The organism is Buttiauxella agrestis ATCC 33320 (assembly GCF_000735355.1).
Lineage (GTDB): Bacteria > Pseudomonadota > Gammaproteobacteria > Enterobacterales > Enterobacteriaceae > Buttiauxella > Buttiauxella agrestis.
Window position 1 is genome coordinate 1 of record NZ_JMPI01000050.1, and the last position, 82,898, is coordinate 82,898.

The 82,898-nt window shown below is 49.5% G+C and carries 63 protein-coding genes and 3 pseudogenes; 24 read left to right on the forward strand and 42 right to left on the reverse strand.

Going from position 1 to position 82,898, the window contains the following annotated elements; translation table 11 throughout:
- From ypfH to dapA, 6 genes are all read right to left on the reverse strand, one after another.
- A partial coding sequence (ypfH, locus tag GBAG_RS14805; RefSeq protein WP_034497556.1) for an esterase occupies positions 1-682 on the reverse strand: 682 nt, incomplete at its 3' end.
- 74 nt (positions 683-756) lie between these two features.
- Positions 757-2,772: a tRNA(Met) cytidine acetyltransferase TmcA gene (locus tag GBAG_RS14810; protein ID WP_034497558.1), complete on the reverse strand. Its 2,016-nt coding sequence runs from the start codon at positions 2,770-2,772 to the stop codon at positions 757-759.
- Between the two features lie 24 nt (positions 2,773-2,796).
- Positions 2,797-3,672: a KPN_02809 family neutral zinc metallopeptidase gene (ypfJ, locus tag GBAG_RS14815; protein WP_034497560.1), complete on the reverse strand. Its 876-nt coding sequence runs from the start codon at positions 3,670-3,672 to the stop codon at positions 2,797-2,799.
- Between the two features lie 129 nt (positions 3,673-3,801).
- Positions 3,802-4,515 (reverse strand): phosphoribosylaminoimidazolesuccinocarboxamide synthase, encoded by a 714-nt coding sequence (purC, locus tag GBAG_RS14820; RefSeq protein WP_034497563.1) that lies wholly within the window; start codon positions 4,513-4,515, stop codon positions 3,802-3,804.
- A 108-nt stretch (positions 4,516-4,623) separates the two neighbouring features.
- Entirely contained in the window at positions 4,624-5,658 is a 1,035-nt protein-coding gene (bamC, locus tag GBAG_RS14825) for an outer membrane protein assembly factor BamC (RefSeq protein WP_034497565.1), read from the reverse strand.
- A gap of 16 nt (positions 5,659-5,674) precedes the next feature.
- Entirely contained in the window at positions 5,675-6,553 is an 879-nt protein-coding gene (gene dapA / locus GBAG_RS14830) for a 4-hydroxy-tetrahydrodipicolinate synthase (protein WP_034497567.1), read from the reverse strand.
- A gap of 145 nt (positions 6,554-6,698) precedes the next feature.
- Here dapA and GBAG_RS14835 point away from each other — a divergent pair, with 145 nt between their 5' ends.
- Together GBAG_RS14835 and bcp are read left to right on the forward strand one after the other, a co-directional pair.
- A complete protein-coding gene (locus GBAG_RS14835; RefSeq protein ID WP_034497570.1) occupies positions 6,699-7,256 on the forward strand; it encodes a glycine cleavage system transcriptional repressor in 558 nt (185 codons plus the stop codon).
- A 14-nt stretch (positions 7,257-7,270) separates the two neighbouring features.
- Positions 7,271-7,741: a thioredoxin-dependent thiol peroxidase gene (gene bcp, locus GBAG_RS14840; protein ID WP_034497573.1), complete on the forward strand. Its 471-nt coding sequence runs from the start codon at positions 7,271-7,273 to the stop codon at positions 7,739-7,741.
- Positions 7,742-7,795: 54 nt separating this feature from the next.
- Here the strand turns inward: bcp and GBAG_RS14845 are convergent, their stop codons facing one another.
- Positions 7,796-8,866, reverse strand: a complete 1,071-nt coding sequence (locus GBAG_RS14845) for an AI-2E family transporter (protein ID WP_034497575.1) — start codon at positions 8,864-8,866, stop codon at positions 7,796-7,798.
- A 211-nt stretch (positions 8,867-9,077) separates the two neighbouring features.
- Between GBAG_RS14845 and bepA the strand changes: the two genes are divergently transcribed.
- Both bepA and arsC read left to right on the forward strand, forming a co-directional pair.
- Positions 9,078-10,541: a beta-barrel assembly-enhancing protease gene (gene bepA, locus GBAG_RS14850; RefSeq protein WP_034497578.1), complete on the forward strand. Its 1,464-nt coding sequence runs from the start codon at positions 9,078-9,080 to the stop codon at positions 10,539-10,541.
- 11 nt (positions 10,542-10,552) lie between these two features.
- Entirely contained in the window at positions 10,553-10,906 is a 354-nt protein-coding gene (arsC, locus tag GBAG_RS14855; protein WP_034497582.1) for an arsenate reductase (glutaredoxin), read from the forward strand.
- Positions 10,907-10,995: 89 nt separating this feature from the next.
- On the opposite strand, the gene GBAG_RS14860 is transcribed toward arsC, so the two are convergent.
- The 3 genes from GBAG_RS14860 to upp form a co-directional block, all read right to left on the reverse strand.
- Positions 10,996-11,697 (reverse strand): DnaA inactivator Hda, encoded by a 702-nt coding sequence (locus GBAG_RS14860; protein ID WP_246864883.1) that lies wholly within the window; start codon positions 11,695-11,697, stop codon positions 10,996-10,998.
- A gap of 102 nt (positions 11,698-11,799) precedes the next feature.
- Complete coding sequence (uraA, locus tag GBAG_RS14865) at positions 11,800-13,083, reverse strand: uracil permease (protein WP_034497586.1); 1,284 nt, start codon at positions 13,081-13,083, stop codon at positions 11,800-11,802.
- Between the two features lie 83 nt (positions 13,084-13,166).
- Positions 13,167-13,793, reverse strand: coding sequence for a uracil phosphoribosyltransferase (upp, locus tag GBAG_RS14870; protein ID WP_034459132.1), 627 nt, complete (start codon positions 13,791-13,793; stop codon positions 13,167-13,169).
- Between the two features lie 214 nt (positions 13,794-14,007).
- Here upp and purM point away from each other — a divergent pair, with 214 nt between their 5' ends.
- The 4 genes from purM to ppx all read left to right on the forward strand — a co-directional run bounded on the left by purM (position 14,008) and on the right by ppx (position 19,494).
- Positions 14,008-15,045, forward strand: coding sequence for a phosphoribosylformylglycinamidine cyclo-ligase (purM, locus tag GBAG_RS14875; protein ID WP_034497588.1), 1,038 nt, complete (start codon positions 14,008-14,010; stop codon positions 15,043-15,045).
- Entirely contained in the window at positions 15,045-15,686 is a 642-nt protein-coding gene (purN, locus tag GBAG_RS14880; RefSeq protein WP_034497590.1) for a phosphoribosylglycinamide formyltransferase, read from the forward strand. Before purM ends, purN begins: the two co-directional genes overlap by 1 nt.
- A 182-nt stretch (positions 15,687-15,868) precedes the next feature.
- Positions 15,869-17,929 (forward strand): polyphosphate kinase 1, encoded by a 2,061-nt coding sequence (ppk1, locus tag GBAG_RS14885; RefSeq protein ID WP_034497592.1) that lies wholly within the window; start codon positions 15,869-15,871, stop codon positions 17,927-17,929.
- A gap of 23 nt (positions 17,930-17,952) precedes the next feature.
- Entirely contained in the window at positions 17,953-19,494 is a 1,542-nt protein-coding gene (gene ppx, locus GBAG_RS14890; protein ID WP_034497594.1) for an exopolyphosphatase, read from the forward strand.
- A gap of 32 nt (positions 19,495-19,526) precedes the next feature.
- Here ppx and GBAG_RS14895 read toward each other — a convergent pair whose 3' ends face one another.
- On the reverse strand, positions 19,527-21,773 hold the full coding sequence (locus tag GBAG_RS14895; protein ID WP_034497597.1) for a sensor domain-containing phosphodiesterase: 2,247 nt from the start codon (positions 21,771-21,773) through the stop codon (positions 19,527-19,529).
- A gap of 348 nt (positions 21,774-22,121) precedes the next feature.
- Between GBAG_RS14895 and GBAG_RS22250 the strand changes: the two genes are divergently transcribed.
- Both GBAG_RS22250 and GBAG_RS14900 read left to right on the forward strand, forming a co-directional pair.
- Complete coding sequence (locus GBAG_RS22250) at positions 22,122-22,310, forward strand: YfgG family protein (RefSeq protein WP_072011191.1); 189 nt, start codon at positions 22,122-22,124, stop codon at positions 22,308-22,310.
- Positions 22,311-22,460: 150 nt separating this feature from the next.
- The gene (locus tag GBAG_RS14900; protein ID WP_034497599.1) at positions 22,461-23,351 is read left to right on the forward strand and encodes a DHH family phosphoesterase; all 891 of its coding nucleotides are present in this window, start codon (positions 22,461-22,463) and stop codon (positions 23,349-23,351) included.
- A gap of 288 nt (positions 23,352-23,639) precedes the next feature.
- Here the strand turns inward: GBAG_RS14900 and GBAG_RS14905 are convergent, their stop codons facing one another.
- From GBAG_RS14905 to GBAG_RS14970, 14 genes and pseudogenes are all read right to left on the reverse strand, one after another.
- On the reverse strand, positions 23,640-25,592 hold the full coding sequence (locus GBAG_RS14905) for a DUF262 domain-containing protein (protein WP_034497602.1): 1,953 nt from the start codon (positions 25,590-25,592) through the stop codon (positions 23,640-23,642).
- Positions 25,589-26,869 (reverse strand): DUF262 domain-containing protein, encoded by a 1,281-nt coding sequence (locus tag GBAG_RS14910; protein WP_034497605.1) that lies wholly within the window; start codon positions 26,867-26,869, stop codon positions 25,589-25,591. The genes GBAG_RS14905 and GBAG_RS14910 overlap by 4 nt, the downstream gene beginning before the upstream one ends.
- 827 nt (positions 26,870-27,696) lie before the next feature.
- Positions 27,697-28,728, reverse strand: a complete 1,032-nt coding sequence (locus GBAG_RS14920; protein ID WP_034497610.1) for a hypothetical protein — start codon at positions 28,726-28,728, stop codon at positions 27,697-27,699.
- Positions 28,713-30,275 carry an ATP-dependent nuclease gene (locus GBAG_RS14925; protein ID WP_034497612.1) on the reverse strand — a complete coding sequence of 521 codons (1,563 nt, stop codon included), beginning with the start codon at positions 30,273-30,275 and terminating at the stop codon, positions 28,713-28,715. Before GBAG_RS14925 ends, GBAG_RS14920 begins: the two co-directional genes overlap by 16 nt.
- 298 nt (positions 30,276-30,573) lie before the next feature.
- Positions 30,574-31,752 carry a GIY-YIG nuclease family protein gene (locus tag GBAG_RS14930; protein ID WP_034497615.1) on the reverse strand — a complete coding sequence of 393 codons (1,179 nt, stop codon included), beginning with the start codon at positions 31,750-31,752 and terminating at the stop codon, positions 30,574-30,576.
- Entirely contained in the window at positions 31,745-33,790 is a 2,046-nt protein-coding gene (locus GBAG_RS14935; RefSeq protein WP_034497617.1) for a DEAD/DEAH box helicase, read from the reverse strand. Before GBAG_RS14935 ends, GBAG_RS14930 begins: the two co-directional genes overlap by 8 nt.
- Positions 33,787-36,570 carry a class I SAM-dependent DNA methyltransferase gene (locus tag GBAG_RS14940; protein ID WP_034497697.1) on the reverse strand — a complete coding sequence of 928 codons (2,784 nt, stop codon included), beginning with the start codon at positions 36,568-36,570 and terminating at the stop codon, positions 33,787-33,789. The genes GBAG_RS14935 and GBAG_RS14940 overlap by 4 nt, the downstream gene beginning before the upstream one ends.
- A gap of 280 nt (positions 36,571-36,850) precedes the next feature.
- Positions 36,851-37,285 carry a HigA family addiction module antitoxin gene (locus GBAG_RS14945; RefSeq protein WP_034497620.1) on the reverse strand — a complete coding sequence of 145 codons (435 nt, stop codon included), beginning with the start codon at positions 37,283-37,285 and terminating at the stop codon, positions 36,851-36,853.
- Between the two features lie 82 nt (positions 37,286-37,367).
- Complete coding sequence (gene trbL, locus GBAG_RS14950) at positions 37,368-38,711, reverse strand: P-type conjugative transfer protein TrbL (protein ID WP_034497700.1); 1,344 nt, start codon at positions 38,709-38,711, stop codon at positions 37,368-37,370.
- Between the two features lie 2 nt (positions 38,712-38,713).
- A complete protein-coding gene (locus GBAG_RS22995) occupies positions 38,714-38,887 on the reverse strand; it encodes a hypothetical protein (RefSeq protein WP_000654339.1) in 174 nt (57 codons plus the stop codon).
- Between the two features lie 11 nt (positions 38,888-38,898).
- Positions 38,899-39,693, reverse strand: coding sequence for a P-type conjugative transfer protein TrbJ (gene trbJ, locus GBAG_RS14955; protein WP_034497623.1), 795 nt, complete (start codon positions 39,691-39,693; stop codon positions 38,899-38,901).
- An 81-nt stretch (positions 39,694-39,774) separates the two neighbouring features.
- Positions 39,775-40,127, reverse strand: a pseudogene (gene traJ / locus GBAG_RS14960) (conjugal transfer transcriptional regulator TraJ).
- Between the two features lie 846 nt (positions 40,128-40,973).
- A complete protein-coding gene (locus tag GBAG_RS14965; RefSeq protein WP_034497703.1) occupies positions 40,974-41,963 on the reverse strand; it encodes a replication protein RepA in 990 nt (329 codons plus the stop codon).
- A 12-nt stretch (positions 41,964-41,975) separates the two neighbouring features.
- On the reverse strand, positions 41,976-42,203 hold the full coding sequence (locus tag GBAG_RS14970; RefSeq protein WP_034497625.1) for a helix-turn-helix transcriptional regulator: 228 nt from the start codon (positions 42,201-42,203) through the stop codon (positions 41,976-41,978).
- An 87-nt stretch (positions 42,204-42,290) separates the two neighbouring features.
- On the opposite strand from GBAG_RS14970, the gene GBAG_RS14975 reads away from it, so the two are divergent.
- Positions 42,291-43,325 (forward strand): hypothetical protein, encoded by a 1,035-nt coding sequence (locus GBAG_RS14975; RefSeq protein WP_034497627.1) that lies wholly within the window; start codon positions 42,291-42,293, stop codon positions 43,323-43,325.
- 493 nt (positions 43,326-43,818) lie between these two features.
- Here the strand turns inward: GBAG_RS14975 and GBAG_RS14980 are convergent, their stop codons facing one another.
- The 3 genes from GBAG_RS14980 to guaB form a co-directional block, all read right to left on the reverse strand.
- The gene (locus GBAG_RS14980; RefSeq protein ID WP_034497629.1) at positions 43,819-45,009 is read right to left on the reverse strand and encodes a tyrosine-type recombinase/integrase; all 1,191 of its coding nucleotides are present in this window, start codon (positions 45,007-45,009) and stop codon (positions 43,819-43,821) included.
- A 308-nt stretch (positions 45,010-45,317) separates the two neighbouring features.
- Positions 45,318-46,895: a glutamine-hydrolyzing GMP synthase gene (guaA, locus tag GBAG_RS14985; RefSeq protein ID WP_034497631.1), complete on the reverse strand. Its 1,578-nt coding sequence runs from the start codon at positions 46,893-46,895 to the stop codon at positions 45,318-45,320.
- A gap of 66 nt (positions 46,896-46,961) precedes the next feature.
- The gene (guaB, locus tag GBAG_RS14990; protein WP_034497634.1) at positions 46,962-48,428 is read right to left on the reverse strand and encodes an IMP dehydrogenase; all 1,467 of its coding nucleotides are present in this window, start codon (positions 48,426-48,428) and stop codon (positions 46,962-46,964) included.
- A gap of 169 nt (positions 48,429-48,597) precedes the next feature.
- Between guaB and xseA the strand changes: the two genes are divergently transcribed.
- On the forward strand, positions 48,598-49,980 hold the full coding sequence (gene xseA / locus GBAG_RS14995) for an exodeoxyribonuclease VII large subunit (RefSeq protein ID WP_034497637.1): 1,383 nt from the start codon (positions 48,598-48,600) through the stop codon (positions 49,978-49,980).
- Between the two features lie 3 nt (positions 49,981-49,983).
- Here xseA and GBAG_RS15000 read toward each other — a convergent pair whose 3' ends face one another.
- A complete protein-coding gene (locus GBAG_RS15000; protein WP_034497640.1) occupies positions 49,984-50,205 on the reverse strand; it encodes a zinc ribbon domain-containing protein in 222 nt (73 codons plus the stop codon).
- Between the two features lie 170 nt (positions 50,206-50,375).
- Positions 50,376-51,371: a LacI family DNA-binding transcriptional regulator gene (locus tag GBAG_RS15005; protein ID WP_034497643.1), complete on the reverse strand. Its 996-nt coding sequence runs from the start codon at positions 51,369-51,371 to the stop codon at positions 50,376-50,378.
- Between the two features lie 264 nt (positions 51,372-51,635).
- On the opposite strand from GBAG_RS15005, the gene GBAG_RS15010 reads away from it, so the two are divergent.
- The 6 genes from GBAG_RS15010 to GBAG_RS15035 all read left to right on the forward strand — a co-directional run bounded on the left by GBAG_RS15010 (position 51,636) and on the right by GBAG_RS15035 (position 59,250).
- Positions 51,636-52,874 carry an MFS transporter gene (locus GBAG_RS15010; protein WP_034497646.1) on the forward strand — a complete coding sequence of 413 codons (1,239 nt, stop codon included), beginning with the start codon at positions 51,636-51,638 and terminating at the stop codon, positions 52,872-52,874.
- 19 nt (positions 52,875-52,893) lie between these two features.
- A complete protein-coding gene (locus tag GBAG_RS15015; RefSeq protein WP_034497648.1) occupies positions 52,894-54,330 on the forward strand; it encodes a glycoside hydrolase family 32 protein in 1,437 nt (478 codons plus the stop codon).
- A 96-nt stretch (positions 54,331-54,426) separates the two neighbouring features.
- Positions 54,427-55,701, forward strand: a complete 1,275-nt coding sequence (locus GBAG_RS15020) for an OmpG porin family protein (RefSeq protein WP_034497650.1) — start codon at positions 54,427-54,429, stop codon at positions 55,699-55,701.
- A 14-nt stretch (positions 55,702-55,715) separates the two neighbouring features.
- Positions 55,716-57,209 carry a glycoside hydrolase family 32 protein gene (locus GBAG_RS15025; protein WP_034497652.1) on the forward strand — a complete coding sequence of 498 codons (1,494 nt, stop codon included), beginning with the start codon at positions 55,716-55,718 and terminating at the stop codon, positions 57,207-57,209.
- A 12-nt stretch (positions 57,210-57,221) separates the two neighbouring features.
- Positions 57,222-58,235 carry an OmpG porin family protein gene (locus GBAG_RS15030; protein ID WP_034497655.1) on the forward strand — a complete coding sequence of 338 codons (1,014 nt, stop codon included), beginning with the start codon at positions 57,222-57,224 and terminating at the stop codon, positions 58,233-58,235.
- 46 nt (positions 58,236-58,281) lie between these two features.
- Positions 58,282-59,250, forward strand: coding sequence for an aminoimidazole riboside kinase (locus tag GBAG_RS15035; protein ID WP_034497658.1), 969 nt, complete (start codon positions 58,282-58,284; stop codon positions 59,248-59,250).
- Here the strand turns inward: GBAG_RS15035 and GBAG_RS22510 are convergent.
- A pseudogene (locus tag GBAG_RS22510) lies at positions 59,228-59,350 on the reverse strand (hypothetical protein); the annotation flags it as partial. The gene GBAG_RS15035 and the pseudogene GBAG_RS22510 sit on opposite strands and share 23 nt — an antisense overlap.
- Here GBAG_RS22510 and GBAG_RS23125 point away from each other — a divergent pair.
- Both GBAG_RS23125 and GBAG_RS15040 read left to right on the forward strand, forming a co-directional pair.
- Positions 59,345-59,515: pseudogene (locus GBAG_RS23125) on the forward strand (hypothetical protein); the annotation flags it as partial. The pseudogenes GBAG_RS22510 and GBAG_RS23125 overlap by 6 nt on opposite strands.
- Positions 59,516-59,524: 9 nt before the next feature.
- On the forward strand, positions 59,525-60,148 hold the full coding sequence (locus tag GBAG_RS15040) for a lysozyme inhibitor LprI family protein (protein ID WP_034497660.1): 624 nt from the start codon (positions 59,525-59,527) through the stop codon (positions 60,146-60,148).
- A gap of 80 nt (positions 60,149-60,228) precedes the next feature.
- On the opposite strand, the gene der is transcribed toward GBAG_RS15040, so the two are convergent.
- The 10 genes from der to GBAG_RS15090 form a co-directional block, all read right to left on the reverse strand.
- Positions 60,229-61,734 carry a ribosome biogenesis GTPase Der gene (gene der, locus GBAG_RS15045; protein ID WP_034497662.1) on the reverse strand — a complete coding sequence of 502 codons (1,506 nt, stop codon included), beginning with the start codon at positions 61,732-61,734 and terminating at the stop codon, positions 60,229-60,231.
- A 122-nt stretch (positions 61,735-61,856) separates the two neighbouring features.
- Entirely contained in the window at positions 61,857-63,038 is a 1,182-nt protein-coding gene (gene bamB, locus GBAG_RS15050; protein ID WP_034497664.1) for an outer membrane protein assembly factor BamB, read from the reverse strand.
- 10 nt (positions 63,039-63,048) lie between these two features.
- A complete protein-coding gene (locus GBAG_RS15055) occupies positions 63,049-63,669 on the reverse strand; it encodes a YfgM family protein (protein WP_034497666.1) in 621 nt (206 codons plus the stop codon).
- Positions 63,670-63,705: 36 nt separating this feature from the next.
- A complete protein-coding gene (gene hisS / locus GBAG_RS15060; protein ID WP_034497669.1) occupies positions 63,706-64,980 on the reverse strand; it encodes a histidine--tRNA ligase in 1,275 nt (424 codons plus the stop codon).
- Between the two features lie 117 nt (positions 64,981-65,097).
- Entirely contained in the window at positions 65,098-66,219 is a 1,122-nt protein-coding gene (gene ispG, locus GBAG_RS15065; RefSeq protein WP_034497673.1) for a flavodoxin-dependent (E)-4-hydroxy-3-methylbut-2-enyl-diphosphate synthase, read from the reverse strand.
- A gap of 36 nt (positions 66,220-66,255) precedes the next feature.
- On the reverse strand, positions 66,256-67,257 hold the full coding sequence (rodZ, locus tag GBAG_RS15070) for a cytoskeleton protein RodZ (RefSeq protein ID WP_034497675.1): 1,002 nt from the start codon (positions 67,255-67,257) through the stop codon (positions 66,256-66,258).
- A 439-nt stretch (positions 67,258-67,696) separates the two neighbouring features.
- Complete coding sequence (gene rlmN, locus GBAG_RS15075) at positions 67,697-68,863, reverse strand: dual-specificity RNA methyltransferase RlmN (protein WP_034497676.1); 1,167 nt, start codon at positions 68,861-68,863, stop codon at positions 67,697-67,699.
- Between the two features lie 177 nt (positions 68,864-69,040).
- On the reverse strand, positions 69,041-69,472 hold the full coding sequence (gene ndk / locus GBAG_RS15080) for a nucleoside-diphosphate kinase (RefSeq protein WP_034459186.1): 432 nt from the start codon (positions 69,470-69,472) through the stop codon (positions 69,041-69,043).
- A gap of 177 nt (positions 69,473-69,649) precedes the next feature.
- Positions 69,650-71,932: a peptidoglycan glycosyltransferase PbpC gene (gene pbpC / locus GBAG_RS15085; protein WP_425591310.1), complete on the reverse strand. Its 2,283-nt coding sequence runs from the start codon at positions 71,930-71,932 to the stop codon at positions 69,650-69,652.
- Between the two features lie 52 nt (positions 71,933-71,984).
- Positions 71,985-76,946, reverse strand: a complete 4,962-nt coding sequence (locus tag GBAG_RS15090) for an alpha-2-macroglobulin family protein (RefSeq protein WP_034497681.1) — start codon at positions 76,944-76,946, stop codon at positions 71,985-71,987.
- 323 nt (positions 76,947-77,269) lie between these two features.
- On the opposite strand from GBAG_RS15090, the gene GBAG_RS15095 reads away from it, so the two are divergent.
- The 4 genes from GBAG_RS15095 (at position 77,270) to GBAG_RS15110 (ending at position 82,049) form a co-directional block, all read left to right on the forward strand.
- A complete protein-coding gene (locus GBAG_RS15095; protein ID WP_034497684.1) occupies positions 77,270-78,814 on the forward strand; it encodes a PTS transporter subunit EIIC in 1,545 nt (514 codons plus the stop codon).
- An 11-nt stretch (positions 78,815-78,825) separates the two neighbouring features.
- Positions 78,826-80,193, forward strand: coding sequence for a 6-phospho-alpha-glucosidase (locus GBAG_RS15100; protein WP_034497686.1), 1,368 nt, complete (start codon positions 78,826-78,828; stop codon positions 80,191-80,193).
- 231 nt (positions 80,194-80,424) lie between these two features.
- Positions 80,425-81,276 carry a 3-mercaptopyruvate sulfurtransferase gene (gene sseA, locus GBAG_RS15105; protein ID WP_034497689.1) on the forward strand — a complete coding sequence of 284 codons (852 nt, stop codon included), beginning with the start codon at positions 80,425-80,427 and terminating at the stop codon, positions 81,274-81,276.
- A complete protein-coding gene (locus tag GBAG_RS15110; protein ID WP_034497691.1) occupies positions 81,276-82,049 on the forward strand; it encodes a MurR/RpiR family transcriptional regulator in 774 nt (257 codons plus the stop codon). The genes sseA and GBAG_RS15110 overlap by 1 nt, the downstream gene beginning before the upstream one ends.
- A gap of 4 nt (positions 82,050-82,053) precedes the next feature.
- Here the strand turns inward: GBAG_RS15110 and sseB are convergent, their stop codons facing one another.
- On the reverse strand, positions 82,054-82,830 hold the full coding sequence (gene sseB / locus GBAG_RS15115; RefSeq protein ID WP_034497694.1) for an enhanced serine sensitivity protein SseB: 777 nt from the start codon (positions 82,828-82,830) through the stop codon (positions 82,054-82,056).
- Positions 82,831-82,898: the final 68 nt, after the last annotated feature.

Genomic DNA, 82,898 nt, shown 5'->3' on the forward strand with positions numbered 1-82,898 from the left:
TATCGTCGTCGTTCGGTTTACCGCCGCTCAGTGCTTCGTCGAAGTAATGTTTTGGCACCGTATAACGCAGGTGATCCAGCGCAATCTGAATACTGCGGTCATCAATGGCGTGACCTAAATCGTCAAGCACGTCCAGCGTCACATCTCCACCCAACTGCGTTAATGCTTCTGATGCATCAAACGCGTGTTTCACATCAATCACTCTATCATCATCACCATGAATCAAATGAATAGTGGTTGCGGTAGAGGCTGCCTGAGGAAGCTGCGCATATCGGCCATTAAATGCCACCACGCGCGAAGCCAGCTCAGCTTCAGCTTTCACGCCCTCAAGTGCCATGATGGCTCCTTGTGAGAAACCAATCAGTGCTGTGGCATTCGCGGGTACACCGCTGTGTTTTTGCCAGTAACGCACGACTTCGACAAACGTTGGCATGATAGCGTTGACACGCTGCTGCCGGTTTTCTTCCGTCACGCCAGCCACTGAAAACCATTCACGCCCCTGATACGGGCCGCTTGATGCCGGGCCGCCGATGCTGACGACCAGAGCATCCGGGAAATGCGGCGCAAACCAACTGCCGATTTGCCCCATCGCAACCGGGTTATCGCCCACGCCATGAAACAGCAACAACAGTTGTTTTGCAGGTGTCGCCGGGCTTTGGACAACAAAGTGTTCGTGTTTCATGGTTTTCTCCTTAAGTTTCTGGAGTTGACTATACGCTGACTACTTTTGATGACCATGCCATTTGACTGAACGACTTAGTGGAAAAATTGCAATTGCAAAAGCGAGGTTTTCAGGGCAATGCACTGTTGCTCATCGAGTTTTTCCAACGCTTTTTGGACCTCCTGGCGCATGACATTGAGCAAGCCCTTACGACCCGAAATCTGTAATTGTTGGCAAATGGTGTCCACATTTGATTGCTGTTGCACTCGCGCACGCAGCGCATTGAGCGGCAAATCGCTGGCAAGTAACAGGCGATTAAGTGAACCCAGGCAGGCTTCAAGCGGACGATGCCCAAATGCAAAACCGGTCAGTTCCAGCCAATCATCATTGTTTAGCGCCCGATCTTCGACGGAAATCACTGGCAGGGGTTCGTCAATCCACGGTTGCAGCCAGCAGATATCGCGCTGTAGCCGGGTTTGTTCGTGTTCAGTCAGCGCTTTGCCTTGCCCCGTCAGTGGCAATAATGCCATCGCGGTGTAGCAGCCGCTGCTGGCCTCACGGTGGCTGCCGACACGCACTAACTCAAATCCACAACATTGCCAGAAGCGCCATAGCTCATCGGTGAAACCGAAGCTGACCGAAAGATAATCAATATCCTGCGGCGCATGCTCCTTCGCCCAGGCAATCATCTGCTGGCCGATTTGCTGACGTTGACGCAGCGGATGCACCGCAATACGGCTGACGCGTAATCCCTTAAGCGTTGCGGCAAGCGGGCTGCCCCCATGCGCGGCCAGCGACTGTGCCACTAAATTGCCGCGAGGACGGCGAAAGCCCGCCCACACAGCGCGACTCAGATGCTCATCCAGCCCCCCCTCTTCGACAAGCCAGGTAGCACCTACCGTTTCATCATCGCTGATAGCGGCAATAAAATGCTGACCAGGGGCATCGAGCATACGACGCCAGTCCAGAGGGCTGGTTCGATAATGCGCCCCAGATAGCAGGCGGTACATCCCTTGCCACTGTTCAGAGGGTTGCAATTCGCTGCTACGTTCAATGGTTTGCAGAGAAACCCCGCCTTGTGGTGCCGTCGTCACGTCAGGTTCATCAAACAGCAAAATGGTGTCGATAAGTTGTTCCAACGGATCGTTTACCGCCCAGCGGATGGGTGTCGAGAGGGTGTAACGCGTGAGAGCATCAAGGCTTGCACAGAATTTGAGAACAAACCCGCGCCCGGTGCCTTCATAGCCCTGAACGGTGGTAGTCAGTAAAACTCGCGGAAAATGGGCAATGAGTTCGCGTAACTGTGGCGCGGGAAGTGCCGCCGCTTCATCAATGATCAGCCAGTCGGCCTGAAAAGCTGCGGTATTCGCCAGCAATGCATCAGGGGCGACAAAACTAAAACGATCGCCCGCATGCTCTGCCATCACGTCCGTCGCGGCTTTACCGGGTGCGGTGACTAACGCTTTACCGGCAATCATGCGTAATAACATGCCCGCCAGCGCGGATTTCCCCCGGCCCCGCGGGGCGGTCACTACCGCGACACCTGGCGGCATTTTCACAAGCTCGTTGAGAATGGCTGCCTGCTCCTCGAAAGGAGCACCCTGGGCGGCGTGCCACATAGGACGTGATGCAAATTCGGGGAAACTTAGCGCCTGATTCTGCTGCCAGAGCACGCACTCGCTATCGGCATCAATGCAGTGTTGCAGGTGAGCGACAAAATGAGGGGTAGGAATCGCTTCCGGTTGTTCACTCCAGCGGTTTGAATCGCAGTCCGGTCGCATCGGCCAGTCGTTCCACAGCGGCGCCAGAAGCACTAACCAGCTTCCCGCTTTCAGCGTTCCAGCCAGAGCGGCGAGCGCTTCAGCATCCAGCCCATTGCGGGCATCAAAAACCGCGTGGAGAAATTCGCGACCCAGCAAGGTGCGCATGGCTGAAGTTGCACAGTGCAGCGGCAATTCCGGCGCAGCGCCCACCCACAACCAGTCGCCGGGTAATTGCCGGGCGAGCGCCTGAACATGCTGGCTGCTCCACGCACTCTCGCCCGCCAGAATCATCATCCGGCGAATACCGGCATCAGCCATAATGGCAGTTGCGTGCCTTAGCTGTTCCATAGCATCAATCCTTGCCACATCTCGTTATTTGACGGTATTACCGAAGGTATTGCATTGTGCTGGGTCGCCGCTGTCAAACCCACGTTTAAACCAGGTGTAACGCTGCTCTGAAGTCCCATGAGTGAAGCTGTCTGGCACTACGCGTCCTTGCCCTTGCTGTTGCAGACGGTCATCGCCAATGGCTTCCGCCGCGTTCAGCGCTTCCTGCAAATCTCCGGCATCCAGCACTTCTTGTTTTTGCATGCTGTTGCCCCAGACACCTGCGAAGCAATCAGCCTGTAATTCCATTTTTACGGACAGGCGATTGCCTTCAGCCTGGCTTGCGCTTTGCTGAAGCTGACGTACTTTCGGCTCAATGCCGAGCAATTTCTGCACATGGTGCCCGACTTCATGAGCAATAACATAGCCCTGAGCAAAATCGCCATCAGCGCCCAGTTTGCTTTTCATGTCATCGTAGAACGAAAGGTCGATGTACACGGTGCTGTCTGCCGGGCAGTAGAATGGCCCCATCACTGATTGACCCGTTCCGCATCCCGTGCGCGTCGCGCCACGGTACATCACCAATTTTGGCTGCTGATAGGTACGACCCATTTTCTGGAAAATCTGCCCCCAGGTGTCTTCTGTGGTTGCCAGAATAACCGAGGTGAATTTAGCCGCTTCGTCATCGTTAGGGCTGATAGAACGTTGCGCAGATTGCTGCTGCGGAACCGGTTGGCCACCAAGCATTGAAGTGAGATCGACGCCGTAATAACTCGCTACGACCACAACGATGAGTAAAATGATGCCGCCTTTCCCACCGGGCAAGCGGAACCCGCCGCCTCCCCCACCAAAGCTTGGGCCGGAAGAGTTATTTCTTCTGTCTTCAACATTGTCGCTTTCGCGACGACCTTGCCAGCGCATAGGCGGCCTCTTTTAATATTTTGTAATAGATAGATCGTAGGTGGTTAATTCCAGAATTACCATAAGAAACAAGACGTGAAAAAGCCGAATGTGAGAACACATTCGGCTTCATAAGAATCGTGCGAGATTTTAGTCTAATTTAACGCCAATACGCTTCGCGACTTCTTCGTAGGCTTCAATCAGTCCACCCAGGCTTTGGCGGAAACGATCTTTGTCCATTTTATCGAGAGTTTCTTTGTCCCACAGGCGGCTACCGTCTGGGGAAAACTCATCACCCAGTACAACCTCACCGTTGAACAGACCGAACTCCAGCTTGAAATCGACCAGGATCAGGCCCGCGTCGTCAAAGATTTTGCTCAGGACATCGTTAGCTTTGTAGCTGAGCTCACGCATACGCGCCAGATTCTCTTTGCTCACCCAACCAAAGGTTTCGCAGTAAGACTCGTTGACCATCGGGTCATGCATCGCATCGTTTTTCAGGAACAGGTCAAACAGCGGCGGGTTGAGCACAATACCTTCTTCAATACCCAGACGCTTCACCAGAGAACCTGCCGCGCGGTTACGAATGACGCACTCAACCGGCACCATATCGAGCTTTTTCACCAGCACTTCGTTGTCGGAGAGCAGAGCTTCCATTTGCGTAGGAATGCCCGCTTCTTCCAGTTTAGCCATAATGAAATGGTTGAACTTATTGTTCACCATGCCTTTACGGTCAAACTGTTCGATGCGCGCACCGTCTCCTGCTGACGTATCATTGCGGAATTCGAGCACCAACAGATCCGGGTTCTCCGTGCTGTATACGGTCTTCGCTTTTCCACGATACAACTCAGCTTGCTTTTGCATCTTTCTTACTCCAGGTGTGATTTAACTAAAAAATTCCGCTATCTGTGGCTACGCACACGTTTGCGTAGCCTATCAGAAAAAAGGCCAGATTGCTCTGGCCTCTAAATGTTACTTGCTGAAAGCTGCCTGGAATGCGGCTACCAGTGCATCATTCTGCGACTGCGTTAGCGTGTGACCTTTAGGGTCGATGAACTGCAAACTACTGCGGTTATCGAGGTCGCCAACTTGCAGTTTATAGTCGCCACTGGACAGACCTGGGTCTTTCGCCCCTAAATCCTGCCATGCGCTATCAGACAATGGTTTGTACGTCACCGCCACGCTGCCGGTTGAACGCGTTGAGTCGGTAACTTTCATGCCCACTTTTTCAAGCGTTGCAGGTAAACGGCTCCACACCACGTTGTACGGACCACGCACCACCAACATTGGTAAACCAGTGTCATCCGCAGCACTTTGTACATCAAGCTGCGTTGCTACACGGCTGTCTTTGGCGTTTTGCAGGTCAGTCTGGGTTTTGTCCAGACCCGCGCTGATGCTGTTCAGCATTTCTGCGCTGTAACGCTGCATAGAGGCTGCATCTGAAACCGGCTTGCCCGCCTGCTCCAGGTTCAGCAATTTAACCACCACGGCTTGTTGATAGCCCTGTGGTTTCACACTGATTTGATAGCGGCCACGATACTGGTCATCTTCATCAGCACGGTTCCATTGCACCCAGTCAGTCGTCAGGGTTTGTGTCGCGTCATCACGTTTATCGATGCCGTAGTTCTTCGCCTGGATGACACTAACAACCTGCGGCCAAAGCGTTGCGCTACGCGAACTTTCAACCATCAGTGTTGCGGTATCACCCGTAAACTGAGTTCGTGCGCCACTGACTAATGCCAGAGGTTGAGCTGGCGGACGAATATCCAGCCCTTTGCCTACTGCGCCGCTGCCGTTGGTGACCGGAATGTCATATTGGCCATTCTGCACCGGCAGGATCATCCCGGTCGGTGCGTGAATTTCCGCGAGGGGTGCAGCATCCAGATAGGATTCGTCACCACTAACCTGGCGCTTATAACGCTGGTCGGTGCTGCATGCTGCTAACAGCATTGCAAGCGATACCACTGCAACTTTCGCCACCGTCGACTTCTGTACTGAGTAAGCCATCAAATCTCCCTAAACTTTACAGCAAACCGGCATGCTTGAGCGCGCTAATAATCACCGGACGACTGGCTTCAGTCAGCGGTGTCATTGGCAGGCGCAAGGTATCGGTTGCCACAAGTCCCAACTCCCTACAAGCCCATTTGACTGGGATAGGGTTGGGTTCTACAAATAATTTATTGTGCAGCGGCATCAAACGTTCGTTGATAACGCGCGCTTGCGCATATTGCCCATTGGCGGCCAGTTTACACACTTCTGCCATTTCACGCGCGGCTACGTTTGCCGTCACAGAAATCACACCGTGACCACCCAATTGCATGAAATCGAGCGCACTGGCGTCATCGCCGCTGACCAGGATGAAGTCATCTTCAACCAGCTCTTTGATCTGGTTTACTCGTGTTAAGTTCCCGGTTGCTTCTTTGATACCAATAATATTTTTTATCTTCGCCAGACGGCCTACGGTTTCAGGCAGCATGTCGCAACCGGTACGAGATGGCACATTGTACAGCATCTGCGGCAGGTCGGTGCTTCCAGCGATTGCTTTGAAGTGCTGATACAACCCTTCCTGAGTTGGGCGGTTGTAATATGGCGTGACTGTCAGGCAGCCCACCACTCCGCTGTTTTCAAAACGCTTTGTCAGGGAGATAGCTTCAGAGGTGGCGTTGGCGCCAGTCCCTGCGATAACAGGAATACGGCCATCGGCCAGTTCCAGAGTCATCAGTACCACATCACCGTGCTCGTCGTGACTCAACGTAGCAGACTCTCCGGTAGTGCCTACCGATACAATCGCCGATGTTCCGCTGGCGACATGGTAATCAATCAGTTTTTTCAGGCTTGACCGGCAGACATTACCTTTCTCATCCATCGGCGTCACAAGCGCGACAATACTTCCAGTGAACATTGGCCATCCTCTGTGCTAACAAGTGTCTCAATGGTACGTTTGGTGCAGGATCAAAAGCAAGTCACCAAGTGATGCCATACGGTTGTACGCAAGTTTTTTTTATGCTTTCCTTATGTTAACTCACCGATTCACAGGAAGAATACGTTTGACTCCCTCACCACACCATTATTTGGTCATCACGGCCCTTGGGGCTGACCGGCCGGGTATTGTAAATACCATCACCCGCCATGTGAGCAGTTGCGGCTGTAATATTGAAGACAGTCGCCTCGCTATGCTCGGTGAAGAGTTCACGTTTATTATGCTGCTGTCGGGTACCTGGAATGCGATAACCCTGATTGAATCAACGTTACCGCTAAAAGGCGCCGAGCTTGATTTGCTGATTGTTATGAAGCGAACCGCCGCGCAAGAGCGCCCGGCGATGCCTGCGACGGTATGGGTTCAGGTCGAAGTCACTGATTCGCCTCATTTAATTGAGCGCTTTACCAATCTGTTTGATATTCACCACATGAATATCGCGGAGCTTAGCTCACGGACACAACCCGCGCAGGATGGCAATCCGGCACAGCTATACATTCAGATTACGGCGCATAGTCCGGCATCTCAGGATGCGAGCGTTATCGAAGATGCGTTCAAGGCCCTCTGTACAGAACTCAAAGCACAGGGCAGTATTAACGTTGTGAATTATCCACAGCAAGATGATTAAGACGGAGAGTTGTAATGAGCCCACTGAAAGCCGGTGATAGCGCACCGAAATTTAGCTTGCCCGATCAAGACGGCGAGCAAATAAATTTAACCGACTTCCAGGGACAGCGCGTTCTGGTTTATTTCTATCCTAAAGCGATGACGCCAGGCTGTACCGTGCAAGCGTGTGGTTTGCGTGACAACATGGACGAGTTGAAAAAGAAAGGTGTGGAAGTGCTGGGCATCAGCACCGACAAACCCGAAAAACTTTCACGTTTTGCCGAAAAAGAGTTACTCAACTTCACGCTGCTTTCTGACGAAGACCATCAAGTCTGCGAGCAATTTGGCGTCTGGGGTGAGAAATCGTTTATGGGTAAAACCTACGATGGTATCCATCGCATCAGCTTCCTGCTGGATGGCGAAGGAAAAGTTGAGAAAGTGTTTGATGATTTCAAAACCAGCAACCATCACGATATCGTGGTGAACTGGCTGAAAGAAAACGCTTAAATATCGCAGGAACAATATTAAAAAAGCCGACTTCACGTCGGCTTTTTACTGTCTCTAATTCGTCTTGTCGTCTATCAGTAAGCTATCCGGCCAGGCATGAACCACCGCTTTGATAAGCGTAGCGAGTGGAATAGCGAAGAACACGCCCCAGAATCCCCACAAACCACCAAATATCACGACCGAAAGAATAATCACCAATGGATGCAAATTCACCGCTTCAGAGAATAACACCGGCACCAGCAAGTTGCCGTCCAGCGCCTGAATGATGAGATACACGGCGAAAAGCGTCCAGAATTCGGGGCCAATGCCAAACTGGAACAGCGCCACGCAGACCACTGGAATAGTCACGACAAACGCGCCTATGTAAGGAATCAACACCGAGAACCCCACCAGCACGGCAAGCAGCAGTGAATAGTTCAGCCCAAAAACCACAAAACCGATATACGTCACCACGCCCACGACCAGCATTTCTAATACTTTGCCGCGAATATAGTTAGTGATTTGCTGGTTCATCTCCAGCCAGACCTGCCCTGCCAGCCCGCGATTTCGCGGCAAGACTCGGCGCACTGCATTGAGCATTTGCTCTTTGTCTTTGACCAGGAAGAACACCATCAGCGGAACCAGCACCAGGTAAATCGCCAGCGTGAGTAGACCCACCAACGAAGCCAGCGAGTATTTCACAACCTGGTCACCCATCCCCATCATGCGGCCACGCATATTCTCGGCGATGGCATCAATAATGCCCGCATCAACCAGCGCCGGATAACGTCTTGGGAGTGTGGCGGCATATTCAGAAAGTTTATTCAGCATTCCTGGCATATCGCGAATCAGATAGATGCCTTGCTGCCAGGCCACGGGTGCGACGACCAATACCATCAACAGCAAAATGCCAACGAAAAGCACCAGAATAATCGTCGTCGCCCAGGTTCGGGAACACCCGACACGTTGAAGTCGCGCGGTTGGCCACTCCAGCAAATAAGCCAGAACTATCGCCACCAGCAGCGGCGCTAAAAGCCCGTGGAAGAAGAACAGGATGACAAAACCTGCAACCAGAATAACCAGTAGCGCGATAGCTTCTGGATCGCTAAACCGTCGTCGATACCATTGCAACAACATTTCGAGCATACAACCCTTCCCTGACAGCATTGAGCGAAAAGAGATTGTATCTAAATGTCACTGTAAAGACTTCGCTTTTTATCTCTGTTCAATAGCAGTTTAAAATTGCCACGGCTAAGATAGGTTTCAATCACGGTGTGGGCTAAAGTTCATCAAGGCTGGCGAACAAAACCACCTAATACGTGTCGAAGATTAACTTTGATTAAACAGGACAGGACGTATGTTCAAGCAGTTGAAAAAATCGCTGGTTGCAACTCTGATGGCCGCTCTACTCGCCGGCCCGGCAACACCCGCCTTTGCAGATGTTACCGATCAACTGCCTGATATGGGCACGTCTGCGGGAAGCACTCTGTCGATAGGCCAGGAATTGCAGATGGGCGACTATTATGTTCGTCAGTTGCGAGGCAGTGCTCCTTTAATCAATGATCCTTTGCTCGTACAGTATATTAACCAGCTCGGTATGCGTTTAGTTAGCCATGCCAACTCCGTCAAGACACCGTTCCATTTCTTCTTGATCAACAACGATGAAATCAACGCCTTTGCTTTCTTTGGCGGCAACGTGGTGCTGCACTCAGCACTATTCCGTTATGCCGATAATGAAAGCCAGCTTGCATCGGTTATGGCGCACGAAATCTCCCACGTCACGCAACGCCATTTGGCACGCGCTATGGAAGATCAGAAAAAGAACGCCCCACTCACCTGGGTTGGCGCTTTAGGGTCTATTTTACTGGCAATGGCCAGCCCGCAGGCCGGGATGGCGGCATTAAGCGGCACCCTTGCGGGAACGCAGCAAGGCATGATCAGCTTCACGCAGCAAAACGAACAGGAAGCAGACCGCATTGGTATTCAGGTGTTGCAGCGTTCAGGTTTTGATCCGCAAGCGATGCCAACCTTCCTTGAAAAGCTGCTCGATCAATCGCGCTATTCATCGCGTCCGCCGGAAATCCTACTGACTCACCCATTGCCGGAAAGCCGTTTGTCGGATGCCCGTAACCGCGCCAACCAAATGCGCCCGGTCGTCGTGCAATCTTCCGAAGATTTTTACATGGCGAAAGCGCGTACGCTTGGCATGTATAATTCTGGCCGTAACCAGTTAACCAGCGATATATTAGATAGTTGGGCGAAGGGTAATATCCGTGAACAGTATGCCTCTGCCTATGGCCGCGCACTTCAGGCGATGGGTAACGATAAATGGGATGAAGCTCGCAAGCTGTTGCAACCGCTGCTGGTCGCACAGCCTGCCAATACCTGGTATCTCGACTTAGCGACGGATATCGATCTTGGGCAGAATAAAACGGCAGATGCGGTAAACCGCCTGAAAAACGCCCCGGATCTGAAGCAAAACCCGGTGTTGCAACTTAACCTTGCCAACGCTTACGTTCAGGCAAAACAACCCGCTCAGGCCGCAGCCATTCTGAATCGTTATACGTTTAGCCATCCTGATGACAGCAACGGCTGGGATTTGTTAGCGCAAGCCGAGGCGGCATTAGGCAACCGTGACCAGGAACTGGCGGCTCGTGCAGAAGTCATGGCGCTTGTCGGCAAACTCGATCAGGCTATCACGCTGCTCAGTAGCGCCAGTTCACAAGTGAAACTTGGCAGCTTGCAGCAGGCACGTTATGACGCGAGAATCGATCAGTTCCGCGAATTGCAAAAACGCTTCCTTCAGTATTCTAAGATGTAACAGGAGTTACGATGTCCACCGTTTCTATTTATCACAATCCGCGCTGCTCTAAGAGCCGTGAAACGTTAAGCCTTCTGAAAGCGAATGGTGTAGAACCTGAAGTTGTGCTGTATCTGGAAACCCCGCCAGATGCCGCAACGCTCAAATCGTTATTAAGCAAGTTAGGCTTTGCCAGCGCGCGCGATTTGATGCGTCAGAAAGAGGATTTGTACAAGGAGTTAAATCTGGCTGATTCCGCGTTAAGCGAAGATCAGTTAATTCAGGCGATGATAGAAAATCCTAAATTGATTGAGCGCCCGATTGTGCTGGCAAATGGTGAAGCAAGAATTGGTCGCCCGCCGGAGTCGGTGCTTGAGATTTTGTGATTTAACGCCCTCACCCTAACCCTCTGCCCCTGGAGAGGGAATTGGTTTTCTCTTTCGCCCTCAGGGAGAAGGCCGGGATGAGGGTGGTTTTACAGCCCTAAAATATCTTTCACAAACGGGATCGTCAGTTTTCTCTGTGCCGTAATCGACGCATGATCAAGCTGATCGAGCGTCATAAACAGTGTGCGCATTTCCCGGTCCAGACGCTTTAACAGGAAACGGCCCACGTCTTCTGGCAATTCAAAACCACGCTGCTTCGCACGCAATTGCAGGGCCTGGAGTTTATCGTCATCCGATAATGGCTGTAGCTTGTAGATTTGCCCCCAATCCAGGCGCGATGCAAGGTCGGGTAATTGCAGATTCAGCTGGCGCGGCGGGCGATCGCCGGTGATCAGCAAGCGGGTTTTCCCAGATTCCAGAATGCGGTTATAGAGATTAAAAATCGCCATTTCCCACAGTTCGTCGCCCGCCACGCACTCGATATTATCGATGCACACCAACGAAAGTTGTTCCATGCCATCAAGCACTTCCGGGACAAACCAGGTGCGTTTATCAAGCGGCACATAGCCGACAGCTTCGCCACGTTGGGATAGTTCCGCACAGGCGGCATGCAGCAGATGGCTGCGCCCTCCTCCTTCTCGCGACCAGAAATAAATATAGCCGCTATGATCCTGGCGGAGCACAGACTGGAGTGCAGCGAGTAAAGCAGGGTTATCACCCGGCCAGAAACTCGCAAAAGTTTCGTCATCAGGTAAATAGAGTGGCAGTGATAGCTGTGCCGGCGTATTCAGAATTACCTCAACCATAACAGGCAGAAAAACGCAGAGAGTCTATCACAGAAATGAGGATCAGGAGAACCGGGCGAGCACGCCGCCCGGCTTTAAGCTAAATGGCTATTTTACGTCGTTTTCTTCGGCATCCAGCACCACTTCTTCCGGGCGCAAGACGCTGATCAATTTGAAGATAAGGCTCAGGCCCACACCCACGATCGTCGCCAGCGCCATGCCTTTCAATTCTGCTGCGCCGATGTGCACTTTCGCGCCACTCACGCCGATGATCAGAATCACTGAAGTCAGGATCAGATTTTGCGTTTTGTTGTAATCGACTTTTGATTCGATCAACACGCGAATACCGGACGCGCCAATCACGCCGTACAGCAGCAGTGAAACACCACCGATGACCGGAACCGGGATGACTTGAATCGCCGCCGCCAGTTTGCCAATGCAAGAAAGCAGAATGGCCAGAATCGCCGCTCCGCCAATAACCCAGGTGGAATACACGCGGGTAATCGCCATGACGCCGATGTTTTCGCCGTAAGTCGTATTCGGCGTAGAGCCGAAGAAACCTGAGAAAATAGTCGAAATGCCGTTGGCAAACATGGAACGATGCAGACCAGGGTCGCGAATCAAATCTTTCTTCACGATGTTTGCCGTCACGACAAGGTGACCCACATGCTCGGCAATCACCACCAGCGCCGCTGGCAAAATGGTGAGAATGGCGAACCATTCAAAGCGCGGAGTATAGAAGGTTGGCAATGCAAACCAATGCGCTTCGATAATTGGCGTGATGTCTACCACACCCATGGCGAAGGAGAGTGCATAACCCGCCAGCACGCCGATAAGAATCGGAATGATGGCCAGGAAACCACGGAACAACACAGAGCCAAAGATAGTCACGGCAAGCGTAACCAGAGAAATGATGATGGTCGTTGAATCTGGTGAAGTGCCATCAGCAGGCAGTAAACCCGCCATATTTGCCGCCACACCCGCCAATTCAAGGCCGATAACCGCCACGATTGCGCCCATCGCCGCAGGTGGGAACATCACATCCAGCCAGCCAGTACCGGCTTTTTTCACAATTAGCGCCACAATACAGAACAGCACGCCGCACATGATAAAACCGCCCAGAGCAACTTCATAACCCAACGGCAGGAGCAGGAGCACTGGCGAAATAAACGCAAAGCTCGAACCGAGATAAGCCGGGATTTTACCTTTACAGATAAAGAGGTACAGCAGCGTCCCAATCCCGTTAAACAGCAGCACAGTCGCCGGGTTGATGTGGAACAAAATAGGCACCAGAACGGTGGCACCAAACATCGCGAACAGATGTTGCAAACTTAACGGTATCGTTTGCAGCAGGGGTGGTCTTTCGCTCACTCCAATGGCGCGGCGTGTCATTGTGTTTTCCTCTGAGTATTGTTTTTTGAAATAACGGCTCGAACAAATCAAAAAAAAGCCGACTTTCGAAGTCGGCTCAATTTTTACTTAGTACCAAATATTTTGTCCCCGGCATCGCCGAGGCCCGGAATAATGTATCCGTGCTCGTTCAGACCCTGATCGATAGAAGCCGTGAACAGCTCTACGTCCGGGTGCGCTTTTTCCAGCGCGGCGATACCTTCAGGTGCTGCCACCAGAACCAGCACTTTGATGCTGGTACAACCGGCGTTTTTCAGCAGGTCGATGGTTGCGATCATAGAACCGCCGGTTGCCAGCATAGGGTCAACCACCAGCGCCATACGTTCTTCAATGTTAGAAACCAGTTTCTGGAAGTAAGGGACTGGCTCCAGGGTTTCTTCGTTACGGTAGATACCCACAACGCTGATGCGCGCGCTTGGAACGTTTTCCAGCACACCTTCCATCATGCCCAGGCCTGCACGCAGGATTGGCACAACGGTAATTTTCTTGCCTTTAATCTGATCGATCTCTACCGGGCCGTTCCAGCCTTCGATAGTGACTTTTTCAGTTTCCAGATCCGCCGTAGCTTCGTAAGTCAGCAAGCTGCCAACTTCTGAGGCGAGTTCACGAAAGCGTTTGGTGCTAATGTCGTTCTCACGCATCAGGCCCAGCTTGTGTTTGACGAGTGGGTGTTTGACTTCCACGATCTTCATACTCTTTCTCCCCGAGATAGTTGGCCACCATAAAAAAAATCGCCGGATTATACCGCTTTTTTAACACCGCGCCACCGCTTCGAGATCAAACTGGGTGAAATCAGTATAGAACGATAATAATTACATCCCGCTGAACAAGAGGCTCGCAAACGTTTGCCTCCACTGTTAGAATTGCGGCGTTTTTTATTTCTAACCCATCCGCGGGGACTTAGCAGTGACCGACAAAACCTCTCTTAGCTATAAAGATGCCGGTGTTGATATTGATGCTGGTAACGCTCTGGTCGATAAAATCAAAGGTGTAGTGAAAAAGACTCGCCGCCCGGAAGTCATGGGTGGGCTGGGTGGTTTCGGTGCGCTGTGCGCGTTGCCTCAGAAGTATCGTGAACCTGTGCTGGTTTCTGGCACCGATGGTGTGGGTACGAAACTGCGTCTGGCGATGGATTTAAAACGTCACGACACAATCGGTATCGACCTGGTCGCAATGTGTGTCAATGACCTGGTTGTTCAGGGTGCTGAGCCACTGTTTTTCCTCGATTATTATGCGACGGGCAAACTTGAAGTCGACACCGCTGCCAGTGTTATCTCCGGTATCGCCGAAGGTTGTCTGCAATCTGGTTGTGCGTTAGTCGGCGGTGAAACTGCTGAAATGCCAGGGATGTATCATGGCGAAGATTACGACGTCGCAGGTTTCTGCGTCGGCGTGGTTGAGAAATCTGAAATCATCGACGGCTCCAAAGTAACCGACGGCGATGTGCTGATCGCCCTGGCTTCAAGTGGCCCGCACTCCAACGGTTACTCTCTGGTGCGTAAAGTGCTGGAAGTGAGTGGTGCTGACCCGCTGACCACCGAACTGGAAGGCAAGCCGCTGGCCGATCATCTGCTCGAACCGACCCGCATCTATGTGAAGTCGATTCTTGAATTGATTGAACAGGTTGACGTTCACGCGATTGCACACCTGACCGGTGGCGGCTTCTGGGAAAATATCCCGCGCGTACTGCCGGACAACACTCAGGCCGTGATCGCTGAATCTTCATGGCAATGGCCTGCGGTATTCAACTGGTTGCAACAAGCCGGGAATATCAGCCGTCACGAAATGTACCGCACCTTTAACTGCGGCGTCGGCATGCTGATTGCTCTGCCTGCGGCTGAAGCTGATAAAGCGGTAGCATTCCTGAACGCAAAAGGTGAAAACGCCTGGAAAATCGGTAGTATCAAAGCTTCTGATTCCTCCGAGCGTGTGGTTATTGAATAATGAAACGCATTGTGGTGCTGGTTTCCGGTAACGGAAGCAATCTTCAGGCGATTATTGATGCCTGCAAGCATAAAAAAATTAATGGCACCGTTGCGGCTGTATTCAGCAATAAAACCGATGCTTTTGGGCTTGAGCGGGCGCGTGAAACAGAAATTCCTGCGCACGCATTAACGGCCAGCCAGTTCGCCGATCGCGCAGCGTTCGATCGTGAATTGATGCTTGAGATTGACGCCTACGCGCCCGATCTGGTGGTTCTGGCAGGTTACATGCGCATTCTAAGCCCGGAGTTTGTCGGGCACTATGCGGGCCGCCTGATTAACATTCATCCTTCTTTGTTGCCTAAATATCCAGGCCTGAACACACATCGTCAGGTTCTGGAAAATGGCGATGAAGTCCACGGAACGTCGGTGCATTTTGTGACTGATGAACTGGATGGCGGCCCGGTCATTCTTCAGGCTACGGTTCCCGTGTTTGAAGGTGATGATGAAGAAGACATCACCGCGCGCGTGCAAACTCAAGAACACGCTATTTATCCGCTGGTTGTTTCCTGGTTTATCGACGGGAGACTAGAGATGCGCGATAACAGCGCATGGCTTGATGGCACTCAACTGCCACCGCAAGGTTATGCCGCAGACGAATAAAATTAAGGGGCTTTTGCCCCTTTTTCATTTCTCCGACCTACGACGCTTACTTAACGTAAATCACATCTTAAATCGCGTTTTGTCATACTTTACGGCCAGCGTTGGACATTCCCCGCCAAAGCTCGCCATAATGACAGACGTGACGGCATTTTAACGTCCACGAAAACGGAGTGTGAGGGCTAATGGGCCAGGATAAGCTGTACATCGAAAAAGAACTGAGTTGGTTGAATTTTAACGAACGCGTGCTCCAGGAAGCGGCGGATAAAATTAACCCGCTGATCGAGAGAATGCGTTTTCTCGGCATCTATTCGAATAACCTTGATGAATTCTACAAGGTCCGTTTCGCCGAACTTAAACGGCGCATTCTGATCAGTGAAGAACAAGGTACGGCACCTAATTCGCGCCATTTACTCAATAAAATTCAGGCGCGCGTGCTAAAGGCCGACCAGGAATTTGATGGGTTGTATAACGATTTGCTGTTGGAAATGGCGCGTAATCAGATCTTCTTGATCAACGAACGCCAGCTTTCGCCAAATCAGCAAAACTGGCTGCGTCATTACTTCAAACACTATTTGCGCCAGCACATCACACCGATCCTCATCAATAACGAAACCGATCTGGTGCAGTTCCTTAAAGATGATTACACCTATCTGGCGGTTGAGATTATTCAGGGCAGCGATATTCGTTACGCCCTGCTAGAAATCCCGTCCGATAAAGTGCCTCGTTTCGTGAATTTGCCGCCGGAAGCACCGCGTCGCCGCAAGCCAATGATCCTGCTCGATAACATTCTGCGTTATTGCCTGGATGACATTTTCAAAGGGTTCTTCGATTACGATTCGTTGAACGCTTACTCAATGAAAATGACCCGCGACGCAGAATACGACCTGGTGACAGAAATGGAGTCCAGCCTGCTGGAACTGATGTCATCAAGCTTAAAACAGCGCCTCACCGCCGAGCCGGTGCGTTTTGTTTACCAGCGCGATATGCCTGATGCGATGGTCGAAATGCTACGGAATAAGCTGACTATCACTAATTACGACTCCATTATTCCCGGTGGCCGTTACCACAATTTTAAAGATTTCATTAACTTCCCAAATGTTGGCAAAGCCAATTTAATCAACAAACCTCTGCCGCGGCTGCGCCATATCTGGTTCGATAAATTCCGTAACGGATTTGATGCGATTCGTAACCGTGACGTGCTGCTTTATTATCCGTACCACACTTTTGAACACGTGCTGGAATTGCTGCGTCAGGCCTCGTTCGACCCGAGCGTACTGGCGATTAAAATCAATATTTACCGCGTCGCGAAAGACTCGCGCATTATTGAGTCGATGATTCATGCCGCGCACAATGGCAAGAAAGTCACCGTGGTGGTTGAGCTGCAGGCGCGTTTTGACGAAGAAGCCAATATTCATTGGGCGAAGCGCCTGACCGAAGCCGGGGTGCACGTCATTTTCTCGGCACCGGGTCTGAAGATCCACGCAAAATTATTCCTGATTTCGCGTAAAGAAGGTGAAGAAGTGGTGCGTTATGCCCACATCGGCACCGGTAACTTTAACGAGAAAACCGCCCGTCTTTATACCGACTATTCCTTGTTGACCTGCGATGCACGCATCACCAATGAAGTGCGCCGGGTATTCAACTTTATCGAAAACCCGTATCGCCCGGTGACGTTTGAACATCTGATGGTTTCGCCGCAGAACTCACGCCGCCTGCTTTACGATTTGGTCGATAAAGAAATTGCGAATGCGCAAAACGGCGAACCGTCTGGCATTACTCTGAAACTCAATAACCTGGTCGATAAAGGGCTGGTAGACAGGCTGTATGCTGCGTCAAGCTCGGGTGTGAAGGTGAATTTGCTGGTGCGCGGTATGTGCTCGCTTATCCCAAATCTGGAGGGGATCAGCGATAACATTCGGGTTATCAGTATCGTAGACCGTTATCTGGAACACGACCGGGTCTATATATTTGAAAATGGTGGCGATAAGAAAGTGTATCTTTCGTCTGCCGACTGGATGACGCGCAACATTGATTACCGTATCGAAGTTGCGGTTGCCATCCTCGATCCGCGCCTGAAACAACGGGTGCTGGATATTATTGAAATCTTGTTCAGTGACACGGTGAAAGCCCGCTATCTCGACAAAGAGTTGAGCAACCGCTATGTTCCGCGCGGTAATCGCCGCAAGGTGCGCTCACAGCTGGCGATTTACGATTACATCAAGTCTCTGGAACAACCTGAATAACGCATCATGCTGACTATAAAATCATGCCAATAAAAAAACATGCTCCACGACCGCAAGAATTCGCTGCGGTAGATCTTGGCTCGAACAGCTTCCACATGGTTATTGCCCGTGTGGTTGACGGCGCGATGCAAATCATCGGACGCCTGAAACAACGTGTTCATTTGGCTGATGGCCTGAATGCCGACAACGAGTTAAGCGAAGAGGCGATGGAACGTGGGCTGTCATGCCTTGCGTTATTTGCTGAACGTTTGCAGGGTTTCTCGGCCGATAACGTCTGCATCGTCGGCACGCACAGTTTGCGTCAGGCAGTGAACGCCGAAGAGTTCCTCAAACGTGCCGAGCAGGTTATCCCCTACCCGATTGAGATTATTTCCGGTAATGAAGAAGCGCGCCTGATTTTCATGGGTGTGGAACATACCCAACCTGAAAAAGGCCGCAAACTGGTGATTGATATCGGTGGCGGTTCGACCGAGTTAGTCATCGGCGAAGATTTCGAGCCGATGCTGGTCGAAAGCCGCCGTATGGGCTGTGTGAGCTTTGCGCAAAACTTTTTCCCACGGGGTGCTATTACCGCCGAAAACTTCAAACGCGCGCGGCTTGCTGCGGTACAAAAGCTGGAGAATCTTTCCTGGCAGTACCGTTTACAAGGCTGGAATGTGGCGATGGGCGCTTCTGGCACCATCAAAGCGGCCCACGAAGTGCTGGTCAGCATGGGTGAAAAAGACGGCATTATTACGCCTGAGCGCCTGGAAATGCTGCGCGATGAAGTGTTGAAGTACAAAAGTTTCAGCGCAATGAGCCTGCCGGGTTTATCCGAAGAACGCAAAGCGGTGTTTGTGCCGGGGCTGGCGATTCTGTGCGGCGTGTTTGACTCATTGGCTATCCGCGAACTGCGTTTGTCTGACGGGGCGTTGCGTGAAGGCGTGCTGTATGAAATGGAAGGCCGTTTCCGCCATCAGGACATACGCATCCGTACTGCGCAAAGTCTGGCTGACCAATATCATATCGACAGCGATCAGGCCAAGCGCGTGCTGGCGACAACCGAACATATTTATCAGCAGTGGGAAGTGCAAAACCCGAAACAGGCAAATCCGCAAATGTCCGCGCTGTTGAAATGGTCAGCCATGCTGCATGAGGTCGGGCTGAATATTAACCACAGCGGGCTTCATCGCCATTCGGCTTATATTCTGCAACACAGCAACCTGCCTGGATTTAACCAGGAACAGCAGACGCTCATTGCATCGTTAGTGCGTTATCACCGTAAAGGGGTGAAAATTGACGATCTGCCGCGCTTCACGCTGTTTAAGAAAAAGCAGTTCTTGCCGTTAATCCAGATTCTGCGCCTGGCTGTGTTACTCAACAATCAACGCCAGGCGACAACCACGCCACCAACGCTGGTGCTGGAAACGGACGAGCATCAGTGGACGCTGCGTTTCCCCTATGACTGGTTCAGCCAGAACACACTGGTGTTGCTGGACTTAGAGCGGGAACAGCAATACTGGGATAATACGCCAGGCTGGAAACTTAAAATTGAAGAAGAAGCCAGCCCAAACATCGCGGCGTGATGATTAACAAATTTAAGCGCCCAAACGGGCGCTTAGTTTTTCACCTGTAAGCGCTGTTTAATGAGAAGTGATTCAAGTAACCGCGGACGCCCAATTAAATATCCCTGAATGTAATCAATCCCCAGGCTTTGTACTGCCGCTTTCACCGCTTCATTTTCGACATACTCGGCAACTAACTGCATCTTTTTCATGCGCGCTAACTGGCAGATGGACTCAACAATCTGGTAATCCAGACTGCTGGTCAGTATGTTGCGAATAAAACTGCCGTCGATTTTTAGGATGTCGGCACTAATGTCTTTCAGACGCGCATAACTGGCATAACCTGTGCCGAAATCATCGATTGCCACGCGGCATCCCATGTTTTGCAATGTGGTCAGCGTCATATTGGCCTGCTCAAGATTGGTTAATGAGTTACTTTCGGTCACTTCAAAAATGAGCTGCCAGGGCTGAATTTTATACTGCGCCAGCAGGCATTTGACTTCACTGGCAAACTGCAAGCGCCCGACCGAAGCCGGTGTCAGGTTAATCGAAAAACGGCTGCCGGGGAGTTGTTCACGGTGTGCGTCCATGAATTTTAGCGTTGCTTCAATCACCCATTTATCGATTTTAGATGACAAGCCAAACTCATGCGCCACTGGCAAAAAGGTATCAGGCATAAACAAATTATCGCCTTCATTATCCCCTTTCATGCGCAACAAAATCTCATGGTAATGGTCGCCTCGAATCCCTTCGATTCGCTGCGCCATCAAAACGAAATCCCCAGAATCAATGGCACTTTGCACACGATTCATCATGGCGACTTTATTTTTTATCGCATTCTGCACAGGGTTTGTGCCCTGCTGCTGCAAGTTCTCAGGCTTAGACGTCGCGAGCGACAAATCCGCCATCGTACTGAGCTCGCCTAACAAGAAATAAATATGAGTCACCGGTTGGCGAATGTAGCAATAACTCATGCCCACTTGCGGCTGCATTGCCATTCCATCCCACATAAAACGGAATTGTTTGACGCGCTGGTCGATAGCTTCAATACGCTCATGGTAATCATCATAATTTACCCGCACTGCCAGTTCATGCCCCGACAAGTGATACACCTTTTCTCTATCCTCGAGCACCGGCTGCAAGTAATCATTTAGCTGCTGCTTATATTGAATGCGAAGCTGCACGCCATAGTTGCGACCCAGAAGTTCAAGCTCAGGTATGCGTAAAAAAGCCAGAGCCGAATATGGGTGACGGGATAAATCTCGGTTAAGCGCCCGCAGATTTGGCATCTGTACCACGGGGTCGATAAAAGCAACGCGTCGCGCTTTGTTGTGCAAAAAACGCTGGCGCGTGGTGACGACCGCCATCAAATAAATGGTAATAGAAAAAACCGCATAACAAGATGAGGCAATTGCCAGGTGAAGCTGGAAGCCCATATACGGTGGCAAGTAGTTTTGAAAACCGCTACACAAGATAGTGAGAATCACCATCCAGATCGTGGTGATAAACAGAAAACCAAAGCGCATCGCGCCCCACAACATCAGCGGCAGAATCAGCGTTAAGGTGTAATCGGTCGTGAAAATGCTACTGACATCGTCAATCGGTACTAATAACAAACTCATTAGCACCACAACAATGACGGCCCATATCCCAATCTCGCCTTTAGTCACGCCCGATTGCATTTGGGCTTTCATCCGCGACAAAAACGAAAAAATAAAACGCGGGTTTCGGCACATGCGAATGATGGAATAGAAAAATGGCATTCCCGTCAGGCAGCCAACAAGCACAGCCTGGAAATTAATCAATGTACGGGCGTGAAACGGGTTTTCCGCGACCGTTGAGTTGACGCCGTCATACCAGCCGAAGAAAAGCCCAAGCTGATAGATAATCAAAAAAATAAATGAGTTGACGATGACCAGCCACAGCATGCGTTGCGCCGTTAATTTGATGATGCCAAACATCACTGAACTGCGCCGGGGCACGAATATACGGTAGCCTCCCCAGCTAACCGCAATGGGGAGCAGAAAATGAATCACCGACAATAACGCGGTAATTTCCCCTTTCATAGGAACGTAACGGATTAACAACGCGAGAATAATGCCAGGGAAAGCGGCCCAACCGAAAAGCAGTGTGAAAGCCGTCATCAGACCAAGCGGCATATAGACGAGGAAAACGCGGCTCCCTTCCATCACGGTATTAGCATTACACCAAACAGCAATGGGAAGCAGCAGACTCGGCAGCACCAGAGGTAGCGCCCACCATTTGTTCTTATTGTTCTTGTACCAGCTTGCCAGAGACATTGAAATTCGCCAGGAACCCTATCATCCAGCTCGGGTAAGTTTCGAACAGGTATCCAACCCGGACGTTATGCCCATATTGCTATGGGATAGAGTGCAGATTTTAGTTAGGGATTACGTTATGAATATGATCTAAATCAATTTCCTTAATGAGTATGTTCTTTATTTACGATTTATTCAAAAAAGTAACTGGAGATATACTGATCAACTAATATTAAGAAATGTTTATATAACAAGGAGAAATGATTTCGCGTTCATTTCCAGGAAGAACAGGATTTGACCTTCAGGCATCACTATGCCTAAATATTGCTGTCGCCCGCGGTTGACGGGTAAACATCAAGGATCATTTGCGTGACACAGGTTACGAGTATGCGAAGACGACATAAATTTAATAATCGTATGACCCGCATTATTCTGCTCATCAGTTTTCTCTTCCTTTTTGGCCGTTTTGTCTATTCTGCCATCGGTGCCTGGTACCATCATCAGGACAAAGTAGAAGCACAGCAAAGTAGCCTGTCCGTGGACAATACTAGCCGGTAAGGCCTCACTTCAAGACATTGATATTCTAACCGCCAAACAGGTGGTCGATGCCTCACGCCTGAAGGTTGTGAAATGAGCGCGGATGGCATCCTATACTCTAACGACACGCAGTGAAGTGCACAGAATAAATTTGTGACAAGGAGAGAGTAGATGATACATGTCTTTGGCCATCTAAATCCCGATAGCGGTACCGTCTGCACAGCGTACATGGCTGCACGCTGGCTGACGATTAAAGGGCGTAATGCCCAGGCGTTTCGTCTCGGTGAGTTAAACAGAGAAACAAACTATATATTCCGCCATGCGGGCCTGACGCCTCCGCCGCTGCTTGATGATTCCCTTGCTGGCAAAGATGTCTGGCTGGTTGATTTCACCGAACCCGCGCAAGGGCCAGCCTCGCTGAATGAAAGCAATGTTGTCGGGATTATCGACCATCACCGTCTTGGCGGCCTGATCACTCAGCTCCCTCCTGAAGTGTGGATAAAACCTGTCGGCAGCAGTGCGACATTGTTATGGCAACTGATGACTCCGACCATTCGCCATGAGATTTCCCCCAGCGAAGCCATTTTGCTTTTGGGAGCGGCGTTGAGTGATACCGTCGCACTTCGCTCGCCGACGACCACTGATGAAGACCGCCAGGCTGTAGATGAGCTTTGCTCTCTCGCCAAAGTGGATCGTGAAGATTTCATTCGTAATTTGCTGACCGCCAAGACAGATATTGTCGGTTTGAACGCAGACGAACTGTTGAATAAAGACAGTAAAATGTTTGATATTTCAGGGAATAAAGTACTGGTCGCACAGCTCGAATTGTATTCTCTGGACCAGGCAGAACCGCTTATCGATGAGCTTAAATCAGCGATGGAACAGCGGGTCACAACTTCAGGAGCTGGCCTGGTGGTTTTGATGCTGACCGATATCAGCGCTGAGTGCTCAAGGCTCTACTTTGCTGGCCCCGCACTTACCGATAACGCTCCCTGCACCATCGCCGGGATGTTAAGTCGCAAAAAACAATTACTTCCCTGGCTGCATGCGCGGCTCGGTTAAATTGCACTATAAAAAAAGCCCATTAAAAAATGGGCTTCGATTTAACTGACTACGAGATAGTGACAGTTATGCCTGACGGCTCGTTATTCCCACTCGATGATCAACGCCACCTGAAAACACTATAAAATCAACATTATATCATTTTATTTGCATGTCGATACCACACAAAATACCATGATAAGAAAACCTGGGAGCTGTACTGATCGCGTCGCCCGACACAAAACGCTTTTAGACTGACAACTTGCACTTCGCAAGGGATATTCGTCCAAAAGCGGTTATTCAAAGAAATCAACGCCCCGGGTAGGATCTTCCGCTTGCCTCCACCAGACTTACATCATCACGAAGCAATGTCACCATCTCTTCATGATGTGCTGTTATCTGCTGATCGTTCCAGCCTGTATTTCGAGTGATTTCCGCCATTCTCTTGAGCTTGGGACTTTGAAGTTCAATCGTATCCTTGAAGTTTTCGGCCTTCGCTCTGGGAAGACTATTGCTGAATTTTGAGTTCGCGCTGACGCTTACGAGCGCGAGGTTGCCAAGCAGGTTAAGGCTAGAACCTGAAACAACCGCGCCCGACTGTTCTTTGTCCGGATGCTGTGGATAAAAGTGCTCAATGGAAGTTCTGAACTGAAATTTGAAATCTCGTTTTGAGGAATCGCTCAACAGAAGATAGTCGAGATACGAAAAGACTATACGGCTGATACCAAACCCTTGTGGTTGCTGATCTTCCTCAAAGGGGAATGTCTCTTTAACCTTGCTACGGGCATACCCCTTCAACAAATCGGCAAGATCCGCATGTTTCGCGTCTTGAGGGGCTTTAACGGATAGCCAGCGAAGAACTTTGGTAATCCAGTGCATCGTTCGCGGAGAAGTGTAGGTAATCCGAAGCATGGACTGGAGCAGCAATACATCTCGGGTATGTGGGTCAGCACCGCTGTCCTCCTCTAAGTTTCCATTGCTGGCCGAGAAAACATGGATGTACGTCGGGGTTGGCTTCTTGTCCGCGCCGCCTTTCTTCAATCGCTGGAGAGACCAATCACCATCGTCACCGATGTTCGCCGTGAATTGACGCTTCAAGATGAAGCCATCGAAGAGATTGCGGCACTTGAGAAGCATGAATGCAAAGCTACGCACCCAATCTGCTTTAGCATCGGGTACATTATTTACGGCGTCGTCAAATGACTTGATGAGGCGCTTGTCGTCAAGCTGGCCTTCGTCTTCGACCTCATCGCCTTTCATAATTCTTAGAACGTGTAGCAGAAAGGCCGGAAACTCAATAGTCGAACGAAACCGCTCGTTGCCCTCGTCTTCAGTGGAATTTGACTCGATCTCTTTAGCGTATTTTGACAACGCCTCATCCAAGGACAACGATACCCCTTCGGAGGATTGCCTTGATGAATTGATGCCGGATTGCGGACGACTTTCCGTTAGCGACGCGAAGCTGGTCACCTCCAGCCAGGACCATTCATCGCCAAATATTTTGTTTCGCAAACTGGTGTCACCACGGGTCAGAGACATCTGGACATAAGAATCCATATCAGCACAGGCATCCCAAACCCACGCGAAGCATTCGCGTTCATATTGATTGGGCAGCTTGCTCATCAGGCGAGCCTTAACAATATCAACCTGCTTGAGTTGCTGCCCACGAGTGTTCATGATCTCGAAGTAGCGATTGAGGTCGGTATTGGGTGGCAGCGAGGCACGGACGACAGTAACCTTCGTTAGCAAGAAATCGGAGAATTTTTCGCGTGAGCGATTAAGGGTTTCATTTTGTTTGAAGAACTGATTGATGATGCTGTAGCCTTCATGGATGCCAGCATCTGCATTACTCGTGGAACCCTGCGGTCGGACTTTCCCCTTAGCTGCCTCCTGTGCTACTCGCCGCAGGGCTTCCGTTGCCCGTGCACGCGACTCATATTGCAAGTGGCCTGCATGACCAACCGACGGCTTCTCACCCTCACCGTCTTGCTCCAGGAAGGTCAGAAGCAGATAGAGGGTTGTAAGTCGTTGTTGTCCATCTATGACCTCGAACTCGTCCTCTCTACCCCGCTTGATTACAACAAGGTTCCCAAGAAAATAGCCGTCCTGGCCCCCAGCCACCGAGTCTTGAATATCGCTGATAAGTTGCTCAATCTGTTCGGCCCGCCAAGCATAGTTCCGTTGATAAATAGGAATCAGATAATTGTCCGTGAATAGCTTGCCTACTGTTAGCAGTTCGGGTTTCAACTCCTTCTTGCTCATTGCAGCCCCTTGATAAAAGCAACGAGTTCCTTTTCGTGGTTATCGTCGTATGGCTGACTTGCTATTGGAAGTTTACGGACAACACTTCCAGTCATCGCGTTGCGTAGCAAAACAAAAGGCGATTTATTTGCATCGTTTTTACCTCGCGCTCGGTTGTCAGCAGATACAAATTGCACACGAAGTAACTCGACCCGCAAGGCATATGCCCATGCGAATAACCTATTTCGCACTTCATCCACATCTTCATCGCCAAACTTGTTTGTATAGCAAAGCAGCGCGGCAATGAACAATTCGTAAACGTAGCGGTAGCGACTTTGAGATGGGCCAAAGTTTTTGAAACCTCTGTCGATAACCTCTTTTTCCAGTATCTTCAATTCGTCCAGCATGAATGTCACCATCTCGAAAAATGAGCGCCCAGCGATTATCGGGGCATCAAGCTGAAAGCGGCTGCGTCCGGCATTTCGTGCATCATGTGTAGAGGACATCGCCCATGCACTTAGAAGTGGCATAGCGGCTTGTGCTGCAAGGTGATATCGCAGATTTGGCGAAAATGATCTGTGGGATCGTGATGAAATTCCCTTGAACATGCCGATGTCCCGAATAGCAAATTCGAGCGAGCTTTCGCCTCGTGACCATTTGGATATCCGGTATAAAAAAGTAGAAAAAAGCCTGTCCAGATCCTCATCATTTACGGCTTCCCAAGCCTCAACGACAGCCACTTTCATAGCAGCGGACTCATCGTGCATTTCGCGCAGGTGGTGTGCTTTGAGCAAGTCGTGAGGGGCAAGCGGTTTGCCGCGATAGTTCTGGGAATCAAAGACACGAAATGCCTCATCAATATCGTCCGTCACAATACGCACCAACTGACATTTGTGACAGATAAAATCCAAAAATTCTTCTTTATCTTCCAACTGCGACAGGCGCCTTTGAAGCTCCATCCAAACCAGGGAGACAGGGGTTTCGCTGTTACCAGACACCGAAATCTGATGATTTATCGGATCTAAGGCCGCAAGAATCATTCGCAAAGTCAGCAGACGTTGCTGTCCGTCGACTACATTGAGATACTCACCATCATCGTGAATAATGATTGCACCCAAAACATAGGGAATATCTTTTCGTTCGGTATCTCGAAGAGCTTCGCTGAGATCATCCACCAGTTGTAGAGCGGTCGATACTTCCCAACTATATGGGCGTTGATAGTTCGGTATCCGAAGGCCTTGCTTGAGTAGTTCATCTACGGTGACTGCACTAACACCGTCCTCTCCGTTAATCGCCATTGCTATGTCCCGTCATTGAAGCTTTTCTATTTTCTCAGCGTGTTTTCCGCAAACTTTATTCACCCATATGGAGACTTCGATTCCGAGCGGCGGCTGTCTTGTTTCACAATTTCGATCACGAGGTGCTCCTCTGGCTCATTTTTAACGATCTGGAGACTTGGGTCGAGAGAGCGGTTCTGACCAAAAGCGGGCATCGATGGCATCAGCACAGCGCTGCAATGCACCCGGTTGTCAATACCATGGCATTTGCTGATACGGTCACATGGTATTTGCTATATCTTCGATTCAGCGTCGGTCTTATACCATGAAAAATGCCATTGATAATGCAGTCAATATCATCAATGGCACTAACTAAATCAAATAAAACAATAGGTTAAATAATAACTCACTCCACTCTATTATAAACAAACTTATTAAGTTATTAGGAAACATATACTTAATATACTCCACAACCGAAAAGCCATGAAAAGTGCCATGCATAGTAAAAACATTTAAGAATGTCGGATTAACCTCTATCATGGCAAAGGCTGCCAATTGCTGCCTCTCCAAGATGACCAACTCACCCACATAAGCTGACGAGCAATCTCAGCCAGCAGCTCCACAGCATAAGAAAATCGGCCTTGAAAAGCTCTTCCATTGCCTCATCGTGACAACAGTCTTCATCAATCGCCCTAGCCCGTAGATGCCCTCATGCCTAAAATAACCTGCTTAGGCCACTACATGGCCGCCCGTTTCTGCCCGCCACCACATGTCACGATTGACAGAAACCGGCCAAAAGCCTTCATCATTTAGCAACCGATGTTGAACCGATTCAACGATGCAACCGACTATTTCCTCTGTTTAAACGCTCTCAATAGCTTCTCGGGCATGAAATACAGGTCACCCCGCGCCCTAGTGCAGGCAACGTACATCTTGTTGCGAGTTTGCGGGTTTGCCTGGTGTAGCCTTTCTGCCAAATAGTCTTTCCAGATACCCGGGCCCATCACAACGCAAACATCGTTAAAGTGATCCATGCCCTTACTCGCCCCCCAATTTTCTGAGTAGCATCCGTAATGGTAGTGTTCGCTCAAAAACAGCTTCACGATGGTTGGATCAGCATGCAACATGTTCGCTTGGGCTCGATCATCAACCGTAATGATCTGGCTGACCCTTTCCTCATGAGCCCCCATCGGAATTTGTAACTTTGCACTAATGAAATCGCAGACCATTTTTGTGCATCGCCAGCTACGGCTCAGGGTTTCCTTGTCTACCGTGATGCCGGCATCACGAAAGCGTTTCTCATAACGGACGACATCGTCGTGAAGGTTTTTGTTTATCGCGCCATCTCTACTGGTATCAAAGGTATGTTGGTAGAAGTCACCGACGAACCTTATGCCAATATTCGCTTGTGAAACCTCCAGTAGCAGGTTGAAGTCGTGGCCCGCAAAATCCTGCACCTCGTCAACGTAGAGGTAGTCGTAAAAGCGCTCTAGGCGGGCACGCACATCTGGTATAGCCCCCATGACCTGTAGCAGTTTGGCGAGGCGGCAGTGATAGAGCCTACCGCCGCCATCGCGATACCGATTGAGATCGTCCAAGCGGAACTGTCTATTGGGCGGACGCCTGAAATTTATGCCTCTGGTCCCTAGCTTCAATTGCATCAAGGGCCTATAACAGAACCCATGCAGAAACGAGAAGTACGTCGTGAGGGTGATGCTGGGTGGGATCATCCCAAATTTCTGGATGATCCTGTTGCGCAGGTGCAGGTGATTGTTCTCCGTGTAAGTGATGATCAATGCTCGCTGATCAAGGCTGAGCCCCTCAATGATCAGGCTGGTTTTTCCAGACCCTGCGACGGAAAAAATTACGCTCTTATCCACTCGATCGCATCCTGTATGTATTTCGGGGCGATCAGCTCAGCGGCCTTCTTGGTCAACAGCTCGAAAGCGACATCCGCTTTATTTTTCAACATGTACTCTTGAACGGTCAGTTTTTTTCGACCTGCAGCAAAAAGATCATCGCAGGTTTGCTGGTTGTCGCTGTAGAGACCAATTTCAAAAGTGCTTCGATCAGGATTTGTATCGGCAAAAATCTTGGCCGACGCGTACAGGTAGCCTTCGTAGTTCGCTACACAGTTCTGTTGGTAATCGCCGTCGTTATCCCGAATTGCGGCGATCCTGATACTCAGGAGCTTTCCGAGTTCCAAGTAGCGTTTGAAGCTCGTTCCACCGATCGAGATGATGTGCACGGCATCAGCCTGAGGAGGATGGCCTGCCAGTTGCTTGTAGAAATGCTCCATAAGGATAAATTCTGCATCTCCCTCGACCAATATGACTCGCTTGGAGAGAGCAAGCTCAAGGACGTTGTTATCGGGCGCTTTCATGAAGAAGTTTGCAGTGGGCTCCGACAGGTCTTTCAAGCGTCCCGCACGGCCTGATCCAAGCAGTAACGCGTGGCGTAGATCGAGCCGAGCACAGATATGGCTACTGTGCGTCGTAATGAACAACTGAGTGCCCGTCGTATCCGCCAGTCTTTCAACTAAGCGTTTCATATTCGTGTGGCTCAGATGGTTTTCGGGCTCCTCTAGCAGAAGCACATTCAGGCTCCCTTTTTCCTCGTATTTCTGCAGGGCGAAATTGGTCTTGATGAAGCACTGCTCACCTTTGCCACGATTCTCAATAGGGATACCGTCTTTGGTGATCACCAAGTCGGTTTCAAGATTGGCGCGAGAGCTTGTTCGCAAGGCAAACTGATAATCACCAAGCGCATTGTTCAAGTCCCTCAGACTCTCTCGACCAAAAGCTTCTTTGCCTTGCCGATAGCGATTTTCGAGGCGGTAGCGATCCGGCACATTGGCATGGAATCCGAACACCGCTCGAGTGTATTCACGAGCAGCGTATTCGCTGTCGATACGAGAACTGTCAATCATCAGGTGTTTGACCGGACGCCGGTAGCTGACGTGAGGTGCCCCGGAGAACGTTGAGAACTTGACGCTGTAATACTCGAAAGGAAAGCTGTCTTTGTTTGCTTTGAGAAGATCGACAATTGTCTGGCCGAACTCTTCAATCAAGGGGACAATCGCCATGCGCAGGCCATCTGTCTGTGTTCCTAGAACGTTTTGGGTACCGTAAAAACCTTGGTCATCGCCCTCTTCCAGGAAAACATCCACGATAACTTCGGGAAGCAAATCCAGTCTCGCTGGCCCTGCCAAGAAATTCTGCACCGCACTCTGATTTAGCAGGGCTTCATAGCCTATGTTTTCAACTCGGCTGCGACTTGCGCTAAGTGTCAGATCTAATGCCAATAGCACGCTGCTCTTACCCGTTTCGTTGTCACCAATCAATACGTTCTTGCCTGCGTCGAACTCAAGGGTCAGGTCGGCGATGCTTTTGAAATTCTTGATCACGATTTTTTTTATTACCGGCATATTCACTCCTTAGCCTACACGGTGTCAGATAAAGCACGTACTTTGTCCGATATTGACTGTCCTTTTCAACCGGCTTCAAAACTGGACAGCCCCTATGCCAATACCCTCTAACACATCACGCAGACACCTCATCCAAGCAATGAAACGAGTAACTCCTCCAACTCTCAGCCGCTCGTCGATCATTTCGGCCGTAGCTTAAACGTTAATGAAAAAACTATTCGGCCCAGGTCATCCTGAGCATTGTCATGCCTTTCTTTTTCCGGCAACACCTGGCCTACAAGTCAACATTTTCGCTGCCCTATGCCTTCACCAGCTTCGCAGACATGGGGTCATAGACATACCCAATGATGCTACCATCCTTGATACGTGCAACAGCCTCATCGATGACGAATAACGGAACGAGAAACCATTCTTCGGGCTGCACAGGATGGCCGAAACGGTCATAAATGGTGATGTTAAGCCGAGCGGGTGCGAACAACCTGTGAAACAGGTTTTCCATCCGGGTGCGGCTGATGCCTGCGAGCTTGTATGAAGCTACCACCTCGACCTTCGCCAATAGATAGGTGGAATCGTGTTCAGCATTGGCAATACGAGTCTCTACCTTGCCGCCAGTCACACCAATCTTGTGAATGACATCACGATGTTCAGCCACATAAGGGTTATCAGATAGCGAACGCAATACATAAATGGTGCCACTTTCTAGATCGCTCTCTTCTAGAGCATCGCTGAATAAAGGTCCCATGTCTGGATCGGTAATTCGCCGTGCTGTTTCGTCTTTATACAAAGCACGAACCAATGACAGCCGAAGTAGGTTGCTTTCCGTACCATTCGAGTAAATAACACGCAGCCGAGCATCTTTCTTCCCCTGTGGTGAATCGAACTCTTCACCTTCATCAGCCACATAAGCCGTTTGACCATCCAGGATGAACCAATGGCCCACTTCAATCGTTGCATACTGCCCAAAAGGTCGAGTCACTCTTAAGCCTGAACTTAGATCACTGCGCACCTGCTCAAATAGCGGTTTAAACACATCAAAATCTTCGCACGGTTTGCGATCCGCGATACCTTGTACAGTACGCTTTTCGGCGCTAGCACGAACATGACGCAAGACTGTGATATCGTCCTCGCTGGTAACATCAGCCAGTTCGGCAGCCAAATTATCGATATCGATAATTTCTTCCGCTGACTCCGCTACCTCCCCCCCTACGGCTAATAAGCCCTGATGATCCAGCAGTTCAAGTAAGGCACGGCAGCCTGGGAGGCTGCGTAGACGGTCGAGCCGCACTGCATAGAGGCGCTCGAAGATCTCACGATTTTCACCGTGTTGCGGCGCACGTCCATGTTGGTCAGTGAAGCGCTGAATTTCCTCAAAACCTGCTATGATGCGTTCCTCACTGGCAGGACGTCCTTTTTTCTTCTCAGGTGGTGCAAACTCGGCAAGTTCATCAGCCAAAGCGTCTAAATCATTTTTACTCATAACGCCCCTCCGCCCTAAAACGCATAAACGCGGCTGCACCTTCAGCGAGGTGTTTTTCCCAAGCATCGGGCGAAGTTAACGATGGGAGGCGCCCACGTTCACGTTTGAATTCAGCGGCACGCTTGGCGATCACTTTGGCATCTTCAGGCGTGATCGAGGTACGCTTGGCCGAGATGGCGGCCGCGACCTGCTTCAAGCTATCTTCGCTCATCGTCTTAGCAAGGATAGCGTAAGCCTCACCAAAGGGGTTGATGCGGTCGATAAGGTCTATGTCTAAATCGCGCACGTCCATCGCAAAGCGACGCACTCCGTCAATAAGAGCAGTATTGAGCGTCCCATCGTTCTCGCCAGTGGCAAGACGCTTGGCCTGCTGCGTGAGGTTAAGGGCGGCGATAGCATGCTGACGTACAGCCTCCTGATCTTCAGCATCAAGTTCAGGATACTTTTCTTTGATGATCTTACCCATACGAACCTGTGTTAACTCTTCAGGGAGCAGCTCTTCATCGAACAGACCTCGTTCGATGGCGGGCTTATCCTGCACAAAGGCCGCGATCACTTCGTTTAAATCTTCCTGGCAGATGCGTGCCGCTTCTTTGCTCTTGGGCTCGGCAAGTCCCTTAATCTCGATTTGATACGTTCCTGTCTGTTCATTAACACCAAAATTGCAGCTATCCGGGTCATACCCTCCATCACCATAATCAAAACCTGGAGTCGGACCGCTTTCTGGATTCTTGGGCTTGAACTCGAAGCGCGGAGCCAGTACCTGCTCCATCAACAAGCTCGCCGCGATAGCTTTCAAGGTATCGTTGACTGCCTCAGTGACTGCGCCCTCTACAGCGTCCGGCTCGGCGATCAAGTTAGTAAATCTCGCGCGAGTTTTACCCGGCGCGTCGCGAGTGGCGCGGCCGATAATCTGCACGATCTCAGTTAGGCTGGCACGGTAGCCAACGGTCAGCGCATGTTCGCACCAGATCCAGTCGAAACCTTCCTTCGCCATACCAAGTGCAATAATGATGTCCACATAATCACGGTCTGTCTTCATTTCTACAGCACGAAGGCTTTCCTGAATCTTGCCTTGGCTAGTTGGGTCCACCAAATCAGCGATACGCAACATTCGGCCATCGCGGCATTTGACTAGCTGGAAACCTGTCGCCGGATCCGCACCTTGCCAATCACCAAGCTCGCCAAGAATATGCTCCACTTCCTTAATTTTATCCTTCGTGCTCTCTCGCGAATTGACGTTGGGTATATGGATAATGGTCTTCTTGTCAGGATCGAGGACATTAAGGATGTCATCGACGTAGGAGCCACTGTAGAAGAAGTAGCCGATGTCGAGTTGCTTGAGGTATTCGTAACCGTTGAGCTGTTCGTAGTAGGTGTAGGTGACAGTATCGAACCTGGACTCATCCTGAGGAGCCAAAACGGCTTCCGCATCACCCCGGAAGTAGGAGCCGGTCATGGCAACGATGTGTGTCTTGTCACGAGCGATGAACTGCCCCAGATGCTGACCAAGCTTGTTATCCGGGTTAGCTGACACATGGTGGAATTCATCGACCGCGATCAGGCGATCGTCAAACGCTTCTACGCCGTAGGCATCGACCGCGAAGCGAAAGGTTGCGTGTGTGCAAACAAGCACCTTGTCGCTACTTTCAAGAAAAGAGCCGAAAGATCTTACCTTGCCACCGTTGTCGTTACCGGGCGCGTTGCACAGGTTCCACTTAGGTTCGACATGCCAATCAGCCCAAAATCCAAACTGCGATAGTAGTTCATCGTTGAAGCTTGCACCGATGGATTTCTCTGGAACAACAATGATGGCCTGTTTGATTCCCTGATTTTCGAGTTTGTCGAGTGCAATGAACATCAGAGCACGACTCTTACCGGAGGCGGGTGGCGACTTGATGAGAAGATATTGTTCTCCGCGCTTCTCGTAGGCCATTTCTTGCATAGGCCGCATTCCAAGGGCATTGGCCTTGGTCGAAATTCCGTTGCGTGAGTAGGTAACGGAAACGGACGGTACTGATTTAATCTTATTGCTCATGCATTGGTTCCCACTTTACGCTTCTTGCTTTTAGCCGGTGCGGTTGAAGCGGCTATCTTAGTATAGAGCTCGAACAACTTCTCAAGCCGCTCTGTGTCATTCTTAAAGCGGCGGCCAATGTAAATGCGCTCAAGCACTTCGTCATTACGCTCGTGCGCCCCCCGTAGATCGGCAGGCATGTTCGCGGGATCGTATAGTTGTGCGATGGTTGCAGGAAAATGATGCTCACGCGCCAGAAGTATGTCCTCTGCGCAGCGCGTGAGGTCAGCCTTATTTTTCTCGGTGAGAGTGGGTACTGGGAACGTATTCCAACCCAAAGTATTGGAGTACCGAAAATCTGTTTTCAGCTTGCCGCAGACGGTGGCAATCCAGACCAAATGCAAACGAGATGCAATGAGCGCAAGGTTCCAAAGCGGGGCGTCGTAGAGAGCAAAGGCGAGGTTGCTAACTACCGAATGATTATCAATCAGTCCAACAGGAAGATACTCGCGCCCTTCCGATGAAACACCCGGCAGAATTAGCGTGTGCTTGCCACCATGATACATCTCGCGAAACTGATGAGCCCGTGATGCCAACTCATTCGTACCAGCATCTTTACTTTTGAGCCGCATTTCCCGAACGCCATCAATGCGAACCCGAATAGACGCAATCTCCAAAGCTTGCGGCAATTTTACATCAGGAATCCAGAGGCACTTACGTACAACTCCTCGAATAAACTCGGCAGAGCCATAGATACGCCGAAGAAATGTTTCTTCATCCTGCTTGCTCAAACCGAGCGAAGCTGCGTCATCCGCCGATAACAAAAGATTTCCTCCATCGACAGGCATGTTGCCGAAAGACATATCGGGCAGACCTGATATGCTCTTGCGCTGGCCTTCGACTACAACATCCTCACCAACACTCAGATAGGGTGTGATGTTTGTCGCCTCGCGCACCGTAGTTTGGCCATTGCGGTCCAAGTCGTAAAGTAGCCTCGTCTTACTCACCTCCGTAGAAAGACCAACGATAGCGACTGTTACACCCGCGTTGTGTGCAGCAAGGTTCGTCCATTTGAAGCTGGAGTGCGCGAAGCGAATGTGGGAACCACATTTGAAAATTGCTGGCCACAGGATAGGAACAATTCGGCCTTGGCAGATAGAGTTAGTGCTAACAAAAGCCGAATCCGTCGGTGTGACTTGCGCGTAGGCAGCGGCTTTCATGAACCAACCACCAACATAATCGATTTGCTTGGACGAAATACCATAAGGTTCAAATACCGAAGCCAAATCCTCCTTCTGCTCTTTAGTCTGCGTTTGGCTACCTTTGTAAGGCGGGTTGCCACAGATGTATGTCTCCCCACCTTCGTTCTGAAAGTCAATCTCTGCTTGACCGAGAGGCGTCTCAAAGAGCTTATCTGCCTGCAACTTCACGCCAATTCCGGACGGAGGGCAAACGCTCAACCAATCAATCCGCAGTGCATTGCCACATGTAATCCAATTATCATTACGCAAAGGAAGAAACTCGGCCAGCGCAAGTTTTAGTCCTCGGTACACCACATCGCACTGATACTCAGCGATAACTAGCGCGAGACGGGCAATCTCCGCTGGAAAGTCTCGTATTTCGATCCCGCGAAAGTTGGTAAGAGGGATGTCAGAGGCATTATCCACCTCGCCACGTCGTCGATTAATCTCGGCCTCGATGGCGCGCATTTCCTTGTACGCAATGACTAAGAAGTTCCCAGATCCGCATGCTGGGTCAAATACGCGGATTCGCGCCATGCGCTTGCGCAGATTGAGCAGCATGCGCGGATTTTCACCGGCTTCATCCAGTTTCGCCCGCAGTTCGTCGAGGAATAGTGGGTTAAGCACCTTGAGTATATTGGGGACACTAGTGTAATGCATGCCCAACTCACCACGCTCTTCGTCTTCGGTAATGGCCTGAATCATCGAGCCGAATATGTCCGGGTTGATTTTGGTCCAATCCAAATTGCCAACGTGTAGCAGGTAGGAGCGCGCGATGCGGCTAAAACGCGGCACCTCGACACTCCCCGAGAACAAAGCACCATTAACGTAAGGAAACTCGGTAGCCCAGCGTGGAATACCAACTGCAGTTCGCTCATCTCGAGGGGTGTTCATAGCACGAAACAGTGTGGCGATGACCTCATGCATATTAGAAGCATCGCGCTCACTCATTTGTGCAATGGTGTCAGTAAAGCGTCCCTTGCCTATAAATATCTCAGTGTCTTCGGCGAAAAAACAGAATATTAGACGCGCCATGAACTTATTCATGTCATGACGACGCTCCGCAGTACCCCATTCAGGGTTGTCTTTCAGCAGTTCAACATAAAGGCGGTTCAGGCGGCTGGTAGCCCGGATGTCAAAGGCGTCTTCGCTGATCTGCCGAACAGTGCTGATACCTGCCAGTGGCAAAAAGAAACCGAAGTGATCGGGAAAGTCTTTAAAGGCACAAGCGACAGTCTGGCCGCTGATGAGGTCTTCAGCTTCGAAGTCTTTTCCATCTGTGGCGAGGATGAATTTGGCCTTGGTCTTGCCTGTTGCCGGGCTGGCCTTGAGTGAAGCCAGCATTTGTGTTACTTGCCCTTCTTCACTAGCCAAAATGTGAATGTTATTGGTCTGAAGAACGCCGCCCAAATCGGACTTATTCGATGCTCCGGCGCGCAAGCGTTTGATAGTCGTTTCCTTGTTACCAAAGGCTTCAAGGAAAGCATAAGGAAACTCTATGGGATCAAAGGGTTGCTCTGCAAGATCCGTGATGGCTTGTTCAATTTCTACGGCGTTCATTTGCGTACAGCTCTCCATTGGCATGTGACCGCCCTGCTGCTACTGGTGTGCAGTGAACTCATGTCAAATCCTAGGTTTTCTTGGAAATTTTTGGCAGCAAGTTTAACAGATGAGAACCCGGCTCTGTAGCGGATTCAGCCTCCTACTCAGCGTTTCGCAAAGCACTGTTACCTGTTTAGAGCGAGAATTGTAGCTTCGGGAAAACAGCAAGCTCATGTTGAAACTTTCATGACACTTGAAGGGCGGCTGTATCATAACATATGAGGTAGTAGCGGATTGATTATGTCTGTCGTTGTTCCTGATAACCTTGCAACGTCTCAAGATTACTCCAAAAATCCTCATCAGTACCAAATATGGCAGCAAGAACGCGAGCCTCATCATCCGTGACACGACGCAAACCGCAGATAATATCTTCAATATCCTGTTTGCAAATACCCATAGCTTCCGCCAGTTCATCATGAGACATGTTCAGCGGTTTTAAAAATTCCTCTACCAGCATCTCTCCCACTGTCACAGGCCCGTCAGTATCTGCTTTTGTGTAGTATGCAAGAATCTCTGAACGTCCCTGCTCATACGTCAGCTCACCTGAAATAATACGTGTCTTAATGGACTCGTACAGTGGCGTACCACTGGGGTCCATTCCTTCAAGTCTAAGGGAAGCCTCTGCTTTGCGGAAGCCCTCGATGCGTAACCGTGAATAGGGAGTCTTGGACATGGTTTTTCCTTTGAATTGCAGGAGTAAAGTTCGCTCAGTGAAAGCGTCAGTTCACGCTACCTCGTTAACTGACGCGCGCGATTCAAGATTTATCATTGCCGGATAAGCTATCTCCGGCAAAATCACTATGTTCGCGGTTATCCCGACGAGTAGCTGTTTGTTTACGTATCTGAGTCGCCAACTCCCCTCCAATAGTATGTTGGACACGAGAATAATTGCCACTTCGCTTCATTGTCTGGTACTCAGCAGCCCCGTTAGCTATAGTGCTTCCCATATGGCTTGCCATGCGGCCAGCTCGCGAGAAGGATGCAGCAAAACCTTTGCTTCCCCCACTGGAGCTACCTTTACCAGATGGTTGCTCTCCCGACGTGTCTACAGAACCGGTATCTTCACCACCAATTACGCCACCGGAACCCGACTCTTCGGCCATGGCAGCTTGCGCAGACTCGAACGCTGCTTTTAATGCAGAGGCTCCGCCGCTGACTTGAGCTGATGCACCCATTGCCATTGCCCCAGCACCGCTGATGGCAGTAGCGGCAGCGCCGGTAATCATACCCGCCCCAAATCCACCAATCCCTTGTAAAGAAGCCCCTCCTACAACACCTGATAACAATAGTGGTAGCTTATTCGTTAATACTAGCAGGATAATTGACGCCAGAAGCAGAATGATAAGACTATTAAGATCAGGAACATCATCTTTAATAAGAGAAAAATATTGATCTATAAATGATTGTCCAATCCCAATAATTAATGTCATCGTGAATAATTGAATGCCAATCGATAAAACAGTTCGTAAGTAATTAATTGCTATATCAGAGGTCCATTTCGAACCACCAAACCCCAGCAATATAACTCCTGCATAACATAACACCCATGCAGAAACCAACATGATTAGCATATTTGTCGCTATAAGGGACATCACTACCAAAACGATTATCGCGACTGTTATCATAATGGTGGATATCATTGGCGACCAAATTGATGCGGCTGAACTGACCTTTGTTAATATCGCAAACGCCATATCAACTATGCTTGAGGGAGAAATACCAGTACTTATTCCTAACGCGTTTGCTGCAAGTTGTCTCATTGAATTAATTATGGATTGCGATATGGATGGGCCGTTGATTAAAAGATAATAAAAAAAACCAATGACGGCAAAAAAGCGAACTATTTCAGCGAGTACACCTGTCAACCCTTCCCCTTGCATCGCCATCATACCAAATGTCCAAACCATACTTATTAATACCAGCCCCCAGAAGAGCCAATTTGCATAGTCTGCAATTACTGCTGTCCATGTACTGGCTACTTGTTGAAACTTATCTAATAAAGTATCAAGTAGCCCGCTACTATCTAATTGACCAGCATAGGCATTTATAGAAAAGAAAAGTATGATACCTAAAAAGGTGAGCTTACTTACTATTTTCATGATTACCATTCTCGTTTAGGGCTTGGTTTATTATTACTCCGTAGAGCACATTTATCGTATTTATGTTCATCAAATTTATTATCTGGCGTCGATAAACAATCTTTATCATTTTTATCGCAAGAACATATGGCCAATAAACTGATCAGAATAAATACAATCAAAAGATTATCTTTCATTCTGCGTTTCCTCACCAAATTCGCTTCGGGCTTGGTGTATTTTCTCCAGCTAACGCTTTTTCATCAGCGGCTATCTGTTGTGATTCTTTATCTGCCTGAGCCTGTGCCAGTGTTGCTGCAGCGTTTTGTTGGACTACCAGAAGTGAGCGGATTTGCAGTAACTGATTTGTCTGTGCACTGGCAAGCTGGTTTGCCGCCTGAATAGCTTCCATTTGCCCTTGTGCGCCGCTTGCCTGAGTTTGTAATTCGGCAAGATTATCAGCATCGCTCTGCAGGGTGTTCTGCTGCTCGTCAATTACCTTAAATACTGCGTCATTGGCCTTTTTACGCGCCCCTGAGCTGTTCTGTTCAGCTTCACGCAGTGCACTAATTTCAGACGCGGTACATTCAACATTGCTGTTAAAGCAAGGTGATGTCCTGTAGTAGTTAACATCCTGATATCGTTTCAGGTACGCATCGAGACTCCCGGCCTGATTCTTGTAGTAATTAAGGGTATCCTGCACCTGCAACAATTTATTAATTGTTGAATTTGCCTGGTCCCAGATATAGGCCGCAGGTGCTACGGTGTTCTGCAGCATGTTTTCATACTGCTGCAACTGCATCTGGTACTGCTGGATTTGTTTAGTCACAGCCTGAACGTTGTTAACTGCGCTGATTGTGGTCTGAACCACATTAGTGCCATCAATAACTGGAATTCCGGCCTTCACCGGTAATGCCATGACGGACGCCACGAAAGAAACTATTAAAGCTTTTTTAGCGGCTAAAACCCTTCTTTGTGATGAAACTACTCGGAACATTAAATTCATTTGCTCACCTCTTTTTCAACAGATTAGTAATATTTAACACTCTGTCTGTTAACAGACGCAGGGATATAGGAAACCACACATTTATTTATCCAAGATTTTATCCATAATGTTCCTTAGTTCTTGCCGAGTTGATTCTATTTTTGCAAGCAAGGTTCTTATCAGTGTGGGTGAAAAATCAACTGTTCGAGGATCATTTGCGAGCCATAATTTAAGTAATCCGCCAAGTCTTCCAAGATCAGCGTTTACTCGGCTAAGTTCATTAACCTGTTTTATATCTACGATAGAATCAACCTGATAACCCATTGCAACTCTACGAACAAAACAGGCAACACTTAATCCAGATTCTTCTGCATTTTCTTGGATGAGAATTTTTCTTCGGGTAAACAATAAACTTTTATTGGCGTACTATTTTTTCTAGTCTGAGTAACTTTCATATAGCTCTCCATACAGGCGGTAGCCTGGCAGCCTCGCAGAGCAGGACGCCCTTGAGCCGCGATGCGGCGAATAGGGAGTGGTAAAGTTGGAACACCGTAGCGGTGGGCCTACTTTACATGTCCTGCCCTCCAGTAGCCGTAGTATATCTGTGCACATCAATGTGTATTTCAGTGTACAGGATGTGTTTTCTTAGCGTATTAATGCAGGATTACTCGGGTAAAATTCTTCGGTATATCGTGAGTCTCGATCCCGTCTCACTGGTGATAAACTCAGCCATAATTGATTTCATCGCACCTAACTCACAGGGAAATTTATCGGATTTTAGCGGCTAAAAATTTTAAAGCCTCCAAATCACAGCTAACCAATTATTTTATATGCTAAAAAAACAATCTACCTCATGTGTCAACAATACAAATACAAGCTATGAATGCTTACAGAACCAATCGTATCCAAAAGAAACAGATAACATTTAAAAATGTATGTTTAGCTAAACAAATCTCAATAAAAAATTAACATTAAAAAATCGAATAGTGATAATCAGGAATGTAATTTGCCCCCATCGAGCTTATCCACAGTATCTATCCTTTAACTACAGGTTAATTTTTATATAGGTTAAACCTACAGGAAAACACTACAGGGTGCTCTATAACCCTTTGTTATAAACTGACTTTACAGCGTTCCAAGAGACAGAACATGCGCATACCGAGACAAAACATGCGTAAACTGAGACAGAACATGCGCAGAATACTTTCTTTAAAGCGTGACAGAATATGCGTGGATAACTTTCTTCATCCCCAAGCTTATACACACTGGTAAAGTGTAAGTTGATAGAGGTTCATCACGCTTCAATATCCCTCAGTTCTGTATTTTTTCCTTCGAGGTACTTGAGGAGCACCTGGTTTTATAAGAAGTCCTTTGTCGGTTGGTGTAGCGTCTAGCCCTGGCCATGCCCGCTGTACCTTTTCAAGCCCATCGTTAAACCGTCGTCTAAAGTCTTTGACATCGGCATAATTTGATCCCATTTGCTCCATCAAACCTAGCCAAGGGATAATTGTGACTCGCTTTAAATAACTCACACGATACGTCGCCCAGCAATATATATCTAAGGCCATCGGAGAGCGCTTAATCAAACGCAATACTCTCATATCCAATGGGACAGGTTTATCTGTTATCAGTTGAAAAAATTTAGGTGACAACTCAACCCAAGATTCCCATGAAAAATCTTGTTCTGGTTGTTTTGCACTCCATAAAATATGGGAAATATCAGCTACTCTGGCTCCCATTTCATCCTCACAAATATATCCACTTTCCTCATTTAACTCTGCAAACGTAACACTAATCGTAGTTTTAAATAATCGCCGCATCTGTTCTCGAAATGGGTTTATAGAACCATTTTTTCCACCGGTTGAGCGAAGACCTAAGTCCTCCATGAAACGCCGTTGGGAGCGACCCAATTCAAGCTTACGTGCTTCCTGTTCTGTAATAAATCCTTTATCCAGCTTTGACTTATTTCTAACTGCTTGAGAACTAACCCAAACTAATAGTAATCGAGCATAGCAACCGAAAGGCAAACCTACTGCTGATGGTGCCATCATATGCATGGTTAAATTACCATTTTTACGGCACCACTCATTCAATCTTGGGTTGCTGTGTGGTAGAGTTGCTTGAATTAAGAACCGAGCAATAAAACCTATTTCATTGGCCTCCAGAGCACTACACTCCTGGATTGCCAAAAGTTTATCTATATATCTCGTATTTCTCTTTACTTTCACGGCCCCTTTTTTGTTTTGAGTCGGTCCCCTAGATGGAACATCCATTACATATTTAATCGTCATGATGACTCGCACTTACCAAAAAAAACCAGGTCTTGCTGCCTTTAAAGCAGATCTGCGCTTTTCTTCAATCCAGTTTTCAACCTCAGCTAAATCCCAAGCAACACTTCGGCTAGTCAAGACAATACGCTTAGGAAACTCACCACGCTGTTCCAAGTTATAGATTGTTCGATCAGACAAAGGAATCATCTTGAGTAATGTTCTGCGATTAATCAGCATTTTATTAGTCATTGACGAATTCATACCATATCTCCTTATCCACACTGTTTAGTGGATATTGCCTGAAATTTCTTGTATCTTAGTGGTATCAATTGGACAAATAGGTTGGACATGAAAATATTTGAAACGGAAGAAAATGCGCAAAAAAGACTAGGGCTGTATTACATCCCTGTTTGGGAACATACTGATGAAACGGTAGTGCATGCCATCCGCATCTTTAGGGAAAAATGGCATTCATATTCTGATAAATCTAAACGGTATAACATCATAAAATTGATCAAAGAGTTGATTGATCCATCTGTATCGGAATATTTAAGTCGACTTCCAAATCATTATTTATCTTTTTGCCCTGCCTCAATAAAAAATTGTAACTATAGCGATCTTGTTAAACTCAGAGGCTTTTCTTACACGGCCGATCAAATTCACTTTCATCTGAGAAATTTTGTTAACCATAGTTCTCATACAGAGCAAGACATGTTTTTCATATCCACTCAGGACATGCTCAAATCATTTTTTATGTATTGTGAAGGAAACAGACCAAAAAATTCAAAGTTAGCCCCCGATCTATATGTAAATATGGAAAGAAAAACGCGAATTTGTGCCTTATGTGGAAACCCGACTGAATTTTCATCATTTATTAGATCATGGAAAGAGAATGGAGTTATTGAAGGTGAAGAAAACGAAGATAATGAGAAATCTGGAAAAAAAAAGAGACCAGACTTCAGTCAAACATACTGTCTAAATCACCGACCGAAACTGCACGATGGTTCTTGGAACGCGACCTATAAACAGGCAAAACGTTCTACAAAGCAATTTGAGCAAGAAGTCTTGAGGCTACGGAGACAAATTGCCCATCCAGATCGCTACAATGCAAAATCTGGAGATAATTTAGTTGATGAGTACTTTTATCATTACCTCTTTGATTCTTCACTAGATCCAACTAATGTGCCTGAACTGCGCAACTTAGCACGCAGAATGGTAGATTCGCGACTGACTGACAACAAAAAGCGAATACTGGTTCTTCATAAGCAAGGGCTTTCCAATCGCGAAATTGGTATAAAATTAGGGGGCTTAACAGGTAGTGTACTAACAAATCAAGCTATTTCTAAAGCCTTAGGAACGATTCGTGATGAGTTCATCTTATAAAATTCCATTTCTGGCAAAATTTTAGCGGCTAAAATCTCACTCAGAAAAACTAAACACATAATACATTTTAATATTATCATCAACCAATTATGTAAAATCTTCCGCGATTAAACGGTATTAAGATGATGGCTCATGGTGTTATGATTTATCATTTGTAGCGCAGCTGTAAGCGATTATGAAAAATGGATCTCTGTGATATTACCTCACCAGTAAACCACAGAAGCTGGTCTGTAATGACATAGGGCTGATCAATTCTATGGTTATGCAATGGCTAATCACCTTACTTGCCTCTGATCATGAAAGGCATTAGTTTTCCTGCGAGTAAGTCTAAGTCAAAGGGTCGTTTACAGTTGCCCTTCCCTCTGCTCAATAGGTACTAACTTACTTACTGAATCATAGAGATGGCATTTAGAGACATAGATGCCTCCATATTTTAGCGGCTAAAATTTTCCTTCTGTCGCCAGAAAAAGATTGATTACAATTTAATTTATTATCAATTACATACCCATTCATCAATCATATTCGCCCAATCTTGCAGCATCTCTGATCTCTGCTCGCGGTACTCGGCTTTATTATAAACAGCCCGTACCCCTTTCTGTTCATGCGCAAGGCACTTCTCAATCCAGTCAGTATTGTACCCGGCCTCGTGTAGTAAGGTGCTAGCTGTACGCCGTAAATCATGGGGGCCAAACTTGGGCAATGACTGCCCTTCTTTCTGTGCCAGACGATACGTCAGTGTCAAAACCCGGTTTAAAGTAGCGCTACTCATTGGCGCATCGGAATCGTAGCGCGAAGGAAGGATAAAATCAGAACTACCGGCAAAGGTTTTGAGAGCAATCAAAATATCCATTGCCTGTCGGGGAAGAAAAACCAAATGTGGATTACGTCGTTTCATCCTCTCCTTTGGTATCGTCCATACTGCTTCACTAAAATTGATCTCGTTCCAGGTCGCGTTAGTAAGCTCACTTTTACGTACCATCGTTAACAGCAAAAGTTTAACCACTGCTCTGATTGATGGCGTCGTTCCTATCCGTTCCATATAACGATACATCAGACCGATTTCAATTGGCGTCAATGCCCTGTCACGAGGCTCAAATTTCGCTATGCTTGCAGGCCGTACCAAATCAGCTGGATTATCCACCTTCTGACCGCGCTCAATAGCCCAGCGATAGACTTGCAATACAATCTCTCTGGCGTGCACAGCTGTCGCCGGTGCCCCTCTCTCGACAATGTTATCGGTTAATGCTCGTAAGTCTTCATGTGTAATCTCGGTCAATTTCTGCTGCGCAAATTTTGACTTCAACTCCCTTTGATATACCGAACGCCTCATATCACGCGTCGATTCAGCCATTTGATAACCGCGTAACCATTTCTCAGCCCACGCACCAAAAGTCTCCGCATCTTTGATACGCGCTTTATCTCTGGCTTTTTCCCTAGCAGGCGATCTTCCACTGGCAACCATTTTTTTGGCTTCATTGAGCCGTTCACGCGCTTCTGCAAGCGTGATCCCTCCAACACCATAGCGGCCAAAAGTAACGGTCTCCTGTCTTCCGTTTATTAAATAGTTATAACGAAATGAGATCGTTCCTGCCGGAGTGACCGCAACATACAGACCATCACGGTCATTAACTTTATAGAGTTTCTCCTTCGGCTTAAGGTGACGCAGCCTGGTGTCAGTCAACATGGTTTATTGTTTTCCTTTAATCAAAAAATACCATGTTGTAAAAAATTCAGAAAAGCTATTTAACTCTCTGTTTTTAATTGATTTATAAAAAACAAATACCATAACTCAACCGAAATTTATCACATGGTACTTTTTCAAACCTGAATTCGAAACCAGAGAGTACCATCAAAAATTCCATTGAAAAAACCGTGCTTCCCGTTGCTAACAGCTGCCAGAAAGTGCCAGACACAAAAACAAAAAAGCCCGCAGTTACGCAGGCTTAGAGGTACTTTACTGCTTTTACGTGCAGGCTGTTGCCAGACGTTAAATCATTCCCACTCGATAGTCGCTGGCGGTTTGCCAGAAATATCGTAAACCACACGGGAAATACCGTTAACTTCGTTGATAATGCGGTTGGAAACACGGCCAAGGAAATCGTATGGCAGGTGCGCCCAATGCGCGGTCATAAAGTCGATGGTTTCAACTGCACGCAGTGAGACAACCCAATCGTATTTACGGCCATCGCCCATCACGCCAACAGAGCGTACCGGCAAGAACACGGTAAATGCCTGGCTGACTTTGTTGTAGAGATCCGCTTTATGCAGTTCTTCAATAAAGATCGCATCAGCACGACGCAGCAGGTCGCAATACTCTTTCTTCACTTCACCCAGCACGCGCACGCCTAAACCTGGCCCCGGGAACGGGTGGCGGTAAAGCATGTCGTATGGCAGGCCCAGTTCCAGGCCAATTTTGCGCACTTCATCTTTGAACAGCTCACGCAGCGGCTCAACCAGACCCATCTTCATCTCTTTCGGCAAGCCGCCCACGTTGTGGTGAGATTTGATGACGTGTGCTTTACCGGTCGCAGAAGCAGCAGATTCGATAACGTCAGGATAAATGGTACCCTGAGCCAACCACTTCACGTCTTCTAGTTTCAGTGCTTCTTCATCGAACACTTCAACAAACACGCGGCCAATGATTTTACGTTTTGCTTCCGGATCGTTCTCACCCGCCAACGCGGACAGGAAACGTTCTTCGCCTTTAACGTGAATGATGTTCAGACCGAAGTGATCGCCAAACATATCCATCACTTGTTCAGCTTCGTTCAAACGCAGCAGGCCGTTATCAACGAATACACAAGTCAGACGGTCGCCAATCGCGCGGTGCAGCAGCATTGCGGTAACGGAAGAATCCACGCCACCTGACAAGCCCAGAATCACTTTGTCATTGCCCACTTGTTCACGCAGGCGAACAATCGCATCTTCGATGATTTTTGCCGGAGTCCACAGTGCTTCGCAGCCGCAGATATCCAGAACAAAACGTTCCAGCAAACGCTGGCCCTGACGGGTATGGGTCACTTCCGGGTGGAACTGCACACCATAGAAACGTTTTTCTTCGTTCGCCATAATCGCGAACGGGCATGTTTCGGTGCTGGCAACGGTCACGAAGTCTGAAGGGATCGCGGTGACTTTATCGCCGTGGCTCATCCAGACATCGAGAAGCGGTTTGCCATCTGCACTCAGGGAATCTTCGATACCGCGAACCAGTGCGCTGTCTGTTTTAACTTCGACCTGTGCGTAACCAAATTCACGTTCGTTAGAACCCTCAACGTGGCCGCCAAGCTGCATCGCCATGGTCTGCATGCCGTAGCACACGCCAAATACTGGCACACCTGCGGTGAAGACATATTCAGGCGCACGTGGGCTGTTATGTTCAGTGGTACTTTCCGGGCCACCAGAAAGGATGATACCGCTTGGGTTGAAATCACGAATCTGTGCTTCAGTGACATCCCATGCCCACAGCTCACAGTAAACGCCCAATTCACGCACACGGCGCGCAACGAGTTGAGTGTACTGAGAACCGAAATCAAGGATAAGTATGCGATGTTTATGGATATTTTCCGTCATTGAGGCTAATTCCGAGGCAAGTGAAACAAAATAAAAACACCCGGCATAAAGCCGGGCGCAGAAATTTTAAGAACCCATACGGTAGTTCGGGGACTCTTTAGTAATCGTCACATCGTGAACGTGACTTTCCTGAATGCCCGCACCGCTGATGCGTACAAATTCCGCTTTGGTACGCAGCTCGTCGATAGTACCACAGCCGGTCAGACCCATGCAGGAGCGCAGGCCACCCATTTGCTGGTGAACGATCTCTTTCAGGTGGCCTTTGTAAGCCACGCGGCCTTCGATACCTTCCGGCACCAGTTTGTCCGCTGCGTTGTCAGTCTGGAAGTAACGGTCTGAAGAACCTTTAGACATCGCGCCCAGGGAACCCATACCGCGGTAGGATTTGAAAGAACGGCCCTGGTAAAGTTCGATTTCACCTGGAGATTCTTCAGTCCCTGCCAACATACCGCCAACCATCACCGCAGAAGCGCCTGCTGCGATAGCTTTCGCAATATCGCCGGAGAAGCGGATACCACCGTCAGCAATAACCGGGATGCCGGTACCTTCCAGCGCTTCAACTGCGTCAGCAACCGCAGTGATTTGTGGAACGCCCACGCCAGTAACGATACGAGTGGTACAGATGGAGCCAGGACCGATACCGACTTTAACCGCACTCACACCAGCGTCAGCCAGCGCGCGAGCGCCGTTCGCCGTAGCCACGTTGCCGCCAATGATTTGCAGGTCAGGATATTTAGCGCGAGTTTCACGAATACGTTGCAGAACGCCTTCGGAGTGACCGTGAGAGGAGTCAATCAGCAAAACATCGACACCAGCGGCTACCAGAGCGTCGATACGCTCTTCGTTGCCCGCACCTGCGCCAACGGCAGCCCCAACACGCAGACGGCCCTGGTCGTCTTTACAGGCGTTAGGTTTACGTTCTGCTTTCTGGAAGTCTTTTACGGTAATCATGCCCTGCAGGTGGAAGTTGCCATCGACAACCAATGCCTTCTCAACGCGTTTTTCGTGCATTTTAGACAGCACAACATCACGCGCTTCGCCTTCTTTCACGGTAACCAGACGCTCTTTCGGGGTCATGTACACGCTGACAGGCTGGTTTAAGTCAGTGACGAAGCGAACGTCACGACCGGTGATAATACCGACCAGTTCGTTGGCTTCGGTGACAACAGGATAACCCGCGAAACCATTACGTGCGGTGAGTTCTTTAACTTCGTGCAGAGTGGTTGTCGGCAGCACGGTCTGTGGGTCAGTCACAACGCCACTTTCGTGTTTTTTCACGCGTTTGACTTCTTCAGCCTGGCGCTCAATCGACATATTTTTGTGGATGAAACCAAGTCCACCTTCCTGAGCCAAAGAAATGGCCAGACGGGCTTCCGTTACGGTATCCATGGCTGCGGACAGCATAGGGATATTCAAACGAATAGTTTTGGTCAACTGGGTGCTGAGATCGGCCGTGTTAGGCAGAACTGTAGAGTGAGCTGGAACGAGGAGAACGTCATCAAACGTCAGTGCTTCTTTAGCGATTCGTAGCATGGCAATATCTCAACCTGGGGTGAATGAGAACAGATAAAATATTGCCGCGGCATTATACAGAGCGGAATCGATTGCATCCACACTTTTTTAAGAAAACTCCTTGCCTAGGAGAATACGAAAGGTACTATTGACCGAATAACTTGCTGATTTAGAATTTGATCCAGGTCACATGCCAACGATAAATACTCCATCAATTTTTACCGTCAGCCGTCTGAATCAGACGGTTAGAATGCTGCTGGAACAAGAGATGGGGCAAGTCTGGATCAGCGGTGAAATTTCCAACTTCACCCAACCGGCTTCCGGTCACTGGTACTTCACGCTCAAAGACGATACCGCACAAATTCGTGGTGCGATGTTCCGTAACAGCAATCGTCGCGTCACCTTCCGTCCGCAACATGGGCAGCAGGTTTTGGTGCGTGCGACTCTGACTCTGTACGAGCCACGCGGTGATTATCAGATTATCGTTGAAAGCATGCAACCGGCGGGCGAAGGTTTGTTACAGCAGCAATACGAAGAGCTGAAACAACGCCTCACCGCTGAAGGTTTGTTTGAACAAATCCATAAGCAACAACTGCCGACGCCTGCGCATCAGGTCGGCGTGATTACTTCAAAAACTGGTGCCGCGCTGCATGACATTTTGCACGTGCTCAAACGCCGCGACCCTTCTCTGCCGGTAATTATTTATCCGACCGCTGTTCAGGGCGCTGATGCGCCGATGCAAATCATACGCGCTATTGAGCTGGCAAACGTGCGCAAAGAGTGTGACGTGCTGATTGTCGGGCGCGGCGGCGGCTCGCTGGAAGATTTATGGAGCTTTAACGATGAGCGCGTTGTCAGGGCTATCTTCGCAAGCAAGATCCCGATCGTTAGTGCCGTAGGGCATGAAACTGACGTCACGATCGCCGATTTTGTCGCAGATGTCCGCGCGCCAACGCCTTCAGCCGCAGCGGAAATTGTCAGCCGTAATCAGCTCGAATTACTGCGTCAGTTGCAATCGTCGCAGCAGCGTATGGAAATGGCGATGGATTATTATCTCGCCCAGCGCACGCAGCGCTTCACGCGCTTACAACATCGCCTGCAACAACAACATCCGCAACTGCGCCTGGCTCGCCAACAAACGACGCTTGAGCGTTTACAGCAGCGTTTGACCGTGGCAATGGACGCAAAACTGCGCCGCAGTTCGCAACAGCAGCAGCGCCTGATGCAGCGTTTGAACCAGCAACAACCACAAGCTCGAATTCATCGCGCCCAGACTCGTTTACAGCAGTTGGAATATCGTTTATCGCAGGTGGTCACGGCGCGTCTTAGCCAGACTCGCCAACGCTTCGGCACGGCTATCGCACAGCTTGAAGCGGTCAGTCCGCTGGCGACCCTGGCGCGTGGTTATAGCGTCACAACGGCGACAGATGGCAAAGTGCTGAAGAAAACCAAACAGGTCAATTCTGGGGATACGCTAACAACGCGTCTGGAAGATGGCTGGGTGGAAAGCCAGGTCACCGGCATTACACCGGTGAAGCCTGTACGCAAGCGTAAAACGGCGGCGAAAAGCTAAAACTTATTCGACAACAGGCACGAACTCGACGCGTTTCTTCGAGATCAAACCATGTCCATTCTGGCAAAAATAATCCACCGCACCGCAGGCTTTTAAAACTTCCAGCGGCTTGTGGCAATCCGGGCAGCGAGCCTCAAGACGAAAATCCTGTTTGCAGGCTTCACATTGCGCGCCTGTATCGGTTGGCTGGAGCGGGTTTTCACACACCGGGCATTTCGTTTCCATAATTACTCCTTTCAGTTCTGCAACTCTATTCATCTTTTGTTGTACCCAGATGGAAACCTAAGCGCAAACCGATGGAATCGGAACACAACTGCATTTTTATTATTCGCCGGGAAGGTTTATTCCAAATATCGTCATTCGCATGCTGAGAATTATAGTTCCTCAATGCTTTCTCAAAATGATTCTCGCAACAGCCAGGGACTATCGACCAGCACTTTCTCTCGGTGGCTGTCGCCGTTGATGATGTGCAATGTACTTAAGCGCCCAATCTCATAGTGCGGTAGCTGGACAGTGGATAGCGGGGGGATAAACAAATTCCCGATCCCTACGAGGTTATCGTACCCAAGAACAGCAATATCCTGTGGGATTCGGATCCCTTGTGTCAACAGCGTCTGATATACCATAAATGCAATACGGTCATTGCCACAGATCACCGAATCAAATTGCGGTTGCCCCTGATAGATATGCGCCAGCAGAATGTCCGGAATATCACGGTAGTGCTCGTCACCATATTGCATATAGCAGTGCTCAAGCGTATCGGGATTGATATTGGCTTCACGGCAAGCGCGATCAAGCCCCCGACAGCGGCGAAGCGTCGCCAGATGGTTGGCAGGTAAATGCAAGCAGAGAGGGCGACGATACCCCGCCGCTAATAGCGCCTGCACTGCGGTATACTGCCCTTGTTCATCGTTAGGAATATAGCTGGCAACCAGTTCTCCCTTGTTCTCGCAATTGGCGAGTACAAGGGGATGCTTCAGCAACCTGGGGGAGATACTCACTTCGCGCAGCCCCATGGTGGTGAAAATAATCCCCCCAGGCCGGTGCGCGAGTAGCAGATCGACAATATCGTCAGGATTGTCATCAGCAAACATGTTAACCACGAAGCTATTCCAGCCATACGCCCGTGCGGTTTCTTCGATAGACAGCGTAATTTCGACTGAAAAAGGGGTAGTGACTGTATCCAGAGCAAGCACGCCAATTGTTTTATTCCTGGAGCCAACACGACGCACCTGGCGGGCAGACAGATCCGGCACATAGTTGAGCTGTAAGATAGCCTCCTGCACCCGTGAAAGGGTTTCAGGTTTCACGCGTTTCGGATCATTCAGCACCCGCGACACGGTCATTAGAGATACATTGGCCAGTCTGGCCACATCTTTTAAAGACGCCATAACCTTCCATTAAAAAACTAACGATCCAATCCTGGTTTTGCACTCGATCCAGCGATTTAAGGGTTGTGATCAAACGCGAATTCCCTATTTTAAGCATCGAACCCCAAGGCTATGCAAACCACGATAAAAAATTTGATCTTGATCGCAACATATTAATGTTAACGTTAACTTTTGTGATTAACATCGGTTAACAAGCCAAAATTAAGTGTATATCAAAAATGTTAACGTTACCATTTTTGCATACCCTCTTATGAGATTACATAAATGAAAAAACGGCCTTCACGCAGCTACCTGCTGCTCAGCGCTCTGCTGTTCTTTTTCTTTGTGACTTGGTCCTCGTCAAGTTCACTTCTCTCCATTTGGCTTAACCAGGAAGTGGGGCTAAAAACATCGGAAACCGGCATTATCTTTTCCGTATTATCCGTTTCCGCGCTCTTCGCTCAGGTTTGTTATGGCTTTATCCAGGATCGACTTGGCCTGCGCAAACATCTGTTATGGTTCATCACCGCCCTGCTGATCCTCTCCGGCCCCGCTTATCTGCTGTTTAGCTATTTGCTGAGCATCAACATTCTGTTGGGGAGCGCGTTCGGTGGTTTATTTATCGGGCTGACATTTAATGGTGGTATCGGCGTTCTGGAGTCTTATACCGAGCGCGTTGCGCGTCAGAGTACCTTTGAGTTTGGACGGGCCCGCATGTGGGGGTCTCTGGGCTGGGCTGTCGCCACGTTTTTTGCCGGGTTACTGTTTAATATCAACCCTGACCTTAACTTCCTGGTGGCCTCTTGCTCAGGGATAATCTTCTTCTGCCTGCTGCTCCGCTTAAAAGTCGCGGCTCCGGCAAGCATGGAGAAACTCGAAATAGGCGCTAAAAAAGTCTCCCTGACAGATGCCCTGCGCTTGCTCACCTTACCGCACTTCTGGGCACTTATCTTCTTTGTGGTCGGAACCTGCATTTACGGCGTATACGACCAGCAATTCCCGGTCTATTTCTCTTCACAGTTCCCGACATTAAGAGAAGGGAACGCGATGTTTGGCTATTTAAACTCCTTCCAGGTCTTTCTAGAGGCAGCAGGCATGTTTTGTGCACCGTGGCTGGTTAACCGCATTGGCGCTAAAAATGGTCTGATATTCGCAGGGATGGTAATGGCGCTGCGCATGATTGCTTCCGGTCTGGTGGAAGGACCCCTGCTGATTTCAATTACCAAACTGCTTCACGCTGTTGAACTGCCGATACTGTTAGTCGCCATTTTTAAATACAACAGTCTAAATTTCGATAAACGCCTGTCCTCCACGATTTATCTGGTGGGATTCGCCTGCACCAGCTCGATTATTGGCTCCGTGTTATCCCCGCTGGCGGGCTTTAGCTATGAGAAATTCGGCTTCGCTCAGTCCTATCTGATCATGGGCATTACGGTGTTCTGCACCACGTTTATTTCCATTTTCCTTTTGCGCTCAAATCAACCCTCATCTGAGCCATCCTTTCTGCAGCAAAACGCTGTTTAATGTACTGAGAGTAAAGACAATGACATCCTTATTAGAACAGGCTGAACAGACGCTGGAAAAAGCACAATCCGCTATCAATCCACGCTGGTATCCGCGGTATCACCTTGCCGCTCGCGCAGGCTGGATGAATGATCCTAACGGCCTGGTGTGGTTTGATGGTTGGTATCACGCGTTTTATCAACATCACCCCTATTCCCCTCAATGGGGTCCGATGCACTGGGGGCACGCCCGCAGCAAAGATCTGGTGCACTGGGAACATCTACCGGTTGCGCTGGCCCCGGAAGGCCCGGCGGATAAAGACGGCTGTTTCTCCGGCTCCGCCGTGGTGGACGGCGATACGCTGGCGCTGATTTATACCGGACATAAATTTCACGGTTCGGCAGACACCGACGACAATCTCTACCAGGTGCAGTGCCTGGCAAGCAGCTGTGACGGCATCCATTTTGAACGGCATGGCATGGTGATTGATACACCGCCAGGACTGCATCATTTTCGCGATCCGAAGGTGTGGCGCGAAGGTGAGTTCTGGTACATGGTTGTCGGTTCCCGCGTGGAGAATACTGGCCAGGTGCGCCTGTACCGCTCCACCGATCTCCGTGAGTGGCACGACAAAGGTATTTTCGCCGAGGCTGACGAAGGCATGGGTTTTATGTGGGAATGCCCGGATTTCTTTACCCTGGGAGATAAGCGCGTCCTGATGTTCTCCCCACAAGGGATGGCGGCGGAAGGTTATCATCATCGCAACCTCTTCCAGAGTGGCTATTTGCTCGGGGAATGGCAGCCAGGACAACCGTTCACCCATAATGGAGAATTTATTGAGCTGGACCATGGACACGACTTTTATGCTCCGCAAAGTTTCCTGACCCCGGATAACCGCCGCATTGTCATCGGCTGGCTGGCTATGTGGGAATCGCCGATGCCCGAACAGCAGGATGGATGGGCCGGTATGCTCTCTCTCCCGCGTGAATTAAGCCTTGATGACAATCATCGTGTGAAGATGAAACCCGCTGACGAAGTCACCGCACTGCGCGGCAGCTATTATCCCGCGCCCGTTCGCGACCTGAATAATCAGAAAGTCCTTGTCACGGCAAATGCCGAAGCGGTCGAGGTGCAGCTGGCATGGGATCTGAGCGCGTCTACGGCTGAACAGTTTGGCATGGCGTTAGGCGACGGGCTGAGAATATACGTCGACAATCAGGCCCAGCGTCTGGTGGTGGAGCGTAGCTATCCGAAATATTCACTTGAAGGGACGCGCAGCATTCCGCTGCCCGCAAACAGCTTACTGTCACTGCGAATATTTATTGATCGCTCATCAGTGGAAGTATTTGTTAACGATGGCGACGCTTGCTTAAGCAGCCGAATTTATCCGCAGCCGGATCAACGCGATATTTCACTGTTTGCGAATCACGGTATTGCCTCATTACAAGATGCCGGATACTGGTCTTTGGATAAATAATCCCACTCAGTTTCGACGTGTTTCTTACATTGAAAGCTTTTTATTTCTGCCAGTCTCTGGCTGGCATATTACTGTCTGGAATAATGAGATAGCAAAATGGATGAAATATTAGCACCTCAGCATCGCATTAGAGCGATAAATAAAAAAATATTCGTTTCAAGAAAACAGACACTGGCATTGATACTGTCATTGGTTACATATCCTGCCATTGCTGAAGAAACAACAGAACAGGCAGTAGATTATACAGGAAGCTATGAAAGCTATTTTCAAGATGAATCTGAAACCAAAACAACGAGTACATCACTGGCAAAAAAAGAAAATAAGCAATCATCACTTAGCGTTGTTACTGCGGGTAAAGAATCTGAACCCACGGCATCGTCAGTGCCAGTAACATTATCAGCATCAACTGATAATAAAACAGCTGAAGTGAAAAAAAATAATAACGTAGATAACCCGGAAGATGTCAGCCTATTGCGTTTAAGACAGGAAGACCCGCCGGTTCACTGGAACAGTATCGGTCGCAACATGGAAGTCGGCGGCCTGCACGGAAACATCGGGACTCAGGTAGAAATTGATGATGTTCGCTGGAGTAATAATAAGAAAGACAGCGGAAAATTCAAACTCGCCACCATCCAGGCTTTTTTAAGGCACGATGAATTACCAAACTGGTATTTTGGTTTCTGGAATGCCAGGGAAGATAGTTATAAAGGCCAGTTTAGCAATCAGGACTACAATGGAACCAATACCATCAATGAGATTTTTGTTGGTCATATTGTTGAAACCTGGCGAGGTAATATCGGTACGGAAGTCATGGTCGGTTCCGAAACAGCAACTAAACGCTGGAAGAATAGGTTCAAAGTCTGGCAGGACCTGCGACTGAGCAACAAATGGAGCCTTGCCGGATATGCTTATGGTGAATATCAGCCGCAGGGTAATGAGCCAGGAAATGGCGATCTTGATCAGTATATATTTGAAATTGAACCTGCCATTCAATACCGCGTGAGCCCGGATCTTGGTTTGTATCTTCGACCTTATTATTACTATAACCGTCAGGAGCGTGAAAGCTGGGGCGACATTATTGAAGAAGAATGGAAAGTCACGGCTGGACTCTGGCGAAATTGGTACCCTCTATTAACCTCGCTGTATTTTGGATTCGGTCAGGACAAAATAGATAATGCCAGCAATGCCAAAGAAGTTTTTTATGATGGCCGATATAAATTTATTGGCGGCACCATCAGCTATCCGGTTGTTGGTGAAGTGAGATTATATGGTGAATTCAAAGCGCAATTTACCAAAGAAACCGGACTCTGGACATCTACCGGTCACTCATGGAATCCATTTACCGTGGTTGGCGTGAATTATAACTTCTGACATTCAGGTATAGCATGAAAAAATCAACGTTGGTGGCATTCGTCGCTCTGCTGGCGCTTTCTGTTGGAAATACGACAGCCTGGTCGCAGCCATCTAAAGAAACATTACATAATAAAAGCATTAGTCATATTAATAACTTTTTCCCACGAGTGGAGGGTTCATTTATTGGTGACCCGATGCCTGTTTATAGCGATGGCAAATTTGATATTTTTTATCTTAATGATGTACGCGGTGGTAGCGATGTAGGAGTACACGCAATTCATCTGCTGTCGAGTGCCAACTTATATGATTATCAGAACCATTCGGAAGTGATTCCCTACGTTAACGACGTTGACGATCCTGAACTGCTATTGGGAACCGGCTCGATTATTAAAGTCGGCAATATCTGGCATGCCTGGTACACCGCACATAATGAAAATGTGTTCCCGGTGGAGTCCATTATGCACGCGACCAGTGAAGACCGTCTTCACTGGGTGAAACACCCTCAGGATACGATTCTGCCAGGCGGTAACTATCGGGGTAATGACTTCCGCGATCCCCATATTGTCTGGATTGAAGAAAAGAAAGAATACTGGATGTTAATTACTACCCGCAGCAATGGTCGTGGTGTTATTGCCCGGTACAGCTCAACCGATTTAAAGAACTGGGAAGACCGTGGGGTATTTTTTAATAACGATACTATTACCAGCAACGCAAACCTCGAATGCCCGACGCTTGTGTTCTTCAACGGACGTTGGTATCTCAGCTTTAGCGACCAATGGCCGCTACGCCTGACACAATATCGGGTCGCGGAGAATCCGGACGGGCCGTGGCGGAAAATGGACAATTATGTGGTCGATGGGTCGGGTTTATACGCAGGCAAACTGGCTCTCAAAAACGACCGCTTGTTTGTTTTCGGTTGGATCCCGACCAAAGCGGGAAACCGCGACAGCGGCAACATTGACTGGGCAGGAAATCTGGTAGTTCATGAGCTGACCGCAGATGACAAAGGCCAGCTCAATAGCATCCTCCCCCATGAGCTACTGACGGTCATCAATGACAACCCAGGTCCAGTTACCACCTTAACGAGCAGTAAAACGCTAAAAACGGCAACGCAGTTCGGCTTGTTACAGTCCTCTGTGTACCCACCCCTGCCCAAACGAGGTGAATTAAGCGCAACGGTAGATGTTCCCTCTGCGGGAATGGTCATGAGCTTTGGGCTGACTGACGACAGAGTCAGTGATGCGACGCTCAACGTTGTGTTCAATAAGAGCAAAGGGAAAGTCTACTTTTTTAACGCTCCGCTCGCGTCGATTCATCAGGCCAACGCTGAATCCTGGGTGAATGTTCCGCTCGATGACAAAGTTGAGTTACGTGTTCTGGTTCAAAACTCAATTGCTGTTTTTTACATAAACAATAAAGCGGCATTCAGCACCCGGATGTATTCCATGCAGGAGAAACCATGGAGTATCAGTCTGCCTCAAAACGATAATTTTCACGCAATGCTGAAAATAAAAGAAATGATTTAACGGGATATTATTATGAAAAACCATCATGCCCTGTCTGTTATTTTTGTTCTTCTTTTTCCAGCGCTGGCGAATGCGAGTATGAGCATCATGAAGGATTCATCGGGAAAGGTTATTGCCGTGGATCCGTGGTCATATCTGGATGAGGATGTCATGTGGACCTCAACTCGCTCCTCCAATCCTGCCGGTGGTCGCGTTCACGGCCAGCTTAAAATGAAATATGCCATTGAGGATAATAACTGGCGTAACAGCCATTTCCACAGCGGGAATGATTCACTGACGTTTGTACAAGGGGTAATGCGTCATGATGCATTACCCGGTTGGTATCTGGCGTTCTCTGATGGCAGAACCACCAACTATAACGGCACGTGGGAGAACCAGACTTACATCAGCCAGAATCAGTGGACTCAGTTGATTATCGGCCACGAATATTTCTATAAGCGCCTTCGTTATGGCTGGGATGTTATGGGCGGGAGTGCGTCAATCGACGATCGTTGGCAAGGACGCGCCAAGTTCTTTACCGATTTGCGTGTTACGGACAATTTATCCTTCTTTAACTACCTGTATCAGCAGATTGACCATCGCCGCAGCGGTGGTTCACAAAATGACCGTGACGTACGTTCATTTCAGATTGAACCAGGGGTGCAATATATTATCAACAACACCACCGGAGTCTGGTTCCGCCAGCAATTTGCTTCTGCCATTTTAGACAGAGCGCAGTGGGGCGATATCGACGAAAAAAGCTGGACCGCTTCATTCGGCGTCTGGCGCAACTGGGGGAAATTATCCACAACACTGAGCGGCGGTTATGGGCATTATAAGAAAAACAATGCACAGCCTGAAGATGGCGAAGTATTCCAAAATACCCGTAATCGCTTCCTGAAGGTGTCGGTGAATTATCCTTTGACCTCTCGTTTCACAGCATCTGGGGAAGTTACCGGTTCGTTGATAAACCAGAGCGGAAGCTGGGTCACTAATGGCGATGCCCTCACCACCGATTATAAGTTGATGCTGGATTATAACTTTTAAAAAATACGTTTGAATAAAATGAGTTAATTATCATTAAGGAAATATCATGAATATCTGGACTCTTGGCGATGCGGTGGTCGATCTTTTACCGCTTTCAGAGATGCAGTATCAAGCCTGCGCAGGAGGAGCCCCATTCAATGTTGCGGTCGGTGCTGCACGTTTACACAGCCAGAGTGGCTTTATTGGCCGGGTTGGTGATGACGACTTTGGTCATTTTCTAAAAAAAACGCTGTCTGACTCAGGCGTCTCAACCGCATGCCTTCAACTGGATAACCAGCACAAAACCAGTACGGTGCTGGTCTCTCTGAATAGTGGCGGAGAGCGCGAGTTTACGTTTTTAACCACCCCCTCCGCCGATCAATTTTTAACGTCCGATGCCCTTCCAGAATTTAGCAACGATATTCTGCACTTCTGCTCTCTGGCAATGGTCACCGACGTTTGCCGTAATACATTGGTTGCCGCCATCAGCAATGTTAAACAACGCGGGGGATTGCTGAGTTTCGATGTGAACTTACGGGAGCAAATGTGGCTCGACAAGCATGAAATGCTCGAGACGGTGCGCCATTTTTCCTCTCAGGCCGACATTCTTAAACTCTCGGAAGAAGAATGGTACTGGATGACAGGTACCCACAATTTTACCCTGGCGCTTGAAGGTCTTAAGGCGCTACCTGCACAACTGAAAGTAGTGACCTACGGTTCGCAAGGCGCCATGGTGTTATGGCGCGACAGCGTCATCCATTTCAATGGCTATACCGTCGATAGTGTCGATACAACCGGGGCTGGCGACGCTTTCGTCGCCGGTTTGTTGGCCTGGATTGCACATAATGGGATGCCCGAGAGCTTTGAACAGATCCATCAGGCCATTGCTCAGGCTGGTGCCTGTGGTGCCCTCGCGACAACCCGCAAAGGTGCATTGTCTGCCCTGCCGGATACCAAAGCGCTCAATGCCTTTATCAGCCAATTTTCTCTACCGGACTATGAGATAAAAAACCAAACGGGTTCTCGCCTTCCTTGAACTGGATACGGATTAGTGTACCCATAACATCCAGCGATTTGCGGAAGTAGTTCATCAAGTAACGCTTGTAGGAGTCCGGCAGGTCTTTAATCTGGTTGCCTACACCGCTGCCGCGCTTAAAGTTGCATGGCTCCTGGAATAAGCCTTCTTGCGCCGGTTAACCGGGGTGAAGCTGAAAGATGACAGTGATAATCCAGCCTTACATGAGCGTGTTAAATTCCCTGGCATAACGCATACTGAAGCCAGTACGCAAATTTCGACCTAAGGGTTCATCATGAAAAATATCGTTCTCATTGCGTTAGTTTTATTTCCGCTCGCTTCGCAAGCGTCGACTGAAAAGACGACACCTCCGCAGGCGTTCAATTTTAGCTGTGGGAAAACGGGCGGAACTTACAGTGACGGTAAAGGTGGCGTGTGGGTAAATGGTCAAAAAGCGACGATTAAACAGAGCAGCCCGACCTATTGGGAAGCGACCAGCGGTAAAACGGTGATCAGCATTGTGCGTTCAACAGACGGTAATCCTGAGATCTCTTTTACCGGCCCCAATCGTACTCACGGCGTCTGTTTGCCTGAAGATGAAGTAAGCTTCGCGCCCACTGAAAATAAAAAATCGCAGCAGCAAACAGGCCCATCGTTTTCTTGCTCAGGCGTAAATAAAGGCAGCATGGAAGACCTCATTTGCCAAAGCAAAACCCTTTCTGCTCAGGATCTAAAACTTACCGAGACGTACAAGCAAGCGCTGGCTAAATCCAAAAATAATCCGACGCTTAAAGCTGAACAACGAGGCTGGATTAAAGGGCGCAATGAGTGCTGGAAAGAGGACGATAAAAACGCGTGCCTGGCAGACTCATATCAGCAACGCATCAGTGAGTTGCAAAGCAAATATGGCGTGAAATGAAGATTAATTGCGAAATTTAAAGATAAAAAAACCCGGTTAAACCGGGTTTTTTTATGGCCAGGATGACTCCTCGCTACGAATTATTTGCTTTTCTTGATGTGTTTGATCAAACGCTTACGTTTACGCATCTGGTTCGGTGTCAGGGTGTTACGTTTGTTGGCAAACGGGTTCTCCCCTTCTTTAAACTGAATACGGATTGGCGTACCCATCACATCCAGCGATTTGCGGAAGTAGTTCATCAAATAGCGCTTGTAGGAATCCGGCAGGTCTTTAACCTGGTTGCCGTGAATCACAACGATTGGTGGGTTATAACCACCGGCATGCGCATATTTCAGCTTAACGCGACGACCACGAACTAACGGCGGCTGGTGATCTTCTGCAGCCATAGTCATGATGCGAGTCAGTAACGCAGTGCTTACGCGACGCGTTGAGCTGTCATAAGCTTCACGCACAGATTCGAACAAGTTACCCACGCCACTGCCATGCAGTGCGGAGATAAAGTGCACGCGAGCAAAGTCGATAAAGCCAAGACGATAATCCAGGGTCTCTTTAACTTGCTCTCTGACTTCGTTGCTCAGGCCATCCCACTTGTTGACGACAATCACCAGTGAGCGCCCACTATTCAGGATAAAGCCGAGCAGAGACAAATCCTGGTCGGAAATACCTTCGCGAGCATCAATCACCAACATAACAACGTTAGCGTCTTCAATCGCTTGCAGGGTTTTGATTACCGAGAATTTCTCAACGGTTTCAGTGATTTTGCCGCGCTTACGCACACCAGCGGTGTCGATAAGAATATATTCACGCTCATCACGTTCCATCGGGATATAGATGCTGTCACGCGTGGTGCCAGGCATGTCATAAACCACTACACGATCTTCACCCAAAATACGGTTGGTAAGCGTTGACTTACCTACGTTTGGACGGCCAACGATAGCCAGTTTGATAGGCAAATCGATAGGATTGAAGGCTTCTTCTTCTTCCTCTTCGATTTCTTCTTCACCTTCAGGAACAATGCCATGCTTAGCATTAAATGCCGCCCAATAGGCTGCATCTTCATCAATTTCTTCTTCTGGTTCGCGCGGGTTTTTATCGTCGATAAACGGAATCAGCACGTGTTCCAGCAAGGTTGTCACACCGCGACCGTGAGAGGCAGCGATTGGGTGAATTTCACCTAAACCCAGGGAGTAAAAATCAATTACCGCCTGATCGGGGTCCATACCGTCTGTTTTGTTCGCCACCAGGAAGGTTGGCTTCTGACGTGAACGCAAATGCTTAGCGATAGCTTCATCTGCAGGCATCAAGCCTGCACGCGCATCAACCATAAATAGCACGACATCAGCTTCTTCAATCGCTAAAAGCGACTGCGCAGCCATATGTGTTTCAACGCCATCTTCAGTGCCATCAATACCACCGGTATCAATAGCAATAAACTCGCGACCTTCCACTTCAGCACGACCATACTTGCGGTCGCGAGTCAGCCCCGGGAAATCCGCGACCAGCGCATCTCGGGTACGCGTCAAGCGGTTAAACAACGTGGATTTTCCGACATTAGGGCGCCCGACGAGCGCAACCACAGGTACCATGATAAAAGCCTCATTACTCAAAATTCATCATAAAACGACGTCAATTCACGTCGTTTCTAAAAACAGGAAACGGCTCCCGGACTACGGGAACCGTTTCGCTCATGCTATTACGTCAGGTAAGTTTAACGCTTGATAGCGTACAACGTACCATCTTTCGCCTGAATCAACAGTTTGTCGCTGGCAACAACGGGCTCAGTCTGGAACCCAGAGCTGTCCACTTTCTGTTGAGCAACAAAGCGACCATCGTCGGCATTGATCCAGTGCATATAGCCTTCGCTGTCGGCTACAACCAAATAACCGTTGTACAAAACAGGAGAGGTCAAATTACGGTGCAGCAAATCGCTTTGCGTCCACAGAGTCACGCCGCCATCAGCGTTTAATGCCACAACGCGGTCATTCTGATCGACGAGGAAAATGCGGTTCGCATCCACGATGAAATCGTTCACTGAACCCAGTTCACGTTTCCACATGACCTGACCCGAACGTAAGTCCAGCGCAGTCAGGTTGCCGTTATATGCCAATGCATATACAACACCATTCACGATAACTGGCGTGGTATCAACATCGCTCAGACGGTCGATTTCAGTCGCACCAGTTGCCTGAGAAATACGTTGCTGCCAAATCAGCTGACCTTGTTTCATCAAAACAGCGCTGACACGTCCGTTATCGCCACCGACAATAGCTGCACCAAACGCTACTGCTGGAGCTGATTCGCCGCGCAGGGAAAGCGCTGGCATATCCAGGTTTACGGTCCATTTCACCGCACCGTCAGCTTCATCAAATGCCTGGAGCTGGCCGTTGCTGGTGTGAACCAGAACTAAACCGTCGCTCACAACCGGGCGAGAAAGGACTTCGCCAGCCGCTTTGCTTTGCCACGCAATACTACCATCAGAGGTATTAAGCGCATAAACCTGTGCTTTTTCACTGCCGACGTAAACGTGCGCCCCCTCAACCGTTACGCCACCAGAAAGCAGTGCCGGAAGGTTGCTGGAATAGAAATTCGTTTTTTCAGAGAGATCGACGGACCAGACTTCTTTACCGTCGTCCGCGTTTACGGCTTTAACGGTGCCACGGCGGTCAGCGGCATAAACGTTGCCGTCCTGCCACGCTGGGTGCAGATTGGAATAAAAATCACCAATGCCGCTACCAACAGAAGTGCTCCATGTTTTTTCAGGTTCAAACTGGTTTTCAACTGTCGGCAGTGGAGACATTTTAACCACGTCTTCTTCACCGCTAAACAGTGAACAACCGCTGAGCAGCGTCAGAGAAATCAGCCCTGGTACAAGTAGTTTACGCAATTGCATCGGGTCCCTCTTAGCTCGACAAATTATTAATTTTCATCTGCATCATTTCACGCAGGGCTGGAGAAGCATCAGTGTTTGAGCCTTTGCTCCACGCATCGCGCGCACCTTGCTTATCCCCTTTGCTGAGCAGCGCTTCACCGCGCAAATCAGCAACAATCGCTACCCAACCTTCACCTTTAATGCTGTCGAGGGTTTTCAGCGCCGCATCAGATTGCTTCTGTTGAATTTGAACACGCGCCAGTCGTGCGTTAATCAACGCCTGCAGGTTTTCATCAGTTGTGTTGGCAAGACCTTGCTGCAACTGAGCTGCCGCTTTCGCAAGGTCATTGTTATCAGCATACTTCTGCGCTAATTCCAGTGCTGCCAGAGCACCATAAGTATTTTTTGTGCCGGCTGCGAATTTCTCAGCGGCAGCCAGTGTGGCAGGATTATCTGCGCGCACAGCATCTGTCACTGTTTGGTATTCAAGAGAAGAAGCCATTACGCTTTCAGCTTGATGGCTGTTCCAGTAACGCCAGCCAACCAGTGCGCCAATACCCAGTACGACACCCACAACCAGCGCTTTGCCATTTTCAGCAAAGAAGCGTTTTACCGCATCAACCTGTTCGTTATCGTTTTCGTAAATTTCCACGCAGTCCTTCTCCTTAACGATTAATCACTGGGGAAATTAACCCAGTAGCGCCTGCAAATGAGCCACCGCGTTGGTTTGTTCAACGGTAGTTTGCTCACCTGTGCGCAGATCCTTCACGACCACCTGACCATTTGCGACTTCCGTTTCACCCAGCACCAGAGCCGCACGAGCGCCCCACTTATCTGCACGGACGAACTGTTTCTTGAAGTTGCCACCGCCATAGTTGGTCATCAGTTTGATAGCTGGGACCTGGTCACGCAATTGCTCGGCGAATAACATTGCCGCAGCTTGCGTTCCCTGACCTGACGATATCAGGTAAATATCGACAACAGATTCTGCTTTAAATTCAGGATTAATAGCCTGAACCAGTAAAACAAGACGTTCAAGGCCCATTGCGAAACCAACTGCCGGAGCTGCACGGCCACCGAGCTGCTCGACTAAACCGTCGTAACGGCCGCCAGCACAAACGGTGCCCTGAGAACCAAGACTGCTGGTAACCCATTCGAAAACGGTACGGTTGTAGTAATCCAGGCCGCGCACCAGGCGCTGGTTTACGGTATAAGCGATACCCGCAGCATCCAGGTACTGACACAGGCCAGCGAAGTGTTCACGAGAATCCTCGTCCAGATAATCGCCAAGCGTTGGCGCATCATCTAACAGTGCCTGTACTTCAGGATTTTTGGAATCGAGAACACGCAGTGGATTGCTGTACATACGACGCTGGCAATCTTCGTCGAGCTTTTCTTTGTGCTGCTCAAGGAATGCCACTAGCGCATCACGATAGTTAGCGCGTGCTTCCAGCGAACCAATAGAGTTCAGCTCAAGGCTGACGTGCTGGTCAATACCCAGCGCACGCCACCAGCGCGCAGTCAGCATGATTAGTTCAGCATCTATATCGGGCCCTTGCAGACCAAAGACTTCAACACCCAACTGATTGAACTGGCGGTAACGCCCTTTTTGCGGGCGCTCATGGCGGAACATCGGCCCGATGTACCACAAGCGCTGTTCCTGATTGTACAGAAGACCATGTTCGATACCGGCACGCACGCAGCCCGCGGTGCCTTCAGGACGCAGAGTCAGGCTATCGCCGTTGCGGTCCTCAAAGGTATACATCTCTTTTTCAACCACGTCGGTGACTTCACCGATGGCGCGTTTGAATAACGGGGTCTGCTCTACAATCGGCAAACGGATTTCACTGTAACCGTAGCTGCCGAGCACCTGTTTCAGAATGCCTTCAATGCGCTGCCAGATGGCGGTTTCGCCAGGCAGGTAATCGTTCATGCCGCGGATGGCTTGAATGTTTTTTGCCACGTTTATTCTCTACCGAATTTATACAAAAAATGAACCCGAAATCAGACTGTTTGCGAAAGTGAAACGTCTGGCGGGTTCAATCATACACGGGAAGCCGAATGCTTCCCATGTTTCGCACTATTTTTCCAACTGCTGGATACTAATCCGCTGCGTTTCATCAAGCATGGACGCTTTGGCACGAATACGCGCTTCAAGCTGCGCAATCATGTTGTCGTTATCCATTCGCTCTTTTTGACGCACACCGTCTTCGTAGAAACCGCTCTTCTTGTTGCCACCCGTCACACCCAAAGTGGAAACCAACGCTTCACCCGGCCCGTTCACCACACAGCCAATGATCGAAACATCCATTGGGGTGATGATATCTTCCAGGCGCTGCTCGAGAGCGTTAACGGTTCCAATAACATCGAATTCCTGACGCGAACATGTTGGGCAGGCGATAAAGTTAATACCGCGAGCGCGAATGCGCAAAGATTTCAGAATATCGAAACCGACCTTAATTTCTTCCACCGGATCAGCAGCTAACGATACGCGCAGCGTGTCACCAATACCTTCAGAAAGCAGTAAGCCCAGACCAATGGCAGATTTTACTGAGCCTGCACGCATGCCACCCGCTTCGGTGATCCCGAGATGCAGCGGCTGATCAATTTGCTTAGCCAGTAAACGATAGGATTCTACCGCCAGAAAAACATCGGAGGCTTTAACGCTGACTTTGAACTGATCAAAGTTAAGACGATCCAGATGATCGACGTGGCGCATCGCTGACTCTAACAATGCCTGCGGCGTTGGCTCGCCATATTTTTCCTGGAGATCTTTTTCCAGAGAGCCGGCATTTACACCGATGCGGATCGGAATGTTTTTATCCCGAGCGCAATCGACAACGCTGCGAATACGCTCTTCGCTGCCAATATTACCTGGGTTGATGCGTAGACAATCGACACCATACTCAGCAACTTTGAGGGCGATACGATAGTCAAAATGGATATCAGCGACCAATGGGACATTGACCTGCTGTTTAATCAGCTTAAAGGCTTCGGCCGCGTCCATAGTGGGAACCGATACACGAACGATATCGGCGCCTACTCTTTCTAACGCTTTGATCTGGTTGACAGTGGCTTCAACATCCGTAGTACGGGTGTTGGTCATTGACTGGACGGCGATCGGTGCCCCGTCGCCGATTGGCACATTCCCGACATAGATCCGTTTGGATTTTCTACGTTGAATTGGGGCTTGGTTATGCATTACAAATCTCCACAATTACGCGTCATGCAGGCTGGATTATTCAGCACTTACTGTAAGACGTGCAACCTGGCTAGTTCTGATAAAACGACTCAGATCGACAGGTTTACCCTGGAACTGAATCTGTACTGCCGCCGGAGCACCAATTTTCAACTTATACGGTGCCTGACCGGCTAAATTTAAATTGCCATCTTTACGCTGCATACCGCTGAACAATTTTTTACCCGTCGCATCGGTCACTTCCAGCCAGCAATCAGCATTGAAGTTCATGACTAATGCATTAGGATCAGCCGCAGGAGTGGTTACCGCAGCCTGGTCAGTTGGCAGAGCTGTATTGGGTGCCGGTGGCGTCGTTGTCTGGGCATTATCAACTGGAGCCTGGCTTGGTGCTACCACAGCGGAAGAATCCGCCGGGGTAGTTTGTTGAGCCGTTGCTGCCGCAGCCTGACTTTGCGCTGGATCAGTCACAGAAGTCGATTGCGGCGCTGGGGTCTGCACAGGTTGCTGTGCAGAGGTATCAGCAGTGGACGAATCGCTGGGAGTCAATGGAACTGACTGGGAGTTACTGTTGCTGGCAGAAAGTTCAGCTGAAGATTGATCAGCCATTGTCGAGATTTCTTCCTGCGCTGCCTTATGGTTTTGCCACCACCAGGCGCCGGTCAGACCGACAACAACAAACAACACGAGCCAGGTAAAGCTCATCAGCCAGCCGTCACGTTTCTTACGGCGTTTCCCCAGAGAAAAACTTTGCATCGGAGCGACAATCGCCGCTCTGACTGGTGCTTGTTTTTCCATCATTGGCAACAGTTCTTCTTCCGGAATACGCACCAGACGTGCATAGGAACGGATATAACCACGCAGGAAGGTCGATGCTAACTCAGCTGGCGCCTTGTCATCTTCAATATCCCGAACGGTAGAAACTTTCAGGCACAGGCGTTCTGCCACGGCTTGTTGGCTAAGACCGAGTTCTTCACGGGCAACACGTAAACGTTCACCCGTGGTTTTTGCTGCATTTGATTCGTGAGTGGCTTCAGTATTCATTAGCTACAACTGCTGGAACTGTTCGATTGAGGAATTAGGCAGGAGCCTTGTCGCACAGCATTTCCGCTACGCCACAACTCCCGCTCCGCGAAACAAATTTGTGTTCTGAAGGCAACACCTTCAGACAACATAACATTTAGTTCAAACAACTTGTTCACTTAAACGAACCGCTTAATCTGAACAACTTCATCACTGATGAGTTAACCATAGACAGCATTTGTAATGTTGTCAGCGGATTGCGACTGTGATGGCTTAAATAGATGCGCCTAAACTATTGTTGTACCGTTACATACTGCCTTAAAAGGCAGTGAAACGCACCGTAATTATTAATCTTAAAGACACTCGCGAAACTTGCATAACTGCAAGATATCACTATGTGTTTTTTGCACCACGCAGCAATTCAACCGCGTGGCACGAATCTGATTTAAACGAATGCTAATCAGACTGCTTTAACATCAATAGGTTCACCTTGCATACGTTTACGTAACGTACGCTTGGTGCGGTCGATAACTTCACCCGCCAACTGACCGCATGCTGCGTCAATATCATCACCGCGAGTCTTACGCACGATGGTCGTAAAGCCATAACTCATCAATACTTTTGAGAAACGGTCGATACGGCTATTGGAGCTACGGCCATACGGTGCGCCCGGGAACGGGTTCCATGGGATCAGGTTGATTTTACATGGCGTATCTTTCAGGCATTCTGCCAGTTGATGCGCATGATCAGTCCCATCGTTAACGTGATCCAGCAGAACGTATTCTACGGTGACACGGCCCTGGTTGGCGTTGGATTTCTCCAGATAACGGCGAACCGCAGCCAGGAAAGTCTCGATGTTATACTTTTTGTTGATTGGCATGATTTCGTCACGAATATCATCGGTCGGAGCATGCAGAGAAATGGCCAATGCCACATCAATCATGTCGCCCAATTTATCGAGCGCAGGAACCACACCAGAAGTAGAAAGCGTTACGCGACGTTTGGATAAACCAAAACCGAAATCATCAAGCATGATTTCCATCGCCGGAACCACGTTGTTCAGGTTCAGCAACGGCTCACCCATGCCCATCATCACCACGTTGGTGATAGGACGAACGCCGGTTTTCTTTTGCGCACCGATAATTTTCGCCGCACGCCAGACCTGACCGATGATTTCAGAAACACGCAGGTTACGGTTAAAGCCCTGCTGAGCCGTAGAACAGAATTTGCATTCCAGAGCACAACCTACTTGTGAAGAAACACACAGTGTGGCGCGGTCTTCTTCCGGGATATACACGGTTTCTACCAGCTGATCGGCAATCCTGATAGCCCATTTAATGGTGCCATCAGCAGAACGCTGTTCTTCAGCGACTTCCGGTGCACGGATCTCAGCAACTTCTTTGAGTTTGTTACGCAGAACTTTATTGATGTCAGTCATATCATCGAAGTCATCACTGCAATAGTGATACATCCATTTCATGACTTGATCAGCGCGGAATGGTTTTTCGCCCATTTCAGCGAAGAACTCACGCAGTTGCTGGCGGTTTAGATCCAACAGATTAATTTTTTCTGACTTGTTGGAAACGACTGAAACGGGTGTCTCAGGATTGACAATTTGCTCTGACATATTTTCTTCCGGCCTCGTTGTTACACGTTACGGCCCCAGGTGGGTTAAAAAAGATACGCCCCGGAGAGCAGGCTCGTCCGGGGCGCAGCATTGTACAAATTCTATGGCACAGATGCCATGACTGAAAGCGAAGTACATACAAATAAAATGTAACTGTCGCTTAACAGTTAATGCTTATTAGCGAGTACGCGGGCAAACTTCGCCTTCAGCGAAGAAATAAGCAATTTCACGAGCCGCTGACTCTACAGAATCAGAACCGTGTGTGCCATTCTCGGTGAAGCTATCAGCGTAATCTGCACGCAGAGTCCCAGCCAGTGCGTTCGCTGGGTTAGTTGCACCCAGAATATCACGGTGACGCTGAACGGCATTTTCGCCTTCCAGTACGCTAACCATGATTGGACCGGAAGTCATGAACGCAACCAGGCCATCAAAGAAAGGTTTGCCTTCGTGTTCAGCGTAGAAACCCTGAGCCTGCTCAGAAGTCAGGTGCAGCATTTTTGCGCCAACAATCTTAAACCCTGCGGATTCAAAACGAGCATAAATGTTACCAATAACGTTTTTTGCCACCGCGTTTGGTTTGATGATGGAAAAAGTACGTTCAATAGCCATGATTACCTCTGTGTCTGTTCTGTTTGCCCGGTCCCTGATGGGATAACCGGTTATGATTTGGCGCCGATTATAATGAGCAAGTCTCGCATTGCCTATGGATGCAGATAACATTTTTTTAAAATAAGATGAATGTCAGCAACATTTTCAATGCGAAAGCCTAAAAATTAGGCTATTAGCTCATTGCAACGTGAAATGAGCGGCCGCTATCTGCCCCGCCTCATCAAGAGCTAAAACCTGATACGCCCCTGGTTTAACCAGATCCAACGCGATTCCATTGCTATTGTCACCTACCGGCTCGCCATTCAAAAACCACCAGCGTTTTCCTTGCCCACCTTGAGCGCTAAGACGAAGCGCTAAGCGTAATTCTCCAGGCAGGCGCTTCAAAATAGCGCCCTCACGAACCCCTAACAACAATAAAGGCGTAACTTCATCTTTCTGCTGCGGAGGACATTGCTCTGAAACCGGCGGTAAACGCGCAGACCTTCTTTCACTTGCGGGCAACCACGGCTCTAGCGGCAACGGCCACAAAGAGATAGTTTGTTGTTTCGCGCCCGGGCAATCAGCAGCTACCTGTTTACCGTTATCATCCAACCAGACAACCTTTCTTGCGCCCTGCACGCCCTCTTGTCCCGGCGCTTCAAGCGTGGGCGGTTGGCTATTCTCCAGCAACCAACTGGTTAATCTGCGTCGGCAATTGTTGTCTCCGGCAGCCAGATTTTGCCCACCCGGCCAACAAATTTTCCCTTCAGAAACGGAGGCCGGACGAGGATCAACCGGCAGACGCGCCTTCTGCACGGCGGAACTGGCTTGCAGCAAATTGTTCACCTGGTTTAACAGCGGAATTGCACTGCCCGTTCCGAACTGCCCTGCAACCGGCGTGCTGTCCGGGCGTCCGGTCCAGATACCAATCAGATAGCGAGGATTGATCCCGATAGCCCACGCATCGCGGTAGCCATAACTGGTACCCGTTTTCCATGCCAGCGGCACGACAACAGGTAATGTTGCGTCCGGTTGCGGTTGTGCTTCACCAGCCAGAACTCGACGAATAATCCAGGCCGCTCCGGCAGACATCAATGGCCGTTCAACGAGTGGTTGTCCGGGCTGCAAGCGCAACTGTGCGGCACGGCCATGGCGTGCAAAGGCGCTATAGGCTGCAACAATCTGATCCAGACGAGCGCCGCCGCCACCCAGAATCAACGAAAGATTAGGCTCACTTCCAGCCGGAAAATGCAGGTCCAACCCCACATTACGCAATTGTGCAGCAAAGCGTTTTGGACCATACGCCTCAAGAACCTGCACAGCCGGAAGATTAAGCGAGCGCACTAACGCTTCGCTCATGCTGACCGGGCCATGAAAGCCAGTGTCAAAATTTCCAGGGCGATAATCGCCAAAGCGCCGGGGAACATCCTGTAACAATGACGTGGGGTGAATCAGGCCATCGTCCAGCGCAAGAGCATAAGCAAAGGGTTTTAATACCGAGCCGGGTGAGCGAATGGCCGTCACCATATCTACATGCCCGAAACGGCTTTGATCATTAATATCAACCGAGCCAACCCAACCGCGAACCTCCATAGTAATGTGGTCAACGACCAGTATCGCGAGTGACGAGCGTGGAGGAAGCTGCGCTTTCCAGTTCAGAGCCAGTTCTTCGAGTTGGCGCTGCAACGGCGCATCGAGCGTGGTCGTTATTTTCTGCGCTTTGCTGCGGCTCACCAGATAACGCGAAAGCAATGGCGCCAGCTGTGGCATCTGTCTTGGTGCTAACCAGACCGGCTCTTCAAGGGATTCTTTTACCTGCTGCGGTTCCCAGACGGCTTGCTCCGCCATGCGCATCAGGACTTTATTACGCGCGGCTTGTGCTCTTTCGGGCCAACGATCAGGGCGCAAACGACTAGGCGCTTGCGGCAACACTGCCAATAAAGCGGCTTCTGCATAACTCAACTGCTGCGGGGATTTCCCAAGGTACACCCAACTGGCTGCCCCCACGCCCTGCAACGTACCGCCAAAAGGGGCACGATTCAGATAAAGCGTGAGGATTTGTTCTTTTGAGAGATACCACTCAAGTTGCAACGCTCGCCATACCTGCCGAACTTTGCCACCCAATGTTCGAGGATGCGGATCAAGCAAACGAGCCACTTGCATGGTCAACGTGCTGCCACCAGAAATCACTTTACCACTGAGAAGATCTTGCCAGGCAGCACGAATTATCGACAGCAGATTGATCCCCGGGTGATCCCAAAACCAGCGATCCTCATAATTGATCAAGGCTTCGAGGTAACGGGGGGAAACATCGCTAACGGTGACTGGATAGCGCCAGATGCCATTCTCATCGGCAAAGCGCCACAGCGGAGTGCCATCCACCGCGACCACAACTCGCGCTGGATTTGCCTGAGAAAGCGGTAGCGGCCAAAGCCTGTCCGCCAGCCAAATACCCAGCAATAAAATGAGTGGCAGCACCACGAAGAGATAGCGGTGCCGCCAGCGTAAAGGCTTTCGCACTTTGTTTAGCCTGTTACGGATGTATAGTCAGCATACCGGTGCTGGCACCCGTTGCCCGCCATTGCGGCACATACATTGATTCAACTTGTGATACAGGGACATGGTAGGTTCCCGGTGTGACAGCACGAGCAAGGTAAATCAGGGTCGCATGTTGGCTTTCGTTAAGCGGCAATGCGGCAACAAAGCGATCGTCACGGAATTCCATATGTTGAATATCAGCCTGCTGCATCTGATTCAGTAAACCCTGAACCTGATTATCACTATCACTCAGGCTGGCACTGCTTTCAGAAAGGTTCTGGTTTTCGAGTTCAAGACCTGCTGGTAACAGATCAACAACTAACGCATCCGGCACATTTTTATCCGCCCAAACATCCAGCCAGACCATCACTAGCTCGCCACTTTTCAGTTCAGACAATGATTTACGATTGCCTTTTGCATCCAGGAACTGACGCTCAATATGCAAAACGTTGCTGTAAGGTGCCGGAGCCTGCTGCGGATAACCCACACTGTCTAAACGCAGGTATAAATTACCCGCACCGGTGTTAGTAACCTGCAACCCTGCGAGCTGCTCGGCATTCAAATTACGCGTGATGGACTGCATGCCCGCCAGCGGCTCAGCAATAAATGACACCTGCGATTGCCAGTCACCTTTCGCTGTTTGCCAGTTGCGACCTGCCAGGAACAACGCGTTACTTTCCTGAGTGGAAAGCCAGCGTTGGCTGTAAGCAAGATTAGAAAGCTCCATCAGCAATTGATTTTGCTGCTCTGGCAGCAATTTGTTCTCTTCCAGAAGACTCAACTCCATGGCTTTATCACGCAGTTCGCTGCCGTAGTCAGCCATCCAGATACGATCGTCGCTACGATTGGTTTTCAGTCCTAAAGTGATAGCTTGGTCACCACGTGGCGCATCGCCCATTAGTTTCAGCGCCACACCCAGTTGCACTAAAGGTAAACCAGCACGCGCACTGTCATGGCGTGACCAAAGTTCACGAAGCGCGCCTAATGGTGCTTTTTGCTGACGAGCAAGCACTTGCCCGGCATAAGCCTGCACCGCGAATTTACTGGCAGCAGCATCATCGCTGTAACGCAGCGCAATCAGCCCCGAATCCTGAAGATAACGCAGCAGGCGCTGGTTAGCTTTGTTCAGGGAATCGGTATTTACGCTGTATCCTTGCTCACTGGCACGCACCAGGAAATCAGTAACATAAGCGGTTAACCAGTATTCCTCCGGCCCCTCTTTATCCCACAGGCCAAAACTACCGTCGTCGCGTTGCATATCCAACAGACGCGAGATTCCCAGATCGATTGCAGCGCGACGCTGTTCATCCGTGGTTCCTTTGATTCCCAGAGACGCTAACTGTGCCTGATTGGTATAAAGCGATGGGAAAAGCCCGCTGGTTGTTTGTTCAAGGCAGCCATATGGATACGCTTTAAGTTCACGGATATAGCGTGCCAGGTTCAGCGGTGGACGCCCACTGAGCAGCACTTGTCCTTCAAGCGTTGCAGGAGCCAATCCTGAAATATGCTGCGGCGGAATATCCCATACTTCGCCCGGAGCCAGCACTGCACCGCTATTGATATTTTGTGCCGGGAAAGGAGGACGAACCCCGAGTTTCCATTGTTTCTGAATAGCTGGCAGCGTTTCGCCTGGCAGATTAAGGCCGCTGATTTGCGCCTCTATCTGACCCTCACCAAAACCCTGCAACCCACGTACCGAAACAAACAACGTTTTACGTGCACCAGGAAGCAGTTGCACCGTCTGCGACGGTGCGGAATCCAGGGCAATCAAGCCACTGGCACTGAGGTTGATACTCAGTTGCTGTGGTTTATCGGTCAGGTTAGTGAGATCCATCGCTAAGCGACTGGTATCCCCACTCGCCATAAAGCGCGGAGCTGCAAGCTCAGTCACCAGCGGTGCGGCGACGACGACTTTATCTTCGCTATTGCCAAAATGATCGTCGGTCCAGGCTTGCGCCATCACGCGCAGTTCCCCATTAAAATCGCCAATTGGCAGGGAGACAGTCCCTTCGCCTTTATCGTTCAATTGCACCGGTTGAGCTTGCTGAGCAATGATAGTGACATGATTTACCGGTTTTTTACCGCCACGGCTGAGTTCATCACCTTCGTCGCCACTACCACCAAAGCGCAATGCAGCCAAACGCCCTTCACCTTCAATTACCTGACCATAGATATCGTACAAATCCGCGCCGTAACGCTTACGACCAAAGAAAGCGTCCCATGGGTCCGGTGTTTTGTAGTCGGTAATATTCAGCACACCGCTATCAACGGCTGAAACCAGCACGTTAATTTGCTTCGGCATGACGCCATTAATCGCCTTAGTTTTGACTTTCACCGTGAGGTTTTGGTTAGGGCGCATTTTGGCCGGAGCATCTAGCTCGAGCGCCAGGCGGCGGCTTTCATCACCTAGCGGCAGATGTAAAATCCCCACAGCGCGTTTCGGCGTTGCAGCGCGGTTTTTATCACCCGGGCGAATGACCAGCGTGCTCAAATACAAGTCATGGCGCTGCCAGTTTTTGTCGACTGGGATTTCAATATCCAGCCCTTTTTCTGGTACATCTATTTCCTTCCACCACAACGGACCATCGCTGGACTCCACCATCGCGTAGCCTTTACCTGCTGCCGGAGCAGAGATATGCAGATTGATAGTGTCGCCTGCTTTGTAGCTCGGCTTGTCAATTTTCAACGTGACGCGGTCAGGACGGACAGCACCTTCCCCGTCGCTATTATCTTGCCAGCTGTAACCTGCCCAAAAACGGATACTGCTTATGATATCGTTTTCGGTGTCGCGCACTTCAAGACGGTAAGAACCCCACTCAACCGGGAAGGCTACTTTGCCTGTTTCGCCCGCCGCGAGATCCATTTTTTGTTCCGCTTCTACTAAATCTTTTTGGTCATACTGCGACTGCCAGCCTTGACCCTCTTCCCAACTCCAGAAGTAATCGCGACGTTCGCGAATCAGCCGGACATCGAGGCCAGAAACCGCCAGTTTTTCACCTTTTACATTGGCATAGACAATGTCAAAACCCGCGTTGGTATCTTCGTCGACGATCGGTTGAGTGCGGGTGCTATCGGTGCGGTAATCGTATATTTCTTTACTGGCAAACTGAGGGCGAATACCAGGCAGCGCTTCGGCAGGCCAGATTGCTTGCTCAGCACGTCGCGTGACCGGGCGGCCGCCGGACTCCAGCAAACTTGCTTGCAGCACCAGCTTTAACGGTGAATGAACATCAGACCATTGGCTGTCTGTGCTGACCGTTGTTTTGCCCTGCTCGTCAAGCTGGAGCTGGACTTCATCCAGGTTACGGGTGAGATTTTCTTCGTTTACGTCACCAAACTGGAATCCCGGTAAAGCCGCCACAGCTTCACGCAATGGGCGTAAGAACAGCTGACCTTGTAGGTTATTCCCGGAGGCTGGAGCACCATATAAATAACGCCCGGCAATCTGGAAGCTGACGGACTCATCAGGGCTGGCAGGTTGTTTCTGGCTTGTGATGTTGAGCGCCATACGCTCAGGCATGAAGTCTTCGACTTTAAATCTCCAGATACGTGGCTGGTTGTCACCCGTATTCACACGGACTTGCCAGTTGCCGGTCTGGACATCTTGATTCAATGGATAGCTAAACTGATACAGGCCATTTTCAGGTTTCCAGACTTGCGTTCTGGCAACCTGGCCGTCAGGTTTTACCACTTCCAGTTTTACAGGTTGCTCAGGAAGGACTTTACCATCGCTGTCACGCAGCAAGGCATTCACCAACACTGTTTCGCCCGGACGATACAAATCACGAGGACCAAACATAAAGAACTGTTTGCTAAAGCCAGTCTCACCGGCAATGTTAAATTCAGCCAGGTCTAGCGCCGGGCGGCTCAAATCAAGCATTGTGGTTTGCTCAGCGGTACGCGCCAGCAATAACGTCCCTTTATCGGTTTTTTCAAGCGTGGCATGACCATTACCGTCGCTCTTAGCTTGAGCCACGGTTTGCCCTTTCTCATTGAGCAATGTGATTTCTACACTGGATTGCGCCGCCCCGTTTTCCAGACTCTGCGTAAACACATCTAAACGGTTGTGGTAACGGTGCGCCGAGATACCAATGTCGCTCAGGGTGAACAACGTTGCCGCATTGCTGTAACTGTAATGCCCAGCCTGATTCATGATGGCGATATAGACACCAGGCGCTTGCAGCGGCTTAATTTCGCCTAACGGCAAGAGTAGTTTTTCTCGGGTATTGCGAGCGGGGTTGAGATCAAACCGTCCGGTGTACACCAGGTCTGCAAGCTTGAGTAAATTATCAGACTCCCAGTTAGACACGGAATTACGGTACTGCCACTGGCTGATAAAGGAGCCTAATGATTCACTTTTGATACGGTAGAAATTGACGTCAATTTTATCAACATTTAACGCCATTACGGGTAAACCGGCGATCACCTTAGTGGGCAGTAAGGAGCCGCGACTGGCAAAACCAACGCTCGGCTGAATATCACGGGTTGAAATTTTCTTCTCAAAATTCCTGTCGAAGGTCGCTTTATTTAAGGCAATTAGCCCGCTATCGACCGTGAGTATTAATTCGCGCTTGGGTTCAAGATGGCGCAGACGTAATTCTTTAAGGTCTGTGGAAAGCTCCCAGGCCCCATCGACTTTGCCACTGGTTTTATCCACCAAATGCGCCACGCGTGAGAAATCCTGGTTGGGGTCTAATGGAATAGAGAATGTGAGGACCAGCGTGCTTGCGCCATCGAGTTGTACTTCCGAAGCGTCCAGCAAGTTCAGCGGTTTGCCCGCAGAATTCTTCGCCAGCTTTTCAAGTTGAGAGGCATCTGGTTTTGCCGCTTTTTCAACAGGTTGTTGGGTCGAGGGATTACCCTGCGCCGCCTGCGGTTTATCGTTATTGTCGCACCCAGAAAGAGACAGTGCAGCCAGCAGAGTCGCAGCCAGCGCGCCCAGACGTATTATTCTCATGCTTTATCCCTGGCCAATATGGCCCATTAGTCCATCCAGTATTACTTGTATTATGCGGGTACATTAAAAAAACGAAAGTATGAAGATTCTGCATTGCGGTATTTCTCGCAAAGGAAAAGATTATTTTTGCAACGCTTTCACTCCGCGTTCGGTTTCAAAGTGGAAGCCCGATCACGCCCTGAAAGGTTACATGTTACCTTCTGAGTCATTTGTTTTTAAAACAATAAGATAGATAGATCACCAGTTCATATTATTGCTACATTTCAAGCTGAGTCGCTGCCCTAACGCGGTGTTTAGCCAAAGTGATAATAAGAGACTGCTAAATGAAAAGTGCCGTTAACGCCCTACAAAATTTCGGAAAATCGCTCTATGGCCCAGTGCTTATTTTGCCGATCGTCGGTTTATTTATCGCGTTTGGTAATGTATTAGGCAACGGTAATCTCGCTGAATATTTACCTTTTCTCGGCCACCCTTCGATTCAACATACCGGCGTTCTGATTTCTAAATCTGCCGTTTCGGTGCTGGCAAATCTGGCGCTGGTATTTGGCGTTGGTATTCCCATTGGTCTTGCAGCAAAAGACAAAGGCTATGCGGCTTTGATTGGCCTGGTCACGTTTATCGTCTTCATTAATGCGATGAACGTAACGTTGCAATTACAGGGCGAGTTAGCGCCAGCCGACCAAATGCGAGCCGCCGGGCAAAGCATGGTTTTAGGCGTGCAAGTGCTTGAGATGGGCGTATTCGCCGGTATTCTCACCGGCGCGCTTTCAGGATATCTGTACAACCGCTATTCCAGCGCACAGTTTTCCGGGGCAATGGCGATTTACTCAGGCCACTGTTTTGTCGCCATTATTATGCTGCCGGTTTCAATGTTATTAGGCGTTGTGATGAGCGAACTCTGGCCATTTGCCCAGCACGGTATCAGCGCTCTGGCGCTGGCGATTAAAGGTGCCGGGGCGTTTGGCGTTGCCATCTACGGTTTCCTGGAACGCATTCTGGTGCCAACAGGTCTGCATCACCTGGTTTATACCCCCTTCCTGTATACCGAATTAGGCGGCACGGCCGATGTTTGCGGCAGCGTTTACCAGGGCGCGCGCAATATTTACTTCGCAGAAATGGCCTGCCCGAGCGTCCATCAACTTAGCAGCACCGTGGTGTGGGATGCACGAGGCATTAGCAAAATGTTCGGTCTGCCTGCCGCCGCTCTCGCCATGTATATGACTGCAAAACCCGAGCGTAAAGCCGCAGCCAAAGCGATTCTGATTCCCGCTGCGCTAACGTCGATGCTGGTTGGCGTGACCGAGCCGCTGGAATTTTCCTTCCTGTTTGTCGCTCCGCTGCTGTTCGGCGTACATGCGGTTCTGACCGGTATCGGCATGATGCTGTTCTATCTGCTGGGCGTTCACGCCATCGGCGCAAACGGCATTATCGATTTCATTCTTTATAACCTGCCGCTAGGCACGGAGAAGTCCAACTGGCCGATGTACATCGCTGTCGGGCTCACGATGTCGGTGATTTATTTCGTGGTGTTCCGCTTCCTGATTCGCCGTTTCGATATGAAAACACCAGGCCGTGAAAGCGATGACGAAGAGACAAAACTGTATAGCAAACAAGAATATCAAGCCAAAGGCAGCAACGATGGCTTGGGTGAAGCAATTATCGAAGGCCTCGGTGGCCGCGCAAATATTGAAGTGGTCGACAACTGTTACACCCGCCTGCGAGTTACGGTGCGCGATGTCTCAGCTATCGACGAGCCCCGCCTGAAATCGACTGGTGCTAAAGGGGTGATTAAACAAGGTAATAACGTTCAGGTGGTCTACGGGCTACATGTCAAAAAAATGCGTGAAGCAGTAGAGACGTTTCTCTAAAGGAGTCAATGATGTTTAAACCCCCATTTATTTTGTCCATTGCCGGTGGCGGTAGTACTTACACGCCGGGCATTGTTAAAAGCCTGATGGTACGCCTGGCCGATTTCCCGTTAGCAGAAATTCGCCTCTACGATATTGATGGTGAGCGCCAGTCAGTGATTGCGCCGGTGGTTGAGAAAGTCATTCGCGACCACAGCCAAAGTATAAAATTTACCGTCACCACCGACCCGGAAGTGGCGTTTAGCGGAGCTCATTTCGTCTTCGCTCAAATGCGCGTCGGGCAATATAAAATGCGTGAGCAGGATGAAAAGATTCCACTCCGCCATGGTGTTGTCGGGCAAGAAACCTGTGGCCCTGGCGGGCTAGCATACGGTTTGCGCACTATTTTGCCGATGGTCGAGCTTTGCGATTTTGTTGAACGTTACGCCCATCAAAAAGCGTGGATTGTGAACTATTCCAACCCGGCGGCGATTGTCGCAGAAGGCGTGCGCCGCCTGCGCCCGAAAGCACGCGTGTTGAACATTTGTGATATGCCCGTCGCCGCCATGCGTAATATGGGTGCCATTCTTGGTGTGGATCGTCACAAGCTGGAAGTCGATTACTTCGGTTTGAACCATTTCGGCTGGTTTACCCGTGTGCTGGTTGATGGTGAAGATCGCCTGCCGGAGTTGCGCCGCCATATCGCTAAGTTTGGCCTGCTGACGGAAGACGCCGCGCAAACCGATCCGCAGCATTCGGATCCTTCATGGGTGAAAACCTGGCGTCATATCAAACCGATTATGGACCATTTCCCGGAATTCCTGCCGAACCCATATTTGCAGTATTACCTGATGCCAAACGACATCGTTGAGCACCAAAATCCTGATTACACTCGCGCCAACGAAGTGATGGATGGGCGCGAGAAGAAACTGTTTGCCGCCGCCGACGAGTATAAAAAAACCGGTATTTTGCCGGATGCGTTCCACGTTGGTGTGCATGGGGCGTTTATCGTTGACGTCGCCTGTTCGCTGGCCTTTGATTTGCGCCAGCGCCATCTGGTGATTGTGGAAAACAAAGGGGCGATTGCCAACCTGCCATATGATGCAATGGTTGAAGTTCCGGCTTACATCACTTCGGAAGGGCCAGAACCTGTGCGCATGGGCGCGGTTCCGCTGTTCCATCAGACACTGCTCATGCAACAGTTAGCCTCTGAACAACTGCTGGTTGAAGCCACCATCGAAGGCAGTTACGAGAAAGCATTGCAGGCGTTTACTCTTAACCGCACCGTGCCGACGATGCAGCATGCAAAAGCAATTCTCGACGATATGATTGAAGCAAACCGCGATTATTGGCCGCAGTTACAGCAAGCGTGGAAAGATGGCGAAGCCGTGAAAGCGTAACTTTATCTAATATTTACGGCGCACTTCGCAGCAGTAAACATGGTTGCTTGTCGGTTTGGTGAAAAACACCGACAATCCGTTAGCCCCAAAATAATTCGAGTTGCATCAAGGCGGCAAGTGAAAGAATCCCAAGGAGCTTAGTAAACTAAGTGATTTGGGTGAGTGAACGCAGCCAACGAAGATGCAGCTTGAAGTATGAAGGGGATATCAATTGACGATTCGGAGGCAACCATGTCCACCACTTTCTTCGTTGCGGGCGACTGGCTCGCAGAACATATTAATGACGAAAATATCCAGATTATTGATGCTCGCATGTTGCCTCCGGGCCAGGAGCATCGTGATGTCGCTGGCGAATACCGTGCTGGCCATCTGCCTGGCGCGGTATTTTTCGATATCGAAGCACTTTCCGACCACACCAGTCCCCTGCCCCACATGATGCCACGAGCCGAAGCATTTGCCGTTGCCATGCGCGAACTGGGTATTAGCAGCGATAAACATCTGGTGGTTTACGATGAAGGCAACTTGTTCTCCGCACCTCGTGCATGGTGGATGCTGCGGACTTTTGGTGTGGAAAATGTCTCTATTCTGGCAGGCGGCCTGGCCGACTGGCTGCGCGAAGAATTGCCTCTTCAGCAAGGTGATGTTGAATTGCCGGAGGGTGAATTCGACGTGAATTTCGACCCGATGGTTATTAAACGTCTGACCGATGTTTTGCTGGTCAGCCATGAAGGAACGGCACAAATTGTCGATGCCCGCCCTGCTCCGCGTTTTAACGCGCAAGTCGATGAACCTCGTCCAGGTTTGCGACGCGGGCATATTCCTGGTGCGTTCAACGTTCCATGGAATGACCTGGTAGAAAACGGCCAACTGAAAACCACCGACGACTTGAACGAAATATTCACCCGTCAGGGCGTCAGCTTTGATAAGCCGATTATTGCAAGTTGCGGCTCAGGCGTAACGGCCGCCGTAGTTGTTCTGGCATTAACCACGCTTGGCGTTAACGGTGTTTCACTGTACGACGGTTCCTGGAGTGAATGGGGAGCACGCTCTGATTTACCCGTTGAACCGGCACAAGCGCAATAATGGATAACCGCCTGGTCGGTTTGCTTGAACGCGGGGATTCATTGACCCGCGCTGAGTATCGCGTGCTCTCGCACCTGACTAACCACCCATTGCTGGTGGGGAATATTACGGTACGGGAACTTGCCCACGCGACGTTTGTTTCCAGCGCGACCATTATGCGGCTGTGCCAGAAGCTCGGATTTAGTGGTTTTAGCGAGTTTATCTGGCACTGCAAACAACTGCTTTCCAGCACGCCGCATATCGCCAATCAACCAGCACAACCCGCCGCCACGCTGCCGATTCTGTTTGACCAGTTCGTGGAGAATTACCGCCAGACGTTCCGATGGGTAACGCCGGAATTAATGGCGCAGTTCGCCACGCTACTGCGTGAAAAAGAGAGCTTCTTTTTGTATGGTGCCGGGTTTTCGTATCTATTCGCCGAATACCTGACCAAAAAACTTCAGGTATTGGGTAAAACGGCGTTCATTTCCGGGCCTGGCGATAGCCGGGGAATTTTCCTGAGTAATGCCTCTAAATATGAGGTTTTTATCGCCATTTCACGCAGCGGTGAAACCGAGCAGGTTTTGGATAAGGCGCGGATTGCGCAAAATGTGGGGATGTCGATTGTGGCGTTCACGCGAGCATCGCCAAACAGTTTGTCTGAACTGGCCGATGTGCATTTTTCTCTGTATGACGAGGCGATCCATTATGCGGCCGAAGCCGCAGGGATTACGTCTTTTGAATCAAACTTGGTGATGCTGATTGATTTACTGCTGCTGCAAGCAACAGCATAAGTCATCAAATAATGCGGTTGGTTTTGAAATCGCGCAGGAAGCTTCCCCAGCGGCGCTCATAGAATGGCGTAATGTGCGCCATCATAAAGTGGCTGATGCCCTTTTCGCCTTCGACGACCTGACAAATATCAACGGGTTCATCGCCCGGTAAAGTATCGGTCGCGACACTTCCCGCCTGGCGAATAATCGCTTCGATATCCCCTTCGGCTTCAATACCAATCAATAAGTTAGGCTGCTCGTCTGCTTGCTCTTTGATGGAACAAATAAACGCGCGCTTCACGGTTTTCAGGTTTTTAAACAACGTGGTGAGCGAGTCAACCATTTGTGCAGGCGGTTCAGCCACTTCAGAAAGCAGCAAAGAAGTCCCTCCGTCCAGCACTTCCTGCTGGGTTAAAGGATCGCTTTCATCGCTGATCAAATGGGTAATTTCGCGCGGGGTAAATTCTTTGCCGGTTGGCAGTTTCGCATTCAGGAATAATGTCGCGCCCTGCGTCATTTCAAATAGCGTGCGCACTGGCATCACGACAAATGCCTGTTCGTGGCTTATCGCCTGTTGCAACGCTTCAACTGAGGTAAAGAACGGAATGACGGAGGTGCCATCGTCTTTTTCCCAGTGCTGTAATTCAACGGCACTATCGGCATCAATGGCTTCGCCTTCAGCGGCGGTACCGGGTACCCATACGGTGGAATCCAGTAATACGCGAAAGAATGCCGGGCGGTGAGCAGGTTCAGTGGCAGCCTGCTCAAGCAGCGTTTCGAGTTCATTTTTTGGTTCTGACATGGTAGTTCCAGAATGAGTCTGTGGGGCAAACAACCCTCACCCTACCCCTCTCCCTGAGGGAGAGGGAA

What these genes read in the sequence shown, in the direction of transcription:
- GBAG_RS14810 (WP_034497558.1), bottom strand. Translation starts at nt 2,772, where the DNA reads ATGGAACAGCTAAGGCACGCAACTGCCATTATGGCTGATGCCGGTATT.
- ypfJ (WP_034497560.1), bottom strand. Translation starts at nt 3,672, where the DNA reads ATGCGCTGGCAAGGTCGTCGCGAAAGCGACAATGTTGAAGACAGAAGA.
- purC (WP_034497563.1), bottom strand. Translation starts at nt 4,515, where the DNA reads ATGCAAAAGCAAGCTGAGTTGTATCGTGGAAAAGCGAAGACCGTATAC.
- bamC (WP_034497565.1), bottom strand. Translation starts at nt 5,658, where the DNA reads ATGGCTTACTCAGTACAGAAGTCGACGGTGGCGAAAGTTGCAGTGGTA.
- dapA (WP_034497567.1), bottom strand. Translation starts at nt 6,553, where the DNA reads ATGTTCACTGGAAGTATTGTCGCGCTTGTGACGCCGATGGATGAGAAA.
- bcp (WP_034497573.1), top strand. Translation starts at nt 7,271, where the DNA reads ATGAGCCCACTGAAAGCCGGTGATAGCGCACCGAAATTTAGCTTGCCC.
- GBAG_RS14845 (WP_034497575.1), bottom strand. Translation starts at nt 8,866, where the DNA reads ATGCTCGAAATGTTGTTGCAATGGTATCGACGACGGTTTAGCGATCCA.
- bepA (WP_034497578.1), top strand. Translation starts at nt 9,078, where the DNA reads ATGTTCAAGCAGTTGAAAAAATCGCTGGTTGCAACTCTGATGGCCGCT.
- arsC (WP_034497582.1), top strand. Translation starts at nt 10,553, where the DNA reads ATGTCCACCGTTTCTATTTATCACAATCCGCGCTGCTCTAAGAGCCGT.
- uraA (WP_034497586.1), bottom strand. Translation starts at nt 13,083, where the DNA reads ATGACACGCCGCGCCATTGGAGTGAGCGAAAGACCACCCCTGCTGCAA.
- upp (WP_034459132.1), bottom strand. Translation starts at nt 13,793, where the DNA reads ATGAAGATCGTGGAAGTCAAACACCCACTCGTCAAACACAAGCTGGGC.
- purN (WP_034497590.1), top strand. Translation starts at nt 15,045, where the DNA reads ATGAAACGCATTGTGGTGCTGGTTTCCGGTAACGGAAGCAATCTTCAG.
- ppk1 (WP_034497592.1), top strand. Translation starts at nt 15,869, where the DNA reads ATGGGCCAGGATAAGCTGTACATCGAAAAAGAACTGAGTTGGTTGAAT.
- ppx (WP_034497594.1), top strand. Translation starts at nt 17,953, where the DNA reads ATGCCAATAAAAAAACATGCTCCACGACCGCAAGAATTCGCTGCGGTA.
- GBAG_RS14895 (WP_034497597.1), bottom strand. Translation starts at nt 21,773, where the DNA reads ATGTCTCTGGCAAGCTGGTACAAGAACAATAAGAACAAATGGTGGGCG.
- GBAG_RS14900 (WP_034497599.1), top strand. Translation starts at nt 22,461, where the DNA reads ATGATACATGTCTTTGGCCATCTAAATCCCGATAGCGGTACCGTCTGC.
- GBAG_RS14905 (WP_034497602.1), bottom strand. Translation starts at nt 25,592, where the DNA reads ATGAGCAAGAAGGAGTTGAAACCCGAACTGCTAACAGTAGGCAAGCTA.
- GBAG_RS14910 (WP_034497605.1), bottom strand. Translation starts at nt 26,869, where the DNA reads ATGGCGATTAACGGAGAGGACGGTGTTAGTGCAGTCACCGTAGATGAA.
- GBAG_RS14925 (WP_034497612.1), bottom strand. Translation starts at nt 30,275, where the DNA reads ATGCCGGTAATAAAAAAAATCGTGATCAAGAATTTCAAAAGCATCGCC.
- GBAG_RS14930 (WP_034497615.1), bottom strand. Translation starts at nt 31,752, where the DNA reads ATGAGTAAAAATGATTTAGACGCTTTGGCTGATGAACTTGCCGAGTTT.
- GBAG_RS14935 (WP_034497617.1), bottom strand. Translation starts at nt 33,790, where the DNA reads ATGAGCAATAAGATTAAATCAGTACCGTCCGTTTCCGTTACCTACTCA.
- GBAG_RS14940 (WP_034497697.1), bottom strand. Translation starts at nt 36,570, where the DNA reads ATGAACGCCGTAGAAATTGAACAAGCCATCACGGATCTTGCAGAGCAA.
- GBAG_RS14945 (WP_034497620.1), bottom strand. Translation starts at nt 37,285, where the DNA reads ATGTCCAAGACTCCCTATTCACGGTTACGCATCGAGGGCTTCCGCAAA.
- trbL (WP_034497700.1), bottom strand. Translation starts at nt 38,711, where the DNA reads ATGAAAATAGTAAGTAAGCTCACCTTTTTAGGTATCATACTTTTCTTT.
- GBAG_RS22995 (WP_000654339.1), bottom strand. Translation starts at nt 38,887, where the DNA reads ATGAAAGATAATCTTTTGATTGTATTTATTCTGATCAGTTTATTGGCC.
- trbJ (WP_034497623.1), bottom strand. Translation starts at nt 39,693, where the DNA reads ATGAATTTAATGTTCCGAGTAGTTTCATCACAAAGAAGGGTTTTAGCC.
- GBAG_RS14965 (WP_034497703.1), bottom strand. Translation starts at nt 41,963, where the DNA reads ATGACGATTAAATATGTAATGGATGTTCCATCTAGGGGACCGACTCAA.
- GBAG_RS14970 (WP_034497625.1), bottom strand. Translation starts at nt 42,203, where the DNA reads ATGAATTCGTCAATGACTAATAAAATGCTGATTAATCGCAGAACATTA.
- GBAG_RS14975 (WP_034497627.1), top strand. Translation starts at nt 42,291, where the DNA reads ATGAAAATATTTGAAACGGAAGAAAATGCGCAAAAAAGACTAGGGCTG.
- GBAG_RS14980 (WP_034497629.1), bottom strand. Translation starts at nt 45,009, where the DNA reads ATGTTGACTGACACCAGGCTGCGTCACCTTAAGCCGAAGGAGAAACTC.
- guaA (WP_034497631.1), bottom strand. Translation starts at nt 46,895, where the DNA reads ATGACGGAAAATATCCATAAACATCGCATACTTATCCTTGATTTCGGT.
- guaB (WP_034497634.1), bottom strand. Translation starts at nt 48,428, where the DNA reads ATGCTACGAATCGCTAAAGAAGCACTGACGTTTGATGACGTTCTCCTC.
- xseA (WP_034497637.1), top strand. Translation starts at nt 48,598, where the DNA reads ATGCCAACGATAAATACTCCATCAATTTTTACCGTCAGCCGTCTGAAT.
- GBAG_RS15000 (WP_034497640.1), bottom strand. Translation starts at nt 50,205, where the DNA reads ATGGAAACGAAATGCCCGGTGTGTGAAAACCCGCTCCAGCCAACCGAT.
- GBAG_RS15005 (WP_034497643.1), bottom strand. Translation starts at nt 51,371, where the DNA reads ATGGCGTCTTTAAAAGATGTGGCCAGACTGGCCAATGTATCTCTAATG.
- GBAG_RS15010 (WP_034497646.1), top strand. Translation starts at nt 51,636, where the DNA reads ATGAAAAAACGGCCTTCACGCAGCTACCTGCTGCTCAGCGCTCTGCTG.
- GBAG_RS15015 (WP_034497648.1), top strand. Translation starts at nt 52,894, where the DNA reads ATGACATCCTTATTAGAACAGGCTGAACAGACGCTGGAAAAAGCACAA.
- GBAG_RS15020 (WP_034497650.1), top strand. Translation starts at nt 54,427, where the DNA reads ATGGATGAAATATTAGCACCTCAGCATCGCATTAGAGCGATAAATAAA.
- GBAG_RS15025 (WP_034497652.1), top strand. Translation starts at nt 55,716, where the DNA reads ATGAAAAAATCAACGTTGGTGGCATTCGTCGCTCTGCTGGCGCTTTCT.
- GBAG_RS15030 (WP_034497655.1), top strand. Translation starts at nt 57,222, where the DNA reads ATGAAAAACCATCATGCCCTGTCTGTTATTTTTGTTCTTCTTTTTCCA.
- GBAG_RS15035 (WP_034497658.1), top strand. Translation starts at nt 58,282, where the DNA reads ATGAATATCTGGACTCTTGGCGATGCGGTGGTCGATCTTTTACCGCTT.
- GBAG_RS15040 (WP_034497660.1), top strand. Translation starts at nt 59,525, where the DNA reads ATGAAAAATATCGTTCTCATTGCGTTAGTTTTATTTCCGCTCGCTTCG.
- der (WP_034497662.1), bottom strand. Translation starts at nt 61,734, where the DNA reads ATGGTACCTGTGGTTGCGCTCGTCGGGCGCCCTAATGTCGGAAAATCC.
- bamB (WP_034497664.1), bottom strand. Translation starts at nt 63,038, where the DNA reads ATGCAATTGCGTAAACTACTTGTACCAGGGCTGATTTCTCTGACGCTG.
- ispG (WP_034497673.1), bottom strand. Translation starts at nt 66,219, where the DNA reads ATGCATAACCAAGCCCCAATTCAACGTAGAAAATCCAAACGGATCTAT.
- rodZ (WP_034497675.1), bottom strand. Translation starts at nt 67,257, where the DNA reads ATGAATACTGAAGCCACTCACGAATCAAATGCAGCAAAAACCACGGGT.
- rlmN (WP_034497676.1), bottom strand. Translation starts at nt 68,863, where the DNA reads ATGTCAGAGCAAATTGTCAATCCTGAGACACCCGTTTCAGTCGTTTCC.
- ndk (WP_034459186.1), bottom strand. Translation starts at nt 69,472, where the DNA reads ATGGCTATTGAACGTACTTTTTCCATCATCAAACCAAACGCGGTGGCA.
- GBAG_RS15090 (WP_034497681.1), bottom strand. Translation starts at nt 76,946, where the DNA reads ATGAGAATAATACGTCTGGGCGCGCTGGCTGCGACTCTGCTGGCTGCA.
- GBAG_RS15095 (WP_034497684.1), top strand. Translation starts at nt 77,270, where the DNA reads ATGAAAAGTGCCGTTAACGCCCTACAAAATTTCGGAAAATCGCTCTAT.
- GBAG_RS15100 (WP_034497686.1), top strand. Translation starts at nt 78,826, where the DNA reads ATGTTTAAACCCCCATTTATTTTGTCCATTGCCGGTGGCGGTAGTACT.
- sseA (WP_034497689.1), top strand. Translation starts at nt 80,425, where the DNA reads ATGTCCACCACTTTCTTCGTTGCGGGCGACTGGCTCGCAGAACATATT.
- GBAG_RS15110 (WP_034497691.1), top strand. Translation starts at nt 81,276, where the DNA reads ATGGATAACCGCCTGGTCGGTTTGCTTGAACGCGGGGATTCATTGACC.
- sseB (WP_034497694.1), bottom strand. Translation starts at nt 82,830, where the DNA reads ATGTCAGAACCAAAAAATGAACTCGAAACGCTGCTTGAGCAGGCTGCC.